This window comes from Corallococcus sp. AB011P (assembly GCF_003611605.1).
In the GTDB taxonomy this organism is placed as follows: Bacteria; Myxococcota; Myxococcia; order Myxococcales; family Myxococcaceae; genus Corallococcus; species Corallococcus coralloides.
Window position 1 is genome coordinate 57672 of sequence record NZ_RAVX01000005.1, and the last position, 111742, is coordinate 169413.

Consider the following 111742-nt stretch of genomic DNA (forward strand, 5'->3'; position numbering starts at 1 on the left):
GACGCGCTGGAGCACGACGTGTCCGAAGGCACGGTGGAGGCGCCGGACGCGGTGCTCGTCGCGCGCGGGGGCCAGCTCGTCTACGAGCGCTACTGGAACGACTTCACGCGAGAGAAGGCGCACGACCTGAGGTCCGCCACGAAGAGCGTCACGTCGCTGCTGGTGGGCATGGCGCACGAGCGCGGCCTGCTGCCGGACCTGGACGCGCCCGTGCTCCCGCTCCTGCCGCACCTGGCGCCGGTGAAGAACGCGGATCCGCGCAAGGAGCGCATCACGTTGCGCCACCTGCTCCAGATGCGCTCCGGGCTGTCGTGCGACGACTGGGACCCCGAGTCCCCCGGCAACGAAGAGCGGATGTACGACACGGACGACTGGGCCCGCTTCATCGTGGACGTGCCCATGCGCGACGAGCCCGGCACCGTGACGCGCTACTGCACGGGCGGCGTGGTGCTGCTGGGTGCCGTGCTGGAGCACGTCAGCGGACGCTCCATCACGGACCTGTCGCGCGAGTGGCTGTTCACTCCGATGCAGGTCCAGGACGTCACCTGGCAGCCCGCGGGCAAGAAGGGCACGGACACCGGCGGCCACCTGCGCCTGCGTCCGCGCGACTTCCTCAAGGTGGGGCAGCTGATGCTCGACGGCGGCTCGTGGCAGGGCGAGCGCCGGGTCTCCGAGGCGTGGGTGGCGGAGTTAGGCAAGGCGCTGGGGCCGCTGGGCGACGCGAACTACGGGCTCCTGTGGTGGAGCGCCCGCTTCGTCATCCAGGGCACACCGGTGGAGGTGTCCTTCGCGCGGGGCAACGGGGGGCAGTACGTCTTCGTCGCGCCTTCGCTGGGCGTCACCGCGGCCTTCACCGGCAGCCACTATAATGATGCGGGCTCGGCGCTCCCCCTGGTCCTGTTCGGACAGTACGTGCTGCCGGCGGCGCTCGGGCTAGAGCGGCCGGGGGCTCGGGGAGGCGGCTGAGCCGTCAGGCCTCGTGTCCTCCGCCAGACGGTGGAGGGCCGGGACGCATCTGGATTCCGACGGGGCGGTGCGCTTCGTGGATGACCGCGCGCTGACGGGTGGGCAACGTCCGCCCGGCATGGCACCTCCGAAAGCACCGCGTTCCCGCAAGACCCCCGACCCCTCCGGCTTCGTCCGCGTCCGGGGCGCCCGCGAACACAACCTGAAGCACGTGGACGTGGACATCCCTCGCGACGCGCTGGTGGTCTTCACCGGCGTGTCCGGCTCCGGCAAGTCGTCGCTGGCGTTCGGGACGCTCTACGCGGAGGCGCAGCGGCGCTACTTCGAATCCGTGGCCCCGTATGCCCGGCGCCTGATTGATCAGGTGGGCGTGCCGGAGGTGGACTCCATCGACGGACTGCCACCGGCGGTGGCGCTCCAGCAGCACCGGGGCGCGCCGACGTCTCGCTCGTCGGTGGGCAGCGTGACGACGCTGTCGAACTCCGTGCGCATGCTGTACTCGCGCGCGGGCAACTACCCGCCGAAGCTGGAGCGGCTGGACTCGGACGCCTTCTCCCCGAACACACCCGCGGGCGCGTGCCCCAAGTGCCACGGCATCGGCCGCGTGTTCGAGGTCACCGAGCGCTCCATGGTGCCGGATGACTCCCTGAGCATCCGCGAGCGCGCCGTCGCCGCGTGGCCGCCCGCGTGGCACGGCCAGAACCTGCGCGACATCCTGGTGACGCTCGGGTACGACATCGACAAGCCCTGGCGCGACCTGCCGAAGAAGGACCGCCAGTGGATCCTCTTCACCGACGAGCAGCCCACCGTCCCCGTCTACGCGGGCTTCACGTCCGCGGAGGTGAAGCGGGCCATGGCTCGCAAGGAGACGCCCAGCTACATGGGCACCTTCACGGGCGCGAAGCGCTACGTGATGACCACCTTCGCGACCACGCAGAGCGCGATGATGAAGAAGCGCGTCGCCCGCTACATGGTCGCCAGCGACTGCTCGCTGTGCGAGGGCAAGCGCCTGAAGCGCGAGTCCCTGTCCGTGACGTTCGCGGGCCGCGACATCGGCGAGCTGTCCCGCCTGCCGCTGGAGCAGGTCGCGGAGCTGATCAAACCCACGGCGGAAGGGAAGGGGAAGGACGCGGACGTCATGGCCCGCGAGCACCCGGAGAAGCTCATCGTCGCCCAGCGCATCACCAAGGACCTGCTCGCGCGCATCCAGGTGCTGACGGACCTGGGCCTGGGCTACCTGTCGCTGGAGCGCAGCACGCCCACGCTGTCGCCGGGGGAGCTGCAGCGGCTGCGGCTGGCCACGCAGGTGCGCTCCAACCTCTTCGGCGTGGTGTACGTGATGGACGAACCGTCCGCCGGCCTGCACCCCGCGGACACGGAGTCGCTGCTCACGGCGTTGGACCGGCTGAAGGAGGCGGGCAACTCGCTGTTCGTGGTGGAGCACGAGGTGGACGTCATCCGCCACGCGGATTGGATCGTCGACGTGGGCCCCGCCGCCGGTGAGCACGGCGGGCGGGTGCTCTACAGCGGCGTGCCGGAAGGGCTCGCGAAGGTGGAGGCATCCCGCACGCGGCGCTACCTCTTCGAGGAGGAGGCTCTGCGCCGCCGCGAGGCCCGGAAGCCCACCGGGCGGCTGCGCCTGGAGGGCGTGAAGCGCAACAACCTGCGCGGGCTGGCCGTGGACTTCCCGCTGGGCGTCTTCACCACGGTGACCGGCGTGTCCGGCTCCGGCAAGTCCAGTCTGGTGAGTCAGGCGCTGGTGGAGTTGGTGGCTGCGCGCCTGGGCCAGACGCTGGCGCCGGAAGAAGAGGAGGGCGAGCCGCTGGACCGCGAGCCGGTGCTGGCGAGCGAGGGCCACATCAAGGAAGGGATGGAGGCCATCCGCCGGCTGGTGACGGTGGACCAGAAGCCCATCGGCCGCACGCCGCGCTCCAACCTGGCGACGTACACGGGCCTCTTCGACCACGTGCGCAAGCTGTTCGCGGCGACGCCACTGTCGAAGTCGCGCAAGTACGGCGCGGGGCGCTTCTCCTTCAACACGTCGGGAGGCCGCTGCGACACGTGCGAGGGCGAAGGCTTCGTGAGCGTGGAGCTGCTCTTCCTACCCAGCGTGTACGCGCCGTGTCCCACGTGCCACGGCACCCGCTACAACGCGAAGACGCTGGAGGTGCGCTACCGCGAGAAGAACATCGCGGATGTGCTGGGGCTGACGGTGGACGGCGCCTTCGACTTCTTCACCGAAGAGCCGCCGCTCCAGCGAGCACTCAAGGTGCTGCGAGACGTGGGCCTGGGCTACCTGCGCCTGGGCCAGCCCGCGACGGAGCTGTCCGGAGGCGAGGCCCAGCGCATCAAGCTGGCCACTGAGCTGCAGCGCACCCAGCACGGCGACACGCTCTACGTGCTGGATGAACCCACCACGGGCCTGCACCCGGCGGACGTGGACAAGCTGATGACGCAGCTGGAGGGACTGGTGGACGCGGGCAACACGGTCATCGTCGTGGAGCACGACCTGCGTGTCATCGCCGCCAGTGACCACGTCATCGACGTGGGGCCCGGCGCGGGTAACGCCGGTGGCCGCGTGGTGGCGCAGGGCACGCCGGAGCAGGTGGCGAAGGTGAAGGAGAGCCGCACCGCGCCTTATCTGGCGCGGGTGCTCAGATGACGTAGGGGGACGGCGCGCTCAGTCGTCCTTGCCGTCATGGTGGCTGCCGTCGTCGTCGTCGTCCTCGCCGCCGTTGCGGTCGTGGTCGTCGAACGCGTCGATGGACTTCTGGAGGTTGCTCTCCAGCTGCGACCGGGCGCTGGACTCGCGCGGGTCGAGCCGCTTGCCGTCCTTGTCGGTGAACCAGCCGCTCGGGTCGATGTTGAAGGTCACGTTCTGGTCGTCACCCTCGGCGATCTCGAAGCTCACCTTGCGCTCCTGCTCCACGCGGAGGCTGGAGACGAACTGGAAGGGCTCGCCGTCGATGTGGCCGTCAATGATGAGCGACGCGCCCTGATCCGCCAGTTCCTTCAAGCCGCCTGTGGCGTTCGCGGGATCGACCTTGCCGATGTCGAATTCGATCTCGTCGTAGGTGCCGACATCCACGGAGATGTCCTGCAGGCGCACCAGCTGGCCCTCCAGTGCCGTGCCGGACAGGTCGATGAGGAACGACCCCGTGCGCTGCTTGTGCTCGCTCTTGTCGTCGGTCCCCGCGTCGGTCCCGGCGTCGGAGTCGTCGTCGGAGCTGTCGTCATGGTGGCCTTCACGCTTGAGCTCCAGCTCGCGGACCGACAGCCGCACTCGATCCACGGTGATTCCATTGGAGAGCTCCAGCCGCTGGCTGGACGTGCGCGTCAGGGCCGAACCCGTGACCGCGCTCCCCATCCGCGTGCTCAACCCCACCGACGACGTGCTGTTACCGCACGCGGACAGCCACATGAGGGACGCGAACAGACCGATGAAACGACGCATGACGTGTGTCTCCTGGTTCCGGTGGGGGATGCCGGGCCCGTGGACTCGCACCGGCCGTGCGATGCCCGCCCGTCATCCCTTCCGCTGAAGGAAAGGAGTCCGGCCGCGAAAAACGGCCACGGGCGGGATTTTCCGCGCGGATTTCCGGAGGGAGGCCCGGGGAATCGGCCGGGCGGGCGTGGCCGGAAAAGCCCTCCGTGACTCCATCCCTGGGGACGGAGTACTGAACAGGGGTCATGGCTTGCATCCTCTCACCTGGACCGGCATCGCCTCGGCGGGCTTGCCCCGGCACGCGGCCGTCGCGCGCGTGCGCGAAGCGCGTGGGGATGGAGAGGGCGTCGTGACGGAGCAGGAGCTGGCGGACTGCATCCGTCGGGCGGCGCGAGGGGAACAGTCCGCGTGCGGTCAGCTCTACCAGCGCTTCCACGGGGCCGTGCGACGCGTGGCCCAGGGCTCGGGCGTCCTGGGCGCGGCGGAGGTGGAGGACGCGGTGCAGGAGACGTTCGTGCGAGCCTTCCGCGAGCTGCCCCGGCTCCAGCATCCGCGCGCGTTCAGCGGCTGGCTGCTGACCATCGCGAGGCATCACGCCTACGCGCTCAGCCGTGGAGCGAAGGCCCGGGCCCGCGTGGAGGAGGACCTGGCGCGCGAACTGGACACCGTCGCGCCCGCGCTGCCTCCGTCATTGACGCTGGAGCGCCGCGTGGCCGTGGTGCGCGCGCTCATCGAAGGGCTGCCCGAGGGCCCGGAGAAGGAGACCGCCCGCCTCTTCTATCTGGAGGGCGAGCTGAGCGCGCGGGAGATCGCCGACCGGCTGGGGCTGGGCAAGAGCGCGGTGACGATGCGGCTGGAGCGCTTCCGGGCCCGCGTGAAGCGCGAGCTGCTGGCGCGGCTCCTGGCCGCGGAGGTGGGCTGAACCATGGGCGCGAGCGACAGACATCTGGATGTGGAGTCCGCGAAGCAGCTCGAACGGCGCGAGCCCGAAGCGGTGCGCTACTTCGCCGAACACCTCTCGCATCCCTGTGAGACGTGCGAGGCGTTCCTCGCGCGAGACGACGCGGAGCCCGGCGAACTTCGGGGGGTGGATGCGCTGGCGGACGAAGCGCTCGTCGCGGCCTCGGACCGTCCCGTCCGGGAGGATGCGGTCGGTTGGGCGCGGGTGCGCCGGAAGCTGCGCGCGCCCCATCGTGCATGGGTGACCGGAGGGCTGGGCGCGGTGGCCGCCGCTGTCCTCCTGGCCCTCGTGGTGCGTCCGGGGACCGGCGGGCCGGGTCACGTGGAGCCGTCCTCGCAGCGCATCAAGGGCACCTCGCCGCTGGCATTGGAGCTCACGGCCGCGGCGCAGATGCCAGACGGTGCGGTGCGCGCGGTCGCCGAGGACGCGGTGCTTCCGCCCGAAGCCGTGGTGCTGCTGCGCTACCACACCAGTGAGTCCGCGGACGCACTGCTGGTGCGCGAAGCCCCTGGTGTGCCGCCGCAGGTGCTGGGCCGTCATGCATTGACGCCGGGCACGCACGACCTGCGCGACGGCGAGGACCTGGCCGGCGTGTCCCTGGAGGACGAGCGCGGACCCGTGACGCTGGTGCTGGTCGCCTGGCCGCACGGTGAACAGGAGAACGCGGCGCTGGAGGCGGTGCGCGTCAGCGGACAGGTTCCTCCAGACGCGGCCCAGGCCCGCCTTCGCTTGAAGGTGGAGTCGGGGCATGCTGCTCCCTGAGGAGCCGCGCGTGTCCCGCCTGCTGTTCATCCCCGTGATGCTGGCGCTGGTGGTGCTCGGCGCGTGCCGCTCCGTGGAGCCGCGGGAGAAGGGCCGCGCGGTGCGGGTGCGCCTGGATGATGGCGTGCTGGCCTCGGCGCAGGAGGGTGAACGGCACGCGCTGCTCATCGGCATCTCCGCGTACACGGACCCCGCATGGAACGGGCTGCGCTACGCGGCGAAGGACGCTGACGACCTGGGCCGCGTGCTGGCGGATCCGGTGCGCGGGGGCTTCCGCTCCGTGACGGTGCTCACGCGGCCCGAGCAGACGACGCGCACGTCGGTGCTCGCCGCGCTCCAGGCGCTGGAGGCGCGTCCCTGGCGGCCCCAGGACACGGTGGTCGTATACGTGTCCGGGCATGGCTCGCTGGCACGCGACGTGAGGGGCGAGCTTCAGCGCTATCTGGTGACGTCCGATACCCGCTACCGGGACGTGGCCGGCACGGGGCTGGACATGGCCACGCTGGAACAGTCGCTGGAGCGGCTGGGTTCGCGGCGGCGCGTGCTGGTGCTGGCCACCTGTCACAGCGGCACGGGCAAGTCGCTGCTGCCGCCGGAGGTCCGCGACGAGCTCGCGCACACCAAGGCGTCCTTCCTGCCGCAGCCCCTGGAGGCCGCGAGCCGCGCCTCGCTGGTTCTGTCCGCCAGCGACTGGGGCGAGGCCGCGCGCGAGGACGACGCGCTGGCCAATGACATCTACACGCACTTCCTCATCCAGGCGCTCGACGGAAGCGGCGACCGCAACCGCGACGGCGCGGTGAGCGCCACCGAGGCCCACGACTGGGCTCGCCGCAACACCTGGGCCTATACGGAAGGGCGCCAGCGTCCCAGCGCGCAGATATTGGAAGTGGGCGCGGATCCGGTGCTGCTGTCCGGCTCCTTGCAGCGGCCGGGTCAGCCGGAGGTCTTCTCCTACAGCGCGAGGCTGGAGGGCTTCACGCTCAAGGTTGACGGCCACGACGCGGGCGAGCTGCCCGGAGGCGTGGTGGTGCCGGAGGGCCGGCGGAAGCTGGAGCTGCGCAAGGGCGGCCAGGTGTTGTGGGAAGACACGGTGGCGCTGCGCTCCGGCGAGCGGCGCGAACTGGAAGCCTTCCTGCGCCCCATGGCGGACGGGCCCAAGCGCACGGTGACGCTGGGCGGAGGCGTGCTCGGCTTCCTGGATGGACAGAGCCGCGAGCAGGTGCTGCCGGCGTCGGCGCAGGCCGGCGTGGGGCTGGGCTGGGAGGGCGTGCTCCTGGACGGGAAGCTGGACCTCTGGGTGGACGTGTCGGCGGGGCAGGGGCGTCAGTCGCTGCGGTTGGATCCAGGTGGGGACGTGCCGGTGCGGCACCGCACGCTGCTCGTGGGCGTGGCGGTGGGGCCCACGTGGACATGGGGCCGGCTGGGCCTGTCCACCGGTCCGCGCGTGGCCGGTTTGTGGCTGCAACGCTCCTTCCAGTTGCAGCTGCTGGACCGGAGTGAGCAGTACGTCACGGCCTGGCCGGGATGGATGGCCGCGCTGTCATTCCGCTTCAGCCCGGCGTGGATGGTGGAGGCGCGAGCGCAGGCGTTGTGGGCCTACGTCCCGGTGGACGGGCAGACGCGCACGGTGGGCTTTGGAGGCCTGATGCTGGCCGGAGGGTACCGCTTCTGATGCGAGCCAGGACATGTGGCGGAGCGCTGGTGCTGGCGCTCGTGGGCTGTGGCGGATTCGACAACGGAGACCTGCGCACGGGCACCGTGCGAGGCCGAGTGCTGGGCGCGGAGTCCGGCGTGGCGCGAGTCAGCGTGCTGGGCCATGAGGAGCTGCGCGCGACGGTGAACGCGGACGGCCGCTTCGAACTGGACGGAGTGCCGGCGACGTCGCTGGAGCTGTACGTGGTCGCCTCACGCACGCAGGCGGCGAGGACGCCCGTGTTGGCGCAGGGCGCTCGGGTCACCGACGTGGGCGACATCCAGGCGAAGCCCGGAGCCTTTCTCACCGTGAGGGTGCGGGACGAACTGGGCGCCATCCCGCCCGACGTCGAGGTGGAGCTGCGAGGTACGGGAGAAGACCGCGCGAAGGTGGACACGAGCAGCGGAGAGGTCCGCCTGGGGCCGCTGCCCGCGGGCTGCTACGCGCTGGAGGTCAAGGCCGACGACCTGGAGGACGTGGAGACGGAGGTCTGTGTCCGTGAAGGCGAGGAACGGCTCCAGCCCATCACGCTGCCCGCGGATGACGACGACGGTGGAGACGACGACGGCGGCAGCGACGACCACGGCGGACGGGACGGCGGCTGAATCGTCAGTTCAGGTCAGTGACCCGCAGCGATTCGAGGAAGGCCTCGCCCTCGGGGAACGGATCATCTCCCGAGGAGATCACCTGAACGAAGAGAAGGCCCGTTCCGGCGACGATCCAGCGGTCTCGGAGCAACTCTCCCGGACCGTCTGGCTTCTCTTCTGGCGGCCCAAGCCACTCTTGAACGTTCTTGCGCCATTCCCACCCGAACCAGGGGGCGGGTAACCGGGTGAGCTCCTTCTCTGGAATGCCGGTTTGCTGGAGCAGCGTCACTCGGAGTTGCTCACGCTTCTCTTCTGACGACGCGTGGAGTCCATAGGCATTGGTGGCCAGGTCGATGTTGAGCTGTCGGCCCAAGTCCAACTGGTGCCACGAGCAGGTGACGTAGGCCGTGACCTGGGGCTCGATGCCGGCTACGTCAGCGGGGTTGATGTCCTTACATCCGGAATAGACCCCTGCAGGGTCGACCCGAGGTGCCCCAGGAGGCACCCGAGGCGCCACGACGCTCGCCCCGGGAACCGGCTCCCAGCGGACCAGCTCATGAGACAGCGGCCACTGAGGCCGGGCGGGAGCAGCCGTCCGCCCCGCCGCACAGGCCATGCATGCGAGCGCGAGCAGGCTCGGAACGTAGCGGTTCAACCGGGTCATGGAGATAGGGTACACCCCGGGCCGTGAAGCCCGTGACTCCCTCCCGCCCCTCGAAGGTGACGACGTGAACGACCGACTCCTGCGCACGGCGCGCCGCCAGCCCACCGACACCACCCCCGTGTGGCTGATGCGTCAGGCGGGCCGCTACCTGCCCGAGTACCGCGCCATCCGCGGCAACATCGCGTTCCTGGACCTCTGCAAGAACCCGGACCTGGCCGCCGAAGTCACCGTCCAGCCCATCACCCGCCTGGGCGTGGACGCGGCCATCATCTTCTCCGACATCCTCATCCCCGTGGAGGCCATGGGCATCCACCTGGAGCTGGGCGACAAGGGCCCCCACTTCCCCAACCCGCTGCGCACGCCCGCGGACATCGACAAGCTCGGCGTCCCCGACCCCGTCGAAGGCACCGGCTTCGTCGCCGAGGCCATCCGCCGCACGCGCAAGGCCATCAACGACTCCGTGCCCGTCATCGGCTTCGCGGGCGCGCCCTTCACCCTGGCCGCGTACATGGTCGAGGGCGGCGGCTCCAAGAGCTACATCCAGATCAAGCGTCTGCTCTTCGAGCAGCCCGAAGTGGCCCACCGCCTCTTCCGGAAGCTCACCGACACCCTCATCCCGTACCTCAAGATGCAGGTGGAGGCCGGCGCGAAGATTGTTCAAATCTTCGACTCCTGGGGCGGCGAGCTGTCCCCCTGGGACTTCGAACGCTTCAGCCTCCCGTACCTCACCGAGATGGTGACGGAGCTCAAGGCCACGGGCGTCCCCGTCATCCTCTTCGGCGTGAACATGACGCCGCACCTGCCGCTCCTGAAGCGCACCGGCGCGGACGTCATCGGCCTGGACTGGCGCTGCCCCGTGGACGAGGGCCGCCGCATCCTCGGGCCGGACGTCGCCACCCAGGGCAACCTGGATCCGCTCCACCTCTTCCTGCCCCGCGAGGAGCTGGACGGTCGCGTGAAGGACATCCTCCGCCGCGCCGGCCCCACCGGGCACATCTTCAACCTGGGCCACGGCATCCTCCCGCCCACCGACCCGGACGCCGCGAAGTTCCTCGTGGAGGCCGTCCACAAGCACGGCGCCGCCCTCCGCCAGGGCACGCTCGGCTGAACAATCCCCCGCCCGGCCGACTGGCGAGCAGTTGACTCAAGAATCAATCCGACATTGACGCGGTGCATTGCCCGCCGTTAGAAGCGCCTCACTCGTTTCACAGAGGGTGAGGCACACATGGCAAGCGAGAAGCGCAACGGCCACCGGCGGGTGGCCATCGTTCGCGGACTGCGGACGCCGTTCGCGAAGGCGGGCACCGTCTTCGCGAACCTGACGGCGCTGGACCTGGGCCGCATGGTGGTCCAGGAGCTGGTGCAGCGCAGCGACCTGGACCCCAACGAAATCAACCAGGTCGTCTTCGGACAGGTCATCCCCACGCTGACCGCGCCGTCCATCGCGCGCGAAGTGGTGCTGGCGGCGGGCCTGCCCAAGCGCATTGACGCCTTCACGGTGGCGCGGGCCTGCGCCACGTCCATCCAGTCCATGGTGGCGGGCGCCAACGCCATCGCGCTGGGAGACGCGGACGTCGTCATCACCGGCGGCACCGAGTCCCTGTCCGACGCGCCCATCTTCACCAGCCGCCCGCTGGCGCACGCGCTGGCCGCGTCGTCCAAGGGCAAGAGCCTGCCGGACAAGCTCAAGCCCTTCCAGAAGCTCAAGGCCAAGGACCTCATCCCCGTGCCCCCGGCCATCGCCGAGTACTCCACCGGCGAGACCATGGGTGAGAGCGCGGAGAAGATGGCCAAGGAGAACGGCATCACCCGCGAGGAGCAGGACCTCATCGCGTTCAACTCGCACCAGAACGCGGCCCGGGCGTGGAAGGAGGGCCTGTTCGACGGTGAGGTGATGCACGTCACCGTGCCGCCGAAGTACGAGCAGACCGCCACGAAGGACAACATCGTGCGCGACGACACCAGCCTGGAGGCGCTCTCCAAGCTCAAGCCGGTGTTCGACCGCCGCTATGGCAGCGTCACCGCCGGCAACGCGTCCCCGCTGACGGACGGCGCCGCGGCGCTGCTGCTGATGAGCGAGGAGAAGGCGAAGGCGCTGGGCTACGAGCCGCTGGGCTTCCTGCGCTCGCACGCGTTCGCGGCCACGGACCCGGGGGACCAGCTGCTCCAGGGCCCGGCGTACGCGGCGCCCGTGGCGCTCAAGCGCGCGGGGATGAAGCTCGCGGACATCGACCTGGTGGAGATGCACGAGGCCTTCGCCGCGCAGGTGGCGAGCAACCTCCAGGCGCTGGCGTCCAAGGAGTTCGCGAAGAAGGCGGGCTTCAACGCGCCGGTGGGCGAGGTGGACCGGTCCATCCTGAACGTGACGGGCGGCTCCATCTCCATCGGGCACCCCTTCGGTGCCACGGGCGCGCGCATCATCACGCAGGCCCTGAATGAGCTGAAGCGTCGGAACAAGAACACGGTGTTGTGCACCGTCTGCGCCGCGGGTGGCCTGGGCGCCGCGGTCATCCTGGAGCGTGCGTGATGGCGACCAAGCAAGAGGCAGTCGAAGCGAAGCAGGGCTTGAGCTACGACGTCACGAACGGCGTCGCGGTCATCACCGTGGACCAGCCGGGCGCGCCGGTGAACACGCTGTCCCCGGAAGTGGGCGCCGCGTTCTCCGACCTGCTCCTTCAGGCGGAGCGGGACCCGGAGGTGAGGGCCGTCGTGTTCATCTCCGGCAAGAAGGACAACTTCGTCGCCGGCGCGAACATCGACTTCCTCCAGACCATCAAGTCCCCGGCGGACGTGGAGGCCATCAGCCGCGCCGCGCACGCGGAGTTCGACCGGCTGGAGGCCTACTCCAAGCCGGTGGTCGCGGCCATCCACGGCGCGTGCCTGGGCGGTGGTCTGGAGTGGGTGCTCGCGTGCCACTACCGCATCGTCACGGACAGCCCCAAGTCGGTGGTGGGCCTGCCGGAGACGCAGCTGGGCCTCATCCCCGGGGCCGGCGGCACGCAGCGGCTGCCCGCGCTGATTGGCGCGCAGGCGGCGCTGGACCTCATCCTCACCGGCAAGAACGTCAAGCCGTCCAAGGCGAAGAAGCTGGGCATCGTGGATGAAGTGGTGCCCGTGCCCATGCTGAAGGACATCGCGCTCAAGCGCGCGGCGGAGCTGGCCGCGGGCACGCTCAAGGTGGAGCGCGCGCACCAGGGCTTCAAGGCCGTGGCCCAGAGCAGCAAGAAGAAGGGCCTCGCGGGCCTCTTCCAGGGCCTCATCAGCAAGGACCTGTGGACGGAAGCGGCGCTGGAGGACAACCCGCTCGGCCGCAAGGTGATGTTCGACCAGGCGAAGAAGCAGCTCCTGAAGAAGACGCGCGGCAAGTACCCCGCGCAGGAGAAGGCGCTGCAGGTCATCCGCGTGGGCCTGGAGTCCGGCCGCAAGGCGGGCCTGGAGGCGGAGGCCAAGGCCTTTGGCGAGCTGGTGTTCACGGACGTGTCCCGGCGCCTGGTCGAAATCTTCTTCGCCACCACGGCGCTGAAGAAGGAGAACGGCACCTCCAACCCCAACCTGAAGCCGCGCGAGGTGAAGAAGGTGGGCGTGCTGGGCGGCGGCCTCATGGGCGGCGGCATCGCCTACGTGGCCGGCGTGCTCCAGGGCGTGCCCGTGCGCGTGAAGGACCGGGACGACGCGGGCGCGGGCCGCGCGCTCAAGCAGGTGCAGACGGTGCTGGATGAGCGCGTGAAGCGCCGCTCGCTCACCCGGCTCGAGTCGAACGCGAAGCTGTCCAGCATCACCGCGGGCACGGACTACAGCGGCTTCAAGTCGGTGGACCTGGTGATTGAAGCGGTGTTCGAGGACCTGAAGCTCAAGCACCAGATCATCGCGGAGGTGGAGGCCGTCACCGGCGAGAACACCATCTTCGCGTCCAACACCTCCAGCCTGCCCATTGGCGAGCTGGCGAAGGGCAGCAAGCGCCCCTCGCAGGTGATTGGCATGCACTACTTCAGCCCGGTCCACAAAATGCCGCTGCTGGAGATCATCACGCACCCGGGCACCGCGGAGTGGGTGACGGCGACCTGCGTGGACGTGGGCAAGAAGCAGGGCAAGACGGTCATCGTCGTCAACGACGGGCCGGGCTTCTACACGTCGCGCATCCTCGCGCCGTACATGAACGAGGCGGCGTACCTGCTGGCGGAAGGCGCGGACATCGTCCAACTGGACAAGGCGCTGGTGGACTTCGGCTTCCCGGTGGGGCCCATCACGCTGTTGGACGAGGTGGGCATCGACGTGGCCCAGAAGGTGGGGCCCATCATGGAGGCCGCGTTCGGCAAGCGCATGGCGGCGCCCAAGGCGCTGGAGGGCGTGGTGTCCGACGGCCGCCTGGGCCGCAAGACGAACAAGGGCTTCTACCTGTACGAGAACGGGAAGAAGAAGGAGGTGGACCCGCAGGTCTACCTGCTCCTGCCGCACGGCAAGGACCGCAAGTCCCTGGACGCCTCGGAGATGGCGGAGCGCGTCGCGCTGCAGATGGTGAACGAGGCCATCCGCTGCCTGGGTGAAGGCATCCTGCGCAGCCCGCGCGACGGCGACGTGGGCGCCATCTTCGGCCTGGGCTTCCCGCCGTTCCTGGGCGGCCCGTTCCGGTACGCGGACGCCCTGGGCCCGGCCAACCTGCTGCGCAAGCTGGAGCACTACCAAGACAAGTACGGCGAGCGCTTCACGCCCGCGCCGTTGCTGGTGGAGAAGGTGCGCGCCAGCAAGGGCTTCTACGAAGCCTGAGTGCATGACGCACCGGGGCAGGGGAGATGCCGGTTCCCGGCGCTCTCCTCGTTTCCGGGCCTGACTTGACGCGAGGGGCGGTTCTGGACCAAGGGGCATGCCCCACATGGTTCGTTCCGCTCCTCGTGTTGTTCTGATCGCCGGGCTCGCGGCCCTGGCGGTGTGCACCGCGCTGGTGACGGTGTCCGCGATTGTGTTCCCGCAGGGCTACAGCCCCGCGCGGCTGACGTGGCCGGGCGCACCCCTCCTCCTGGGCTGGACGCACTTCGACGCCGGTTGGTACGCGCAAATCGCGCAGGCGGGCTACAGCTACACGCCCGGCCAGCAGAGTTCGGTGGCGTTCTTCCCGCTGTACCCGCTGGTGCTGCGCGGCCTGGGCCTCTTGCACGTGGACACGTTCCTCGCGGGCGTGGTCGTCACCATGCTGAGCGGCCTGGGCGCGCTGTACGTCTTCACGCTGTGGGCGCGCACGCGGGCGGATGAAGAGGCGGCGAGGAACGCGGGGCTGCTGCTGGCGTTCTATCCCTTCGCGTTCTTCCTCTACGGGGCCATGTATTCGGACGCGCTGTTCCTGTTGCTCATCATCGGAGCGTTCCTGTTGCTGGAGCGGGGGCAGCTGGGGTGGGCGGTGCTGCTCGCGGCGGTGGCCACTGCGGCGCGGCCGGTGGCGCCCGCGCTGGTGGTGGGCCTGCTGGCGCGGCGGCTGGAGTGGAAGCACGAGCGCGGCCTGAAGTGGAGCCTGATGGACCTGTTGCCGGTGTTCGCGGCGGCGGGCTTCGTGCTGTACGTGCTCTATCAGTGGAAGGCGTTCGGTGAGCCGTTCGCGTTCGTGAAGGTGCAGTCCGCGCCGGGGTGGGACCAGAAGCCGGGCTGGCGCACGTGGGCGAAGCTGCGCTGGTTCCAGGGCTTCAGCCGGGAGATGTCCCTGTCGGACGGCTTCAGGCTGGTGGGGCACGCGGCCGTCACGGTGGGGGCGCTCGCGCTGGTGTGGCCCACGGCGAAGCGGTTGGGGTGGGGCTACGGCGTGTACACGCTGGCCATCGTGGGATTGCCCGCCCTGTCCAGCAAGGACTTCATGGGCATGGGGCGCTACCTGCTGGCCGCCTTCCCGCTGTTCCTCACGCTGGCGCTGCTGCTCAAGGAACGACCGCGCATGAGGTGGGCAGTGCTCGCGACCAGCGCATGCGGGATGCTGGCGCTGGCGGCGGCGTACGGAGCGGCGGAGTACGTGTCATGAGCGGACGGATGGGACGAGCCGTGGCCCCGAGTGTGGAGGCCGCGTCATGAGCGGGCTCATGTCCCAGGCGCTGGAGCTCTACGCGCACCTGCCCGCGAGCGAGCGCTTCCACGTGCACGCGCGGGCGTCCTCGGCCCCGCTGCTCGCGGTGGCGTCGCGCCTGCCATCAGGGACGGTGGCGGACATCGGCTGCGGGCACGGCCTGCTGTCCGCGGTGATGGCGCTCGCGGTGCCGGAGCGCCGGGTGCTGGGAGTGGACCTGGATGAGCGCAAGGTGCACTGGGCGAAGCAGGCCCTGTCGGGGCTGCCCAACGTGACGCTCGACGTGGGCTCCGTGGAAGAACTCGCGAAGACGCAACCGCACACCCTCGACGCGGTGGTCGTCTGCGACGTGCTGTACCTGCTGCCCGATGAGCGGTGGCCCGGCTTCCTCCAGTCCATCCGAAGCCTGCTCAAGCCCGGAGGCCGCTTCCTCCTGAAGGAGGTGGAGGGCGACCGCTCCTGGAAGCACGCCAAGGCGCTCGCGCAGGAGTGGGTGATGGTGTCGCTCCTGGGGCGCACCAAGGCCAGCGGCGGCATGGTGCTCAAGCCCCGAGTCGACGGCGTGCGGCTCCTGCGTGACGCGGGCTTCGAGGTGCGTGAAGTGGTGGGCCTGGGCGCGGGCTACACCACGCCGCACCTGCTCTACGACGCCGAGGCCCGCTGAAGAAGCCCACGCGGGCGTGGCGGGCCACCTCCAAACCTGTCCGACAGTCGGACAGGTTTCCGCGGCTCGTCAGCCCAGCTCGCCGTAGTTCGCGAGCGAGATGCCCCGCTCCACGAGCTTCGCCTTCACGCGGGGACTGGTGAGCGCGGCCAGCTCCGCCTCCCAGCCATAGGTCCACGCCGGATCCTCCGGCACATGCGGAGCCCCCTCACCAGGGTGACACCCCAGCTCGAAGTCCCCCGCCGGCAGCGAGTCCAGCACCGCGAGCAGCGCGGGCTCATCCAGCCGGCCCGCCTCGAACACTCCTCCAGCACTGACCCGACGCACGCCCTGCCGGGCCCGAGGCGCCGTCCGCGCGAGCACCGCCAGCACGGTCGTCTTCAACGCCGGCCCGGGAGCCCGCAGCCACGACGCGCGCGGCAGCGCATCCGGCCACCGCAGGGGCAGGCCCTCGCGCGCGGCGATGCCCTCCACCACCGGCCGCACCCCCGGCAACAGGTGCAGGTGCTGGTGCCCGTCCAGGTGGTCCACCTTCGCGCCCAGCTCCCGCGCGCGGGCGAGCTGCGCGGACAGCTCCCGCTCCAGCTCTTCTCTCCGGACCCGCCCCGTCATCCACGCCTTCGCGAACTCCGCCCAGTTTCCCCGGAGCCGTCCGCCCGGTGCCACCGTCCGTACGGCCTCAGCGGGGGCGGCGCAGGGAAGCCGCGTGGACAGCGCCAGGTGCACGCCCACCGCCAGCCCCTGCGCCTTCGCCCGGCCCACGGCCTCCGCCGCGCAAGGGCCCATGGCCAGCAGCGTCGCGCTGGTCACGATGCCCTCGCGGTGCGCCTTGAGGATGCCCGCGTCCAGCGACGGATGCAGGCCCAGGTCGTCCGCGTTGACGATGAGGCGGGTGCGCGGCGCCATGTCCGTCCTACCCACGCCCCGCCTGGCCCGGCACCGAACGCAATTGCTGCACGGACGGCGGCAGGCGCACCGGCTTGATCGGCGGCGACGGCGAGCGCGTCTCCGGGTACAGCGCCACCAGCTCCTTCACCATCTTCAGGATGACGGACGGTGACGCCAGCGTGGAGATGCCGCGCGTGCGCGGGAAGTAGTCCACGCCCATCTGGAACACACGGAAGCCCTTGCGGATGGCCTTCACCACCAGCTCCGCGTCGATGAACGAGCCCTGGCTCCTGAGCTCCATCGACTCCAGCACCTGGCGGCGCATCAGCTTGAAGCTGAAGTTCACGTCCTTGATCTGGATGTCGAACAGCGCCCGGATGAGCAGGTTGTAGACGAACGAGTACACGATGCGCTTGGAGCCCTCGCTCGTGCGGTCGAACCGGAAGGCGCAGATCATGTCCGCCTCCAGGTAGTTCATCAGGTGCAGCGCCCGCTCCAGCTCGCGCATGTCCCACGGCAGGTCGATGTCCGAGTACAGCACCAGGTCCTTCGTGCTCGCCGCCAGCCCCGTGCGCATCGCCCCGCCCAGCTTCAGGTTCACGGGGTGGGTGATGACCCGCAACTGAGGCACCTTCGCCGCCAGCGCGTCGCAGACCTCCTGGGTCCGGTCCGTGGAGGCGTCATTGACGACGATGATTTCGAAGTCGTCGGTGAGCTTCGGTAGCACTTCCAGTGCGCGGCTCACCGCGCGCTCCACGTAGTCCTCTTCGTTCCAGGCGGGGAAGAAGAGGCTGATGCTCGGGTACTTGGCCACGGTCGTCATGTCGCGCGCGTTCCGTCAGGAAGGAAACGCGGGCTCGCTAGCAGAGGGCCTACTCGCTGGCAAACCCCTTGGCCCTTCTCGTGGGAAACCCCTATAGTACCGCCTAGTCATCATTTTATGGGGACACGGTGAAAACCCAGCCCTACACGCTTCTGGTCGTGGACGATTCGCAGGCACTGCTGCCTCAGCTGGTGCGCACGCTCGGCCCGGAGGACTTCGCGCTCCGTGTAGCCCGGTCCGGGCCGGAGGCGCTGGGGCTGACCCAGGAGGTAGACGGCGTCCTGCTCTGCTCCGGCGGCCCCGGCGAGGCGCAGGCCCAGCGCCTCCTGGAGGCCCTCACCCCGCCACAACCGGCGCCCCGACCCGCCGTGGTGGTCCTGGCGCCGCCGGAAGACCGCGCCTTGCGCCTGGCCGCGCTGCGCAGGGGGGCTGAGGTGATTCTGACCCCCTGGGACGACGAAGAGCTGCGTTTGAGGCTCTACCGGAGCCTGGAAACGCACTCCCGGTTGAGGTCACTTCACTCCCAGGTCGAGGAACTGCGGCGCCTGGCGGTGACGGACGGCCTGACCCAGGTGCACAACCATCGCTACTTCCAGGAGCGGTTGCGCGAGGAGTTCCGCCGCTCGCAGCGCTACGACGAGAGCCTGTCGCTCATCCTGGTGGACCTGGACCACTTCAAGAACATCAACGACGCCCACGGCCACGGGGCAGGGGACCGCGTCCTGCGGGAGGTGGCGGCCTCCCTCCAGCACAGCGTGCGCGAGACGGACCTGGTGGCCCGCTATGGAGGAGAGGAGTTCGCCATCCTCCTGCCCTGCACCCATCTGCCCGGCGCCCTCACCGTGGCGGAGAGAATCCGCAAGGGAATCAACGAGTTGCACGCGGGCCCCGAGGGCGCCCTGCGCGTCACCGCGTCCCTGGGCGTCTCCAGCTTCCCCCACCGCGCCATCCTCGCCCCGGAGCAGCTGCTGCTCACAGCCGACGAGGCCCTCTACCGCGCCAAGCGCGAGGGCCGCGACCGCATCTGCCTCCACCCTCCCGCCCCCCTGTTTTCCACGCCGCCCTCCCGGGCTGGCTGACCCAGCGGGTCAAACACCCTGAGTCGTGTTTGACCCCAATGGGTGCCATGGGTCTATGATGACCTTGCCCCTTTTTGTCATGCCAATGAAAAAGGGCGTGATTGCCGGGGCTTATCCAAATCTCCGGTTTGGCAAGGCCATTGCAAATGTCGGACTCCGGAAAGTCCATGGGAACCCTCGGAGCTCAAGCGCAGGCGCAGGACCCGGTCGCCCGAGGGCGGCTGCTGCTCGTGGACGACGAGGAGAACATCCTCAAGTCCATCCGGCGGGTGCTGCGCCGCGGTGAGTGGGACATCGAGACGGCGACGGACGCCGAAACGGGCCTGCGCACGCTGGAGCGCTTCCAGCCGGAGGTCGTCATCTCCGACTTCCGCATGCCGGGCATGAACGGGGTGGAGTTCCTCACCCAGGTGAAGCTCCAGGCGCCGCGCGCCCAGCGCATCATGCTGACGGGGCAGGCGGATCAGCAGGCCATCGAAGAGGCCATCAACCGCTCGGAAATCTTCCGCTTCATCTCCAAGCCCTGGAACGACAGCCACCTGGTGCTCACGGTGAAGAGCGCCTTCGAGCAGTACGCGCTCCACGCGGAGAACGACCGGCTCTACCGCGTCACCCAGGAGCAGAACGCGGAGCTCAAGCACCTCAACGCGGACCTGGAGGAGCGCGTCGCGCTGCGCACGCGCCTGCTCTCCACGGCCAAGCGCGAGTGGGAGCTGTCCTTCGACTGCATGGAGACGCCGCTCGCGGTGGTGCGCGCGCGGGACTTCGCGGTGCGCCGGGCCAACGTGGCCTACGCGCAGGTGGCCCGCCGCTCCATCGAAGAGGTGCCCTCCGACGTCCCCTGCCACCAGTACCTCTTCGGCCGGGACACGCCGTGCACGGGCTGCCCGCTGCCCTCCGCCATGGAGACGGGCAAGGGCGCGCGCGGGGAAGTGCAGCAGGGCGGGCGCAGCTACGTGGTGGCCGCGTACCCGTTCGCCGGCGACGACCGCGCGGTGTGCACCTACCGCGACGTCACGGAGGAGCAGGCCATGACGCGCCGGCTCATCGAGACGGAGAAGATGGCCGCGGTGGGCCAGCTCGCGGGCGGCGTGGCGCACGAAATCAACAACCCGCTGGGTGGCATCCTCGCCTTCGCGCAGCTGATGTCCCGCGACGCGGGCCGCAGCGAGAGCGACCTGGAGTCGCTGAAGCTGATTGAAGAGAGCGCGCTGCGCTGCAAGCGCATCGTGGAGAGCCTGCTGAAGTTCAGCCGGCACAGCCGCGTGGAGGACCGCCGCCTCTTTGATTTGTCCAAGTGCGTGGAGGACGCCGCGGTGCTCTTCCGCGCGCAGCTCAAGTCCATGCCCAAGGTGGAGCTGAAGCTGGGCCTGAAGGACGGGCTGCCCAAGGTGTACGGCGACCCCGGCACGCTCGCGCAGGTGGTGCTCAACCTGCTGCAGAACGGCCTCCAGGCGCTTCCCAACGCCGACGGGCGCCTGTCCCTGGAGACGGGCCGCGAGGGCGACCGGACCTTCTTCGCGGTGACGGACACCGGCTCGGGCATTGAAGAGCGTCACCTGCCGCGCATCTTCGAGCCGTCCTTCACCACCAAGCCTCCCGGCGAGGGCACCGGCCTGGGGCTGTCCATCGCCTATCGCATCGTCCAGGACCACGGGGGCACCTTCCATGTGGACACCCACGTGGGTCAGGGCTCCCGCTTCACCGTCTACCTGCCTATTCCCCTGCAGCTCGAGAGGTTGCCGTGAACCAAGTCAAGCGCGCCAAGGTCCTCGTTGTGGATGACGACTCCGTCGTCCTCAAGGCCGTCACCCAGATCCTCCAGCGGGAAGGACACCCGGTCGTTGCCATCGACGACGCGGTGGAGGGGCTCGCGGCGGCGAAGGATCCGTCCATCGACGTGGTCGTGCTCGACATCAAGATGCCGCACCTGTCCGGCATGGACCTGCTGCGCGCCATCAAGGCGGACCGCCCGGACGTGGAGGTCATCATGATGACGGCCTTCGCCACCGTGGAGACGGCGGTGGAGGCGGTGAAGGCGGGCGCGTACGACTACCTCACCAAGCCCTTCGAGAACATCGACGAGGTGAGCCTCACGGTGGCCAAGGCCGCCGAGCGCAAGGCGCTGAAGGACCGCACCCGCGCGCTGGAGGAGGCGCTCACCGCGCGCAGCCAGTTCGAGGACCTCATCGGTCAGTCCTCGCAGATGCGCGCCGTGTTCAAGCTGGTGGAGACGGTCAGCCACTCCACCGCCACGGTGCTCATCCAGGGTGAGAGCGGCACGGGCAAGGAGCTCGTCGCTCGCGCCATCCACTACCGCAGCGCGCGCCGCGACAAGCCCTTCGTGGCCGTCAACTGTTCGGCCCTGTCGGAGACGCTGCTGGAAAGCGAACTCTTCGGTCACGTGAAGGGCAGCTTCACCGGCGCCACCGGCAACAAGAAGGGCCTCTTCGAGGCGGCCGACGGCGGCACCATCTTCCTGGACGAGATTGGCGACGTGCCCCCGGCCACCCAGGTGCGCCTGTTGCGCGTCCTGCAGGAGGGTGAAGTCAAGCGCGTGGGCGCCAACGAGCCCGTGAAGGTGGACGTGCGCGTCATCGCCGCCACGCACGTGGACCTGTCCCGCGCGAAGGAGCAGGGCAAGTTCCGCGAGGACCTCTTCTATCGCCTCAACGTCATCACCATCGACCTGCCGCCCCTGCGCGACCGCCCGGAGGACGTGCCGCTGCTCGCGCACCACTTCCTCAAGGTCTACGCCGCCAAGGCGGACAAGAAGGTCACCGGCATCAGCCCGCGCGCCATGGAGGCGCTCACCTGCAACCGGTGGACGGGCAACGTGCGCGAGCTGGAGAACGTCATCGAGCGCGCGGTGGTGCTGACGGCCAACGACGCCATCGACGTGGAGGACCTGCCGCCCGGCTTCCAGGCCGCGCCCCAGGCCGACTCGGCGGTGGAGGTGTTCAGCCTGGCGCACCTGCCGTACGCCCAGGCCAAGCGCCTGGCCATGCGCGCCTTCGAGCGCCGCTACCTGTCCGCGCTGCTGGAGAAGAACAACCACAACGTGTCCAGCGCGGCGCGCGCGGCCGGCGTGGACCGCTCCAACTTCCGCCGCCTGCTCAAGCAGTACGAGGTCGCCGGCCGCAGCATGAAGCCGCGCTCGCCCAAGGGCCCGGACTCGGACAACGGCCCGGGCGTCCCTGCCCTGGAAGCCGTGTCCTGATGTTCCCTGCGGGAGGACGGCCCGTTCAGCCGTCCTCCCCGGGTTCGCGCTCGCTGCGCCGCGCGGCGAGCTGCTGCTGGATGGTTTCGTAGCGCTCGGACAGCTCCGCCTCGAAGCCGTTGCGCGTCGGGGTGTAGAAGCAGCGGGAGCGCAGCGCTTCGGGCAGGTAGTCCTCCGGGACGTAGTTGCCCTCGAAGTTGTGCGGGTACTTGTATCCGCCGCCGTAGCCCAGCGACTTCATCAGCTTGGTGGGCGCGTTGCGCAGGTGCATGGGCACCGGCAGCGCGCCTTCCTTCGTCACGGCCTCGCGCACGGCCGCGTACGCGGCGATGACGGCGTTCGACTTGGGCGCGAGCGCCAGGTACGTCACGGCCTGGGTGAGGGGCAGGGTGCCCTCTGGCAGGCCCATGAGCTGGAAGGCCCTCAGCGCGTCCACCGCCACGCCCAGCGCGCGCGGGTCCGCGTTGCCCACGTCTTCCGACGCGAAGATGACCATGCGGCGGAAGATGAAGACGGGGTCCTCGCCCGCCTCCAGCATGCGCGTCATCCAGTACAGCGCGGCGTCCACGTCGCTGCCGCGCATGGATTTGATGAACGCGCTGACGACGTTGTAGTGCTCCTCGCCGCCCTTGTCGTAGAGCAGCATCTTCTGCTGGAGCGCCTCCTCCGCCACCTTGCGGTCCACCGCCGTGCGGCCGTACGCCGCCGCGGCCTCCAGCGCGGTGAGGGCCTTGCGAGCATCCCCGCCCGCCGCGTCCGCGATGAACTCCAGCGCCGCGTCGTCCACGGCCACCTTGCCGCCCAGGCCCCGAGGGTCCGCGACGGCGTGGCGCATGACGGCGATGAGCTCCTCCTGCTCCAGCCCGCGCAGGGTGATGACGCGGCAGCGCGACAGGAGCGCGGCGTTCACCTCGAACGACGGGTTCTCCGTGGTGGCGCCAATCAGCGTGACGGTGCCCTTCTCCACGTGGGGCAGGAGCGCGTCCTGCTGCGACTTGTTGAAGCGGTGGATTTCGTCGATGAAGAGCAGCGTGCGCTGGCGGTTGAGCTTCCAGCGGTCCTGCGCGCGCGCCACCGTCTCGCGGATGTCCTTCACGCCCGCGAGCACTGCGGACATCGTCTCGAAGGCGGCGCCGGTGGAGCGCGCGACGAGCTGGGCGAGCGTCGTCTTGCCGGTGCCGGGCGGGCCCCAGAGGATGAGGCTGGGCACCTGGTCGCTCTCCAGCGCGCGGCGCAGGAAGCGGCCCTCGCCGGTGAGGTGCTCCTGGCCCAGGTACTCGCTGAGCGAGGTGGGGCGCATGCGCTCGGCGAGCGGCGCCAGGACGGCCTGTTCCTTCTGGCTGGCGTGGTCGAAGAGGTCCATGGGGCCTCCAAACCTAGCGTCCCGGCCGCCCTGTCGCGCACCCTTGTGATGTCCGGGGCTAAGCAGGTGCGTCATTTTCCTGAGGAGGACGGTTGGCCGGCTGGACTAGAACCCGGGGGGCGTGCAGACCCTCGTCATCGTCGCGAAGCGAGACACCCCGCAGGCCGTCGCCCTGGCGGCGGAGATTCAACAGCGCCACCCGAACCTGACGGTGCTGGCGGACCGTGCCCTGGCGCATGCGCTGAACTGGCCGCGCATCGAGGACCGCGAGCTGGCGGCCCGCGCGGACCTGGTGGTGGTGCTGGGCGGTGACGGCACGCTCATCTACGCGGCGCGCCTGTTGGGCGGACGCAACGTGCCCATCATCGGCGTCAACCTGGGCAGCCTGGGCTTCATGACGGAAGTGTCCGTGGAGGAGCTCTTCAGCCGGCTGGACGACGTGCTGGCGGGGAACTTCCACGTGGACTCGCGGATGAAGCTGTCCTGCCGGCTCCTGCGTGGGGGCAAGGTCCTCATCGAGGACGAGATCCTCAACGACGTGGTCATCAACAAGGGCGCGCTCGCGCGCATCGCGGACCACGAGACGTCCATCGACGGGGTGCCCATCACCATCTACAAGTCGGACGGCGTCATCCTGGCCACGCCCACCGGCTCCACGGCGTACTCGCTGTCCGCGGGCGGCCCCATCGTGCACCCGTCGGTGGACTGCACCATCCTGTCGCCCATCTGCTCGCACGCGCTGACCCAGCGGGCCATCGTGGTGCCGGCGGACCGCACCATCCGCGTCACGCTGAAGAGCGAGACGGCGGACACGTACCTCACGCTGGACGGGCAGACGGGCCACTCGCTCCAGGGCGGGGACTGCATTGAGGTGGTGCGCTCGCCCAACCGCGTGGGCCTGGTGCGCAACCCGCGCGTGGCCTTCTTCACCATCCTTCGTCAGAAGCTCCACTGGGGTGAGCGCTGAGGCTTTCGGGCCCGGGGGTGGGGCTCCCCTCGGGGGTAAGCGGTGGGGTAGCGTCCGGCCCGTGACGACGGGTGGGCACACGACGCGTTTCGGCAAGTACGAGCTGCAGGAGCGCCTGGGCGCGGGCGGCATGGCCGTGGTGCACCGCGCGCGCTACACCGTGGCGGAGGGCGTGTCCCGGTCCGTCGTCATCAAGCGCGTGAGGGACCCGTACGCGCAGGATCCCGCCTTCGTGCGGATGTTCCTCAACGAAGCGCGCATCTCCATGGGGCTGTCGCACGGCAACATCGTCCAGGTCTTCGACTTCGGGCAGGAGGCGGGGGAGTACTTCCTCGCCATGGAGTGGGTGGACGGGCAGCCCCTGTCCAAGGTGCTCAAGCGCCTGAAGCTGAAGGGGATGGCGCACCTGCCGGCGCCGCTGGCCGTGCAGCTGATGGTGGAGGTCTGCAAGGGCCTGCACCACGCGCACACGCGCCGCGACGAGGAGGGCCGCCCGCTGGGGCTGGTGCACCGCGACGTGTCTCCGGACAACGTCCTGGTGAGCTACGAGGGCGAGGTGAAGCTCACCGACTTCGGCATCGCGAAGGCGCAGTGGGCCGGGCGGCAGGACACGGACGCGGGCGTGGTGCGCGGCAAGTTCCTCTACCTGTCACCGGAGCAGACGCGAGCGGAGGCGCTGGACGCGCGCTCGGACGTGTACACGGCCGGCGTGGTGCTCTTCGAGCTGCTCACCGGCCGCAGACCCGCGGAAGGGGACCAGGCCTCGGTGATGGAGCGCATCGCCACGGGCGACCTGACGCCCCCTCACGCGCACGTGCCGGACCTGGATCCGTCGCTGGGGGCGCTGGTGTCGCGAGCGCTGGCGCTGAGGCGGGATGACCGCTTCACGAGCGCGGAGGACTTCCAGCGCGCGCTGGCGGAGTGGCTCGCGTACCGGGCGCCGCTGTTCCCCGCGTCCACGCTGCGCCACCTGATGGCCTGGCTGTTCGAGGAGGAGTTGAAGCTCGCGGGCCAGCCGCCGCGGATTCCGGAGTCCTTCCTGCGTCAGGTGGCGGTGTGGACGGGGGAGGGCGGTCCGGCGGGAATGGACGAGCCGGAGCGGGCGTCCGCGGTGCACCGCGCGCACGCCGAGGCGTTCCCGGAGGAGAACGTGCCCGGGGCGCTGGTGGGCGGAAGTCCCGCGGCGGACATGGGCGCGGGCGTGCCCGGCTGGGTCTGGGCGGCCGTCATCGCGGCGGCCGTCATCTTCTTCGTGGGGCGGGCGGTGATGCCCGACATGTCGGAGCCCCGCTCGCGCAAGCTCCAGGTGGTTTCAGTGCCGCCGGGCGCGGAGGTGCGCTGGGACGGCAAGCAGGTCGGCATGACTCCGACGGTGCTGAACGTCGCTTCGGGAGAGGACTCGCACCAGTTGGAGCTGCGGTTCGTGGGGTACCAGCCGTGGGCGACCACCGTGTCGCAGGCCGCCGTGCCGGAGCGTGTGCAGGTGTCCCTGGAGCGGCTGCCGCCTCCGCCTCCTCCGCCGGAGCCGGTGGTGGAGGCACGGGTGCCGGAGCCGCAGAAGGCGGGCGCCCGGAAGGGCGTACCGAGCGTCAACGCCCAGAGCGAATCGCACGAGGCCCTGGATTGGATCGCGGAGTCTCCGGGCGCGGGGGCGGAGTACACGCTGGGCGTGGAGCTGCTCGTGGCGGGCAAGCCAGGGCAGGCCAGTGGGAAGTTCGGGACATGCCTGCGGCTGCTGGAGACGGCCGCGGAGTGCCATCTGGGGATGGGGCGGGTGGGCGCGCGGACGGCCAGGGCGGGGGTGGCCGTGGAGCACTACCGGCGCTACCTGCAGTTGCGTCCGCGAGGGGCCGGCGCGGCGGAGGCCCGGCAGTACATCAAGTCCCGGTCGGGTCGGTAACGGCGCTCAGCGATGTTCCTCGTCCTATCGAAGCTGTTGGATCTGCTGCTGTCCCCGCTCACCTGGGCGCTGTTGTTCGGCGTGGGGGGCGTGGTGCTGCGCCGGTGGAAGCGCCTGTCGCTGGTGTCCCAGCTTCTGGCATTGGCCGTGCTGTACGTGTTCTCCATCGAGCCGACGGTGGCGCTGCTGACGCGCGCGACGGAGGCGGACGCGGTGAGCACGTACCGGCCGGACACCGTCTACGACGCGGTCATCCTGCTGGGCGGAGGGCTGGACGCGGCGGCCACGGAGCGCTCGGGGCACCCGGAGTACAACGCCGCGCCGGAGCGGATGATGCGCACCTTCGAGCTGCTGCACGACGGCCGGGCACGGCAGGTGCTGATTACGGCCGGCAACCTGGACGCGAGGCCGGAGGCGGTGGTGGAGGCGGACGTGCTGGCCGCGCAGCTGGAGCACTGGGGCATCGCGCCCGAGCGAATCGTGAAGGAAGGGCGCAGCCGCAACACCCGCGAGAACGCGCTGGAGTCGGCGCCGCTGGTGCGCGCGCACGGCTGGAAGTCGCTGCTCCTGGTGACGAGCGCCGCGCACTTGCCCCGAGCGGCCGGCTGCTTCGCGGCGGTGGGGCTGAAGGCGGACACGCTCGCGGTGGACCTCCGCTCCTCGACGATTCCCCCCGCGAAGCTGAGCTGGCTGCCACGCACGGGAGCGCTCAACCAGAGCACGGACATGCTGCGCGAGCTGGCGGGGCGGGTCGTCTACCGGGCGAGAGGCTGGACCGCGCCCTGGCGGTAGGCGCTACTTCATCGTCGGATGCGCGCGCAGTCCACCCCTGGGCGCGCCGATGACCGTGATGCGTCCCTGGGGCTTCGCTCGCGGCGCGGGCTTGCCGGTGCGGAACGCGGTGCCGAGTGCTTCCCACGGCGACACATCCAGGCCCCTGGGCACCGCGGGCAGGTCCTTGAACATGGAGTAGCCGTCGTTGCCCTGCGCCACGAAGCTCAGCGTGGCCAGCCGGTACACCGCCGCGTCGTCCAGCGGCTTGCCCTTCACCTCCACCTTTGTCACCCGCGCGCCCGGCGCTTTGCGCAGGTCGTAGGTGAAGCGCAGGCCGGACACCTGTGGGAAGCGGCCAGGCGGCTTGCCGTCCAGGCTGCTCAGGCTGACGCCGTTCTCCAGCGCCGCGCGCAGCACCGCCCCCTTCACCATCAGCACCACCAGCTCGTTGCGGTAGGGCATGAGCGAGTACAGCTCGCGCCGGGTCATCGTCCCCGCGGGCAGCACCCGGTCCGCGCGGATGGCGCCCCCGTTCACGAGCGCCACGTCCGCGCCCATCGCCTCGCGGAACGCATCCGCCAGGAACGAGCCCAGGTTCGTCTCCCCCATCCGGTTCTGCGCGCTGCGCGCCTCCAGCGCCACCGGCGAGCGGCCAATGCGCTCCGCCAGCGTGGCCAGCAGCGGCGCATAGGGCTTCATCTGCGCGTCGAACGCCGCGTCGTCCGGAGTCTTCGAGGTGATGGGAATCACCTTCCACGCGAGCTTCTTCACCGCGCCCGTCTTCGCGTCCAGGTCCAGCGTGACGCGGCCCAGGTCGATGGCGTCCTCGTCCAGCTTGAAGATGGGCGTGCCCGCGACGGTCTCCTCCACGCGGTCGTGGTCGTGCCCGCCGATGATGAGGTCCACGCGCACGCACCTCACAAGCTCGCGGTCCTGCTCCACCGTCAGGTGCGTGAGCCCCAGCACGAACTGCGCGCCCGCGGCCCGCAGCTCGTCCACGGAGCGCTTCGCCGCCTCGCAGTACGGCGTGATGCGCGTGTCCTTGCCCGGCTTGGACGAGGTCTGCGTCTCCGGCAGCACCACGCCGAAGATGCCCACCTTCACGCCGCCCACGTCGCGGAGGTCCCACGCCTTGAGCCCGTCGAACACCTGCCCCGACTTCACGCTCATCACGTTGGCGCCCAGCCACGGGAAGCGCGACTGCTGGAGGCGCGCGCGCAGCACGTCGTCCCCGAAGTCGAACTCGTGGTTGCCCACCGTGGAGTAGTCCAGACCGAGCGCGTTCCACGCGTCGATCATCTGCTTGCCCTTGAGCGCCTCGCCCGCCACCTCCGCGGACGACTCCACCGAAGGCGAGAGCGTGTCGCCCGCCAGCAGCGTGAGGACGTGCGGCGACTCCTTCAGCGCCTGCTGCTTGAGCGTGGCCACGCGCGACAGGCCGCCCCGGTTCCGGGCGGTGGGCTGGAATTGGTAGACGTCGTTGAGGTGGAGGATCGTGAGGCGGACGGTGTCAGGGGGAGGCGTCGGCTCGGCGGCCCCGGCGGCCCCGGCTGAACGAGTGGCCAGCACCAACACGAGCGGCAGCAGCACCGCCCAGGTGCTCACGGTCTTCTTCATCATCGGACAGTCGTTCTCTTGCGGGGGCACGGGGGGAGCGCCAACCCGTCTCGGCCTAGCGCACTCGGCGCGTGAAGGCGAGCGGACCGGACATGGCGCAACGCGCAAGCCCCAAGCCCTTCTTCCCGGTGGATGAAGGGCGTCCAACCAGCCACGCGCTCCGTCCTCAGACGGTGTAGCGCCGGCCCTGCACCAGCGGCTCGATGACGCTGCCGCTCGTGTCGAACAGGTCCGGATAGTGGATGAGGCGCATCTTCGCGCGAGTGGCCTCCGGCAGCACCGCCAGCTTCTCGTAGGGCGTGTGCACGCCGTAGTTCGTCTCGTGGATGACCAGGTCCGCCTCGGACAGCCAGGAGATGAGCCCCTCGTCGAACGCGGTGTCCGCGCTGTAGCCCAGGCACCGGCCCCCGGCGCGGATGCGGAACGCGGTGGTGGGCACGTGGTGATAGGTGAAGCGGCACTCGATTTCGAACGGGCCGTGCTTCACCGCGCGCTCCAGGTGCAGCGGCGTGTGCGTGAAGTAGTCCTCGAAGTGCTTGTGGCTGGGCCCAGCGCCCTGCTGCTCGATGAGGCACTCCATGCCCGCGGCCAGGTGGCCCTCCCAGAGGCGGCGCGTGACGCTCGGGTGCGCGAGCAGCTCCATCTTCCGCTGCAGCACGAAGAAGGAGAAGTACGCCAGGCTCTCCAGGCCAGAGGCGTGGTCCGCGTGCAGGTGCGTGAGGGCCACGGCGCTGACGCGCTCCACGTCCAGGTGCACGCCGGAGGACTCGGACGCCTCGCGCATCATCTTGCGGATGGGGTGCGGACAGTCGAGCAGCAGCACCTGGTCCTCCGCCTCCAGCGCCAGGCACGACGAGTAGTAGAGCGCGGAGAAGGCATCACCGACGCCCAGGGGGATGAAGGACAGGCTCATGGATGGCTCCGGAGGGAAGGGGACAGCCGCTCGCGCAGCTTCGCGGCGACGGCGGGAGGGCAGAAGGCGGACACGTCCTCGCCGCGCGTGAGGCGCTCCTTGAGGGCGCTGCTGGACACCTCCGCCAGGTGCGCCTCCGCGGGCAGGAAGAGGGTGGACAGCTCCGGCGCGAGCGCGCGGTTCATCTGCGCCAGCTCCGTCTCGAACTGCGCATCGGTGGCGCCGCGCACGCCGCGCAGCAGGACGCTCGCGCCAATCTCCCGCGCCAGCTCCACGATGAGCCCTTCGGTGAAGGTGACGGAGACGTTGGGATGCCGGGCCACGGCCTCCCGGATGAGCGCCATGCGCTCCTCCGCGGTGAGCAGCGTGTGCTTGTTCGGGTTGACCGCGACCACCACGACGACGTGGCTGAAGAGGCGCGCCGCCTGTCGCACCACCGACAGGTGTCCCGCCGTCACGGGGTCGAAGCTGCCTGCGTAGATGGCGATGGTCATCACGACACCTCACGGTCCGGTGAAGAAGAAGTCGCCGCGTCCAGAAGCCCCGCGGCCATGCGCTTCACGGTGCCCGCCGCGGAGCCAGGGGGCACGAGCCCGGGCGCGCTCGCGGACAGCACGAAGTACCCCTGGATGGCGGCGAACAGACCCGCGGCCAGCGGACGCGCGCGGCGCTTGCCCACCACCGCCGCGACCAGCGACTCCAACTGCTCCAGGTCCGCGCGCACCACCTCTTCGTAGGCGACGCGCACCTCCGGCTGCCGGATGGCCTCCGCGCTGATGGTGACCCAGCCCGCCACCGCCGCCACGTCCGCGTCCGGCCCGGTGGCGAGGAACGCGTCCACGAACGCCTCCACCCGCCCGCGAGCGTCGTCCGGGGCGAGCTTCGCCACCCGGGTGCTGAACCGCTGCCGTGCGCGAGCCGCCAACGAGCGCACCAGGGTCAGGAGGATCTCCTGCTTGTCCTCGAAGTGGTAGTGCACCAGCCCCGCGCTCAGGCCCGCCGCGCGGGCGATCTCCGCCACGGACGCGCCCTCGTAGCCACGCTCGGCCATGGCCTTGAGCAGTCCGGCGACAATCTGTTCCCGGCGCGCTTCGGTATTGGAGGGACGAGGCATGGCGCGGTCTTGTTTGTAGGTTGTTTGACCAACTTATAAACAGGGCCGGCGCGGGCGTCAACCGGACGTGAAGTCCGGAAGTCGCCGGGCGGAGGGCTAGAAGCGGAGGACGGACGTCACCTTGTCCGGCCCCAGCCGCTTCGCGCCTTCCAGGAAGTCGAGCGTGATGAGGAAGCTGTAGCCGACAATCTGCCCGCCCAGCCGGCCGATGAGCCGGCCCGTGGCGTCGGCGGTGCCGCCGGTGGCGAGCACGTCATCCACCACGAGCACGCGCTCGTCCTTGAGGATGGCGTCCTCGTGCATCTCCACGCCGTCCGCGCCGTACTCCAGCGAGTAGCGCTCCACGATGCGCTTGTGCGGGAGCTTGCCGGGCTTGCGCGCGGGCACGAAGCCCGCCTCCAGCGCCAGCGCGATGGGGGCGCCCAGCAGGAAGCCGCGCGACTCCACTCCCACCACCTTGGTGATGTGCTGGCCCCGGAAGGGGGCGGACATGGCGGTGACCACCCGGCCGAAGAGGCGCGGGTCCGCCAGCATGGGGGTGATGTCCTTGAAGACGATGCCGGGCTTGGGGAAGTCCGGCACATCCCGCAGGACGGCCTGGAGGTCGGAGACGAGCGTGGGGTCTAGGGACATGGGGGTGGGCTCCGGAGGAGGACGGCGGCGTTTCAGCCCGGGGGATGACACCCGGGGTGGACCTGGGACCCAGGGTACCCGGCCCGGGTGACAGCCGGCCTGGCGGGCCCCTGGACGCAGGGTCCCAGGGCCAACGGCCGGAGGATGGGCGGACTGGGACGGGACCGGGACATGGCGGACGTTGATGATCTCACAGCTTCGCGCCGCCCGGCCGCATCGGCTGGCGGACGCCATATTTTTTCCCGCGCGCGGGGATCCCCTCACTGTGTTAAGCGAGGCGGTTCCCCCCGACCAAGGAGTCTGGGGCCCTTGCAAGCCGTGCAAACCACCGCTGACACCCGAGACCCTCTCTCCCCCCAGGACGGACTCTGGCTCCGCGCCCTCAAGGCCGAGGTCGAGCCCACCACGTTCAAGAAAGGCCGCGAGGTGGCCGAAGGCCGCCGCGTCTTCGGCCTCACGCGTGAACCCGAACGCATCCGCGCGCAGGTCGCGGGTCTGTCCGGCGAGCGCTACGACGTGGCCCTGATTCCTGGAGAGGGAAAAGTCGTTTCCTCTTGCACCTGCCCGGTGTGGAACACCACTGGCCCGCATTGCGAGCACGTGGTCGCCGTGGCACTCATCTACGCGGCCCGCTTCCGGCCACCGCCGCCACCGCAGAAAGCGGCGCCGCCTCCGCCGCCGCCCGAACCCGAGGACATGGGGCCGGACGACGAGGAGGAGATTCCCGGAGGCGGAGCGCCGGGGATGGAAGGCGTCAGCCTGCCCGCGCTCGCCAAGGTGGAGAGCTGGCTGGGCCTGTCCTCACTGCCCGACTACGAGTTCCTCTACCGGCTCACCCCCGCGAGCACGGGGGCGGGCGGCTCCAACAACCGCCACTGGGTCGTGGACGTGCGCCGTCAGGACGCGCAGACCAAGGGCCCCGTGCACGTGAAGCGTCTGCTCCAGGCAGGCAGCCGCATCGCGCCCGCGGACGAGCGCATCTTCATGGTGCTGTCGCGCCATGAGCACCGCTACGACTCGCGCATCGTCCTCTCCGACGAGGACCTGTGCGAGGTGCTGGAGCTGTTGCGCCAGCGCCGGGTCATCTACCGGGGCACGCCGCTCGTCTACATGGAGCAGCCCGTGCGGCCGCAAATCCATCTGGAGTCGCGTCCGGATGGCGCCACCGCGCAGATTGAGCTGCTGTTCCCGGACGGCGTGGGCTACCCGCTCAAGGACGTCATCGTGCTCGCGGGCCGGCGCACGTACGTCATCCAGGCGCAGAACCTCCACGCCGTGGAGCCGGACTTCCCGCCGCGCTTGCTGCGCAAGTGGCTGCTGGAACCGACCATGGCCTTCCCGTCCGGGCAACTGGACCGGGTGCTGACGTTCTTCGCCGCGCACCTGCCGCGCTTCCGCATGTCGTTGAAGGCGGACGACATCGAAGTGGACGAGTCGGTGGAGCCGCGCTTCGTCGTCACACTGGAAGGCGCCGCCGAGCGCGTGAAGGTGCAGCTGGCCGCGAGATACGGCCAGACGACGGTGGCGGTGTCCCCCACGGCCACGCACCTGGGCTACGCCAGCGGCGTGGGCGACGACTCGCGCAAGCTGTACCGCCGCCGCGATGAGGTGGAGCGCGCCGCGGGCAAGGTGCTGCTCGACCAGGGGCTGCGCTTTGATCAGGCCTCGCAGGCGTTCGACGCGACGGGTGACGTGGCCCTGGAGTTCTGGGCGCGCGGCCTGGCGAGCCTTCCCGCCGAGTGGGAGCGCTACGGAGTGTCGGCGCCCAAGGTCCGGCTGCGCCCGAAGCTCAAGCCGCGCATCCGCGTGGGCATGAGCGGCGTGCAGTGGTTCGACCTGGACGCGGAGTTCGTCACCGACGACCAGGCCGTGGACCTGGGCGCCGTGCGCATGTGGCTGGACTCCGGCCGCAAGTTCATCCCCCTGAAGGACGGCTCCTTCGCGGAAGCGGACGTCGCGGAAATCAAGCGCGTGGCGGACCTCCTGGAGGAGGCCGGCGCCATGCCGGGCCGCACGCGCACGCGGCTGCCGCTGCACCAGGCCGTGGCCCTGGACCTGCTCGCGGACCTGGGCGAGTTCACCGAGGTGGAGGCCAAGGCCCGTCAGGCCATGCTCGCGCTGCGCGAGTCCGCCGGCGTGCCGAAGGTGGCCGTGCCGGAAGGACTCCAGGCCACGCTGCGCCACTACCAGGAGGCGGGCCTGTCCTGGCTCTGGTTCCTCCGGCGCCACGGGCTGTCCGGCATCCTCGCGGACGACATGGGTCTGGGAAAGACCATCCAGTCCCTGAGCCTGATGCAGAAGGTGGCCAACGACGAAGGCCGCAAGCCGTCCCTGGTGGTCGCGCCCACGAGCGTGCTCGCCAACTGGGAGCGCGAGGCGGAGCGCTTCACGCCGGGCCTCAAGGCCATGGTGTGGCACGGGCAGGACCGCCGCGAGCGCGCGGAGGACCTGAAGGGCATGGACCTGGTGCTCACGTCGTACGCGCTGGTGCGCCGCGACCTGGAGCAGCTGTCCCAGGTGGGCTTCCGCTACGTCATCCTGGACGAGGCGCAGAACATCAAGAACGCGGACAGCGCCACCGCGCAGGCGTGCAAGTCGCTGCCCAGCGAGACGCGCCTCGCGCTCACCGGTACGCCGCTGGAGAACCGCCTGTCGGAGCTCTGGAGCATCTTCGACTTCCTGATGCCCGGCTTCCTGGGCAGCGCGGAAGGCTTCAGCGACCGCTACGAGCAGCCCATCCAGGTGGCCAACGACGCCACCGCGAAGGACCGGCTGCGCCGCCGCATCCAGCCGTTCATCATGCGCCGCCTCAAGACGGAGGTGGCCAAGGACCTGCCGCCGAAGACGGAGAGCGTCGCGTGGTGCGAGATGGAGCCCGGCCAGGCCGCGCTCTACCGCGAGGTCCTGGAGGAGAGCCGCCGCAAGGTGAACGAGTCCATCGAGAAGGTGGGCTTCAAGCGGAGCCGCGTCTCCATCCTCGCCGCGCTGATGCGCCTGCGTCAGGTCTGCTGCGATCCGCGTCTGCTCAAGATGCCGCCCGGCACGCTGCTGCCGTCCAGCGCGAAGCTCGAGCGCTTCATGGAGCTGGTGGCGGACCTGGTGGCGGAAGGCCACCGCGCGCTCGTCTTCAGCCAGTTCACGGAGATGCTGGAGCTGCTCAAGCAGGAGGCGGACAAGAAGGGCCTGCGCTACCTCTACCTGGACGGCCGCACCAAGGACCGCATGGGCAAGGTGGACGAGTACAACCGCCCTGACGGCCCGCCGCTCTTCTTCATCAGCCTCAAGGCGGGCGGCACCGGCTTGAACCTCACCGCCGCGGACTACGTCATCCACTTCGACCCGTGGTGGAACCCCGCGGTGGAAGACCAGGCCACGGACCGTACGCACCGCATCGGCCAGACTCGCGCGGTCATCAGCTACAAGCTGATTACCCGCGGCACGGTCGAGGAGAAGATCCTCAGCCTCCAGCGCCGCAAGCGGGAACTCGCCGCGGGTGTGCTGGGCACGGATGGGGACGACATGGGCCGCACCCTCACCGAACAGGACATCCAGGAGCTGTTCACCGAAATCTGATGCGACTCGGGGAGTGGGAGATGGTTGTGGCGCCAACAGGCCACGCCCTCCCACTCGCCCTCCCACCGTCCGCCCGACCCGAACACCTGTGCAGTGTCACCAAGACCTGCTAGGGTGTTCAGGTGTTGGGGCCGTCGTACGGACCGCGGAGGGCGTGCGTGCTGCTGGGTCTTCGGATTTCGAACGTAGCGGTGATTGAGGAGGTGGAGGTCGCGTTCGGCGCGGGCCTCACCGTCCTCACGGGTGAGACGGGTGCCGGCAAGTCCATTCTGGTGGACGCGCTGGGCCTTCTGCTCGGGGGCAGGGCGGATGCGGACGTCATCCGTGCGGGCTGCGAGGACGCGGCGGTGGAGGGCGTATTCGCCCGGACACCGGTGCTGGCCGCGCGCCTGGAGGAACTGGGCCTCCCGGACCTGGGAGAGGAGGTGCTCGTGCGCCGCGTGCTCGGGCGCACCGGGCGCGGAAAGGTCTACGTCAACGGCGCGCTGGTGACGCTGGGCGTGCTGGGGAAGCTCACCCGGGGCGCGGTGGACATCGCCGGCCAGCATGAGCACGTGAGCCTCTTCGACTCCGGGCTGCACCGGGTGCTGCTCGACAAGTACGGCCGCCTGGAGGAAACGCTGGCCGCGTACGGCCGCGAGTGGGCGAACCTGCGCGAAGTGGATGCCCGCATGGACGCGCTGGGCGGAGACGACGCCAAGGTGCGCGAGCGCGCGGAGTTCCTGCGCTTCCAACTGGACGAAATCACGCGCCTGGACCCGGAGGCCGGCGAGGACGTGAAGCTGGACGCGGAGCGCCGGCGGCTGGGCAGCGCGCAGAAGCTCAAGCGTCAGGGCGCGGAGGCGGAGCTGCTGGTGTCGGGCGAAGCGCCGTCCGCGGTCGAAATCGTGGGGCGCGCGCTGGGGCTCGTGCACGAGGGCGTCAAGTGCGACGCGACGCTCGCGCCGGTGGCGCAGTCGCTCAGCACGGCGCTGTCGGAGCTGGAGGAGGCCTCGCGCCGGCTCAACCGCTACGTGGAGGGGCTGGAGTCCGACCCCGGGCGGCTGGGCGAGGTGGAGGAGCGGCTGGACGCGCTCAAGCGGCTGTGCCGCAAGCACGGCTCCACGCTGGACGGCGTCCTCAAGAAGCGCGGCGAGCTGGAGACGGAGCTGGGCACGCTGGAGAACCGGCGCGAAATCCTGGAGGAGCTGAACCAGGAGCGGAAGCGCGTAGAGGAGCGGGCGCGCAAGGCGGCGCTGACGCTGTCCCGCGCGCGCAAGGCCTCCGCCGGGGCCTTCTCCCAGCAGGTGCGCGAGGGCCTGGGCGGGCTGGCCATGGGCAAGGCCGCCTTCGAGGTGCGTGTCACCGCCGGGGAGACGCTGCGTCCGGACGGCATGGACGAAGTGGAGTTCTTCTTCAGCGCCAACCCGGGTGAGCCGGCGCGGCCCCTGGCCAAGGTGGCCTCGGGCGGTGAGGCGAGCCGGCTGCTGCTCGCGCTCAAACGTGCACTGGCGGACAGTGACGCGTGCGGCTGCTACATCCTGGATGAAGCGGACGCGGGCGTCAGCGGCGCCATCGCGGACGTGGTCGGCCGGATGATTCGCGAGGTCAGCTCCCACCGTCAGGTGCTGTGCATCACGCACCTGCCCCAGGTGGCGGCCTACGCGGACGCGCACCTGCTCATCCGCAAGAGCGTGAAGGGCGAGCGCACCGTGTCCCAGGTGCTCCCGCTCTCGGCGGGCGCCGAGCGCACCCAGGAGCTGGCGCGCATGATGTCGGGCGTGGAGGTCACCCGTGAGGCGTTGGGCGCGGCGGAGGCGCTGGTGCGCTCGGCCCACCGGGCCACCCCCCGCGCGCGCCGGGAGACCGGCCCGGAAGGCAACAGCCCCCGGGGGCGGATGCGCCGGACGGCCTGAAATGGGGGCCTACCAGGTAGGGGTGACCCAGGGGGAGGGGCATGACGCACCGCGAGTTTTCGTCCGCGTCCTTGCCCCCACTTATGGGCTCACATAGCATCCGGCCCGTGTCCAGCACCGCAGGGCAGACCGCGGCCCCCCGCCATAAAGTCATCTCCGCTGGCCTGACGGACGTCGGGCGCAAGCGCAATCACAACGAGGACAGCTTCCTCATTGACGATGAGCTCCAGCTCTACGTCGTGGCGGACGGCATGGGTGGGCACGCGGGTGGTGGTACCGCGTCGCGCATCGCCGTCGAGACCATCGACAAAGAGCTGAGGCGCGCGCGTGAAGGGCGGGACAACCCCTTCGTCAGCGTTCCCAACCTCCAGGATTCGCCCATTCCGGAAGCGCTCCGGGGCGCGGTGGAGAAGGCCTGTCAGGCCATCTACCTCACCGCCCAGGATGACGCGCGCCTGTCCGGCATGGGCACGACAGTCATCTCCCTGGTGGTCCGCGACGAGCACGCCTTCTTCGCCCACGTGGGTGACAGTCGCGCGTACCTCATCCGCGGGGACCTCATCCAGCAGATCTCCGAGGACCACTCTCTGGTCAACGAGCAGATCAAGGCGGGGATGATCACACCGGAAGAGGCCAAGCACTCCCGGTACAAGAACATCATCACCCGCTCCGTCGGCTTCGAGGAGGAGGTCCAGGTGGATGTCATGGGGCTCGTGTCCGAGCCCGGTGACGTGTTCCTGCTCTGCTCGGACGGCCTCGCGAACATGCTGGAGGACCGGGAGATCCACGACACCGTCGCGCGCCACGCCAACCTGGAGGAGGTGCCCAAGCACCTCATCGACCTGGCCAATGAGCGCGGCGGCGACGACAACATCAGCGTCATCGTCGTGCGCATGCAGGGCGGGTAGGGCCCGGACTCGGGGCGCGATTGGGGCGCGCCCTGGAGTCTGTTGACCTTGACACTCTTCAAATGCGGATGATAGCTGCCCCAACCTTTCCACTTACTGAGAATCGCCAGTGGGTGACGGTGCGGGAGGGGCGGCGGGTGGGGGAGGTGTTGCGAGCGCGGGGAGCGACTTAGCTTCTGGCGCCGGAAGTCCCACGTAGAGAAAGAGTTTCCCCAGGAGTGGTCCGTGGCCAAAAAGTCCTTCACGCTGATGGTCATCCCGGACCACGACGCTCCGGTGAAGCGCTACACCATCCAGCGCTCCTGGCTGGTGCAGGTGGGCATGGGCGTGATGCTGGTGGCGGGCCTGGGCGCCGGTGCGAGCATCCACTACCTCCAGGTGGCGGCGGACGCGTCGGAGAACCGCATCCTGCGTGAGGAGAACCTCACGCTGCGTTCGCAGCTGAAGTCGGTGCGTGAGCGCATCGAGCACATCGGTTCGACGCTGGACCGCGTGGAGCGTTTCGACCAGAAGCTGCGCGCGGTGACGTTGCTGTCGGATCCGCAGCGCAACCTGGCCATGGGCCCCACGGAGCCGGAGACCGGCACCGCGGCGCCCGCGACGGACACGCAGTTCACCCAGCTGACCACCACGGACACGCCCAAGATGATGCTGGGCCGCCTGGACCGGCTCTCCGCGGAGGCCACCCGTCAGGAGCTGAGCCTCCAGGACCTGCAGGCTTACTTCCAGGACCAGAAGTCGCTCCTGGCCTCCACGCCGTCGGTGTGGCCGGCGCGCGGCTGGGTGACCAGCGATTTCGGTCAGCGCCTGGACCCGTACACAGCGGACCGCGTGACGCACGCGGGCCTGGACATCGCGGCCCCGCACGGCAAGGAAGTCTCCGCTCCGTCTGACGGCACGGTGGTGTTCGCGGGCCTGGAGGGCGGGTACGGCAACGTGCTCGTCATCGACCACGGCTACGGCATCAAGACGCGCTACGGCCACCTGTCCAAGATTTTGGTGAAGGCCGGGGACCGGGTGAAGCGCGGCTCGCCCATCGCGGCGGTGGGCAACACCGGCCGCTCCACCGGCCCGCACCTGCACTACGAGGTGCGCGTGAACGGCGTGCCACAGAACCCGCGCAAGTTCATCCTGGAAGAGTAGGCGTCGGGTAGCTCGGGGACGCCTCAGGTTCCTTCCGGCTCCGGAAGGAACGCGTCCAGGCGCAGGCGCCGCCGCTGAAGGCCGTGCGTCCGCCCGGTGCGCTCCATGATGTAGGCCCGCTCCACCTCCGCCCACAGGAGCGGCCCCAGCACCTGCCAGTGCGACGGCTGGTGCACCGTCAGCTCCAGCAGCGCCACGGTGAAGCCCGGCACGTCGGTGCCAGAGGCGCCCGGAGGCAGCGAGGGGCGCAGGTCCTCCGCCAGCCTCGCGCGAGTCGTCTCCGCGCTGTCCTCGCGCACGGTGAGCTGGGACGTGGGCAGCAGCAGCACCGCGAAGCCGTCCGGCTGGAAGCGCACGATGCGCGCGCCCGGGTACTGCGCGGCCAGCGACGCCACCACGCCCTTGAGCAGCGCGTCCCCGGCGGGGAAGCCGAAGCGCGCGTTGAAGTGGATCATCTCCTTCACGTCCACCATCACCGCGCCCACGCGCCAGCCGTCGTGGTGCGCGTGCGTGGACAGGTCGAACTCCTCCTTGAGGAGCGTGCCCTGGGTGAGCGCCAGCACGTGCATGGCCCCGGTGGCATCCGGTTGGCCGCGCCGGCGCTGCTCGGCGGCGATGAGCTCCTGGGCGGCGGCCTGCGGTGCCTCCTGGGCGTGCCCCGGGCGCGCGGCCCGGGGGTGGAGGGCGACGAGGGCGGTGGCGGTGGCGTCGTCGAGTGAGTAGGGCATCGTGTCCGCGTGTGTAGCGCGGACACGCCGCGGGCGCAGGAAAGCTTCTCCCCACGCCCGCTCCGTCGCCTTCAGCGCATCCGGAGCCCTCAGCGCATCCGATGCGCCGTGACGGTCACCTCGTCCCGGTCATGGTAGAGCTGGCGGACGGTGAGGCCCTCCCAGCCCCCGTCCTCCACGAGCGTCTGGCGCACGCGCAGGAGCAGCGGGTTCTTGTCCTTCATGGGCAGCTTGATGTTGGCCACCAGGTTGCGCGCCCAGCGGCGCCGGCCCCACTTGGCCAACAGCTGCGCGACCTCCAGGGGCCGCCACGCCATGTCGCAGAAGAGCCAGTCCGCGGACTCCTCCGGGGCGTAGGCGAAGGCGCTCTCCTGTACGTGCTGGACGCGCGGGTTCTTCGCCAGCTCCGGCATCAGCTTCGCCGGGTCCACCGCCACCACCCGCGCCCCTCGCGCCACCAGCCGCTGCGTCCAGCCGCCCGGCGCCGCGCCCAGGTCCACGCAGACGTCGCCGCGCCCGGGCTCATGCGCCAGCCCGTCCAGCGCCTCCTCCAGCTTCATCGCCGCGCGGGAAGGGGACTCGCCCGCGCGCTTCATCCGCCTCCGCCCGCCCGGGGCAAGAGACAGGGCTTCCCGGGCGCTCACCGCGCCCAGCATCAGCACTCCGTCCGGCGCGACGCACAGGCCCACCAGCAGGGCGCCCGCCTCGCGCGCCCGGCCGTCGTCCTCCAGCAGGCGTCCCGCGGGGAGCGCGGCTCGCACCGCCGCCTCCAGGGCTTCCGCGCGGCCCGCCTGCGTGTTGCCCTTCGCGCTGTCCGGCGTGTAGGCCCTCAGGAGCCAGGGCACGCGAGAGGGCAGCCCGGACATCGCCGCCACCAGGTTCTCCACCGGCACCTGGGCTCCACCCGGGGGCGCCCAGGTGGCGATGACCCGCTCCACCGCCCGGCCAAAGGCGGGGGGGACCTCCGGCCGCTGTTCGGATTCGACCAGGGCCGGCCCCAGGAGGCGGGGACCCGCTCCAGCCCAGGTCAGCTCCTCGAACAGGTGCGACTCGAAGCCCTCCCGGCAGGTCCACAGCCACCGGCCCGGCTGGGCCGCCAGCGTCTGTGCGGGCATGGATGGCACGCGCGCCCGAGGTGGGATGCGCGGCGCGGGTGAGGCGATGGGGGCCGGGGCGGAGCGTCCGGGGCCACCGGCACGGGGTGTGGGGGCGGGCTTGCCGCTGGTCTTGGGACCAGGCTTGCCGCCGGACTTGGGGCCAGGCTTGCCTCCTGGACGGGGGCCGGGCTTGGGGCCGGGCTTGCCTTGAGAGGGGGGACCCGAGCGTGAAGCCTTGCCGGGACGGGAGGGGGCGCCTGGCCGGCGGGGGCCCGGGGAGGAGCGGCCGGAAGAACTCTTCGCGGCGCGGGGACGGTGAATCTGCTTAGGGGACATTGCGTGGACTCGGTTCCGCTTTACTCTGGGCCACCGCGCGCCGGGCGGCCAGCCGAGAGGAAGTTTCGGGGGGCGCGCGTGGTTTTGGTCTGGTTCTCCCTTACATCTCCTGGGAATTCCCTTCACTCGCCGCGCTCCTTCGTGGATCCTCCGGCGAGAGAGCCAACATGATTGAATGGACGCTAAAGAAGCTCATCGGGACCAAGAATGAGCGCGAGCTCAAGAAAGCCCGCCTGAAGGTCGCCCGCATCAACGAACTGGAAGGCCGCATGAAGGCCCTCCAGGACGACGACTTCGCGCGCGAAACCGCCCGGATGAAGCAGGAGATCGCGAACGGCAAGCCGCTCGACGACCTGCTCTTCGAGGCCTTCGCCCTCACCCGTGAGGCGGCGAGCCGGGTCATCGGCCAGCGCCACTACGACGTGCAGCTCATCGGCGGCATGTTCCTGCACGAGGGCTGCATCGCGGAGATGCGCACTGGTGAAGGCAAGACGCTCACCGCGACGCTGCCCTCCTACCTCAACGCCCTGTCCGGCCGCGGCGTTCACGTCGTCACCGTGAACGACTACCTGGCCCGCCGCGACGCGGAGTGGATGGGCCGCGTCTACAAGTTCCTGGGCATGACGACGGGCTGCGTGCTCCACGAGCTGTCCGACAAGCAGCGCCAGGAGGCGTACCGCTCGGACATCACGTACGGCCAGAACAACGAGTTCGGCTTCGACTACCTGCGCGACAACATGAAGTTCCGTCTGCAGGACTACGTCCAGCGCGAGCTCAACTACGCCATCGTCGACGAGGTGGACTCCATCCTCATCGACGAGGCCCGTACGCCGCTCATCATCTCCGGTCCCACCGAGGACAGCACCGACAAGTACTACCGGGTGGACCAGGTCATCCCGGGCCTCGTGCCGGACCAGGACTACACCCTGGATGAGAAGCACCGCTCGGTGGCCCTCACCGACGACGGCATCGACAAGCTCCAGAAGCGCCTCAGCGTCGGCAACCTCTACGACCCGGGCGAAATCGAGACCCTCCACCACGTCGAGCAGGCCCTGCGCGCGCACACGCTCTACAAGCGCGACAAGGACTACGTGGTGAAGGACGGCGAGGTGCAGATCGTCGACGAGTTCACCGGCCGCCTCATGCCGGGCCGCCGCTGGTCCGACGGCCTCCACCAGGCCATCGAGGCCAAGGAGGGCGTGAAGATCGAAAACGAGAACCAGACGCTCGCCACGGTCTCGTTCCAGAACTACTTCCGCATGTACTCCAAGCTGTCCGGCATGACGGGCACCGCGGACACGGAAGCCGAAGAGTTCGCGAAGATCTACAACCTGGACGTGCGCGTCATCCCGACGAACCGCAACGCGCAGCGCCGCGACGAACAGGACGTGGTCTACAAGACGGAGCGCGAGAAGTTCGAGGCCGTCGCCGCCCAGATTGAAGAGCTGAACAAGGCCGGTCAGCCGGTGCTCGTGGGCACGGTGTCCATCGCCAAGAGCGAGGTGGTGTCCAACTTCCTCAAGAAGCGCGGCGTGGCCCACAACGTCCTCAACGCCAAGGCGCACCAGCGCGAGGCGGACATCGTCGCGCAGGCGGGCCGCAAGGGCGCGGTCACCATCTCCACCAACATGGCCGGCCGCGGCACGGACATCCTCCTGGGCGGCAACGCGGAGGTCATGACCAAGGGCGAGATGGGCGCGCCGCCGGAGCCCCCGGAGGCCGTGGACGGTCAGCCGCTGGACCTCACCGGCTACCAGGCGGCCCTGGCGGACTACGAGAAGCGCTTCGCGGAGACGAAGGCGAACAACGAGGCGCTCACCAAGCGCGAGCGTGAAGAGGTCATGGCCGCCGGCGGCCTCTTCATCATCGGCACGGAGCGCCACGAGTCCCGCCGCGTGGACAACCAGCTGCGTGGCCGCGCCGGCCGCCAGGGTGACCCGGGCGCCAGCCGCTTCTTCCTGTCCCTGGAAGACGACCTGATGCGCATCTTCGGGTCCGAGCGCATCCAGATGCTGATGGAGCGCCTGGGCATGGAGGAGGGCGAGGTCATCGAGCACATCTGGCTCTCGCGCGCCATCGAGAGCGCGCAGAAGCGGGTCGAAGGCCACAACTTCGACATCCGCAAGAACCTGCTCGAGTACGACGACGTGATGAACCAGCAGCGGCGCACCATCTACAAGCTGCGCCGCCAGGTGCTCGCGTCGGGCGCGGGCATCCCGCTCGTGGAGTACGAGGAGGACGTGAAGACGCGCGTGAAGACGCGCTCCGAGCGCGTCATCTCCTGGGCGGACTTCCGGGAGATGGTGCTGGATGCCGTGGAGGACGTCGTCGTGTCCATGACGGACACCTACGCCCCCACGCGCAGCTCCGACACCTGGGACATCGCCTCGCTGGCCAACTCCGTGAAGGAGTCGCTCAACCTGGAGATGGCCTTCGAGGGCGTCGGCAACCGCGACGAGCTCCAGGAGCAGATCTACGCCGCGGCGGAGAAGGTCTTCACCGCCCGCGAGCAGGAGTTCGGCGAAGACTTCATGCGCTTCCTGCAGTACCGGTACCTGGCCACCATCGACCAGCTGTGGAAGGACCACCTGCTGGCCATGGACCACCTGCGCCAGGGCATCGGCCTGCGCGGCTACGGCCAGAAGGACCCGAAGCAGGAGTACAAGAAGGAAGGCTACACGGGCTTCATGCAGATGCTGGACGCCATCAAGACGCAGTTCGTCAGCCAGATGATGCGCGTCCAGGCCCGCTCCGCCTCCAACGCCGCGGAGGAGACCGCCCGCATCCAGCGCCAGCTGGCCCAGCAGCAGAAGAAGGCCGTGGAGGGCCGCGCGGACGCCGAGGGGAAGCTCGAGGAGGCCACCGCCACCCCGGTCGCCCAGCGCGAGGCCGCTGGCGCCCCCAAGCCCGTGGGCCGCAACGAGCCCTGCCCCTGCGGCAGCGGCCGCAAGTACAAGAAGTGCCACGGGGCCAACGAAGCGAACCCCTGAGGCCGCTGAACACCTGATGGAAGCGCCCTCCGGCGCGGTCGCCCTCCCCGGCAAGGGGAGTGGGGGCCGCGCCGGTCGCCTTCCTGGAGGGGAGGGGAGCAACCCCGGGCCGGTGGGAGCCGGACGGACGGTGTGCCGAAGCTTGCGCCCCTCGCGAGCGTTCTGCTAAGGACGCCGCGCCCTGTTATGTAGGGGCCGGGCTTCACCGCCCGAGGCAGTCAGCAGCACCCACTACTCACACGCGTGTCACCGGTCCCCCGGTGCCCCTCCACGGTGGAAGGGCCAGGACTGGCAGCTGTCTCAACGCGCGTGGCGGAACAACCGGAAGGTACACGCACCATGGATACCCAGCAGGATACGCAGACGCAGGCCCAGGCGATGGCCGCTGCCAGCGGCATCACGATGCGCCAGCTCCTCGAGGCCGGCGTTCACTTCGGCCACCAGACCAAGCGCTGGAACCCGAAGATGAAGCCCTACATCTTCGGTGCCCGCAACGGCATCTACATCATCGACCTGCAGAAGACCGTGACGATGGCCCGCGCGGCCTTCCGCTTCGTGGCGGACATCACGGCCCGCGGCGGGTCGGTGCTCTTCGTTGGCACCAAGAAGCAGGCGCAGGACGTCATCCAGGAGGAGGCCGCCCGCGCCGGTCAGTTCCACGTCACCAGCCGCTGGCTGGGTGGCACGCTGACGAACTTCAAGACCATCAAGCAGGGCATCGACCGCCTGAAGCTCCTGGAGAAGATGTCCGAGGACGGCACCTTCGAGCGCCTGCCCAAGAAGGAAGTCGCCCAGCTCGACCGTGAGCGCGAGAAGCTGGAGAAGAACCTGGGCGGCGTGAAGGACATGGCGAAGCTGCCCCGCTGCGTCTTCGTCATCGACCCGAAGAAGGAGCACATCGCCATCCACGAGGCCACCCGCCTGGGCATCCCGGTGATTGGTCTGGTGGACACCAACTGCGATCCGGACGGCATCGACTTCGTCATCCCGGGCAACGACGACGCCATCCGCTCCATCAAGCTCTTCACGTCGAAGATCGCGGATGCGTGCCTCGAGGGTGCGGCCCGCTACCGTGCGTCCGGCGCCGCCGAGCGCGACGAGCAGGAGGAGCGCGAGGGCCGTGACGACCGCCGTGACGACCGCCGTGGCCCGCGCCGTGGCGACCGCCGCGACCGTGACGACCGCCGTGGCGGCGGTGACCGTGGCGGTGAGCGCCGTGGCCCCGTCGTGGAGATGAAGGCCACCGCGACCACCACGGAGCAGGCGCCCGAGGGTGGCGGCGAGAGCACGCCGGCGGAGTAACCGCCCGGCCTCATCGCTTTCCCAAAGCGCGGTATCCGGAGTTCGGCCGGGCGGCACCTCTCAAGGCCTGCTGTCCGGCCGTCTCCATTTTCTACGTCCTTGGCGTCAGTACCCAGAACCCCAGTCCTCCGCCCCCTGCGCACGCCGCCGGGCTCGGAGCCGATGAAGAAAGAGATACGACATGGCTGAGATCACCGCCCAGATGGTGAAGGACCTCCGCGAGCGCACCAACGCCGGCATGATGGACTGCAAGAAGGCGCTGGCCGAGTCCGGTGGCGACTTCGCGAAGGCCGAGGAGTGGCTGCGCAAGAAGGGCATCTCCAAGGCCGAGGGCAAGGCGGGCCGCGTCGCCGCCGAAGGCATCGTGACCTCCTACATCCACGGCGGCCGCATCGGCGTCATCGTGGAGGTCAACTGCGAGACGGACTTCGTCGCTCGCAACCCGGACTTCCAGGACCTGGCGAAGGAAGTGGCCATGCAGATCGCCGCGGCCAACCCCAAGTTCGTCCGCCGCGAGGAGGTCCCCTCCGACGCCATGGACAAGGAGAAGGAGATCCAGCGCGAGCTGCTCAAGCAGCAGGGCAAGCCCGAGGCGATGCTGGAGAAGATCCTCGTGGGCAAGATGGAGAAGTACTACGAGGGCGTCTGCCTGGTGGACCAGCTCTGGGTGAAGGACGACAAGAAGAAGGTCGGCGAGATGATCAACGAGCGCGCCGCCAAGATTGGCGAGAAGGTCTCCGTGCGCCGCTTCGCCCGCTTCGAGGTGGGTGAGGGCATCGAGAAGAAGAAGGACGACCTGGCCGCCGAGGTCGCCAAGACGCTGGGCCAGGCCTAAAGCCTTCGTCCCATCCGTCTCACCCTGGGGCCGCGTGCCTGGGGCTCTTCCTCACAGGGGAGGGGCGCCGGGAACGCGGCCCTTGCTATTCCAGGGCCCGCTTCCTTCGCGTCCGTCCGCCCGGCATCGGACGGTGCGGCGCGTGTCACGACTTCCGTCGTTGCCTGAGCGCGGGGCGGGGGATAGAAGCGGTCGCGTATGTCCGAATCCACCTCTCCCTACAAGCGCATCCTCCTCAAACTGTCGGGCGAAGCCCTGATGGGCGAGGGGAAGTACGGCATCCACCCGCCCACCCTCACGCGCATCGCTGAAGAAGTCGCGGAGCTCTCCAGAACGGGCCTGGAAATCGCCCTCGTGATTGGCGGCGGCAACATCTTCCGCGGCGTCGCGGGCGCCACGGAGGGCATGGACCGCGCGAGCGCGGACTACATGGGCATGCTCGCCACCTGCATCAACTCCATGGCGCTGCAGGACTCGCTGGAGAAGCAGGGGCTGAAGACGCGCGTGCAGTCCGCCATCAAGATGGAGCAGATCGCCGAGCCCTACATCCGCCGGCGCGCCGTGCGGCACCTGGAGAAGGGCCGCGTCGTCATCTTCGCCGCGGGCACGGGCAACCCCTACTTCACCACCGACACGGCCGCGTCGCTGCGCGCGATGGAAATCAACGCGCAGGTCATCCTCAAGGCCACCAAGGTGGACGGCGTCTACAACGCGGACCCGAAGAAGGACCCGACCGCGAAGCGCTACCGGTCGCTCACGTACATGGACGTCCTCAAGCAGAACCTCAACGTGATGGACTCCACGGCCATCTCGCTGTGCATGGACAACAAGCTGCCCATCATCGTGTTCGACCTGGGCACGCGCGGGAACATCCAGCGCGCCGTCACGAGCCACGGCGAGTTCGGCACCGTCGTCGGCGCGGCCGAGACGGTCTGGGCCTAGAGGCGCCACGGACGGGACTGACAACACCCCCACTTCTCACAGGAGACGCACAATGGCTGACACGGCGGATCTGAAGGGCCGTATCGACAAGTCGGTGGAAGACCTCAAGCGGGAGCTGGCCAAGGCGCGCACCGGCCGGGCGAACACCAACATCCTGGACGGCATCAAGGTGAACCAGTACGGGACGCCCACGCCGCTCAATGGTGTTGCCAGCATCAGCGCGCCGGAGCCCCGCCTCATCGTCATCAAGCCCTGGGACAAGGGCGTGCTGAAGGACATCGAGAAGGCCCTGCGTGAGGCGAACCTCGACGTCAACCCGATGAACGACGGCGAGATGATCCGCCTGCCCTTTCCTCCGCTCACCGAGGAGACCCGCAAGAAGATCGCGAAGCAGGTGAAGGAGAAGGGCGAGGAGCACAAGGTCGCCATCCGCAACATCCGCCGCGACGCGAACGAGGCCCTCAAGACTCAGCTGAAGGACAAGAAGATCACCGAGGACGACCTCAAGCGCCGCACCGAAGAGGTCCAGAAGGCGACCGACGCCGGCATCAAGCAGGTGGACGACCTGGTCGCCAAGAAGGAGAAGGAAGTGATGACGGTTTGAGTCGTCACTCCTGGAAGCCCGTGGCTTGAAGCGCCACGGGCCTCCTTCCGGACTTCAGAAGGAACCCAGACGGGCCTTCAGGACGGCCTCTTCAGGACGGCCTCTTCAGGACGGGTAGACGAGCGCTTCGCCGGTGAGGTGCCGCACCACGTCCGACACGAAGGCGAACAGCTCCAGCCCCTTGCCCTTGTCGTCCTTCCAGGCGCGGGTGGCGTCGTCGTGGCTGAAGTGGATGCCCTGGCCCTGTCCGGCCACCCAGATCTGCCAGACGGCGCGCTGGGTGTTGATGATGCACTTCTCGCCGGACGCGGCCGTGAGCGTCACCTTGTCACCGGTGGCTTCGGCTTCCAGCACGTCCGGGTCGAAGGTGTCCGCGGCCGCCAGGATGCGCTTGAACGCGGCGGCCACGAGGGAATGGTAGCGGGCTTCGTCCATCATGGCCGCGCGCTCCCGGACGTCACTGGATGACGTCGAGGACCTGCTGGCCGGGGGCGGAGTAGAACAGGAACTTCAGGTGCTGCGCCGGGGGGTTCTCCCCCTTCTCGCCAGGCACCTGGTCCTCCGTGCTGGTGGGCGTGTCCGGCCACTCCATGGCGATGACCGTGCCCGGGTTCACCGGCTTGGGGAAGGACTGCATCCCCAGGAGGTGCGCCGCGAGCGCGCCCATGGAGGGCTGGTGGCCCACCAGGACGAGGTTCTCGTCGGAGTACTCCTTGAGCACGGGCTCCACCGCGCCCACCGGCATGTCCGGCAGCAGGCAGCGATGCACCCGCAGGAGGCCTTCATGCTTCACCGAGTTGGAGAGGATCTGCGCCGTCTGCACCGTGCGCACCAGCGGGCTGGTGAGGATGAGGCTGATGGGCCCCATGCGCTCGGACAGCGACGCGAAATGCGCTGCGACGTTCGTACGGGCCTTCGCGGTCAGCGCGCGCGCCTCGTCGCCGAGCCCCTCGGGGATCTCTGCGTCCGCATCGCCGTGCCTTACCAGGAAAATCCTCAAAGTCCCTCCACCGATCGCGACAGGACCGCGGTTCGTACATGACCGTGGCCCAGTTGGTCAAAGGTAATGAGGCGAATGTTCAGTGCCCGGAACAGCCTGCCCGTGGGGGGCGTTCGGGAACCGCCGTTCGCGGGGGCCAGCCGGAGCATACACTGGCCACCCATTGGCGGTTACGGGAGGTGGCATGCGCAAGTCGTGGGGGTGTCTGGCCGTCGTCCTGGCCCTGTCCGCGTGTCGAAAGGACGCGGCGGAAGGCCCGGAAGGGGGCGGTGACGCCAGGGAGGCGGTTGCCCGCCTGGAAGGTGGGGAGGGTGCGGAAGGTGGGGAGGACGCGCCGTCCGGTCCCTACACCGTGACGAAGGAGAAGCTGGAGGCGTACGTCGGCTACCAGCGCAAGATGCTGGAGGTGTACGGGTCGCTGATGCGCAGCCTGCAGGACATGGGGCCGCTGCTGGACGCGGGCACGCCCCAGGCGATGGAGAAGGCCAAGAGCGGCCTGAAGCTCATCGAGCGCAAGGCGCAGGCGGAGTCGGACGCGCGCCAGGCGGCGGGGCTGTCCACGGACGAGGTCAACCGCATCGCGGAGGTCGTCACCGCCGTCATCAGCCAGCGGCAGATGGGGCGCACGCTCCAGTACGAGGAGGAGCTCAAGAAGCTGGAGGCGCTCCAGGCCCGCATGCCGGAGGAGCAGCAAAAGGAGCTGGCGCCGCAGGTGGAGTCCATGCGGCTCCAGGTGGAGACCTTCCAGAAGCTCCCGGAGGCGCGCCGGGAGTTCGGCGACGCCAACGTGGACGTGGTGCTGTCCCGCGAGGCCGACCTGACGAAGAACTACCAGGACATGCTCAAGGCCTTCGCGGGCGTGCGGCGGTAGCTACACCCGCTGGAGCTGGGGCGCCTTCTTCAGGAGCTGCGCGAGGAAGGCGTCACCCTGCTTCTCCAGCACCGTGTTGCCGCGCAGGCGCTGGTTCAGGTTGACGAAGTCCACGTGGTCCAGCCGCTGGTCCTGGTTGTAGCAGGAGAAGACCCACGTCTCCTTGCCGGTGACGGGGTCCACGTGCCGCTGGAGGCACTGGGCGCAGATCTCCTTCATCATGCACTGCATGGGGGAGTTGATGGACCCGATGGCTTCGTGACCCGGCTTGAGGAACGGCTGGAGCACGCCGTGCCGCGCCTCCGCCACCGCGCGCATCATCCGGTCCGAGCCGATGGCGATGATGCGGTCCACCTCGCTCAGGGAGATGACGGGCTTCACGCCCAGCTTCCCTTCCGCGTACGCCACCATGGCCTGCACCACGTTGCCCCGGAAGGCCGCGTCCTGTGAGCGGCGCACGTCCAGCAGGTCGCCGGAGTCCACGGACCAGATGACCTGGTCGGTGCCCGCTTCAATCTCATCCTGCTTGAACGAGTCCGCCTTCAGCCGGTAGCCCGCGAAGTACACCACGCGGCAGCCCGCCGCCTTGAGCGAGCGCGCGATGGAGAAGAGCACCGCGTTGCCCAGGCCGCCGCCCACCAGCACCACCGTCTCGTTGTGGCCAATCTCCGTGGGCGCGCCCGTGGGGCCCATCAGCACCACGGGCTCGCCGGGCTTGAGCGCCGCGCACAGGCGGGAGGAGGAGCCCATCTCCAGCACGATGGTGCCCATCAGGCCCTTCTCCTTGTCCACCCACGCGCCCGTGAGGGCCAGGCCTTCCATCGTGAGGCGCACGCCGTCCACGAGCGGCGCGTTCCGCTCGAAGTTCTGGAGCCGGTAGAACTGGCCGGGGGAGAAGTGGCTGGCGGCGAAGGGCGCCTTCACCACCACCTCCACGATGGTCGGCGTGAGCCGGTTCACTCCGACGACGGTGGCGAGGAAGGCCTCGTCCAGCTTCGCGAAGTGGGCGGCGCGCTTCGACTCGCGCGCGTCCTGCGCGGCCGTGTCGTGGAAGTCCAGGCCCGCGACCTCCTTGGCGAACAGGCGCGCCACCTGTGGGTGGCCGTCCTTCGCGCTGGCCATGGCCTTCACCACGTTGCCCGCGTAGGTCGGGTGGTTGTCGCCGTAGAAGGACACGAAGCGGCCGTCGCGTTGGTAGGACGTGAAGAAGCCCACCTTCGCCTCGGGATCCTCCTGGGCCTCCACCGGCTGGAGCTTGAAGCCAGCTTCCGAGCCCGGGGCCTCCACCAACTCGTGGCCCTGGAAGTACTCCTTCGCCTCGTCGAGCTGGAAGGTGCCCGGGTACTCCTTCTCGTAGGTGACGTTGGGGGAGGTGCCCGCGGCCACGCAGACCGTCTTCGCGGGCAGCTCGAAGAACTGGCCGCTTCCCTTGAGCTTGCCGTCCACCGTCACCATGCGCTCGAAGCGGATGGCTCGCACCGCGCCCGAGTCGTCTTGCAGCGCCTCCGTGGGGCTCATCCGTTCGATGAAGCGGATGCCCTCCTCCAGCGCCTTGGACACCTCCTCGTGGTTGAGGCGGTAGGCGGGGGACTCCGTGAGGCCCCGGCGGTACACCAGGCTCACGCCGCCCCATGCGCGCACCAGGTGGATGAAGTCCGGAGCGCGGCCTTCCGCCTGGGCCTTGTGGCGCTCGGCGCGGATGGCGCGGCCGTGCTCCAGGAAGGTCTGGTAGGTGGCGCGCTCCTCGGCGTCCAGGCGCGCGAGGACGGGGGCCTCACCCAGGTCCGCCACCAGCTTCTCGTGGCGCTCCAGCGTCTTCTCCACCTGCACCGGGTAGTACGCCATCAGCTCCGTGGCGGTGTCGATTCCGGTGAGGCCGCCGCCGATGACGATGGCGGGCAGCTGCACCTGGAGGTTCGCCAGTGAGTCGCGCTTGAAGGCGCCCGTGAGCTGCAGCGCCATCAGGAAGTCGGACGCCTTGCGGATGCCCCGGATGAGGTTGTTCTTCATCCCGATGATGGTGGGGCGGCCCGCGCCCGCGGCGATGGCCACGTGGTCGAAGCCCAGCGCCCATGCGTCCTCCACCGTCAGCGTGCCGCCGAAGCGGATGCCGCCGTAGATGCGCATGCCCTCCCTGCGCGCGAGCGTCAGGTGGATGAGCGTGAGGAAGTTCTTGTCCCAGCGCACGGTGATTCCGTACTCGGACACGCCGCCGAAGCCCTCCAGCACGCGCTCGTCCAGCTCGCGCGTCAGCTTGCTCCAGTCATGGATGGGCTGGAGCGCGTGTCCGTCGCGGCCCACCAGCTCGTCGGGGAACGGCTCAATCTTGAGGCCGTCCACGCCGGTGACGGCGAAGCCTTCGTTGAGCAGGTAGTGCGACAGCGTGTATCCGGCGGGGCCCAGGCCCACCACCATCACGTTGCGGCCCACGTAGGGCAGGGCGTACGGACGGTGGATGTTGAGCGGGTTCCAGCGCGTGAGCAGGCCGTGGATTTCGAAGCCCCACGGCAGCGCCAGCACGTCCGTGAGCGTGGCCGTCTCCGCCAGCGGGATGTTCACCGGCTCCTGCTTCTGGAAGATGCAGGCCTTCATGCAGTCGTTGCAGATGCGGTGGCCGGTGCCCGCGCACATGGGGTTGTCCAGCGTCACCATGGCCAGCGCGGCCACGGAATCTCCCTCGCGCTTGAGCGCGTGCGCCTCGGAGATGCGCTCGTCCAGCGGACAGCCGGTGAGCGGGATGCCCAGCGGGTTCTTCTTGAACGAGTGCCCCTCCGCCACCGGGTCCTTCGCGGGGAAGCCCTTGCTGCACGAGTCCTTCTGTCGCTCGTGGCAGATGACGCAGTAGTCCACCTCGTTCATCACGTCGCGCGGGGTGCCCCGGCGGTCGGTGAGCTTGAAGCCGTCCCGGTGGCGCAGGTGGTGCTCCAGGCCCTCCGTCTTCTCCTCCATCTGGGCGTCCGGGCGCCGCAGCTGCACCAGCTGGTCGAACACCAGCGGCTTGGGCAGCCGCAGCGTGGCCCAGGTGTGGAAGAGGGCCCTGGTCTCCGGGTGCAGCGCGCGGGCGTACGTCCACCGGTCCGCCAGCGACAGCAGCGCGCGCACGGCCTGGAGCTCCGCCGCGTCGTCGCCCTTCGTCACCAGGCTGGAGCCGAACGCGTCCAGGCCCTCGGGGGTTGCGGTGAGCGCGGCGCGCAGGGCGGCCCAGCGCTCACGCAGGGCGGGGGCGCGCTCCTGGTTCGCGGGAGGCAGGTTGCCGGAGTAGAGCCGCTCCAGGTCGAGCAGCGTGAGGATGGACTCCGCCAGGCCTCGCTCCAGGTCGTCTTGCGCGAGCGCGTCCGGGAAGCCCAGCCGCATGAGCAGGCGCATGCGCTCGTCCAGCGACGGGAACTCCGCGAGCGTCGGGCGCTCCTGCGCGCCCTTCTTGAAGACGCGGCGCGTGATGAACTCGCGCTTGAAGTCGAAGAGGGGCAGCTCGCCGCGCAGGTGGCGGGCCAGCCGCTCGGACTCCGGCGTGATGCCGAAGAGCGTGGCGATGAAGCGCGAGACGTGGCGGGCCACCTGGATGAGCAGCTCGGATTCCGCCGGGCCGGTGGGACTGGTGCCTCCGGACCTGCGGTAGGCGTCGAATGCCTGGAACAGGTCGGGCGCGTCGCCCTGGAGTCGCGCGTCGAAGCGCTCCGCCAGCCGGCGCAGGCCACTGGGACGGTACAGGTCTTCGAAGGAGAAGCCCGGGAGTCCCAGTTGGAGCACCGGGGCAGGAGTGGAGGCGGGGTCGTTCAAGGCGCGCATGTCACGGGACTTCGAGGGGGAAGGGAGGCAGGCAGCTTAGGGCCTGGAAGCTGGCGGGTGCGACGGACGTCATGGGCCGGATTTGCCCCGCCCGACGTGTTGAGGCGGTGGGCCCCAGCGGCTACGGTGCGCCGCCATGATGGACAACGCCGCTCGTCGCGCCTCCGAACCGCACCTGACCCCGGTGCCGGATGCCTGTTACCTGTGCAAGGGAGGGCGCCTGCGGCTGCGTCACCGGGCGCGCGGCGGCACACAGGCCCAGGGTGCGGCGGCCTACAACTGCACGTCCTTTGGCCACCGGAGCCACCCGCCCATCTGGGGCTGCGAGGACTGCGGGATGATGTTCCAGTGGCCCCTCTTGTCCCCGGACACACTGCTCCAGGCGTACCAGGACGTGGAGGACCCGCTCTACGTCGCGGAGAAGGACAACCGCTACCACACCTTCCGCCGCGTGCTGCGCGAGCTGGGCCCGGCCCAGAACCGCACGCTGCTGGATGTGGGGGCCTACTGCGGCTACTTCCTGGATGTGGCGCGCGAGGCGGGCTTCCGCCCGGAGGGACTGGAGCTGTCGCGCTGGGCGGCCGGCAACGCGCGGAGCCTGGGCTTCACGGTGCACGGCGTCCCCTTGCGGGAGCTGGCGGCGATGGGCCTTCAGTACGACGTGGTGACGCTGTGGGACGTGGTGGAGCACTTCGCGGATCCGCGCGAGGAGCTGAAGGCGGCGCTCCAGCTGGTGCGCCCCGGCGGCCGCGTCTACCTGTCCACCATCGACGCGGGCAGCCTGCTGGCGCGCCTCATGGGCGGGCAGTGGCCGTGGCTGATGGACATGCACCTCTTCTATTTCGGCCGCCGCACCCTGGCGATGCTGCTGGAGGAGGTGGGCTTCCGCGTCACGGACGTCCGGACGTACACGCACATCATCTCCGCGGACTACCTGCTGCGGAAGGTGGGCGCGAGCTTCACGCCCGCGGCGCCGGTGCTGGAGTTGGTGCGGCGGGGCGTGCCGTCCAACTGGTCCGTCCCGTTCAATCTGGGCGACAACATGCTGATGGCCGCCGAGCGGCCCCTCTGAGTTGTCCCTCGCGCCTATGTCCCCCTTGATGCGGCGGGTGCTGCACCCGCTGGTGCTGCTCACGTTCTTCGCGCTGTCGGCGTTCCACACCTGGCCGCTCGTGTCCCAGATGAAGGGATACGTGATGGGCGGACGCGAAGACGTCTACATGAACATGTGGCACCTGTGGTGGATGCGGCAGGCCCTCTGGGTGCAGCCGCAGAACCCCTTCTTCGTGCCCTTCCTCCACTGGCCCCTGGGCGCCGAGCTGTACTGGCACACGCTGGCCCCCGCGAAGACGCTGTGGGGCGTGGTGCTGCTGCCGTTCATGTCCGTGGAGACGGCGTACAACGTGGTGCTGTTCGGCTCGTTCGTGCTGACGGGCTACACGTCGTGGCTGCTCTTTCGCTACCTGCTGGAGCGCGCGGGCCATGGGCCGTGGCTCGCCGCGGCCGCGGCGCTGGCGGGCGCGTGCGTGTTCAACTTCTCGCGCTACCACCTCACCCACGCGACGGCGCACCTGAACCTCTCCGCGCTGGAGGGGCTGCCGCTCTACCTGCTCTTCTTCTTCCGCTGGCTGGACGAGGGCAAGCGCAAGTGGCTGGTGGGGCTGGCGCTGTGCGCGTTGTACGTGTTGCTGTGTGACTACTACTACCTCGTCTACATCGCGCTCTTCTCGCTCCTGTGGGTGGTGGCGGAGCGGTGGAAGCGGGGGCCGCTCTTGTCCCTGGACACGTGGAAGGATCCGCTCGTGCGCCGGGCGGCGGTGGCGGGAATCACGGCGGGGCTCGCGTGCGTGCCGCCCATGGTGCCGCTGCTCCTGCATGCGTTCCCCGCGCCGCTGCAGATCCACCACGGCGACTCCGACTACTTCACGGACCTGTACGCGTTCTTCATTCCGGACACGCGCTCGGCCTGGATGGCGGAGCTGCCCGCGAAGGCGCGCGAGTTCTCCCAGAACGTCATGCGCATGAAGATGTCGACCAACGCGGAGGAGACCGGCACCTTCCTGGGCTGGCTGACGCCGCTGTTGGCCGTCTTCGCGCTGTGGCGGGGCGTGCCGGAGGGACGCCGGTGGCTGGGGCTGGGGCTGGGCTTCGCGGTGCTGTCCATGGGCACGGTGCTCAACATCGGCCTGGAGGACCGGGTGTCGCCGGTGGTGCTGCTCTTCGCCGTCGCGCTCGCGGTGGCGCTGGTGCCCGCGTGGCGGGAGCGGGTGTGGCGGCGGGACGTGCTGCTGTTGCTGGGGCTGGCCGTCTATCTGTCGCTGGCGGAGCCGCTGACGGCGTTCAACGTGCCGCTCAAGGTCCAGATTCCGATGCCGTACGTCGTGTTCAAGCACGTGGTGCCGCTGTTCTCACGCGGGGGCATGCCGGTGCGCTTCATCCTGCTCACGCTCCTGTCGCTGTCGGTGCTGGTGGCGTTCGCCGCGGCACACGCGGGCGCGTGGGCGTCCCGGCGTGATGCGCGGCTGGGCGTGGCGGTGGCGCTCGCGGTGGCGCTGGTGCCGAACGTGGAGTACCGGGGCCTCCAGATGGTGGTGCCCTCCATTCCCCGGCTGCCGCCGGTGTTCGACGAGATTCGCGACGCGCCCATGCCCGCGGCGGTGCTGACGGACAACGTGCAGGGGCAGTGGGAGCAGATGTTCCACGGCAAGCCGGTGTCGTACGCCCGGCTGTCCCGGCTGCCGGTGCGGGAGTCGGCGCTGGTGAACTCGCGGCTCATCCGCGCGGCGGAAGGGATGCGCAACGCGTTCGGCACCGTCACGCCGGAGGAGCGCGATGAGATGCGGCGCTACCTGAAGGAGCACCACTTCAAGTGGTACGTGACGCACTTCTTCCACCCCGTCCGCCACCAGTTCATCACGGACGAACTGGGCGGCGAGATGGTGCACCAGGACGGCTACGTCACCGTGTACCGCTTCCCCTGAGCGGGGCGCTCAGTCGCATTCAGCGTACTCGACGTCCGTGCGCTCCATGGGGCTCGCGGACACGGCGCCGTCGGTCACGGTCACGGTGACGCTCTCGTCCGCGGACAGCATGGAGCCGCACTCGGCGAAGGCGTTGGCGGAGCAGTGGCGGGTGAGGACCATCTTGCCGTCGTCCTCCTGCGTTTCGATGCTCGTGCCGTTGCAGCGATAGGAGGTGGGGCCCGAGCCCGGGTCATTTCCGCTGACGTCCAGGTCGCCCTCGGCGTCCTCCGTGGCGAGGACCTCGCCGCCCTTGCCGAAGAGGACGAAGTGGAACCGGGTCCGGGAGATGGAGTCTCCGCGTCCCTCCTCGTCGGGGGACTCCGTCTCCTCCTGGGTGAACACGCGCAGGGTTTCCCCCGAGGAGAGCTTGAGGACCTCGTCCCGGGCCCGCAGCGGGGAGTCCGGCGGCTTGGGACAGGCGAGCTTCTTCGCGGGGAGCTTCACGGGGCGGGAGTAGGTCCCCGGGGCGAGCAGCTTGAGGTGTTCGAGGACGGGGCCCCCCTCGTCGGACGGGCACGTGCCCAGGAGCCAGACCCGGAAGCCGGGCTTGAGGCCCGGGACGGTCTTGCTCTCGACGAGTTTGGGGTAGCCGTCCGGAAGGGAGAGGCCCGTCTTCTCGAGCAGCTTCCCGAGGTCGGCCCAGGTGTCCCCCTGGGCTTCGGCCTCGGCCTTGTCCTTGGAGCCCTTCCAGATGAGCGCGACAGGCTTGTCCGCGGCTTCAGCTTGGAAGGCTCCGGTGAAGGCCAGCAGGCCCAGGACGAAAATGTATGAACGCATGGCGGTTCCCCCTCGCGGTGCATGACCGCACCGCCCGCGATGCTAATGCTTCTTCGGTCCACCGCGCTTCGAGCGCGAGCCGCGTGGAGTGGGGGAGGCGGGAGGAGTCGTGCCTTCCGTCCGGGGCGCCTGCTCGCGGGGGGCCTTCGAGACCCGTGCATTCTTGGACCGGGAGGGCTTCGCCGGACGACGGCGCTCGGCGTTCGTCGCCGGTTGCGGTGCCGGGCTGACGTCGATGCGCGCAGGCTTCGGCGGACGGGCCCGCTCGGCCTGCGGCGGCTTCTGCGGACGCCCGTAGTCGATGGCCGGCAGAGGCCTCTCCCTGGGCGCGCGGCCTTCACCCTGCTCGGTGGGAGGTGGCCGGGGCGCGGGCCGGCCGTGGCTGATGGCCGGTGGCGGCGGCTTCGGTGGCCTGGGCGCTGCTGGCTGCTGTGCCTTCGCGGCCTGGGCCCTCAGCGTGTCCACTTCCTTGCGCAGCCGGAGGACCTCCGCGGAGAGCTGGGCGTAGGAGTCCCGCACCAGGCCGTTGAACACGCGCTGCCGGCCCAGGGTCTCGTTGATCAACACCTGGCACGTCTTGCGGAAGGCCCACTTGGCCAGGAGCACCGCCTGCCCCATGCCGGCGCGGTGCGTGTGCAGCGGCAGGGCCCGCGTCGTGTCCGCGTTCTCCTCCAGCGCGTGCATGTTGAACGTCAGCGGATCCACGCGCGGCTCCACGCCGTCCTCCGGAACCTCCGCCGGTTCCGACGTGGGCAGCCCGCGCACGCGCAGGCGCTCCTCGATGCGGGCCACCAGGGCCCTCGTGGGAATGTCCCGTCCGAGCAGCTTCATCGGTGTGTCTCCTCCACGATGCGCGCCATCTCTTCCCGGTACGCCGCGACCACCTGGGGCCACGTGTGCCGTTGCGCGTAGATGCGGGCCCGCTGGCCCATCGCGTCCCGGGCCTCGCCCACCTCGCGCAGCCCTTCGACGAACGTCGCGAGCCCCCGGTACACCCGGCCCGCGCCACTGCGCTCCACCTGTCCCACCAGCACCTCCGAGTGCCCGTTCACCAGCACCGGCGTCCCCTGCGCGAACGCCTCCAGCGTCAGGAGCGACAGGCTCTCGAACTTCGACGGCACCACCACCGCCAGCGCTCCCGCCAGCGCGTCGTGCTTGTCCTGTTCGGAGATGCGCCCCACGTGCCGCACGCCCTCGCCGCTCACGTCCATGTGCGCCTCGCCCGCGAGCACCAGCTCCGGCGCGTCCTGGTAGCTGCTGCGCAGCTGGCCGTGGAACTTCAACAGGTCCGGCACGCCCTTGCCCGGCTCCAGCCGGCCCACGTAGAGCAGGTAGCGGCCGTGCACGCCGTACTTCGCCCGGAAGCGGTCGGGCACCGCCGGCAGCGCGTCCACGCCCACGCCCACCACGCGCGCCCGCGCATGTTTCGGGTGGAAGCGGCCGAGCATCTCCACCTCCTCCGGCGTGTTGCACATCAGCACCCGGGGGCGGTTGAACACGTCCCCGTAGACGCCGAAGCGGATGGGCGGCTCGTCATGCGCGGTGGGCACCAGCATCGCGCGGTCCGACACCAGCGGCAGCCCCCACGCCGTGGGCGCGTAGAGGTACGTGAAGAAGAGGTAGCCGTCGTATGCGTCCTGCGTGGTGGCCAGGTGCTCCATCAGCCCGGGGCTCAGCGGGCCCTGCTCGGCCACCCACTGCTCCTCGCGCAGCCGCTCGTTGCCGTGGCCGAACACGTGGCGCGACAGGTTGTTGAACGCGTGGATGTTGCGCGTGCGCGTCACCGGGAAGCGCAGCACCTTCGTGCGGCCGATGCGGTCCTCGCCGGGCGGGAAGGTGTTCTCCCACGTCAGGTGGTTCTTCGCGCAGGTCGTCACCACCGTGACGTCCCAGTGCGGCGCCAGGTGCTCCGCCACCTGCGCGGCGTGGCTCTCCGCGCCGCCCGTCACCTCGCCGTAGCGCTGCACCACCAGCGCCACGCGCGGCCGCTTCGCCGGCGCCTTGCGCGGACGGGGCGGCGGCGCCACCACGCCCTCCAGCGCTCGTGAGAGCGACACCTGCGCGGCGGAGGGGGAGAAGTGCTGGAGCCTGCGCGCCTGGCCGTCGAGCACCGCCTTGCGCAGGTCCTTGTCCTCGCTCAGCTCCACCACCAGCTCCGCGAGGAACGCGAAGCGCTTCTGGTCGAACGCGATGCCCGCGCCGCCCAGCGTCTCCGGCACCGCCGCCGCCGCGTACGCGAGCACAGGCACTTCGGAGGCCATGGCCTCGATGATGGGCACGCTGAAGCCCTCGTGCTCGCTCATGGAGACGAACACGGACGCGGAGCGGTACACGGCCACCAGCTCCGGATGCGACAGGCGCCCCAGGAAGTGCACCCCGCTGAGGTCCTTCATCTCGCGCTGGAGCGACTTGAAGTAGCGGCTGCCCGCCTCGTAGCCGCCGACCACGAGCAGGCGCGCCTGGGGACGGATGCGCAAAAGCTCCCGGTGCAGCGCGAGCAGGTCCTCGAAGCGCTTGTGCGGCATCACCCGGCTCACCGACACCAGGGTGGGGCCGGGCCCGGCCAGCTCCGCGAGCTTCGCCGCATCCGCCACGGGCGCGGCGAAGCGCTCCTTCTCGATGAAGAGCTGCACGGTGTGCACGTTGCGGTGGCCCGCGACGCGCAGCTCCGTGCTGTTGTAGTCCGAGTCCCCGATGGACACGTCCAGGAAGGGCGCCATCGCGGCCACCTGCGCGCGGCCGGCCACCAGCGCGTGCTCCAGCGGCGTGTCCCGGTAGAAGCGCGCGGGGCTGATGTTGTGGAACACCACGCCGCGCTTGCAGTCCATGTGCATCAGCCGCCCGCTCAGCGGGGACGCGATGCCGTGGTGGTACAGCACCAGGTCGTCCGGCTTCGGCTTCAGCGTGAAGACGTGGCGGGCCAGGCCCTGCAGCCCTCCGGCGACCTCTTCCGCGTAGATGTCTCCCACGTGCCCCATGCGGCGCAGCAGGAGTTGCAGGTGGAGCGCGGCCTGACCGGAAGCGTCGCCGGGGCCGAAGCTTGGGATCAACTGATGGACCGCCATGGAGGGCCGTGTGTACCACACGGGCATGGTATGAGGCGGCCCGTGTCGACGACCCCCGGACCCATCGCCTTCGACGCCACACTGTGGGACGAGCCCACCACCGGCATCGGCCTGTACACCCGTTGCCTCGCGGAGGCGCTCGAAGCCCAGGGCGTCCGCCTGGACCGGATGGGCGCGCGCAAGTCCGGCGAACACCCGCGAGGCGTCCAGAAGCGAACGCCTTGGACGCTGGCCACGCTGCCCCGGCTGCTCAAGGCCACGCCGCCGCCCGTCTACCACGCGCTCAGCAACTTCAACCTGCCGCTGCGGCGCACGCCGGGCACCGCGTACGTGCTCACCGTGCACGACCTGGTGCCGTTGGATTTGCCACACACCGTCTCCGCGCCGTACCGCTGGCAGTTCCGGCTGTGGCTCGCGCGCAGCCTGATGCTCGCGGACCGGCTGGTGTGCATCAGCGAGAGCACGCGCCAGGACCTGGTGCGCCGCTTCCCCCAGGTGGAGCCGCGCACCGTGGTGGTACCCAACGGCGTGGACCACGTGAACGCGGCCCCGCTGAACGAGGCGGACGAGGAGTTCCTCCACGCGCTCAACCTGCCGAAGGACTACGTGCTGTACGCGGGCTCGCTCGACGTGCGCAAGAACGTGGAGCTGGTGCTGGACGCGCAGGAGCGGCTGCACGCGCGCGGCCGGCCCTTCACGCTCGTGCTCGCGGGGCAGGCCTGGTACGGCTCCGGCAAGGTGGAGACGCGCATCGAGCGGCTGCGCTCGGAGGGGCTGGACGTGCGGCCCCTGGGCTACCAGACCCCCGCCATCTTCTACGCGCTGATGCGCCGCGCGGCGCTGTTCGTCTTCCCCTCGCGCTACGAGGGCTTCGGCCTGCCGCCCCTGGAGGCCATGCGCCTGGGCACGCCCACGGTGGTGTCCACGGCGGGCTCGCTGCCGGAGGTGTGCGGCGACGCCGCGCCCGCGGTGGATCCGGACGACGCGGAGGGCCTGGCGGCGGTCATCGACCGGCTGATGCGTTCGCCGGAGGAGCGCCGCGCGCTGTCGGAGGCGGGACAGCGGCAGGCCGCGAAGTTCACCTGGGCCCATACCGCCGAAGGGACGCGGGCCGCTTACGATGCGGCGCTGCGCCACCGGTAGGCGGAAGGCGCCAGTGGTCAACCGGCCCGTGAAGGGCCCCCTGGAGGAACATGCGACTGCTCGTGTGGAGTGGAATCGTCTGCGGAATGCTGCTCGGGTGCGCGGGGTCGAACGCGGCGCGCAAGGACGAGGCCCAGGAGCCGGCCCCCACCGCCCAGCAGGAGGAGGCGCCGCCCACCCCCGTGACGCCCCCGGAGAAGAAGGCCGAATCGCCCGCCGCGGAGGCGGAGAACCAGGAGGCGGCCATCGTCATGCCCCTGGAGATCACGGAGACGCCCGCGCCTCGCGACCCGCTCGCCATTGAATCGCAGAGCGTGAAGGGCAACGTGCTCACGCTCAAGGTCCGCCACGGCGGCGGCTGCAAGCAGCACCGCTACGGCCTCGCGTGGGACGGGCGCTTCACCCAGACGGCGGCGGGCGAGCCGCGCGCGGAGCTCACGCTGCTCCATGACTCGAACAACGACCGGTGCAAGGCGCTGGTCTACAAGGAGCTGGCGTTTGATTTGTCCACGCTGAAGCAGGAGTGGAGCGAGAAGGGCAACGGCGACCACGCCACGCTCCACCTGGACTTCAACGGCGTGCCGGACCAGTCCGCCAGCTTCAAGTTCTGACCGGTGCATGGCCCTGCGCGAGGAGGTCCTCGCGCAGGCGCGTCAGCACCTTGCCCAGCAGGTTCAGCCCCCGCCACGTGGACGGGTCCTGGATGCGAGGGTCCTCCGCGGAGAGCCCCACGCCCCAGATGCGGTCCAGGGGGCTGGCCTCCACCAGCTCCGTGCCCGCCGTGGCGAGCAGCGCCTCCAAGAGGTGCCGGTGCTGGGTGAACTTCGCGTGGTTGCCCTCGTAGACGATGCGCTCACGCTCTCGCTCCCAGAGGGCCGCGTCGAACGGGCTCACCTTGCGGCCCAGCGCCTTGTGCTGCTTGGGCGTGGCGGCGCGCAGCATCTGCTCCAGCACGCGCGTGTCTCCGAAGAGGCGCGCCTTGCCCGCCATCATGTACTGCTCCGCGCAGGTGTAGCGCACGCCGTCCACCGTGAAGACGGACGGGTGCCACTGCGAAAAGAAGGAGTCCTCCTTCCAGAAGAACGTGAACCGCGCCGTCGTCGTCGTGCCCATCCCAGGCCTCCTCGAAATCTTCGTGTAATAATGACACGAACGTGCGGCGATGGAGGAACCTGACGGGGGGCCCTACAATGGCCGTCCGCTCCCCATGCGACTTCAAGAAGCCCAGAAGCTGTTGGACCGCTGTTTCACCGGTACGCGGGAGGGCGCGCCGCGCCTCCACGAGCCCTCGGACCCACGCTTCGCGGAGCGGGGCGGGGCGGTGTGGCTGGAGTACCGCTGGTACGTGCGCGAGCGCGGCATGGCGGAGGTGTTCCTCAAGTGGGACCGGGTGCCGCCCGGCGACGAGAAGACGGTGGAGGCCACGGTGCTGCGCACGCACCTGCTGGGCCAGTCCCCCATGCTGTCCCAGCGCGCGCTGCGCACGGTGGAGGGCGGCACGCCCGCGCCGGAGCGGGTGCTGGACGTGCTCAAGAACGACGGCATCCGCCGCGAGTGCGTGGCCCGGGGGCGCACCACCGTGACGGTGGAGCACTGGGAGAGCCGGCGTCCCGCGGCGCTGTTGGACGAGGCGCGCTTCGCGGAGCTGGCCGCGCCCCTGGAGTCGGAGGACTCCACGCCAGATGCCCGTCACGAGGCCGTGCAGCGGCTGGCGGACGCGGAGCGAAGCCCGCGCGTGCAGGACGTGCTCCTGCGGCTCGTCGCGCGCAAGCCGTCGCTGATGGCCCTGCGCATCCTGTCGGAGTGGGGCGAGGTGCAGGCCCGCGAGTACCTCCAGCGGGACCTGGCCGCCGTGACGCCGGGCAACGCGGCGGACCTGTGGGCCCTCACCGCGTTGGACCGGCGCCTGGAGGCGTGGCAGTCGCTGGCGCGCCCCACGTGAGGCGCGCGCCAGCGGTGCGTCAGTGCGAGTTCACCCGGGGGCCCAGCACGTCGCGCAGCGCGTCCGCGACGGTGAGCTTCGGGTCCCAGCCCAGCGCGCGCAGCTTGCCGGTATCGGCCACGAGGCTGGGGATGTCCGAGGGGCGCAGCCGCGCCGGGTCCAGCTCGATGCGCGCCTGCACGCCGGACAGCTGGAGCATCTCCTCCAGCAGGCCGCGGATGGTGCGGCCCTCGCCGCTGCCCACGTTGTAGGCCTGGCCCGCCTCGCCCTTGAGCAGCAGCAGCCGGTACGCGTCCACCACGTCCTTCACGTGGGAGAAGTCCCGGATGGCGTCCAGGTTGCCCGTGCGCAGGACGGGGTCCACCGTGCCCAGCGCGATGGCGCGGATCTGCGCCGCGAACGACGGCACCACGAAGGTGGGGTCCTGCCCCGCGCCCAGGTGGTTGAAGGGCCGGGCGAGGATGACCTCCATGCCGTAGCTGCGGAAGAACTGCTCGCCGGCCAGCTCCCCCGCGGACTTCGACGCCGCGTAGGGGCTGAGTGGCACGTGCGGGTGGGACTCCACCGCGCGTGTTCCTTCCGCGACGGGGCCATACACTTCACCGGAGCCCACCAGCAGCACGCGCGCCTTGGGGGCGCTCTCACGCAGGGCGGTGAGCAGGTGCACCACGCCCATGGTGTTCACGGCGAAGACGCGCGCGGGGTTCTGGTGGCTCTTGGCCACCGAGCTGAAGCCGGCCAGGTGCAGCACCGCGTCCGGCTTCACCTCGGAGACCGCCGCCTTGACCTTCGCCTCGTCGGCGATGTCGAAGTGCAACGCGGTGCTGCTGATGCCCTCGCCGCGAGGCCCGTGAACCTCCACCACTTCGTCGCCGGCCGCGCGAAGGGCAGCGCACGCGTGCCGGCCAACGAATCCATCCGCTCCCGTGACGAGGACGCGCATCTTACCGCTGTCCTGCCTTCACGCGCTCCAGGTCCGCGTCGACCATCATCTCCACGAGCTGCTTGAAGCGCACCGTGGGCTCCCAGCCGAGCTTCTCCTTGGCCTTGTCGTACTTGCCGATGAGCAGGTCGACTTCGGCGGGGCGCACGAACGCGGGGTCGATCTTCACGTGCTTCTGGTAGTCCAGGCCCACGCGCGCGAAGGCGATCTCCACCAGCTCCCGCACGGTGTGCGTCTCGTTGGTGGCGACGACGAAGTCCTCCGGCGTCTCCTGCTGGAGCATGCGCCACATGGCGTCCACGTAGTCGCCCGCGAAGCCCCAGTCGCGCTTGGCGTCCAGGTTGCCCATGGGCAGCGTGTCCTGGAGGCCCATCTTGATGCGCGCCACGTTGTACGTGACCTTGCGCGTGACGAACTCCAGGCCGCGGCGGGGCGACTCGTGGTTGAAGAGGATGCCGCTCACCGCGAAGAGCTTGAAGGACTCGCGGTAGTTCACCGTGATGTGGTGGCCGTACGCCTTCGCCACGCCGTACGGGCTGCGCGGGTAGAAGGGCGTGTCCTCCGACTGCGGCACTTCCAGCACCTTGCCGAACATCTCGCTGGAGGACGCCTGGTAGAAGCGCACCTGCGGGCGGGTGTGGCGGATGGCCTCCAGCATCTTCGTCACGCCCAGCGCGGTGAACTCACCGGTGAGCACCGGCTGGTTCCAGCTGGTGGGCACGAAGGACTGCGCCGCCAGGTTGTAGACCTCGTCCGGCTGGGTGAGGTTCAGCAGCGCCGCCAGCGAGAACTGATCCAGCAGGTCGCCCTGGTGCAGCGTCACCTTTCCCTGCAGGTGCGCGATGCGCTCGAACTTCTCCTCGGAAGAGCGGCGCACCATGCCGTGCACCTCGTAGCCCTTCTTGAGGAGCAGCTCCGCGAGATAGCTGCCGTCCTGCCCCGTGATGCCAGTAATGAGTGCGCGCTTGGCCATGGCCCTTGTCTGTTCGCTGGAAGACGCTGGTCGTTGTACCCGAGGCTTTCGCCGTCTGCCAACCGTTCCAGGGTTTCAGGGAACTTGAACGGGGACGCGCCCATGCCTAGGTAGGGAGCGACCTGCCCAGGAGCCGCCCATGCGCAACCTCTCCCTCCCAGCCTTGACGGCCGTGCTCGTGAGCACGGCGGCGGGGGCTCAGACGGCTCCCGTGACAGCGCCCTACACCGTGCAGACCCAGCCCGGGGCGCGCTCCGGCGGTGGCACCGTGAACGACGTGGCCCTGTGGGTGAACCCGGCCGACCCGGCCGCGAGCCGACTCATCACGGCGGACCAGAACAACGGCCTGTTCACCTACGCCCTGGACGGCGGGGAGCTGCAGGCCGTCACCGAGGGAACGTCCTCGAGCGTGGACGTGCTGGGCGGCTTCCCGCTGGCGGGTGGTACGTCCGCGGCGCTGGTGCTCAGCGCCAGTCCTACACTGCAGGGGCTGGTGCCCTACGTGATGGATGCCACGGCGGATGGTGGCGGACTCACCCGCCTGTCGCCCACGTCGGCCCCGCTGGACGTAGGTGTGACCTACGGAACGGTGCGGCTGGCCCGGCTGGAGGATGGGACCATCCAGGCCTTCGGCGGCCTTGTGTCAGGCGGAGGACTGCGGCAGTTCCTGCTGACGCCCACCGACGGTGGCGTCACGGGGACCCCACTGCGGGACATTCCGGCCGGTAACGTGCTGGGGTTGGCGGTGGACCCGGCGTATCACGCGCTCTACGTGGCGCAGCAGGGGCAGGGGCTCTACCGCTACGGCGTGGACGCGGACGCCGGCACCATGGGCACGCAGGTGGTGGGCCTGGGGGATGGCGGTCTGACGTCCGTGGGGCGCATCGCGCTGTACGAGGCGTCCGGGGTGGACGGCTACCTCGTGGCGTCGGATCCGAGCGCGAGCACCTTCGTCGTCTTCGACCGGCGCACGCTGGGCCGGGTGGGCGCATTCCAGCTGGTGCAGGACGGCGGCACGGACGCGGTGGAGCAGTCGCGCGGGCTGGTGGCCTTCTCGGGCGCGCTGGGCACGGCCTTCCCGGAGGGGCTCTTCGCCGCGCATGACGGGGTCAGCAGCAGCACGTTGGGTGACAACCTGAAGCTCACCTCGTGGGGCAACGTGGCGCGGGCGTTCACGCCGCCGCTCATCATCGCGCAGCAGCCGGCGGATGGTGGCGTGGACGGCGGCACGGATGGCGGCACCGGCCGGGACGGCGGTGGTGGCGTCATCATCCCGGGGGACGGCAACCCGATTGGCGGTGGCAGCGGGACCGACGATGACAGCGGCTGCGGGTGCACCAGTACGTCGGTGCCGGCCGTCGCGACGCTGGGGCTGCTGGCCCTGTCGCTCCTGGTCCGCCGGCGCCGGAGCTGACACTCGAAGCGGGTTGAAAGCGAGAGGGGGGCGGGATGAAGTGCGCGCCCCATGCGCACCTTTCGTTCCTCCGTCCTGGCGCTCGCGGTGGTCGCCTCCGCCTGCAAGGGCGGCCCGACGCCCGCTCCCGTCGTCACCGCGCCTTCCGCGCCTGCCCCGGCCGAGCCCGTGCGGCTCACACTGGTGGGCACCAACGACTTCCACGGCTGGGTGATGCCCCACCGCGCCACGCTGCCGGACGGGCAGAAGGTGGAGCAGGGGGGCGCGGCGCTCTTCGCGTCCTACGTGGCGCGTCTGCGCGAGGCCAACCCGGGCGGCGTGCTGCTGGTGGACGGCGGCGACCTGTTCCAGGGGACGCTGGCGTCCAACCTGGGCGAGGGCGCCATCGTCGTCGACGTGTACAACCTGCTGGGCTACACGGCGGTCGCCATCGGCAACCACGAGTTCGACTACGGGCCGGTGGGCCCGGGGCCCGTGGCCACGCGTCCGGACGAGGATCCGCTGGGCGCGCTCAAGGCCCGCGTGGCGCAGGCGAAGTTCCCCTTCCTGTCCGCCAACGTGCGTGAGAAGGACGGACGGCCCCCGGCGTGGCTGGGCAATGACGGCACCACCGTCGTCACCGTGAAGGGCGTGAAGGTGGGCCTGCTGGGCCTGTCCACACTGTCGACGCCGCAGACGACCAACCCCGCGAACGTCGCGGGCCTGAAGTTCGAGTCCCTGGCCGACTCCGCGAAGCAGGCCGCGAAGTCGCTGCGCGAGCAGGGCGCGGAGGTGGTGGTCGCCATCGCGCACGCGGGTGGCAAGTGCACGGACCTGGCGAACCCGCGCGACACGTCCGGGTGCGAGCGCGACGACGGCGAAATCTACGCGGTGCTGGAGGCGCTGCCGAAGGGCGCGGTGGACGCGGTGGTGGCGGGGCACACGCACCAGGTCATGGGGCACTTCTTCGGCGACGTGCCGGTCATCGAGACGACGGGGCTGTCGCGCTCGTTCGGCGTGGTGGACCTCTTCGTGGATCCAGTGACCCACCGCGTGCTGCCCGAGCGCACGCGCATCAACGCCGCCATCCCGGTGTGCGGCGCCGTGGACGCCACGCTGAAGTCCTGTGATCCGCTGAAGCTGCGGGACGCGAAGGACGTGCGGCTGGTGCAGGCCACGTTCCTGGGCCAGCCGGTGACGCCGGACGCCCGCGTGGAGTCGCTGGTGGCCCCCGCGGAGGCGCGTGTGGAGGAGGAGCAGCGCCGCCCGGTGGGCGTGGAGACCCAGGCCCGCATGCCCCAGGTCTACGAGGGCGAGAGCGCGCTGGGCAACCTCATCGCGGACGCCATGCGGGAGGCGGCCCGCTCCGACGCGGCGGTGATGAACGCGGGCGGCATCCGCGCGGACCTGCCGCAGGGGCCGCTCACCTTCGGGAAGCTCTATGAAATCCTCCCCTTCGACAACACGCTCGCGGTGCTGGAGCTGAGCGCGGACGAGCTGCGCCGCTTCCTGTCGCTGGCCTATGGCGGCCGCAAGGGCGTCTTCGCGGTGTCCGGGCTGGAGGTGACGCTGGGCGCGTGCCCGGGGCCGGAGCGCTTCCAGGGTGTGACGCTGCCGGGGGGCAAGCCGCTGAAGGCGAAGGCGACCTACCGGGTCGCGGTGCCGGACTTCCTGCTGCGCGGCGGTGACGGGGTGGGGCCCGTGACGTCCACGCTGCCACGGGAACGTATCAACCTGTTGCAGGCGCAGGACCTGCGCGAGGTGCTCACCGCGTACGGCCGCGCCCACGGCAACGCGCTGAAGCCCCCGGCGCTCGGACGCGTGCACCTGGTGAAGCCGGCGGGGCCCTGCGCGGACGCGAAGCCCTGAAAAAGGGCGCCCGGCGTTGGAAATTTTCCCTCCGCGCTGATCCGCTGGGGCTGGATCGCGGCGCAACCCAGCGGAAGATCAGCACAAGGCGCCCAGGGCCGAATTTTCGGCCTGGGATCAGTTTCCAACGGCGGGAAACCTCCCTACTCTAGGGCACGCGAGATCCCTTGCAGGCGCGGCCCCGAGTCAGCGCGAGCAAGTTGGAGCCCGTGCGTGGGAGGGACAGAAGAGATGCTCTACAAAGTGACCCCGATGATGGTCCCGGTTGCGCCCGAGAAGAAAGAGGCGCGCGAGCCGGGCCAGCCGCGCAAGCGGCGCAAGTCCTCCGTCTACGACGCCGACGGCCACGAGGTGTTGATCTCGCTGATGTGTCTGAAGTGCAAGACGCTCAAGCCGCTGGCGCAGTTCGGGCTGCGGAAGATGGCGGACGGCGCCATCCGCAACCAGCCGTGGTGCCGGGGCTGCCGCTCGGGTGCGGGCACGAAGAAGCCGAAGAAGGACGAGTCCAAGGCCGCCACCGTCGAGGTGCCCGCCGTCGCCGCCACGGAGCCCGTGCTCCAGGTCGTCGCCGCCGTGCCGCTCGACGCCGCGCCCGTGGCTCCGACGCTCGTCGACGCCCCGGTCGCGGACGACGCGACCGCCACCACCCTGGTCTGATCCACCGCCCGGGATGTTCCGCCCTGCTGGGGCGCGCACCGTTCGCGCCCCGCATGTGACGGATCTGCCCGGAGCCTCCGCTCGCTTCGAGCACCCAGGCGGGTCGCTTCCCGCCGGGCGATGATCCGCCCGGGCGGGTCCGCCTCCTGCTTCAGGACAGCCGCAGGCCCGCCGGCAGCGTGTCGCCGAGCGCCCGGGCTTCGTCCGCCGCCTCCAGGGCGACCACTTCACGCACCATCCGCACCCAGGTGTCGGAGGCCTTCGCGGCCACCAGCGCCTGGGCGGTGCGCTCGCGCAGCGCCGGATCCAGATCGCGCGTGCGGTCGCCGGTGAGGCGCGCGAGCTGGGCGGCGGCGAAGGGCGCGCCATCCACCTTGCGCAGGTCCAGGGACAGCAGCAGCTCCAGCCACGCCTCCGCCGTCTCCACGTCCACGACCTTGTGGCTGCTGCCGTACAGCGGAACGCGCGCGCCCAGCCGACCCAGGGCCCACGCCCACGGGCCGCCGGAGCGGGACTCGGCCTTCAGCCGCGCGGCGATCCACCGGCCCACCTCCGCCTTGTCGCCCGGCGTCAGGTGCTCCAGCGAGGCAGCGGTGCGGACCATCTCGTCCAAGCCTTCCGGTTGGATGCCCTTCAACTTGCCACCCTGCGTGGGCGCGTCCGGCGGCACGCGCCGGGCCAGGTGCGGCTGGAGGTAGCCGTACAGCTTCTGCTGCTGCGCTTCGGTGAGGCCGCCGGCGATGCGGCGCCACATCACCCAGAACTCCGTCCACACCGACTTGTCCGTGTGGTGCTGCACCAGCGCGTCGAAGAGGCTGAAGGTCTGCTCCGCGCGCCAGCCGTCCAGCGGGTAGCCGAAGCCGGGGCGCAGGCTGAAGCCGGTGAGGCTGTAGAAGACGCGCTCGTGGTCGTCCGTACGGCGGCGCTTGCTCGCGCCCGCGTAGAGCGTGCTCCACAGCTCGCGCAGCACGGGCACGCGCCACGTCTCGCGCGGGCCCAGCACCTTCTCCAGCGTGCGCGACAACTGCTTCACGTCCTTGGGGCCCAGGGGCAGCGGCTTGTTGCCGTAGACGCGCTCCACGTTGTCCTTGGCCTCGGCGAAGCGCGCGGGCATGGACTCGGTGACGGTCAGCTCGTGCGAGCCGCCGGTGCCGCGCAGCTCGAACTCCAGGCGCCAGCGCTCGTCCGCGACGTCCGACACGCAGAACAGCTCCAGCGTGCCAATCTCCGTGAGCGCGGCCTGCAGGTGCACCGGCACGTCACTGACCTTGCCGGACGCGCCCTTGAGCAGCGTGTGGATGGGCGGCAGCGGCTTCAGGTCCTCCGCCAGCGGCACCAGGTCCCCCGGCTTGTCGATGCGGTCGCTCGTCGTGGAGTAGAGCGCGAACTGCACCGGCCGGCCCAGGGTGAGCGTGAAGGGGCGCTCGCCCAGGTCCACCTTCTGGCCCTCCTCGAAGCCGCGGGGAATCAGGCACAGCGTGGGCTGCTCCGCGCTGTCCGGGCCGCGCTGCAGACCCACGTAGTACGCGCGCGCCGCGCCACCGCCGATGCGCAGGCCGTGCCCGCGCCGCACCAGCCCGTAGTACGCCGCGCCCCGCGCCACCGCGAGCTCCAGCGACTCGTGCTTGAGCAGCGGGATGCGCGGCGCCTGCGGCCACCACGCGGACAGCGCGTCCACCAGCCGCGCCGAAATCTGCGGCGAGTTGAAGACGCCGCCGTTGAGCAGGATGGCGTCCGGGCGGGGCAGGGCGCCTTCGTGCGACGGCGTCTCGCCCAGCGCCGCGAAGCCCGCCGCCGCGTGCTGCGCGAGGAAGGCCGCCAGGTGCCGCGTGACGGCCGGGTCCTGCACGTACGGCAGGCCCAATTCCTGGAGCGCCATGCGCGCCGCGCGCCGGGGCCGGTCCCCGGGTGAGGACAGAGGGAAGAAGCCGTCCAGCACCAGCGCGTGCGCCTCGTCGCGGCCCAGCTCCGTGGACAGCGTGCCACCCAACAGCCGGCTGCCCTCGCCGATGAGCGACACGCCGTACTTCTCTGGAGGCGCGCGCCCCAGCAGCTCCTCCTTGGCGGTGCGCGCGGCCTGGATGGCCTGCGTCCACTGCGTCGCGGACAGGCGCCGGCCGTTCTGGGTGAGCTTCTCCTCCATGCGCCGGGCGAGCGCCGCGTCCATGTTGTCGCCGCCCAGCATCAGGTGGTCACCCACCGCCAGCCGCCGCAGCATGGGTCCTTCCGGCGACACGCCCGCGTGCACCAGCGTGAAGTCCGTGGTGCCGCCGCCCACGTCCACCACCAGCACCAGCCGCACCTGGGACAGCGTCTGCTCCAGGTCCGAGCGGTGGCGCGCGGTGTAGTCGTAGAAGGCCGCCTGCGGCTCCTCCAGCAGCGTGAACTTCTCCAGCCCCGCCTTGCGCGCCGCGCTCACCGTGAGGGCGCGCGCCGCCTCGTCGAACGAAGCGGGGACGGTGATGACCACCTCCTGCTTCGAAAGCGGCTCGTCCGGGTGGGCGTAATCCCACGCCCGGGCCATGTGCGTGAGCAGCAGGGCGGAGGCGTCCACCGGGGACAGCTTCTGCACGTCAGCGGGCGCGCCCCACGGGAGGATGGGCGCGGAGCGGTCCACGCCCGGGTGGCACAGCCAGCTCTTCGCGGACGACACGAGCCGGCCCGGGACGCGCGCGCCCTGCCAGCGGGCCAGCTCGCCTACGACATACGGGCCGCCGTCATCGCCCCAGGGCAGGCGCAGCACCTCCGGGGCCAGCTCGTGGCCGGCGGGGACGTAGACGGTGGACGGCAGGAGGGCACGGGGGGCCACCTCGCCCTGGCGGACGAGCTGGGGCAGGGGGAAGTCCTCGACGGGCGCCCCCGAGCCCTTGCCTGGATCCACGGATGCCACCGCGCAATGGGTGGTGCCCAGGTCGATGCCGACGATTCGCATACGCCTCCGGTGTGCGGGGCCCCTTCTACTCCTTCATGCGCACGTTGAGCTCCAGCTTCCAGCGCCCGGTTCCGTTCTTCTCCAGGCACCGCAGCTCCAGCGTGCCCACCTCCGTCACCGCTGCCTGGAGGTTCACCGGCGTCAGGTCGCCAAAGGGCGTGGGCTGTCCGGGCAGCGTCGTCTCGAGGGGCGCCACCTCCTCCAGCCCCCCGGACGCCAGCTCCGACTCCACGTCCTCCACCATCTCGCCCACGCGGTCATCGCGCCGCACGGACGACGCGAAGAAGCGGAAGCTGGTGGGCTCGCCGGTGACGAGTCCGAACTCCTGGGGCGGCACGTCCGCCTGCGTCCCTTCTTCCATTCCGAAGGGCGCCACGCACAGCGCCTTCACCGGCGGCTCCATGCCCGGCACCGCCGGCATCGCCGTCTCCACGCCCACGTAGTACGCGCGCGCCGTGCCGCCGCGGATTCGCAGGCCGTGCCCCTGACGCACCCAGCCGTAGTAGGCCGCGCCGCGGGCCACCGCGAGGTCCAGGTCCGCGCCCTCCAGCTCCTTCGCCGGGGGCGCCCCTTCCGCGGCGAGCCACTGGTTGAGGACCTCCATCACGCGGCCCTTCAGCGGCCCGGCCTTGAAGACGCCGCCGTTGAAGAGCACCGCGGTGGGGTGCAGGAAGCTCTTGCCCGCCACGTCCACCGGCGAGTCCGCGCTGGCCGCCAGCGCCTGCGCCTGCCGGGTGAGGAAGGCCGCCAGGTGCTTCGTCACCGCCGGATCCTGCGCGTACGGCAGCGCCATCTGCGCCAGGCCCGTGCGGCGCCCGGTGCGCGGCAGGTCCGCCACCTCCGTCACCGGGAAGAAGCCGTCCGTGAGGACGCGGTCCAGCTCCTCGCGCGTCAGCTCCGTGCGCAGCGTGCCGCCGATGAGCGACGAGCCCCGGCCAGGAATCGCGATGGGCACCCGGTCCACGGAAGGGTCCGCGTACAGCGTCTCCTTCGCCTGCCGGCACCCGTAGGTGAGGCCGTTGAACTGCCACGCGTCCAGCTTGCGCCCGTCCGCCGCCATCCGCTGGTTGAGCGTGTGCGCCAGGGCGAGGTCCATGTTGTCGCCGCCCAGGAGGATGTGGTCGCCCACCGCCACGCGCAGCAGCTCCAGGTCGCCCTCGCGGTCCTTCACGGTGATGACGGAGAAGTCGGACGTGCCGCCGCCCACGTCCACCACGAGGATGACCTCCCCGGGCTGCACCTGCCTGCGGAAGTTCTCCCCCATCGCCTCCAGCCACGCGTACAGCGCGGCCTGCGGCTCCTCGAGCAGGGTGATGTGCTCCAGGCCCGCCGCCTTCGCGGCCTCCAGCGTCAGGTCGCGCGCCGCCGCGTCGAAGGACGCCGGGACGGTGACGATGACCTCCTGCTTCGACAGCGCGTTGCCGGACTCCTCCTGCGCGCGGGCGAAGGTGTGGTCCCACGCCTCCTTCAGGTGGCGCAGGTAGCGCTCGGACGCATCCAGCGGCGACACGCGCTGAACCTCCGGCGGCGCCTGCCAGGGAAGCAGCGCCGAGCGCCGGTCCACGCCCGGATGCGACAGCCAGCTCTTCGCGGACGACACCAGCCGCGTGGGCACCTTCGCCCCGTGCGAACGGGCGAAGTCACCCACGATGACGCCCGGCTCCTGGCTCCACGGCAGCGCGAGGCTGCCCTCCGGGAACTCCTGCGCGCTGGGGAGATAGAGGAAGGAGGGAAGCAGCGGGCGCGCTTCCACGGTGCCGGGCGCCGTCACCTGCGGCACGGGCAGCATGGACTGCGAAGGGCCGCGCGGCTTGCCGTCCTCGAGGTTGAAGTAGGACACCGCGGAGTGCGTGGTGCCCAGGTCGATGCCGATTGCGTATCGGGCCATATCGGTCAGGAACCCCGGGAAGGGGCCTTGTGGTTCCTCGAAGGGAGGGGACTTCGGGAGATGCGCCGCCTGCTCCTCAGGCGGGCATCAGGCGAGCTCGACTTCCGCCGGCGCCAGCACGCGCGGCTCCATGGCGGGGCTGACGGTCGGGAACTTCACCTCCGTGGTCACCCAGCCGTGGTGCCGGAGCGTGCCGCCATAAGGAGGTTCGCCGGCGACATTGCCGGTGAGCCGGATGCGCTGCGCGTCGAAGCCCGGCGGCACCGTCACCTTGTCGCCCTCGCCCTGCGGCAGCACCGGCTGGAGCGTCAGGTACTGGTGCACCACCTTGCGGCAGCCCTCGTGGACGATGCGGGCCGCCGCGCCCACGTCCGCGTCCGGGAAGGCCGCGACGTTCTCCTGCACGAAGTCCAGGAAGCGGCCCTCTCGCTGGAGCATGGCCAACAGCGACAGGGCGCTGGCGTGCTCGCGCTCGGGAGGCAGGGGAGCGGGCGCCACGGGCGCCTGGACGGCGGGCGTCTTCACCGGCGGTGGGGCCTGCGTGTCCCCGGACGGGAGCTCCTTGAGCTGCCCGGCGTCATAGGCGCGGCTGGTCGGCAGCACCGCCTGCGCGAATTCGCGGGACACGAGGCAGCGCCAGAAGCACAGCCAGGCGAGCCAGAAGCGGGCGAAGAACGACAGGGAGGCGGACGGGTCGGTCATCGGCCCCGGATAACAAAGCCGGAAGCCTTTGCAATTCGCCAATGGCCTGAAATGCAAAGGGCCTCACGGTTTCCCGTGAGGCCCTTCGGTTTTTCATGGTGGAGGTGGACGGGATCGAACCGACGACCTTCGCATTGCGAACGCGACGCTCTCCCAACTGAGCTACACCCCCATATGGGGACTGCTGGCTGCCTGCTGCGCCTCGCGGGGGTTGGGTCCCGTGAAGTGAGTGGGCTAGTACCGGAGCCTCACCCTGCTGTCAAGCAGCTCGTTTTCGGCACCAACCCTGCGATTGACGTGCCGCACTGTGGATGCCATAAAAACCGCCTTCCAGTACCGCATCCTTCCCGGCCATTCCGGGCACCTTCTGGTTCATGTCCACCTCCCCATCGAAGACGTTGAGCCCCACCGAGCTCGCGAAGCTTGAGCATTCGTTCGCTTCCGACCCCTCGTCGGATGCGTACAAGCCCCTGGCGGAGGCGTACCTCGACCTGGGTCGCTTCATGGAAGCGATGGTCGTCTGCAAGAAGGGCGTCAAGGCGCACCCGACCGCGGCCGATCCCCGCATCCTCCTGGCCCGCGTCTACGCGGCGCAGAACAAGGACAAGAAGGCGCTCGAAGAGGTGATGGGCGCCCTCCAGGTCCAGCCGGAGGACAAGGCCGCCCTGCGCATGGCGGGCGTGCTGCAGATCAAGGGCGGCGAGGCCGACACCGGTCGCGGCAACCTGCTCAAGGCCTACCAGGCGGACCCCGGCGATCCGGAGACCGTCACGCTCCTCCAGCAGTACAAGGTGGAGATCCCCCGCCCCGCGGCACCCACCCCGGTGCTCGCGCCCGTGGCCGCGCCGCCCCCGGCCGCCGCTGAAGCGCCCGCCGCGGCGACCGTCCCCGTGGCGGCCCCGCCCGCCGCCGCTGAGGCGCCCGCCGCCACGTCCGCGGGCCGCATCAACGCCCCGTCCCAGCAGGCGGCCCGCACGGCGCGCCCCGCGGATTCCGCTCAGCGCCCCACCCAGCGCCGTCCGCAGGTGGTGGTGGAAGAGGTCGACGACGACGAGGACGAGCCCTCGTCGCGCCGCAAGAGCGCGCCCAAGAGCAACGGCAGCAAGATGCTGTCGCTGGTCCTGCTCGTCCTCATCCCGCTGTTCGCGGGTGGATACGGCTTCTACTCGGCGCAGGCCAAGAAGCGCGGCCGCGAGCTCAAGAAGAACCTGGACGTCGCCACCGAGCAGCTGAAGCACGACTCGTTCGACAGCTACAAGAAGGCGTGCGCGGCGGCGGACCTGGCGCTGGAGGTGGACCCGGACTCCACCGCGGCCCACGGCTACCTGGCGTACGCGTACGCCATCCGCTGGGGTGAGCACGGCGGCGGCGACGACGCGCGCCGGCAGGCCGAGGAGCACCTGGCGGCGGCCCAGAAGGGCAAGGAGCTGTCCAGCCACCTCATCGCCGCGCAGGCGCTGATCAAGACGTACAGCGGTGACGGCAAGGGCGCGCTGGCCTCGCTGGAGACGCAGGTCAAGGAGCTCAACGACCAGAACAAGGCGTCCTCGCTCCTGTACCTCACGCTGGGCCTCATCCAGATGAACGCGGGCGACCTGGAGCGCGCGCGTGACAGCCTGGAGCGCGCGCAGGCGCTGGCGCCGGATGACCCGCGCGTCTACGCGGGCCTGGGCGCGGCGTACCGCCGGCTGGGCCAGGACAACACCGCCTGGAAGAACTACGACTTCGCCCTGCGCTACGAGAAGGACCACCCGGAGTCGCTGCTGGGCCGCTCGCTCTTGATGCTGGAGCAGGACGAGCCGAACTACGCGGTGGCCAGCCGGGACATCAAGAAGCTGCTGGAGGCGGAGCCCCCGCCCAGCCCGCGTCAGCTCGCCGCCGCGCAGCTCGCGCGCTCGCTGCTCATCGCCCGCGTGGCGCTGGCCATGCCCGCGCTCAAGCCGGACATGCAGCAGAAGCTGACGGAAGCCACGGGCGTGCCCGCGGATCCGGCCAAGGCGAAGCAGGAGGTCACGAAGGCGGAGGAGACCGGCTTCGCGCTCGACAAGCAGAACCCGGAGCTGAACCTCATCAAGGGCCGCCGCCTGCTGGCGGAGGGCAACTTCGACGCGGCCTCGGAGGAGATCCGCAAGGCCATCCGCGCGGACGGCAGCCGCGCGCAGTTCCACGTCGAGCTGGCCAAGGCCCTCATGGGCAAGCCGGGCGGTGAGAAGGAGGCCTCCGAGGCGCTCGTCACCGCGCTCAAGACGATGGGCGACAGCCCCAAGCTGGTGGTGATGCTGGGCAACGCCTACCGCCGCCAGAACAAGCTGGAGGACGCGCTCGCGCAGTACCAGCGCGCGGTGAAGGACCCCAAGGCGAAGAACCCGGAGGCCCGGCTCGCCATGGGCGCCATCTACCGGGAGCGCTCGGAGTGGGACAAGGCGAAGGAGCAGCTGGAGAAGGCCAACCAGGAGTTCTTCGGCCAGCCGGACCGCGTCGCCAACGCGCTCACGGAGCTGGGCCGCGTCTACCAGGGCAAGGGCGACACGGCGAAGGCGGACGAGAGCTTCCAGCGCGCCCTGCAGGCCGACGAGAACTACTCGCCGGTCTACTACTTCTACGCGCAGCTGCTCTCCAAGGACGCCAAGCAGTCGGCCAAGGTCAAGACGCTGGCGCAGGAGTACGTGCGGCGCGAGCCCAAGGGCGAGTACCTCACCGACGCGCAGCGGCTCGCGGGGAACTGAACCCCCGCCTCCCGCTGTCCCTCACGCCGCGACGCCCCCTTGCAGGGCTTCGCGGCGTTTCGTTTTTGACGGGGGGCGACAAGGCAGGCTGATGTGGCGGAGAGCCCCAGCCTTGCCACCCCTCCCGGGTGACGGTATGGGAGGGGCCACCCCACACCCCCCTGACCGGCAGCGACCGCGGTCCAGGGGCCACCTGCTGGAGTCCGCTTGAGCGCGCGTGCCCTGTCCCAGTCGTCCACCGCGTCCGACCTGATCTCCCTCACGAAGCCGAGGCTGTCGTCGCTGGTGCTCATCACCGCGGCGGGCGGCATGTTCCTGGCCCCGGGGCACTTCACGCCGGTGCGAGCGCTGGTGACGCTGCTGGCGACGGCGGGCACGGTGGGCGCGGCGAACGCGTTCAACTGCTATTGGGAGCGCCACAGCGACCAGTTCATGGCGCGCACGCGCAACCGGCCGCTGCCCGCCGGGCGCATGGACCCCAGCACGGCGCTGTGGTTCGGCCTGTCCCTGGCGGCGGTGTCGCTGCCCGCGCTGGTGATGGGCGCCAACCTGCTCACCGGCGTGCTGGGGCTCGTCGCGCTGCTCAGCTACGTGCTGGCCTACACGCCGCTCAAGGCCCGCACGTCCGCGGCGATGCTGGTGGGCGCGATTCCCGGCGCGCTGCCGCCGCTCATGGGCTGGACGGCGGTGACGGACCAGGTGGACGCGGGTGGCTTCGCGCTGTTCGCCATCATGTTCCTCTGGCAGATGCCGCACTTCATCGCCATCGCGCTGTTCCGCAAGGACGAGTACGCCGCCGCGGGCCTCAAATCCATTCCGCTGGAGCGCGGGGACGAGTCCGGCCGCGCGCAGGTGGTGCTCTACCTGGTGGCGCTGGTGCCCATGACGCTCCTGCCCTTCCAGCTGCACATCGCCGGCACGTGGTACCTGGCCGCGGCGGTGGTGCTGGGGCTGGGCTTCCTGGGCCTGGGCGCGTGGGGCTTCTTCAAGCACCTGGGGAAGCCCTGGGCGCGCCAGACGTTCCTGTATTCGCTCGTGTATCTCACCGGCCTGTTCGCCGTGATGGCGCTGGACCGCATCCCCCGCGGCTAGCGCCCTCGCGCGGCGTCCGGGCGCAAGGCCGCCTTTCGCATGCCTGACACCTCCGTTCCGACCCCGCCCCCGCCGCTCTTGCGCATCGAGGGGCTCACGCGCCGCTTCGGCGGGCGCACCGCCGTGGACGGGCTGTCGCTGTCCGTACAGCCGGGCGAAATCCTGGGCCTCCTGGGGCCCAACGGCGCCGGCAAGTCCACCACCTTCCAGCTGCTCGCGGGCCTGCTTTCGCCGGACGCGGGGCAGGTGCACTTCGCCGGTAGGGTGCTGTCCCTGAGCGACCCGGCGCTGCGGCGCCAGATGGGCATCATCTTCCAGAGGAGCAGCCTGGACGACCTGCTCACCGCCCGGGAGAACCTGCTGCTGGGCGCGCGGCTGTACGGCCTCACGGGCGCGGACGCGAAGGCTCGCGTGGAGACGATGCTGTCGCTCATCGGCCTGCAGGACCGGGGCGATGAGAAGGTGGGCACCTGGTCGGGCGGCATGCGCCGGCGGCTGGAGCTGGCGCGGGCGCTGGTGCACCAGCCGCGCGTGGTGCTGATGGACGAGCCCACGCAGGGCCTGGACGAGGCGGCCTTCCGCACCTTCTGGACGCACCTCAAGCGGCTGCGCGACGCGCAGGGCGTCACCGTGCTGCTCACCACCCACCGCGCGGATGAAGCGGAAGGGTGCGACCGGCTGGCGGTGCTGGACGCCGGGAAGCTGGTGGCGTGCGACACGCCCCGGGCGCTCGCCGCGCGCATGGGCGGGGACATCCTCACGCTGGAGGGCCCGGAGCCGGAGGCGCTGGCCGCGCAGGTGACGGAGCGGCTGGGGCTTGCGGCGACGGTGATGGAGGGGCGGGTGCAGGTGGAGGCTTCGCAGGGACACGCGCTGGTGCCGCGGCTGGTGGAGGCCTTCCCCCCGGGACGGTTCGCCTCCGTGTCGCTGCGCCGGCCCACGCTGGCGGACGTGTTCCTCCAGCTCACCGGGAAGGCCCTGGGGGCGGATGCTCCCTCGCCCACGCCCGCGCCGAGGAAACGCCGATGAGCGCCGACATCCCCGTGCCTGTTCCGTCCTCCTCCGTGGAGGCGCCCAGCGACGCGCCCGCCGCCCCGGCCCACCGCCGGGAGCCGGGGACGCTGGCGCTGCAGTGGGCCACCGTCTGGGTGCTGCTCTCGCGCGACGTGGTGCGCTTCTTCCGGCAGCCCAGCCGGGTGGTGGGCGCGCTGGCGCAGCCCATCCTGTTCTGGTTCGTCATCGGCTCCGGCTTCGCGGGTTCCTTCCGCGTGGAGGGCGCGCAGGGGCTGGGCTACCAGCAGTTCTTCTTCCCGGGTGTCGTCACCATGGTGGTGCTCTTCAGCGCCATCTTCGCCACCATCACCGTCATCGAGGACCGCAAGGAGGGCTTCCTCCAGGCGGTGCTCGCGGGGCCGGGCTCGCGGCTGGCGGTGGTGCTGGGCAAGGCGCTGGGGTCGTCCACCATCGCGCTGATGCAGGCGTCGCTGTTCCTGCTCTTCGCGCCGCTGGCGGGCGTGGACGTGAAGGCGGTGGACTACCCGCTGCTCGCGGCGGTGATGGTGCTGTCCGCGCTGGCGCTCACCGGCATGGGCATGGCGCTCGCCTGGTGGGTGAAGTCGAGCGCGGGCTACCACGCGGTGATGAGCCTGGTGATGCTGCCCATGTGGGTGCTCTCCGGGGCCATGTTCCCGGTGAAGGGCGCGGGGCCGGTGCTGTCGTGGGTGATGACGCTCAACCCGATGCGCTTCTCCGTGGAGGGCGTGCGCCGCGCGCTGTACGGGGCGCAGGCGTCGCTGGCGGTGGGCTCGCAGGGTGGGGCGACGGTGGGGTGGGAGGTGCCCGCGCTGCTGGCGTTCGCGGCCGTGTTCGTGGGGCTGGCCGCGTTCAGCGTGAGCCGCCGCGAGTAGCAGTGCGCCGTGTGTCGATGGACTTGCCCGGTGCCTTCCACTACGACGGCGGGCACCGCATCACGAAATATCCTCCAGAGGAGACCGCCTCATGAAGCTGCGTCTGTTTGGCTTGTCGATGGTCGGTGTCGCGGGGCTCCTGGCCCTACCCGCGTGCAAGAAGGAGGAGGCGCCCGCGCCCCCCGCCGAGCGTCCGGCGGCCCCCACGCAGCAGGCCGTGCCCCCGGCCCCCACTGCGGGAGCGGGGGCAGGCGAGGCGGCGGCCCCCGCGGCGCCCGCGGGCAACGGCGTGGTGAAGGGCACGGTGTCGTTCACCGGCACGCCGCCGGTGATGGCGGACCTGGCGCCCAGCGTCGACCCCGCGTGTGACGGGCGGCCGGAGAAGGAGCAGTCCGTGCTGGTGAAGGACGGCAAGCTCCAGAACGTGCTGGTGCGCGTGAAGGGGCCGGTCGCGGGGGCGCCCGCGGCGCCGTCCACTCCGGTGGAGGTGGACCAGGTCAAGTGCACCTACGTGCCGCGCGTGCAGGGCGCGGTGGCGGGCCAGCAGGTGGTGTTCAAGAACAGCGACGGCACGCTGCACAACGTGCGCGGCGTGGTGGGCACGAAGCCCCTGTTCAACGTCGCGCAGCCGCCCATGGGAGCGCCGGTGCAGAAGCCGATGCCCTCGGACTCGGAGGTGATGCGCCTCAAGTGCGACGTGCACCCGTGGATGACGGCCTACGTGGTGAGCAACCCCAACCCGTACTTCACCACCACCGGCGCGGACGGCACCTTCACGCTGACGGGCCTGCCCGCGGGCACGTACACGCTGGAGGCGTGGCACGAGACGCTGGGCACGAAGACGGCGGAGGTCACCGTGAAGGACGGCGCGCCCGCGGAGGCGACGTTCTCCTTCGCCGCGACGGACGCGCAGGCGAAGCAGTAGTCCCCTCGGGGACCGGGGACAGCGCCTCCGCGCGGTCCCTGGACCCGGCGGGTGGCTCCGCGACGGAGCCTCCCGTGCCCCCGCCTTGCATGGGGCACACGCAACGCGCGCTGTTCACCGCCGCTAGGCCAGCGTGCTCGACACCGGACCCGGCGGTCCGGCCTTGCGCACCGTGAAGCCCACGCGCGCGCCTCCGGCGGGCCGGTTCTCCGCGAAGGTCTCACCTCCGTGGGCCCGGGCGATTCGCTGCACCAGCGCGAGCCCCAGCCCCAGTGAGCCTGCCTCGCGCGCCTCGCCGCCCCGGTCCTTCCGGTAGAACGGCTGGAAGATGCGCTTCTCCTCGCCGGGCAGGAGCCCCGGGCCCCGGTCCTCCACGCTGAAGGCCAGGTGCTCCGTTCCGTGCTCCTGGATGCGCAGCGCCTCCACGCCCACGCCGTGCTTGCGCGCGTTGTCGAGCAGGTTCACCAGCGCCCGGCCCAGCAGCGTCGCGTCCGCCAGCAGCGCCACGTCGTCCGTCTCCGGCTGGAGCAGCGTCGCGGACAGCCCCACGCGCTCCAGCGCCTGCGCCGCGAGCACCCCCGCCTCCAGCGCCTTGGGCGTGAGCTGCCCGAAGTCCAGGCGGGAGCTGGCGAGCAGCTCGCCCACCAGCGCGTCCAGCTCCACCACCTCGCGGTCCACCTGGTCCAACGTGCGCGGGTTGCCCCCGCCGTCGCGCAGCAGCTCCGTCAGCACCCGCAGCCGCGCCAGCGGCGTGCGCAATTCGTGCGACACCGCCGCCAGCAGCTCGCGTTGGTCGGCCAGCTGCTTCTCGATGCGCGCCGCCATGTCGTTGAAGGACTCGGCGAGCACCGCGAACTCGCCGGTGGTGTGGCGGTCCAGGCTCGCCCGCGCGCCCAGGCGGCCCTCGCCCAGCTCCTGCGTGGCCTTCACCAGCGTGTCCACCGGCCGCGCCAGCCGGAACGAGATGCCGCCCGCCGCCGTCCACAGCACCAGCACCGCGATGCCCAGCGGCAGCACGGCGCGCCAGGGGCCCCGTGAGCGGGCCTGCAGGTAGCAGGCCTGCAACGACCCCAGCTGCGTGTCCTGCCGCATCACCGGGAGGGTCGCGTCCGGCTTCGAGCACGGGGAGCCGCCCCGGGCCACCACCGCGCCGGACAGGTCCGTCAGCACGACGTCCACGTCCAGGTCGTCGGAGATGCTCCGCATCAGGGCGTCGCGCTCGGCGGGCGCGTCCCACACCTCCGCGAACTGGTGACCCACGAACGCGCGGATGCGATCCGTCTCCTGCCTCCAGCTGTTGCCGCCCGTCAGGTTCATCACCCACGACACCACGAGCACCGTCACCAGGATGGTGAGCCCGAACATGACGAACAGCCGCCGCCGCAGCCGCGCCTGCACGTAGGAGCCCAGCCGGCCCAGGTGGAACATGCGCCGGCGGCGGGCATGGGCCTGGGCGTGGCGGCCGAACCTCCGCCTCAGCTCCGGCCCGCAGGGCTCGTCCTCGGGAGGAGGCGGCCAGTGGTGGTGGCCCCAGCCCATCAGGCGCCCTCCTTGGCGAAGACGTAGCCCACGCCGCGCACCGTCTTGATGAGGCGCGTGCCCACGTCCCCCAGCTTCTGGCGCAGGTGGGAGATGTGCACGTCCACCGTGCGCTCGCTCACCACCGTGTCGTTGCGGCCCGCCTCGCCCAGGAGCGCGTCGCGGGGAATCACCCGGCCCGCGCGCCGCACCAGCGCGAGCAGCAGGTCGAACTCCAGGCCCGTCAGCTCCACCGCGCGCCCCTCCACCTTCACCTCGCGCCCGGACACGTCGATGGAGACCCCGCTCGACTCGAGCCGGTCCGCCACCGCCGCCGGCTGCGCCCGCCGCAGCACCGCGCGCAGGCGGGCGAGCAGCTCGCGCGGGCCGAAGGGCTTGGGCAGGTAGTCGTCCGCGCCCAGCTCCAGGCCCACCACGCGGTCCGTCTCGTCGCCCTTGGCGGTGAGCATCAGCACCGGGATGCGGCTCTTCGCCCGGATGCGCTTGCACACCTCCAGGCCGTCCATGCCCGGCATCATCACGTCCAGGAGCACGGCGTCGTAGGCGTTCGCCTCCAGCGCCGCCAGCCCCCGGCCCCCGTCGGGCGCGTGGCTGACGGTGATGCCGTTCTGCCCGAGGTACTCCGCGAGCAACTCGAACATCCGGGTGTCGTCATCGATGAGCAGGACGCGGGTGGGCATGGGCGGGGCGAATCCTAACGCGCTCCCGGTGCGTCGGCGGGACCGGCGGGGCCCGGAGGCCTGGGCGCGTGCCAGTCCCAGTAGGGCGGCGTCCCGTTGCGGTAGGCGGGGCCGCCCCAGTCACCCCGGTGGCAGTGGGAGCGGTGGTGGCGGGCGAGGCTCGCGAAGCCAGAGGCATAGCCTCCGAGGGCACCCGCGGCGAGGAGGACGACGAGCAGACGGTGGCGCATGGGCAGTCTCCAGGAAGAGGGGCGGGGGACTCAGACGAAGGACGCGGAGCTGTCATCGTTGTGGGGGCGGCCACCCCACCGGCCGTACCCGCCGCAGCGCCGGCCGTGCCAGCCCCGGCCCTCGCCGCGCCAGCCGTAACCCCAGCCGTGCTCGATGATGTCCGCGAGCTCGCGGCGCTGGTTGGGCTCCAGCGCCTCGTGCACCTGGGACAGGGCGTCCTGCACGGCGTTGCGCAGCGTCTCCAGCGCCACGTCGTGGCGGGTGAACAGCTCGCGCAGCATGGCGCCGTCGAAGTGCTCCCCACGCAGCGAACCCGCGAGCGACGTGCGGCTGGGGCCCCACTGGTCCTTCACCTTGGCGAAGGCCTCGCGCACGTTCTCCACCGCCTTCACGATGACCTTCTCCTGGCCGGGGGACGTCTCCAGCCGCTCGAAGAGCCAGCGCAGCCGGGGGCGCATGCCAAACCGGCCTCCGCGGCCGTAGGAGGGGGGGTGCCCGTAGCGCCCCCGGCGCAGCGTGGCGAAGAGACCGGCGAGGCAGGCGGTACCGAAGAGGAATCCGAACATGGTCTTGGCTCCAGGAAGCAGGCGGGCGCCGAACCGGCGGGCCCGTGTCGTTTCTGACGGAGCTCAAGGTAGAGGGCGGGTGTGAAGCCCACGCCCGGCGGCGGTGAAGAAATGTGAAGGGCCGGGGAGGGGTGTCCGGAATGCCCGGCGGGGCATGGGATGTTCCAAAGCCGGGCCTCGACTGCATCCGCTGTGTCGGATGAAGGACGACTGCCAGCGGGATTCCACCCTCAGGAGTGGTGTTCGCGCTGGAAGTGGGTAGAGTACCCGGCGTGCCGGGGCGGTGTTCGTTCCGGCACCGGTGGAAGGCGCGAGCCTCTCACCTGTTCAGAGCAGAGAAAGAGAAGAGACTCACAATGGCTTCTGGTACCGTGAAGTGGTTCAACGACGCGAAGGGCTTCGGTTTCATCGCGCAGGACAATGGCGAAGACGTTTTCTGCCACCACACTGCGATCAACATGGATGGCTTCCGCACCCTGGCCGAGGGCCAGAAGGTGGAGTTCGAAGTCACCAAGGGCCCCAAGGGCCTGCAGGCGCAGAACGTTCGCGCCGGCTAAACGAGCCGAACCTTTGACTCACCCCCTGCGGTGAGTCCTCGAAGCCCAGTCTCCCCAAGGAGGCTGGGCTTTCGTCTTTCCGGACGCAGGGCAGGCGGGCGGCCATCGCGACGCGGTCCGCCACGGTCCGGGGTCTTCCCTACCTTCTCCCAGGAGGAGCGCGGCGCCGGACGCCGCCCCCCAAGGAGAGGCGAACATGGGCGACACCAGCGTGAAGAAGGTCGAAAGCCGCCATTCCCCCAAGGGGGAGATGGGCCAGAAGTACCTCGCATCCGGCGTCCGTGTGGCCATGCGGCTGTGGGAGGACGAGCCGCCGGCCGAGGCCAAGCCCGCCAGCACGCGCGACTACGAGACCGTGGGCTTCGTGCTCAAGGGCCGCGCGGAGCTGCACCTGGAGGGGCAGATCATCCTGCTGAACCCCGGCGACTCCTGGCTCGTGCCGCGCGGGGCCAGCCACACGTACAAGGTCCTGGAGACCTTCTCCGCAGTGGAAGCCACGAGCCCCGTCTCCTCCGCGCATGGCCGCGACGAGCACGAGGCCCCGAAGGGCGCCAAGGCGTGACGGAGGGGTGGGTTCAGGGACCGGCCTCCGGAGACGTGCCCGGGGGCGGTTCCCGTTCGAAGCGCAGGCCCATCACTGCGTCCGCCTCTGGGGTGGAGGAGCAGCGGAAGGGCTCTGTCTCCTGCTTCATGCACGCGAGCGCCGTGCCCGGGGGGACGGGCTCGTAGTCCTCGGCCGCCTTCTTCCAGGCACAGTTGAAGACACCCGGGATGTATCTCTGGATGGGGCTGCACCGCAGGCCCGATGCGGATTGGGGCGCCCCCAGGGCGTACTCCGTGCCGCGGCAGACATAGGTCGCGGCGGCTTCCGGCGGTGACTCGCAGCGCAGGGTCTCCTCGTCCTCGGGATCCTGGACGAAGCGCTCGCAGGCCTTGCGGCTGATGAACGACCTGTCGCGGCCCGGCCCACCGCTCGGGCTGCTGTCGTACCAGAGCTGGATGCGCTCGCCATGGGTGGCGCGGAGCAGGGCCTGCGCGATGGCGGAGTCAATGCCAGGCAGATGGAAGACGGCGATGAAGGGTTTGCCCGCCGCTTCCGCTGCCTCGACGCAGGCCTTCGTCTTGAGCCGCTCCTCGGGGCCCCGGGCTTCGCCGCAGTCCACCGCCTGGGCGTCCGCCAGGGGGCGCGCGGCCGCCACGATGTCGCAGTCCGTGTGATGCATCTGCGAGGTGAAGCGGACGGTGGCTGTTGTGGCGGGAGGCGTCTTCTGGACGCCCGCACATCCCGACACACCGAGCAGGCCGAGGGCCGCGACGAAGCGATAAGCGGTCATTCCAAGAGGCTCTCGCGCCAGGAGGCCCGCATGCAAGACACCCAGCCCCGCCCATGTCAGCCCCACGGGCAGGCTCCGTCCGGGGGCGCATGCGAATCCTATCGGTTGAAGAGAAGCCCCTTCATGAGTGGTGGTACCTGAACGCGTCGCCGCGCGGAGGCAGCCGTGCGGAGCGGCTCCCCTTGCTCCGCGGACAGGTGGACTCCCTGCCTGGGGACCTGGAGGCGGTCATCGCGCTCTCGGACCTCCAGGGCATGGCGCCGCATGCCTTGCAGGGCGGGGCGGCGGCGCTCCTGGGAGAAGTCGTGGCCGACGAACTGGCGATGATGTGCAAGGCGGGCGACCTCCCTCCCGCGAACCGCACCGGCATCATCCTGGCGGGAGACCTCTTCTCCAACGACACCGCGGACGAACGGGGCGCATCCGGCGACGTGCGGAGCGTCTGGACTGCCTTCGCCAGGTACTTCCGTTGGGTCGTTGGCGTGGCGGGAAATCACGACACCTTCGGCGGTACCCAGGCGCGCGAGCGCTTCTTCCGCCAACCCAGGCAGAAACTGCTGGATGGCGAGGTCATCGCGCCGGACGGACTCCCGGTGGGCGGGGTGAGCTACATCATCGGGCGCCCGGACAAGCTCAACCGGCGCGAGCAGTCCGCCCAGCTGGAACGGATTGAAGCGGTGCTGCTCCAGGACCCGGAGGTGCTGGTCCTCCACGAGGGCCCGGACGTCCCGGGGACGGGGCTGCGCGGCAACGCTGTCATCCGGGAGGCGGTGGAGCCCTGGAGCACGCTCCTCGTCATCTGCGGCCACTGTCATTGGGACGTGCCGCTCGTCACGCTCGCGAGCGGGACCCAGGTCCTCAACGTGGATGCGCGCGCGGTGATTCTCAGGCGTGCCGGGGCTTGATGGGAGCGCGCGTCCGGCGCCCCCAGAAGACAAAGAGCGACAGCGCGACCAGGAAGAAGTTGAAGGGCGTGTTCGCCGCCTCGCCACGAGAGAAGTGGAAGGCGATGGCGCTGGCCTGGAGCAGCGCGCAGCCCAGGGCCGCGAGGACCGTCAGGCCCGGTTTCACCCGCGTGAGCGAGGGCAGGATGACGCCCAGTCCGCCCGCCAGGTCGACCGCGACGATGAAGTACAGGAACGCGGGAGGCACCTGGCCTGCCCACGGAATCATCGCGGCGAGCTCCGGCAGGGGCGTGAGCGCCTTCCAGATGCCCGAGCCGACGAAGGTGACACCCAGCAGCGCCTGGACGACCCACAGGCCCACGTGAAGGGCCTTGGACGGCTTCGCTGAAACGCCAACGGGAGGGGAGAGCGTATCCATACGTGGCTCCATGGTTACTTCCGTGTGCCTGGTTACGGATGATGACCACGTCTCTCTGGCATACCGTGCACAGGCCGGACAAGGAGGCACATTGAAGTCACCAGGGTACGGAAAGATGACCGGGCGCTATGACGACGACTGCGTCGCGACGCGCGAAATCCTGAGCCTCGTCGGGGACAAGTGGAGCGTGATGGTCATCGTCAACCTGGGAGAAGGCCCGGTGCGCTTCAGCGAGCTCAAGCGCGCCATCGAAGGCATCTCCCAGCGCATGCTGACCCTCACGCTGCGCAACCTGGAGCGGGACGGACTGCTGACACGCACCGTGCACCCGACGACGCCGCCGAGCGTGGACTACGCGCTCACGAAGCTGGGGCGCACGCTGCTCGAACCGGTGTCCGTGCTCGCGATGTGGGCGCGGCAGCACCGGCCGGAGATTGAACGCGCCCGCGAGGCCTTCGCACGCACCGCCCGCGCGAAGTGACCGAGACTCCGTGAAAATGATAGATGTCTGGGATGGACGAAGTCCCCGCCGCGCTCTGTCCCAGACATCCTGAAACACTCGCGGAAGGAACCTGCACCCGGTGCGGGACCTTCATCTGTGCCCTCTGTCGCAAGCGCGGGTTGTGTCCTTCCTGCCAGGAATTGAGCAAGCGTGAGAAGCCCTCCGGGCGCGCGGTGCTGGCCCTGGTGTTCGCCACCGTGGGCTTCTGCGGCTTCGCCCCGGGCATCGTCGGACTGGTGCTGGGACAGAAGGAGCTCAACGCCATTGAAGCAGGCCAGGCCCCCGTGTCCGGGCACGAGCCCGCGGTGATCGCACGCAACGTGGGCTGGTTCCACGTGGTGATGTTCTTTCTTCTCCTTCTGGGGCTGTACAACCACCTCTGAGCCGGGGCGGGAGTTCTTCGATGGGTGTGTTGAAGCTGGCATTGGAAGAGGGGGGGCCCCAGAACCTGGAGCTGTTCTGGGGCGAAGGCTGGCGGAACCTGCAGATCGAGCTGAACGATCAGCCGGTGGGCTCGGTGGAGGACCCGCTCCAACTGGAGCATGGGGTGGAGTTCACGCTCCCGGACGGGAACGTGCTGCACGTCCAGCTCGTCCATGTCGTCGCGACGGAGCTGCGGGTGATGCTCAACGGCGTGCCGCTGCCAGACAGCGCGTCGGATCCCATCCCGCAGGCCCGCTCCGCGACGTACATGCTCTACGGGATGGCGGCCTTCACCACGGCGTCCTCGATGGTCCTGTTCGTCGTGGCGAACGACCCGGGGAAGCAGCTTCCGATGACCTTGGCCAACGTCCTGTTCGGAGGCTTCCTGGCCGTCCTGGGCTTCTTCATGTTCAGGCGCTCTCGCGTGGCGCCGCTGGTGGCCATCCTGCTCTTCGCCGTCGACACCCTCACCACGACCTTCGAGAAGATGACGACGCCGGAGGGGCTTGGGCTGTCCGACATGTCGCGGCTCGTCGTCCGCATCTTCATCTTCTCGGTGCTCACCAAGGGCTTCCTGGGCGCGAGGGAGCTGGCGCGGCGCGGGAAGCAGGGCCCGGCCACCGTGCCGCCTGCCGTGGGCCCGGTGGCCGCCAGCCCGGCAACGAGTCCTTCTCTTGGCGCGAGGACCGGCACAGGATGACGGGAGGATGCCTCCCCGCGCTGCCCGTCCACCCCGCTGTACGCGTTGCAACCTGGCGAAACACCTGTGCCTGTGCACGGAGGTTCCCCGGGTGGAGACCCGGACCCGCTTCGTCTTCCTCCAGCACGTGATGGAGGTGTCCAAGCGGAGCAACACTGGAGGCGTGGCCGCGCTCGCCCTCGCGAACGCGAAGCTGCTCATCCACGGCTCGATGGCGGGGACCTTCGACATGGAGGTCCTCTCCGAACCGGGGACCTGGCTGCTCTTTCCAGACGGTCCCACCGCGCCGCCGGACGCGCCTCCTCCCAGGCAGGTGGTGGTGCTGGACGCGAACTGGTCGCAGGCGCGGAGGATGACCCAGCGGCTCCCGGAGCTGCGGGCACTGCCCCGGCTGGTGCTGCCTCCGCCAGAGCCCGGCCTGCTCATGCTTCGCGAACCCTCGCACCCCGCCGGCATGTCCACCCTGGACGCCGTCGCCCGCGCGGTGGCCCTGCTGGAAGGACCGGACGTGGCGGCCCCGCTGGCGCGGCTGGCCGCGCTCCGGGTCCAGCGCATCGCGGACTGCGGGACACTGAACTGAGGCCTGGGAAGAGAACGCACCCATGGGATACCGGCTGATCATCTTCGACTTCGACGGGACGCTCGCGGACAGCGCGGACTGGTTTCGCGGCATCTTCAACGACGTGGCGCGGCGCTACGGCTTTCGCAGCGTCAGCGCGGAGGAATTGGAGTCGCTGCGTGGGCAGGACACCCGGACCATCATCGCGCGGCTCGGCGTGCCCATGTGGAAGATGCCCTTCATCGCCGCCCACATGCGCAAGCTCGTCGCGCGTGACGCGCACCGCATCCCGACCTTCCCGGGCGTGGAGGCGATGCTGGAGCAATTGGAGGCGCGGGGCATCACCCTGGCCGTGGTGAGCTCCAATGCGGAGGAGAACGTGCGGCGCGTGCTGGGGCCGGTGGCGTCCGCGCGCATCCGCCACTACGCCTGCGGCGCGGGCATCTTCGGCAAGCGGTCGAAGTTCCGGAAGGTGCTGAAGGCCGCGGGCGTGCGTCCCGGCGAGGCCCTCTCCGTGGGCGACGAGGTGCGCGACATCGAGGCCGCGGCGGCCGAGGGCATCGCCACCGCCGCGGTGACGTGGGGCTACGCGACGGAGGCGCTGCTGCGCTCACGCGCGCCCACCGTCGTCTTCACCCGCCTCGAAGAGTTGCTGCAAGCCGTCGCGGCGTAGGCGCGCCCTGCTAGCGCGTGGTGTTGCGCAGGTACTGCGCGTAGAAGCGGATGGCGGCGGCGTGCTCCTCCACGGAGAGCCGTTCGTCGCGGCCGTGCATCCGGGTGAGGTCCTCACGGTTCATCCGCACCGGCACGAAGCGGTACACGCTGTCGCTCAAGGGATGGAAGTAGCGCGCGTCGGTGGCCGCCACGGTGAGGAAGGGCGCCACCAGCACGTCCGGGAACACCTGCCGGATGCTGCGCTGCAACTGCCCCCATCCCTCCGTGTCCAGGCTCGACACCGGTGAGGCCTCGTCGCCCTCGGCGGTCAGCTCCACGCGCGTGTCATCCACCACGTCGCGCACGTGGGAGCGCACGTCCTCCAGGCTGTCGCCCGGCAGCAGGCGGACGTTGAGCACCGCGCGCGCCTGCGAGGGCAGCACGTTGGGCTTGGGGCTGCCTTCGAGCATGGTGGCCGCGAAGGTGGTCCGGATGCTGGCGTTCGTGGAGGGCGCCCCGGCCATCTGCCGTTCGATGACGGGCGCGAAGAGCCAGGTGTTGGCGAAGAGCAGGCGCATGCCGAAGTTCATCTCCGGCCCCACGTACTCGAAGAGCGCCCGCGTCCCGCCGCGCAGCTCGGGCTTGAACGGGTTCTCCTCCAGCCGCACGAGCGCCCGGGCAAGCGTGTTCGCGGCCGTCTGTGGGGGCGGCATGGACGCGTGTCCGCCCGCGCTCCGCACCACCAGCTCCACGCGCGCCGAGCCCTTCTCCGCGACGCCCACCAGCGCCACCGGCGCGGCCACGCCAGGCACGAGCCCCACGCCGATGGGGCCGCCCTCGTCCAGCACCGACTCCAAGCCCACGCCCCGCTCACGCAGCAGCGCGGCCACGCGCGCGGCACCGTCATGCCCGCCCACCTCCTCGTCCGCGCCGAACGCGAGCATCACCGTGCGGCGGGGGCGGTATCCCTCGGCGAGCAGGCCCTCCACGGCCTCCAGGATGGCGAGCACGCTGCCCTTGTCGTCCAGCGTCCCGCGCCCGTACACGTAGCCATCCGCCACGACGCCACCGAAGGGCGGGTGGCTCCAGGTGGCCTCCGCCTCCGCGGGCACCACGTCCAGGTGGCCCATCAGCAGCACGGGCCGCAGGGCGGGCTCCGAACCCTTCCATGTATAGAGACGGGCATGCGCGCCCACGGCCTCATGCGCCAGCTCCGCGTGCACGCGGGGAAACCGGGCGACGAACCCGGCGTGCAGCGCCTGGAAGGCGGCGTCCTCCGCGCTCATGCCGTCGGAGGCGGCGATGGTGCGGTGGCGCAGCGCCTCCGCGAGGCGGCCCGCGGCCGCGGCGGCATCCACCGCGAAGGGCTCGGCGGGCTCGGTGGTCACCTGCCGTGAACCGAAGCGCAGCGTGCGGACGACGAGGACGCCCACGAGAAGCAGGACGAGGACCAGCAGGACGAGGAGGACGCGCTTCATCGGTTGGGAGTTCCCGGAGAGGTCGCCGCCGAGCGTAGCAGCAGGCGCGGCGCGCCACTCCCGCCGGCGAACCCGAAGACCGCGACGGCAGGGCGAGGCCCAGGGGCATTGCCGCCCGGATTCCAACATCGGGGATGCCCCGGCGGGGGGGCTCCTGCGCAGGCCTTGAAAGGCTAGCCTGCAACGCGAAAGCCAGTAACAAAATGAAATACATTCGTGATGACACTGGTGGCGGGGGAACAGCCATGCGGATGATGCGAACGAGCGCGGTGCTCGTCCCTGATCAGGGGGCGTCAGCGCTGTCGGAAGACTACTTCCGTTCCGCGCACCATCTGCGAGCAGAGCGGGTGACGCATACGCTGCTCATCGAGGATGGCGGGGGGAACGCGCAGCGGGTGCCGCTCATCGTGCGGCCCATTGAGGGAACGCCCTACCGCGATGCCATCTCCCCGTATGGGTTTCCCGGCGGCGCCCTGGTCGGGCTCCAGGAGGTGTCGAAGGAGGAGGTGGATTGGTCGGGAACGGAGCTCGTCAGCATCTTCGTGCGCGACCGCGTCTCGGGCCCCCGGTGCTTCGCGGGCGGGACGGAGCGCAACGAGGTGTTCTTCATCGATCCGCGCCTGCCGGTGGCCTTCCGGGAGATGCATTACCGGCACATCCGGCGCAACCTCCGGCTGGGCTTCGTGAGCACCGCGTGTGAGGCGCGCGAGGCGTCACGCGAGGACCGGGAGGGATTCCAGGAAGCCTACCGGCAGACCATGGTCCGCGAAGGGGCGAGCTCCCGGTACTTCTTCTCCGATGTCTATTTCGAGGAGCTGTTTTCATCCCCGTACGCCTGGCTGGTGACGACGCACGCACCGCAAGGGGGCGTGGCCTCCGCCGCGCTGTGTGTCAGCAGCGACGGCATGCTGCACTACTACCTGGGCGGAACGGTGGATGCGCATCTGGCGCGCTCGCCGGCGAAGAACGTCTTTGGAACGCTGGCGGAGCTCTGCTCGAGACGCGGCGTCCCGCTCCATCTGGGCGGAGGCATCCGGCCGGGGGACAGCCTCGAGCAATTCAAACGGAGCCTGTCCAACGCGAGCTCCCGCCTCCACACCCATGAGCTGATCTGCGAGCCGACGGTGTATGCCCGCCTGTCGGAAGGCCGCACCGGCAGCGACTTCTTTCCGGCCTACCGCTCGCCCCGGAGTTGAATGGCATGTCGCATTCCCGCCCTCCGCCAGAAGGGCCGGCGCATGCGGAAGACGTGACACATGTCCGCGACCCAAGGTCTCATGGTGAGAGCGACGGAAGACACCTAACGTTGGACGCGCTCCGAGTGCTGATCGGAGAGAGCAGGAAAGGGTGAACCCGGATGACACGCATTCCAGCCGCTCCAGAGGCGAGCCCGCCGCGTCTGGTGGAATTGGATGCGCTCCGGGGATTCGCCGCGCTGGCGGTCGCGCTGTATCACTTCACGGCGGAATACAGCGACCTCTACGGGCACTCGGTTCCCCTCTGGGAGATGCGCTTCGGGAAGTATGGGGTCCAGCTCTTCTTCGCCATCAGCGGCTTCGTCATCCTGATGTCGCTGGAGCGCGTCGAACGGGCCCGGGACTTCGTATGGAGCCGCGCGGCCCGGCTCTATCCGTCCTATTGGACGGCCGTCGCGCTCACCTTCACGGTGGTGACGCTGTTCGGACTGCCGGAGCGCGAATTCAGCCTCCAGACGGCCCTGGTCAACCTGACCATGTTTCATGAGCTCCTCCGCGTCCCGCACGTCGACACCGTGTATTGGACGCTGACCATCGAGCTGTCCTTCTACCTGCTGATGTTCGTGCTCGCGTACGCGCGGGCGCTCCCCAAGGTCATCCCCATCTTCATCGGGCTCGTCGTGCTGCAGACCCTGGCGGAGCTGGCCGCCCAGGCCGTGGGCATGAGCTTCCTGGCGAGACTCGCGAGCCGGCCGCACCTGCAGTACTTCGCGCTGGGCGTGCTGGCCTTCAAGCAGAGCCGCGGCGAGGTCTCCCTGCCGTCCGCGGTGGTGCTCGTGGCCGTCAGCTTCGCGCACGAGGTGCTCGTGGGCAGTGAGGCCCCCGCCCCCGTGTTCCCGGTGGTGCTGGGCCTTTCCTATGCGTTGTCCCGGGGCTGGCTGCGCTGGCTCACCTGGCGCCCGCTGCTCTTCATGGGGTTCATCTCCTATCCGTTCTACCTGGTCCACCAGAACATCGGTTACGTCATCATCCGGCGGCTCGAGGCCGCGGCCTGGCGCCCGGAGGCCGCCATCGCGGTCGCGCTGGGGGCCGGGTTCCTGCTGGCCATCGTCATCACCTATGGGGTCGAGCAGCCCGCGTTGCGAGCCTTCCGGCAGTGGCGGCGGAAAACAGGAGCCCCGGCGGCGATCCCGTCACACCCCGCCTGAGGGCCTCCGCGCCCCGCGCTGAAGCAGGGGGCGGCGGGCCCTGCATCGCTCATGGAAAGGATGCGCTCGAATGAATCACACCGAAGCCTTGCGACTGACGTCTCCAGGCCTGAAACCCTGCCGCGCCACCCTGATTGCTGACGCGGGGAGGTCCGCCGTGTCGGAGGACTACTTCCGCTCCGCGCACCACCTGCGGGCCGAAGGCGCGACCCATACCCTGCTCATCGAGGACGGCGAGGGGAACGCGCAGCGCGTGCCGCTCATCGTGCGGTCCATTGAAGGAACGCCCTACCAGGACGCCATCTCTCCGTATGGCTTTCCCGGCGGGCGGCTGGATGGATTGAGCGGGGTCTCGAAGGACGCCGTGGACTGGACCGGCATCGGGCTCGTGAGCCTCTTCGTGCGCGACCGTGTCTCGGGGCCCCGGTGCTTCGCGGGCGGGACGGAGCGCAACGAGGTGTTCCTCATCGACTCCCGGCGCCCCATCGAGTTCCAGGCGGAAGCCCGCCGGCAGATGCGGCGCAACAACCGGCTGGGCTATGTGAGCAGCTGTGGTCCGGTGCGCGAGGTCTCGCACGAGGATCGCGAGGGTTTCAAGGAGGTCTACCGGCAGACCATGGTCCGCGACGAAGCGCACGCCCGGTATTTCTTCTCGGATGCGTACTTCGAGGACTTGTTCGCCTCTTCCGTGGCCTGGCTCGTGACGACGCGTGCACCGGACGGCCGCATCGCCTCTTCAGGGGTGGCGGTCGCCAGCGACGGCGTGCTGCACTACTACCTGGGCGGGACGGCGGATGCGCACCTGTCGCGCTCTCCGGCCAAGAACACCATCTTCGAGGCCATGGTGGAGCTCAGCATCCGCCTGGGACTGCCGTTGCACCTGGGCGGCGGCGTGCGGCCAGGGGACGGCCTCGAGCAGTTCAAGCGGAGCTTCTCGAACACCAGCTCCCGCCTCCACACCCACGAGGTCATCTGCGAGCCCTCGGTGTACGCGCGCCTCTCGGCGGGCCACGGCAACACGGGCTTCTTCCCGGCGTATCGCGCGCCGAGGAGCTGAACAGGGGCGGGCCGGCCCTCCGGTCTTCGCGCACCCTGTCAGGACCGGCCCGGTGTCTTCGTCCCGCCCGGAACCCGATGCACCCAGGAGCCCGCCGGATGGCAGACGCCAGTTCCGCAGATGAGTGAGCCGCGGCGACACGTCCACCGTTGCCGCGGCCCTCTGCCCCAGTTCATCCCGGTCCCCGTGGAGAGGCAGATCGCCGCCAGATGATCCTCATTTGCGCGGATGCCTTCATGTCTGACCCGAAAGTCCTGTCGTGGAATCACACCGTGCCAGCAGCGCTGTTGCTGATGGCCCCCTTCGACCTCCTGGCCTCGCTGGCCATGGACATCTACCTCCCCGTGGTTCCGGCCATGACCGGAGCCCTCGGCACCTCCCCCTCCATCATCCAACTCACGCTGAGCCTCTACATGGTCATGCTCGGGGCCGGGCAACTGGTGTTCGGTCCGCTCTCGGACCGCATCGGCCGGCGCAGGGTATTGCTGGGGGGCGCGTGGGTGTTCGCGACCACCTCCTTCCTGCTCGCGAGCACCACCGATGCCGCGATGTTCGTCGGGCTCCGGCTCCTGCAAGCCGTGGGGGCCTCCGCGGCGCTCGTCGCGACGTTCGCCACCGTCCGGGACGTCTATGCGGAGCGGCCCGAAGGCGCGGTCATCTACAGCCTGTTCAGCGCCATGCTGGCCTTCGTCCCGGCACTGGGCCCCATCGCCGGGGCCCTGCTCGCGCGGCACTTCGGATGGCGGGCCATCTTCGTCACGCTCGGAGTCCTGGCGACGGCGGCGCTGCTCCAGGCTTTGTCACGGTGGCCTGAAACACGTCCCTCCGGCGTGGCTCGGCAGGGTGTGTCCGTCCAGCGCATCCTGCGCGGCGGCGCGTTCTGGACGTACACGCTGGGCTTCAGCGCGGCGATGGGCTCCTTCTTCGTGTTCTTCTCCACGGCGCCCCGGGTGCTCATGGGACGGGCCGGCTTCTCGGAGCTTGGCTTCAGCCTGGTCTTCGCCACCGCCGCGCTGGCCATGATGGTGACGACGCGCTTCGCGAAGCACCTCGTGGCCCGCTGGGGGCTGGCGGGAAGCCTTGCCCGCGGCATGCTCCTGTTGCTGCTGGGCGCGGTGTTGCTCACCGCCGGGCAGCTCCTCACGGCGCCGTCCTTCTGGACGTTCGTCGTGCCCATGTGGGTCATCGCCGCGGGCATCGTTTTCGCCGTCTCCGTCACCGCCAATGGCGCGCTCCAGGCCTTTGGCGCCGTGGCGGGGACCGCGGTCGCGCTCTACTTCTGCATCCAGAGCCTCATTGTCGGCGTCGTGGGGACCCTGATGGTCGTCCTGCTCGACGGCGACACCGCGTGGCCCCTGGTGGGGTACGCCTCGCTCATGGCGGGGGTGACGTTGGGCTGCCTGGCAGCCTTCAAGCGCCCTTAGCCCCTCCGGTCCCGGCGCCACCTCGCGGGGGTGGTGCCGTGGGCTTTCCGGAAGGCCTTGCCGAAGTGCACCGCGTCGGCGAAGCCCGTCGCTTCGGCGACCTGCTCCAGCGACGCGGGCGTGGTCAGCATCATCGCCTGCGCGCGCTCGAGGCGGGCGCGCAGTTGCCATTGATAGGGCGCCACGCCGGTGGAGGCCTTGAAGGCGCGGCTGAAGTGCGCCTGCGACAGGTCCACCAGCGCCGCCAGCTCCGACAGCTCGACCCGGCCGGGCAGGCGCGACTCCATGAAGTCGAGCACCCGCCGGAGCTGCCACGGCGCCAGCCCCTGGCGCTTCGAGGGGCGTTCCGCACGACGCGACCCCAGCGTGGCGAAGAGGGCGGCGGTCAACCCATCGCCGTAGAGCTGCGTGGAGGGATCGTCGTCATCCACCACCTCGGCGAGCAGCCGCATCAAGGTCCAGAGGCGGTCATCCGAGAAGCGCAGCCTGGGCGCACCCAGCTCGGTGGGGCTCAGCGGTTGGCCCAGGCGCTCGCCCAGGTCCTTCAGGTCGAACGTGAGCACGGCGTCGCGCACCAGGCGCGAATCGTCGCTGTAGCCCCACAGCGGCATGCCGGCGGGCATGAGGTTCAGCTGCCGGGGGACGTAGCCGATGGGGCAGGGCCGGCCTTCGCGCAGGCGCGGCTCGCAGGGCGACCCGACCTCCTCCAGCAACGCGCTCAGGCGCGTATGGCTTTCCAGGCACAGGGGCGTTTCGGCGGGCCCCGAACAGCGGGTGGCATTCACATCCACGCTGATGCCATTCCATTTCCTCCGGGTGACGGAGATGTCCACCACGTTCTCCGGCAGCGGGCTCAGCCGTTCCGCGCGCGTCTCCACGGCATCGTCCTCCCATTCCCCAGGCGGCGGGGAGTCACTTCCCGGGAGGACGATGTCAGCAGTCCGGAGGCGAGTCATCCCCTGGTCGGGGGCCCGCCGTGCCTTCAGACGCCCTTTCCGGCCCGGCCCGCTAGCAGCTGCAGCTCCCAGGCGAAGGCCACTGCGCTGCCTCCGCCGTGCTCGGACAACACGCCGGCGAGCCCGGTGGCGCTGTCCTCGCGGGCCCAGTCGCGCTGCCATTCGGCGACCACCGCCATCCAGGTGATGGGCGTCACGCCCGCCATCTGCATGCGGCGCACCGCCATCTCATGCGCTTCGCGGCTGACGCCTCCGGAGGCGTCAGTGACGGCGTAGACGTCATAGCCTTCGCCCGCCGCCTGGATGGCGGGCATGGCCAGACAGATTTCGGTCCACAGCGCGGCGATGATCAGCTTCTTGCGGTCCGTCTTCTTCACCGCGTCCACCACGCGGCTGTCCTCCCAGGTGTTGATGAAGGTCCGGTCGATGGGCTTCTGCTCGGGGAACACGTCCTGCAGGCCCTTGACCAGGTAGCCGCCGCGCTCCTCGATGACGGTGGTGAGGATGGTGGGCACCTTGTAGACCCGGGCCGCCTTGGCCAGGCCGATGACGTTGTTGAGCACCATCGTCGGCTCATGGCTGTGCAGGTTGGCGAACTGGTAGGGCTGATGGTCGATCAGCACCAGCACGGAGTTCTGGGGCGTCAGCAGGGCTTCGAGCCCGCGGTGGGAGGGCGCTGGGGACGTGCTCATGGTCTGGAGACTCCTGGGGGAAACAGTGGGGAGGGGGATTGAGCCCGAAGCAGGAGGCGGACACACGGTCCGGACCTGCGGCGTCTGGTCCGTTCCTGCTCCAGAATCAGGATGGCCAATACATTCCCGGTGCATGCGTTTGCATTTCACCCATGCGCCACCCTGTCCGGATGCTCCTGCTGACCTGTCTCTGTGTCCTGGTCGCCTGCAAGCCTCGCGATCCCTGGATCACACCCACCCCCATTCCTCCCGGGTATGACTTTCCAGGCAACCGGGATGAAATCCAGCAGTGGGCGGATGCGTGGAACACCGCCCGCATCGCGACCAAGGCCTGGAACCTCTGGGCGGGTCTGCATGCCGATTCCGGACAGGCCTACCCGGGAACGGGGCTCCCCATGCCAGTGTGGGACACCTGGAGCGGCGAGGAGCTCTTCCCGGCCCCGGGCGCGTCAATGCCAGACGTGTCGCGGCGCAAGGCCACCCATGGTTTCCACGGCCCCCGCCAGTTCCACCACCCCGCGGGTTCGGGCCCGGTCGTCACCCCGACCGACCAACTCGTCTCCTTCAACAAGTTCAATCCGGAGATGGCCGCGTACCTGACGCAGGGCCATCCGGCCGTGCCGGGGGGCCCGTCGTACTTCTACAACCGGTTCACCAGCCTGGCCGACCTCAACAGCCAGTGGCCGGCGAATACACCCACCGCGCAGCGGACGGTGCAGCAGGCGCCGTACACCGCGCCCTCCGCGGGGAACCGGGGCTCGGCGGCCATGGAGCTCAAGCCCGTGCTGTACCTGGTGAAGAAGCGCAAGCCCACGCCGGTGCCCGTGTGGAGGGGCTTCGCGGGCAGCCTCGACTCCGGGACCACCTGCACGCCCGAGCAACAAGAGGCGGACAAGTGCCATCCCACGCCCTCTCTGTGGCTGACGTGCGCCATCGTGGACCCCACGGCGCCAGCGGGTGCTCCCATCACGGAGGCCACCGCCGAGCAGATCCAGGGCGTGGCGCCCCTCATCGCCCAGGCGAACAGCGCCCATCCCGGGTCCGCGATCCTCAACTGCCAGCACTACCTGCACACGCCGCTCTCCGCCATCTACTCCTTCCAGATGAACGCCGACGAGGCCCAGGCGTTCAACAACACCAACATCGAAGGGCTCCAGGCGGAAGCGGGCGACTACGCCGTCCTCACGGCGATGCACGTCAACACCAAGGAGCTCATCAACTGGACGTGGCAGACCTTCTGGTGGCAGCCCGGCAGCGACGCGCCGGATGACTTTCCCGGGAGCAAGAAGGGGATGACGGACAAGGTCACGGGGGCGGGGCGCAACTACGCGATGTGCACCGCCTACAACCAGACGCAGGGCAAGGGGAGCAGCAAGATGGCTGTCTGCTTCAATCCCTACCTGGAGACCTCACCGAACATCCCCGTGGGCGTCCAGAGCAACTGCATGACGTGCCATGGCACCGCGGCCGTGGCCAGCGCCTTCGCGAACACCGCCAGCAGTCCGCCCGCGACGTGGGTGCTCCAGACGCCCTCGTATCCATGTGACTACAAGGCGCCCATCGACTTCGCCACGTACCCATGGTTCGCGGGCTTCACGACCACGGACTTCTCCTGGGCCATTCCGGCGGATCCCCAGCCGCTCCCCCAGAACCCGAACAACCTTCCGTCCCCAGCGACGTTGAACTGTCCTTGACGGAGGAGCACGGGGGCAGAGCGACTGACGCAGCAGGGCTTCCACCGCGGCCTTACGGTGGGGGCTCCGCCTCAGGCGTGTGCCGTCGCGCAGCACCACGGGACGCGGGGTGAGCGCGGCGCTCAGGTCGCGAACCGCTTCCGGTAGTCGCTCGGCGAAACGGCGAGGTTGCGCTGGAAGGTCACCCGCATCCGCTCTTCGCTGCCGAAGCCGCACATCCGGGCGATCTGATCGATGTTGCGCTTCGACTCCTCCAGCAACCCCCTGGCCCGCTCCAGCCTCAGGACCTCCACCGCCTTCGCGGGGGTCCGGCCGGTCTTCTGTTTGTAGACGCGCGCGAAGTTCCGGGGACTCATCCGGGCCTGCCGGGCCAGCATTTCAACGGTGAGGTCGTCACGGCCCAGGTTGTCCGCGAGCCACAGGTGCAGCGCATCGAAGTCGGCGGTGTCCTGGGTCTGGGATTGCAGCAGCTCGCTGAACTGGGATTGGCCGCCCGGCCGCTTCAGGAAGACGACCAGCTCCCGCGCCACCTTCATGGAGATGTCATGTCCATGGTCCGCCTCCACCAGCGCGAGCGCCAGGTCGATGCCCGCGCTGACTCCCGCGGAGGTCCACACCGGATCCTCCCGGACGAAGATCGCGTCGCGGTCGAGCGTGAGGGAAGGGAAGCGCTCACAAAGGCGGTCTCCCATGGCCCAATGGGTCGCCGCGCGCTTGCCGTGAAGCAGCCCGGCCTGCGCCAGCAGGAAGGTGCCGCTGCACACCGACGCGGTCCTGCGGGCCGCTGCCGCCTGTTTCCTCAGCCATTCAATCAGGCGCCCTGACCGGGCCAGCACCTGCTCGATGTCCGGCGAGCCCGGAACGACGAGGGTGTCGACCGGCACGTCCCTGAACGCGGCGAGCGGCGACGTCTGCAACGCGACGCCTTCCGCTGACTGCACGAGCCCACCTTCCAGGCTCACGGTGTGGCGGACGTACCCCGGCCATCCACGCTCGGCCAGGGCCTTGGACGCGGCCCAGAACACCGTCTGGGGGCCCGTCATGTCCAGCAGCCCCATGTCCGGAAAGGCGACGAAGAGCACGGTGCGCGGCCGGCGGGAGGTTGGCGGAAAACCAGGGGTAGATGGCATGGCGGCCAACACCTTTCACCCATACGTTGCTGGCGTCAACCGAAAGGCAAACATGAAGATCGTGGTCATTGGGGGCACCGGCCTCATCGGAACGAAGCTGGCGAAGCGGCTGCGCGAACAGGGCCATGAGGTGGTGGCGGCGGCCCCCAGCATGGGGGTCAACACGCTCACGGGCGAGGGCCTGGCGGAGGCGCTCACGGGCGCGCGGGTGGTGGTGGATGTGGCCAACTCACCGTCGTTCGAGGACTCCGCCGTGCTGTCGTTCTTCGAGACCTCGGGGCGCAATCTCCTGGCGGCGGAGGCGAAGGCCGGCGTGGAGCACCACGTCGCGTTGTCCGTGGTCGGCACCGAGCGGCTGCTGGGCAGCGGCTACTTCCGCGCCAAGATGGCCCAGGAGAAGCTCATCCAGGCTGGCGGGATTCCGTACACGCTGGTGCGCGCGACGCAGTTCTTCGAGTTCATGGGCAGCATCGCGCAGGCGGGAACGGACGGGGAGGCGGTGCGCCTTTCCACTGCGCTCATGCAGCCCATGGCGGCGGAGGATGTGGCGGACGCCGTGGCCGAAGCGGCGCTGGGCAAGCCCGTCCAGGGCATCGTCGAGGTGGCCGGACCGGAGCGTCTGCGCCTGGTGGACGCGGTGCAGCTCTTCCTGCGCGCCAGGCAGGACGGGCGCAAGGTCATCCCGGATGCCCGCGCGCGCTACTTCGGCGTGGAACTGGAGGACAGCTCGCTCACGCCGAGCGGCACCCCTCGCATCGGGAAGACGCGGTTCGAGGAGTGGCTCGGCCGTCCCGGGGCCTGACCGCGCGCCTCCACGGCGCGCGCGTGGAGGCGCCTGAGGTCATGGGCCTTCCGGAGTCAGTCTCGCGGCGCCAGGATTTCATCCAGGAGCGCCGGTGTGCCCTCGACCCGCCGCAGCCGGGGGTAGCGCAAGCCCCCATGCCAGGGAATGAGGGCGGAACGCGTGGCCGTGCCCTGGCGCCAGGAGAGCCGCAAGGGCTCCTGGTGCGCGGTGGCCTTGACGGCGTCCTTCAGCCGTTGCGCGTCGTAGGGGCTCCCGTTCACGGCCGTCACCACCGCGCCGGGCAGCAGGCCCACCTCGAAGGCCGGCCTCTCCCACTCCACCCGGAGCACCTTTCCGTCCTTCGCGAGCGTCACGCCGAGGGAGTCGCTGAGGTCCACGTTCCCGCTCGCCGCTTCGGCGCGCCGGATGGCGCCCGTGGGTTGCTCGCTCCAGGTGAGCGCGTAGCCGCCTCGGGTGATTCCCCCCAGGGGCGGGGCGTCGTGCGTCTCTTCAATCCGGGAGCGGAAGAAGCCTGCCCAGTCATGGGGGAGGATGTCATTGAGCGTGGTGACGATGTCTTCCAGCGTGTACGTCATGGTCACCTGGCTGCCCGGGCGCACGCCGAAGAACGCGCGAGCGAAGTCATCCAGCGACTTGCGGCCGCCACTGCGCTCCCGGATCAGCGTGTCGGCCTCCAGCCAGATCAACTGGCCCTCGGAGTAGGCATCGAACATGTCGCGCTGCCAGCCCTTCCAGGAGAGCGCCTTGCGGCGCTGCACGATGGCGTCGTTCGTCACGTCCCGGAGCGGGCGCCAGCGCCGGCCGGGGCGGCTGGCCATGGCCGCCGCGGTCGCGGCCAGATCATCGAGCGCGTCCTCCCGCGTCCACAGACCCGCCCGGGTGGTGAGCACGTCCTGCCAGTAATAGGTCAATCCCTCGAACACCCAGAGCAGAGAATCGCGCTCCGGCGTGTTGAAGTCCGGCGTCCACATCTCCGCGGGGCGGCGGAACAGGCCGTTCCACGAATGGACGAACCCATGCGCCAGCCGGCCCCGGTGCTCGGGCCGGTCCGTCCAGGTCGTGAAGAAGTCGGCGGGCAGGGCGTTCTCGCCCGAGCGGAGGTGTTCGAAGTAGCTGGGGCCGAAGCCGTCCGCCAGCCAGACCATCAGGTCGTAATGGTCATAGTGCCGTGAGCCGAAGAGCCGGTAGGCCTGCTGCACCAGTGACTGGTAGCCCTGGACGAATCCGGGAGGCGGTTCGAGGTTCGCGGCGTCGTCGGCGACGATGTTCACGTGGACCGGGACGGGGTCCTCGCTCAACAGGATGCGCTTGAAGGCGCGGCCGGCAATCACAGGCGAGTCGACCAGCGTGTCCAGCGTCACCGGCTGGAAGCGGACCTCATCGCCATCCCGTTGGGCCACGGTCAGCGGCGAGGCGAACTCCCAGGCGGGCGGCAGCTTCACGCTGGCTGCATAGGTGATGCGCCGGGCGTAATGGCCCGCGGGATACAGCACCAGGTTGTGCCATTGCAGATCCATCATCGTGGACGTGGCCACCACCGGGCCCACGCGCGGCTCCGTGGCGCCAAGGAACTGGAAGTGCACGTCGATGGACGTCACGTCGGCGGGGATGTCGATGTGGAAGGCCGCGACCTGGACGGCGTCGCGGGTCCACGCAATGACTCTCTTCCCGGCCTGGACCTTCAGCCCCGCGAGTCCGTCCAGCTGCCCGGTGGGCCCATGGTCCCCTGGGAGCCACTGCGGAAAGAACAGCGTCAACCGCCTTCCAGGCGTGACCGGGAGGGTCTCCGTGACGCGGAAGAGGCCGCGCGCCGTGTCGGTGGCATCGACGCGCAGCCGGATGGTGCCGGGGAAGGGCGTGTCTCGCGGCGCCTCGATGGGCGGAGGCATGGGCGCGGGTTGGGGCAGCGGCCTGGACTGGGAGGCGGAGGGGGCCTGCGCGTGCGCCACCGCCGAAACCAGCCAGACGGCCATCGTGGCGACAACGAAGGGCATGACCCTGACGCTTCGAGGATGGGCGGGAGAGGCCGGCATGACCGGCGTCGTACCCCGGACCCGCCTTGCCGAAAAATCCGAAGTCTGGAAGCGTGGGTTCGAGGAAATCGAACGATGCTCCCCCGGATCAACCTGGACATGGATGTCCTGCGGACGTTCGTGACGGCCTTCGAGCTGGGCAGCTTCGCCCGGGCCGCCGCACGGGTGGGCCGTTCGCCGTCAGCGGTGAGCTCCCAGCTGCGCAAGCTGGAGGAGCAGGTGGGCCGCGCGCTGGTCGAACGCTCCGGAAGAGGCCTGGTCCTGACCGAGGCGGGGGAGGTGCTGCTGGGCCACGCACGGCGGATCCTCGAATTGAATGATCAGACCGTGGCCAGCCTGCGGGGCAGCGAGTTGGAGGGCGAGGTCCGTCTGGGATTGCCGCAGGACTTCGCTGAGACCTGGCTGCCCCGGGTGCTCAGCACCTTCGCGCGCGCGCATCCGGCGGTGCGCATCGAGGTGCGCACCGAGCGCAACGCCCACCTCGTCAACCACGTCATGACCGGCAAGCTGGACCTCGCGCTCGCCTGGAGCAGTGGGGCGCGGGGATGCAGTGAGCGCGTCGCCGAGCTGCCGCTCGTGTGGATTGGCCCGCCTGACTGGCAGGGCACGGGGAGTCGCGGCCAGCCGCTGCCGCTCATCGCCTTCGAAGCGCCATGCATCTTCCGGGAGGCCTGCACGACCGCCTTGGACCGGAAGGGGCTCGCCTGGAGGATCGCGTTCGCGAGCCCGAGCCTCGCGGGCCTCTGGGCGGCGGCCGAGGCGGGGCTGGGAGTGACGCTGCGGACGGCCTTCGGCCTGCCGAAGACGCTGGCCGTGCTGGAGCCCGGCGCCTCGGGCTTGCCCGCGCTCGGGAGCATTCCGGTGTACCTGCTCAGGGCCGAACGGGAGCCGAGCGAGACCGTGGCCCAACTGGCGGGCATCCTGCGCGAAGCGCTCGCGCAAGAGCTGACGACACCCCGGCGGTCACGGCCGCGCGGCGCGGGCTGACGCCCATATCCCGTCCGCGCAGCTTCAGGGCGCGCGATGCCGGACGAGCCTCCAGGCAAGCGGCATGACGAGGCCGGCGATGACGGCCTTGAGCAGGCCCCCGGGGACGAAGGGGAAAAAGCCCTTCTGGAAGGCCGTGGTGAAGTCGAGCCCGGCCTTCACGTGGAGCCACGACACACCGATGACCAGGACCAGGAGCTGGCCCGCGAGGAAGAGCGGAACCGCCGTCCACCACCGCCGGTCGTATCCGTGGCGCGCCGCGAGGCCCACGAGGAACGCGGCGGGGAGGAAGCCCACCAGGAAGCCGCCCGTCGGACCGGCCAGGGCCCCCCAGCCGCTGGCGCCCTTCGCGAAGAAGGGCAGTCCCACCGCTCCCAGCAGGAGATAGGCGGCCTGCGCGGCCAGGCCACGCCCGGGGCCGAGCGCGGCCGCCGTGAGGACGACCGCGAGCGTCTGTCCCGTGATGGGCACCGGTGAGCCCGGCACGGAGAGGGCGACCTGGGCGAGCAGCGCGGTGAAGAGGGCCGCGCCAAGGACGAGCGCGGCTTCCTGTGCGCGCGTGCGCACGAAGCGGTCAGCCAGGACGGGGGCCGACGTCGAGGGGAGGGGAGACACGGGGCGATGCTCGGTGAGGACGTACGCCGGTGCAAGGCTTGCGGCGCGGTGCGTGGACCTGGAGCCTCAAGGACGTGGCGTCATCCGGTCGACCAGCGCACGCAGCGCGGAAGCCACGGCGTCCGGGCGCTCGATCCAGGGGAAGTGCGCGGCGCCCTCCACCCGCCGGTGGAGGATGTGCGGCCCCTGGAATGTGGGCTGTGACCAGGGCGTCTGCTGGACGATGCGGTCCTCGGCGCCGCTGATGATGAGCGTGGGCAGGGAGCGCGGCCACCAGGTGTGCACGTACGTCTCATCGAAGTTCCGGTCGGACCAGTCCACCGCCGCGCGGTTGTAGGGCATCCGCCGCAGCAGCTCGCGCCCTGACGTCACACCCTCCGGCGTGAAGTTCCACTCCGCCGATGCCACCGCGATGTCGCGGAGCCGTTCATTCGTGCGCTCGGCTTCATAACGGTGGGTCGCGGCGTCGACCTCGGGCAGGGGATGACGCTGGGTCATCGCGAAGAACGGCGCACGCCAGCTCGCGTCCGGCGCCGTGCTCACGAGCACCAGTCCCACGAGGAGCGATTCGAGCTCCGGCACGGACAGCAGATACATGCCTCCCGTGGAGTGTCCCAGATAGACGCAGTTCGGAAGTGCCTGGGCGGCCTCGATGAGAACCCTCGGCCACACGTCGTAGGGATTCTCGGGTGCACCGGGAGGAGACACATTGGACCCATCTCCCGGCAGGTTCACCATCCAGCACGTCCCGGGAACGTCCAGCGCGTCCGCCAGTCCGAACAGACTCTCGGAGCCAATCCCCGGCCCGCCCGGGAGCATCAGCCAGTTGAAGGCGCCTGGACGGGAACCCCGCCGCCGGAGTCGAACGCCTGATGCCGTGAAGAACGCTTCCGCCGGAGGAATCATGGACACGGGACGCAGCGTCACAGTCACCCCCCCGCGGCGTCAACGCGGGAGCCATCACGTCCCACGGGCGTCAAGAAACGGCTAGCGTCCCAGCCTTCTCGTGGTTGGAGGCTCTCGCTTTGACGAACCCCCTGCTCGGCACGCTCTCCCTCGTCCCTGTCACCTCGCTCTACGCCGCGCTCAACGCCTTCCTCACGCTGGCGCTCTCCATCAACGTCAGCCGGGTCCGCACGAAGCTCAAGGTGTTCCGGGGCGACGGAGGCCATTCCGGCCTCGGGTCCGCCATCCGCGCGCATGGCAACAACGTCGAGCAGGTTCCCCTGGCGCTCATCCTGCTGCTGCTGGCGGAGCTGAGCGGCGGGAACTCGACGGCGCTCCATGTCTTCGGCGGTGCGCTGCTCGTGGCCCGGCTGGCGCATGCCTTCGGGATGCTGCGCACCAACCCCATCCAGGCGGTTGGCGCGACGCTGACCCTGGTCGTGCAGCTGGGTCTGGCGGGTTGGGTGCTCTGGCTGAGGCCCTGGGGCTAACGCTTGGCGATGTTCAGGTGAACGTTGCCGCAATCACCCCCATAGCCCTCGACGACGATGAGCAACTGGCTGCCCTTGATGAGCGTGAAGGTCATGCCGGACGTCGTGCCGCTGCCCGTGTCATCGTTGCACTTCAAGACCTCGTTCGTGGCCTTGTAGTTCCGGATCTCCATGACGGTGTCGAAGTTGGAGTTCCTCGTGGAGAACGCATAGGTCCCCGTCGCGGGGACCTTCCACACCCAGGAGACGTCTCGCGACGAGCCCGACCCGCACGTGGTCGTCCACTGATTGCTCGCCGTGCAGCTCGTGGGGTAGGTCGCGACCGGACTTGCCAGGGCGCTTCCCAGGTCTCCCGCGAGCGTCTGCGCCTCCACGCGCCGGGGCTCCTCGGACTGGCTGTCGTCCAGGACCTCGGCCTCCTCGGGAACGGAGCCGTCGAACTCCTCACCCTCCGGAAGAGGACCACAAGCACCGAGGAACAACGCACACGAGGCCACACCCACAAGGGATTTGCCGATGTTCGCCATGGTTCACCTGGGCACGCCGCCACCCGGGACAAGAAGGCCCGCCTCCCCCGCATGGGGAAATCCGGCCGGACGAACACGGATGGCTGTGTCCGCCTTGAACCCAAGAGTGCATCCGCCCACGAATGACAACCATTGCCCCAGCCGGCCACGACACGGGTCATTTGTGGATAGTATGGATTCCTTGCTCTCTCGGTTTCCCAATGTCTAACCCACGTCTTCCTTCGCCCGTGCCCGGACCTCGGCCGCGAACAGCTCCGCCGCGGGTGTGCGCGGGGCACCCTTGCGCCAGAGGAGCGCCGCGAGCTCCGAGCGGGGGGCAGGGGACAGCCGCTTCACCACCAGCCGCTCCGCGTCCGCGAGCCGTGGCTCCGGGAGCACCGTGACGGCGAGGCCCGCGCGGACGATGGCCAGCACGGTGGCCACCGCGTTCGATTCGAGCGCGATGCGAGGCGCGAACCGCATCGCCGCGAAGTGCGCGTCCACGCGGGCGCGCACCCGCAGGCCGCGTGACAGGAGCGCGAACGGCTCCTCCGCGAGCAGCTTCACCCCCACGGACTCCGCGCCCGCCAGCGCATGCCCCCGTCCTACGACGAGCGCGAGCCGGCTGTCGAAGACAGGCTCCGCGTCCAGGTCCGCCAGCCGCGCGGGCGCATAGCCCAGGCCCACGTCCAGCTTTCCGTCCGCCAATTGCCGCTCCAGCTTCCGGACCACGGCCTCCTGCGCGCTCAGCGCCAGCCCGGGATGTCTGCGCAGCACCGCCGTCAGTGCCGGCACCACGAGGCCGCGCATGCTCGGGGGATAGCCCACGCGCAGCGCCCCCGTGGCGAGCCCCCGCAGCGCGCCCACCGCCGACAGGCCCGCGTTCACGTCCTCCAGCGCGCGGGAGGCATAGGTGCGGAACAGCTCCCCGGCCTGCGTGAGCCGCACCCCGGTGCGAGCCCTCTCGAAGAGCGGTGTGCCGACCTCCTCCTCCAGTTGGTGGATCTGGTGCGACAGCGTGGGCTGGGAGACGTGCAACCGCCGCGCGGCGCGCCCGAAGTGCAGCGCGTCCGCGACGGCGGAGAAGTAGCGGAGGTGTCGGAGCTCCATGGAGCCATCATAGACAGCATCTATCGACTCGATGAAAACAGACGAATGTACGAATCGACGCCCCTGGGTACATCTTCCTCGTCACCGAAGGAGAGGCACCCCATGAAGGCATCGGATCTGTTCGTGAAGGCGCTCGAAGCGGAGGGCGTGCGCAGTGTCTACGGACTGCCCGGCGAGGAGAACCTGGACCTGCTCGAGTCCATGCGCACCGCCGGCATGCGCCTGGTCGTCACCCGGCACGAGCAGGCGGCCGGGTTCATGGCCGCCACGCAGGGACGGCTCACCGGACGCGCGGGCGTGTGTCTGGCGACGCTGGGGCCGGGGGCCACCAACCTCGTTACCGCCGCTGCGTACGCGCAGCTTGGCGCCATGCCCATGGTGATGCTCACCGGCCAGAAGCCCATCAAGGTGAGCAAGCAGGGCCACTTCCAGATTGTCGACGTCGTCGGGATGATGCGACCGCTCACCAAGTCGACCCGCACGCTCGTGTCCGCGGAGCACGTGCCCTCGGCGGTCCGTGAAGCCTTCCGCCGCGCGGAGGAGGAGCGCCCCGGCGCCACCCACCTGGAGCTGCCCGAGGACGTGGCGCGCGAGCCCACCGAGGCCCTGCCCCTGTCGCCCGGTGTCGCGCGCAGGCCGGTGGCGGACGAGGCGTCCATCGCCCAGGCGGTGGAGGCGCTCGCGTCGGCCCGCCGTCCGCTGCTGATGATTGGCGCGGGGGCCAACCGCAAGCTGACGTCGGAGATGCTCCGCGCCTTCGTGGACCGCGTGGGGCTGCCCTTCTTCAGCACGCAGATGGGCAAGGGCGTGGTGGATGAAACGCATCCGCTGTGGATGGGCACCGCCGCGCTGTCCGACGGCGACTTCGTCCACCGCGCCATCGAGGCCTCGGACTGCATCCTCAACGTGGGCCATGACGTCATCGAGAAGCCCCCGTTCGTCATGCGCGACGGCCGCCGCACGGTCATCCACCTGAACTTCTCCTCGGCGGAGGTCGACCCCGTGTACTTCCCCCAGGTGCAGGTGACGGGAGACCTGGCGAACGCCGTGTGGCGCATCGCGGAGGGCGTGGGACCGCGCTCGCACTGGGACTTCACGCCCTTCGAGAAGTCGCGCGCGGGGCTCGACGCGCAGTTCGTCAGTGGCGCCGCGGATGACCGCTTCCCCATCTACCCCGCGCGGCTGGTCGCGGAGGTGCGCCGCGCCATGCCGGACGACGGCGTCGTGTGCCTGGACAACGGCATGTACAAGCTGTGGTTCGCCCGCTACTACCGCTGCCGCCGGCCCAACACGCTGCTGCTGGACAACGCGCTCGCGACGATGGGCGCGGGCCTGCCGTCCGCCATCGCCGCGAAGCTCGTGCACCCCCGTCGCAAGGTGGTGGCCGTCTGTGGTGACGGCGGGTTCATGATGAACTCGCAGGAGCTGGAGACGGCGGTGCGCCTGAAGCTGGACCTGACGGTCATCGTCGTGCGCGACGACGGCTACGGGATGATCCGCTGGAAGCAGGAGGAGATGGGCCTGCCCGACTTCGGGATGACGTTGGGCAACCCGGACTTCGTCCGCTACGCGGAGGCCTACGGCGCACGAGGCCACCGCCCGGCGAGCGCCACCGAGTTCGGCGCCACGCTCACGCGCTGCCTGGAGTCGGGCGGCGTGCACGTCATCGACCTGCCCATTGATTACACGGACACCGCGCGGGCGCTCGGTGCCGGTCCCCTGGTGGAGTCGTGAGCCATGGGCACACACGCGAAGGAGAGGAACATCATGCTGGCTGAGCGCTACCCGTACTACCTGGCCAACCGGCCGAGGCAGCCCAACGCGGAGCTGTCCGTCACCGACAAGTACACTGGGGAGGTCGTCACGCGCGTGGCCGTGGCGGACGCGGCCGCCGTGGAGGAGGCCATCGCCGCGTCGGTGCGAGCGACGGGGCCCATGCGCAAGCTGGCGCCGTATGCCCGGCAGCAGGTGCTGGAGCACTGTGTACGCCGCTTCCAGGAGCGAGCGGAGGAGTTCGCGCTCGCCCTCTGCATCGAGGCCGGCAAGCCGCTGCGCGACGCGCGGGCGGAGGTCACCCGGCTCATCGAGACCTTCAAGGCAGCGTCGGAGGAGGCGGTGCGCGGCGGCGGCGAGGTCCTCAACCTGGAGGTGTCTCAGCGCACGGCGGGCTACCGGGGCTTCACGCAGCGTGTGCCGGTGGGGCCGTGCTCCTTCATCACGCCATTCAACTTCCCGCTCAACCTGGTGGCGCACAAGGTGGCGCCCGCCATCGCCGCGGGCTGCCCCTTCGTCCTCAAGCCGTCGGACCGCACGCCGGTGAGCGCGCTGCTCATGGCGGAGGTGCTCGCGGAGACAGCGCTGCCCGAAGGCGCCTTCTCCGTGTTGCCCACGCGTCTGGAGGAGGTGGGGCCGTTCATCGAGGACGACCGGTTGAAGCTGTTGTCGTTCACCGGCTCGGAGAAGGTGGGTTGGGAGTTGAAGGCCCGCGCCGGGCGCAAGAAGGTGGTGCTGGAGCTGGGTGGCAACGCGGCCTGCGTGGTGGACGCGGACCAGGCCGGGCGCCTGGACTTCGTCGCGGACCGCATCACCCAAGGCGCCTTCTTCCAGGCGGGGCAGAGCTGCATCTCGGTGCAGCGCGTGCTCGCGCACGAGTCGCTGTACGACGCCCTCCGGGAAAAGCTCGTCGAGAGGGCGAAGGCCCTGCGTGCGGGCAATCCCCGGGATGAGTCCACCACGCTGGGGCCGCTGATTGACGAGCCCGCGGCGCGGCGGCTGGAGGGATGGATTCAACAGGCCGTGGAGCGGGGGGCCCGGGTGTTGGCGGGAGGAGGGCGGCGCGGCGCGCTGCTCGAAGCCACCGTGCTGGAGGGCGTGCCGGAAGACGCGGCGCTGTGCGCGGAGGAGGCCTTCGGGCCAGTGGTGCTGCTCCAGCCGTTCCGCGACTTCGACGAGGCCCTGCGCCGGGTGAATGACAGCCGTTACGGCCTCCAGGCAGGCATCTTCACGCAGGACCTGTCCCGGGCGATGCGGGCCTGGGACGAGCTGGAGGTGGGCGGTGTCGTCGTTGGTGACGTGCCGAGCTTCCGGGTGGACACCATGCCCTACGGTGGCGTGAAGGGCTCCGGACTGGGCCGCGAAGGCGTGAAGTACGCCATCGAGGACATGACGGAAGTGCGGCTGCTGGTGCTCCGCCAGTAGAGTCCCACCCGCTCCGGGCATGGCCCCGTGAAAGGAATCCGCAGTGATGCTCTTGAAGGCTTTCGTCCTCCTGTCGCTGGCTTCGGCGCCTCCCGCGAAGCCG

At 70.1% G+C, this 111742-nt stretch carries 98 protein-coding genes and 1 tRNA gene (2 of these 99 only partly in view); 59 read left to right on the forward strand and 40 right to left on the reverse strand.

The genetic code is table 11. From position 1 onward, the window contains the following. Window positions 1–966 carry the 3' portion of a serine hydrolase gene (locus D7X30_RS16040; protein WP_120563815.1) on the forward strand. Its footprint begins 156 nt before the window's first position, so only the last 966 of its 1122 coding nucleotides appear in the window; the start codon falls outside the window, past its left edge; the stop codon is at window positions 964–966. 118 nt (window positions 967–1084) lie between these two features. Further along, window positions 1085–3628 carry an excinuclease ABC subunit UvrA gene (gene uvrA / locus D7X30_RS16045; RefSeq protein WP_120564169.1) on the forward strand — a complete coding sequence of 848 codons (2544 nt, stop codon included), beginning with the start codon at window positions 1085–1087 and terminating at the stop codon, window positions 3626–3628. A gap of 18 nt (window positions 3629–3646) precedes the next feature. Here uvrA and D7X30_RS16050 read toward each other — a convergent pair whose 3' ends face one another. Continuing rightward, window positions 3647–4420 carry a hypothetical protein gene (locus D7X30_RS16050; protein ID WP_120563816.1) on the reverse strand — a complete coding sequence of 258 codons (774 nt, stop codon included), beginning with the start codon at window positions 4418–4420 and terminating at the stop codon, window positions 3647–3649. Between the two features lie 241 nt (window positions 4421–4661). Between D7X30_RS16050 and D7X30_RS16055 the strand changes: the two genes are divergently transcribed. The 4 genes from D7X30_RS16055 to D7X30_RS16070 are packed head-to-tail and all read left to right on the forward strand — an operon-like array spanning window position 4662 to window position 8432. Further along, a complete protein-coding gene (locus D7X30_RS16055; RefSeq protein WP_120563817.1) occupies window positions 4662–5333 on the forward strand; it encodes an RNA polymerase sigma factor in 672 nt (223 codons plus the stop codon). A 3-nt stretch (window positions 5334–5336) separates the two neighbouring features. Continuing rightward, window positions 5337–6134, forward strand: coding sequence for a hypothetical protein (locus tag D7X30_RS16060; protein ID WP_120563818.1), 798 nt, complete (start codon window positions 5337–5339; stop codon window positions 6132–6134). Then, window positions 6121–7806 (forward strand): caspase family protein, encoded by a 1686-nt coding sequence (locus tag D7X30_RS16065; protein ID WP_120563819.1) that lies wholly within the window; start codon window positions 6121–6123, stop codon window positions 7804–7806. The genes D7X30_RS16060 and D7X30_RS16065 overlap by 14 nt, the downstream gene beginning before the upstream one ends. Continuing rightward, window positions 7806–8432: a carboxypeptidase regulatory-like domain-containing protein gene (locus D7X30_RS16070; protein ID WP_120563820.1), complete on the forward strand. Its 627-nt coding sequence runs from the start codon at window positions 7806–7808 to the stop codon at window positions 8430–8432. The genes D7X30_RS16065 and D7X30_RS16070 overlap by 1 nt, the downstream gene beginning before the upstream one ends. Window positions 8433–8436: 4 nt before the next feature. Here D7X30_RS16070 and D7X30_RS41670 read toward each other — a convergent pair whose 3' ends face one another. Further along, on the reverse strand, window positions 8437–8787 hold the full coding sequence (locus D7X30_RS41670; protein ID WP_147443220.1) for a hypothetical protein: 351 nt from the start codon (window positions 8785–8787) through the stop codon (window positions 8437–8439). A gap of 355 nt (window positions 8788–9142) precedes the next feature. Between D7X30_RS41670 and hemE the strand changes: the two genes are divergently transcribed. The 5 genes from hemE (at window position 9143) to D7X30_RS16100 (ending at window position 15785) form a co-directional block, all read left to right on the forward strand. Continuing rightward, window positions 9143–10186, forward strand: a complete 1044-nt coding sequence (hemE, locus tag D7X30_RS16080) for a uroporphyrinogen decarboxylase (protein ID WP_120563822.1) — start codon at window positions 9143–9145, stop codon at window positions 10184–10186. 117 nt (window positions 10187–10303) lie between these two features. Beyond that, window positions 10304–11605, forward strand: coding sequence for an acetyl-CoA C-acyltransferase FadI (gene fadI, locus D7X30_RS16085; protein WP_120563823.1), 1302 nt, complete (start codon window positions 10304–10306; stop codon window positions 11603–11605). Continuing rightward, window positions 11605–13842 (forward strand): fatty acid oxidation complex subunit alpha FadJ, encoded by a 2238-nt coding sequence (fadJ, locus tag D7X30_RS16090; RefSeq protein ID WP_120563824.1) that lies wholly within the window; start codon window positions 11605–11607, stop codon window positions 13840–13842. The genes fadI and fadJ overlap by 1 nt, the downstream gene beginning before the upstream one ends. Window positions 13843–13948: 106 nt before the next feature. Then, the gene (locus tag D7X30_RS16095) at window positions 13949–15079 is read left to right on the forward strand and encodes a mannosyltransferase family protein (RefSeq protein WP_120564170.1); all 1131 of its coding nucleotides are present in this window, start codon (window positions 13949–13951) and stop codon (window positions 15077–15079) included. Window positions 15080–15125: 46 nt separating this feature from the next. After that, complete coding sequence (locus tag D7X30_RS16100) at window positions 15126–15785, forward strand: bifunctional 2-polyprenyl-6-hydroxyphenol methylase/3-demethylubiquinol 3-O-methyltransferase UbiG (protein ID WP_120563825.1); 660 nt, start codon at window positions 15126–15128, stop codon at window positions 15783–15785. A gap of 69 nt (window positions 15786–15854) precedes the next feature. On the opposite strand, the gene D7X30_RS16105 is transcribed toward D7X30_RS16100, so the two are convergent. Both D7X30_RS16105 and D7X30_RS16110 read right to left on the reverse strand, forming a co-directional pair. Further along, entirely contained in the window at window positions 15855–16691 is an 837-nt protein-coding gene (locus D7X30_RS16105) for a ChbG/HpnK family deacetylase (RefSeq protein ID WP_120563826.1), read from the reverse strand. A gap of 7 nt (window positions 16692–16698) precedes the next feature. Next, on the reverse strand, window positions 16699–17487 hold the full coding sequence (locus D7X30_RS16110) for a glycosyltransferase family 2 protein (RefSeq protein ID WP_120564171.1): 789 nt from the start codon (window positions 17485–17487) through the stop codon (window positions 16699–16701). 137 nt (window positions 17488–17624) lie between these two features. Between D7X30_RS16110 and D7X30_RS16115 the strand changes: the two genes are divergently transcribed. The 3 genes from D7X30_RS16115 to D7X30_RS16125 all read left to right on the forward strand — a co-directional run bounded on the left by D7X30_RS16115 (window position 17625) and on the right by D7X30_RS16125 (window position 21795). Beyond that, complete coding sequence (locus tag D7X30_RS16115) at window positions 17625–18575, forward strand: diguanylate cyclase (RefSeq protein ID WP_120563827.1); 951 nt, start codon at window positions 17625–17627, stop codon at window positions 18573–18575. A gap of 167 nt (window positions 18576–18742) precedes the next feature. Beyond that, entirely contained in the window at window positions 18743–20323 is a 1581-nt protein-coding gene (locus D7X30_RS16120) for an ATP-binding protein (protein ID WP_120564172.1), read from the forward strand. After that, entirely contained in the window at window positions 20320–21795 is a 1476-nt protein-coding gene (locus D7X30_RS16125) for a sigma-54 dependent transcriptional regulator (RefSeq protein ID WP_120563828.1), read from the forward strand. The genes D7X30_RS16120 and D7X30_RS16125 overlap by 4 nt, the downstream gene beginning before the upstream one ends. Window positions 21796–21820: 25 nt before the next feature. On the opposite strand, the gene D7X30_RS16130 is transcribed toward D7X30_RS16125, so the two are convergent. Next, window positions 21821–23158 (reverse strand): replication-associated recombination protein A, encoded by a 1338-nt coding sequence (locus D7X30_RS16130; RefSeq protein ID WP_120563829.1) that lies wholly within the window; start codon window positions 23156–23158, stop codon window positions 21821–21823. Between the two features lie 121 nt (window positions 23159–23279). Here D7X30_RS16130 and D7X30_RS16135 point away from each other — a divergent pair, with 121 nt between their 5' ends. From D7X30_RS16135 to D7X30_RS16145, 3 genes are all read left to right on the forward strand, one after another. Beyond that, a complete protein-coding gene (locus tag D7X30_RS16135; RefSeq protein ID WP_120563830.1) occupies window positions 23280–24125 on the forward strand; it encodes an NAD(+)/NADH kinase in 846 nt (281 codons plus the stop codon). A 61-nt stretch (window positions 24126–24186) separates the two neighbouring features. Then, window positions 24187–26025 (forward strand): serine/threonine-protein kinase, encoded by a 1839-nt coding sequence (locus D7X30_RS16140; RefSeq protein ID WP_120563831.1) that lies wholly within the window; start codon window positions 24187–24189, stop codon window positions 26023–26025. 12 nt (window positions 26026–26037) lie between these two features. Next, the gene (locus D7X30_RS16145; RefSeq protein WP_120563832.1) at window positions 26038–26817 is read left to right on the forward strand and encodes a YdcF family protein; all 780 of its coding nucleotides are present in this window, start codon (window positions 26038–26040) and stop codon (window positions 26815–26817) included. 3 nt (window positions 26818–26820) lie between these two features. Here the strand turns inward: D7X30_RS16145 and D7X30_RS16150 are convergent, their stop codons facing one another. From D7X30_RS16150 to D7X30_RS16170, 5 genes are all read right to left on the reverse strand, one after another. Further along, window positions 26821–28419, reverse strand: coding sequence for a bifunctional UDP-sugar hydrolase/5'-nucleotidase (locus tag D7X30_RS16150; RefSeq protein WP_120563833.1), 1599 nt, complete (start codon window positions 28417–28419; stop codon window positions 26821–26823). Between the two features lie 163 nt (window positions 28420–28582). Further along, window positions 28583–29329, reverse strand: coding sequence for an MBL fold metallo-hydrolase (locus D7X30_RS16155; RefSeq protein ID WP_120563834.1), 747 nt, complete (start codon window positions 29327–29329; stop codon window positions 28583–28585). Next, on the reverse strand, window positions 29326–29823 hold the full coding sequence (gene coaD, locus D7X30_RS16160; RefSeq protein WP_120563835.1) for a pantetheine-phosphate adenylyltransferase: 498 nt from the start codon (window positions 29821–29823) through the stop codon (window positions 29326–29328). The genes D7X30_RS16155 and coaD overlap by 4 nt, the downstream gene beginning before the upstream one ends. After that, window positions 29823–30443: a TetR/AcrR family transcriptional regulator gene (locus D7X30_RS16165; protein WP_120563836.1), complete on the reverse strand. Its 621-nt coding sequence runs from the start codon at window positions 30441–30443 to the stop codon at window positions 29823–29825. The genes coaD and D7X30_RS16165 overlap by 1 nt, the downstream gene beginning before the upstream one ends. Window positions 30444–30539: 96 nt before the next feature. Next, window positions 30540–31076 (reverse strand): adenine phosphoribosyltransferase, encoded by a 537-nt coding sequence (locus D7X30_RS16170; protein ID WP_120563837.1) that lies wholly within the window; start codon window positions 31074–31076, stop codon window positions 30540–30542. Between the two features lie 309 nt (window positions 31077–31385). Here D7X30_RS16170 and D7X30_RS16175 point away from each other — a divergent pair, with 309 nt between their 5' ends. From D7X30_RS16175 to D7X30_RS16190, 4 genes are all read left to right on the forward strand, one after another. Continuing rightward, window positions 31386–34649, forward strand: coding sequence for an SNF2-related protein (locus D7X30_RS16175; protein WP_233591595.1), 3264 nt, complete (start codon window positions 31386–31388; stop codon window positions 34647–34649). A 158-nt stretch (window positions 34650–34807) separates the two neighbouring features. Beyond that, window positions 34808–36544, forward strand: a complete 1737-nt coding sequence (gene recN / locus D7X30_RS16180) for a DNA repair protein RecN (RefSeq protein WP_120563838.1) — start codon at window positions 34808–34810, stop codon at window positions 36542–36544. Window positions 36545–36651: 107 nt separating this feature from the next. Beyond that, window positions 36652–37452: a Stp1/IreP family PP2C-type Ser/Thr phosphatase gene (locus D7X30_RS16185; RefSeq protein ID WP_120564174.1), complete on the forward strand. Its 801-nt coding sequence runs from the start codon at window positions 36652–36654 to the stop codon at window positions 37450–37452. Window positions 37453–37677: 225 nt separating this feature from the next. Beyond that, entirely contained in the window at window positions 37678–38595 is a 918-nt protein-coding gene (locus D7X30_RS16190; RefSeq protein ID WP_120563839.1) for a M23 family metallopeptidase, read from the forward strand. Window positions 38596–38618: 23 nt separating this feature from the next. On the opposite strand, the gene D7X30_RS16195 is transcribed toward D7X30_RS16190, so the two are convergent. Next, a complete protein-coding gene (locus D7X30_RS16195; RefSeq protein ID WP_120563840.1) occupies window positions 38619–39323 on the reverse strand; it encodes a diguanylate cyclase domain-containing protein in 705 nt (234 codons plus the stop codon). Between the two features lie 89 nt (window positions 39324–39412). Beyond that, window positions 39413–40438 (reverse strand): 23S rRNA (cytidine(2498)-2'-O)-methyltransferase RlmM, encoded by a 1026-nt coding sequence (gene rlmM, locus D7X30_RS16200; RefSeq protein WP_120563841.1) that lies wholly within the window; start codon window positions 40436–40438, stop codon window positions 39413–39415. Window positions 40439–40923: 485 nt separating this feature from the next. On the opposite strand from rlmM, the gene secA reads away from it, so the two are divergent. From secA to frr, 5 genes are all read left to right on the forward strand, one after another. Beyond that, window positions 40924–43746 (forward strand): preprotein translocase subunit SecA, encoded by a 2823-nt coding sequence (gene secA, locus D7X30_RS16205; RefSeq protein WP_120563842.1) that lies wholly within the window; start codon window positions 40924–40926, stop codon window positions 43744–43746. Between the two features lie 339 nt (window positions 43747–44085). Next, a complete protein-coding gene (gene rpsB, locus D7X30_RS16210; protein WP_120563843.1) occupies window positions 44086–45048 on the forward strand; it encodes a 30S ribosomal protein S2 in 963 nt (320 codons plus the stop codon). 181 nt (window positions 45049–45229) lie between these two features. Then, the gene (gene tsf / locus D7X30_RS16215; protein WP_120563844.1) at window positions 45230–45883 is read left to right on the forward strand and encodes a translation elongation factor Ts; all 654 of its coding nucleotides are present in this window, start codon (window positions 45230–45232) and stop codon (window positions 45881–45883) included. A gap of 198 nt (window positions 45884–46081) precedes the next feature. Continuing rightward, window positions 46082–46825, forward strand: a complete 744-nt coding sequence (gene pyrH / locus D7X30_RS16220; protein ID WP_120563845.1) for a UMP kinase — start codon at window positions 46082–46084, stop codon at window positions 46823–46825. Between the two features lie 52 nt (window positions 46826–46877). Then, window positions 46878–47429 (forward strand): ribosome recycling factor, encoded by a 552-nt coding sequence (gene frr, locus D7X30_RS16225; protein ID WP_120563846.1) that lies wholly within the window; start codon window positions 46878–46880, stop codon window positions 47427–47429. A gap of 105 nt (window positions 47430–47534) precedes the next feature. Here frr and cyaY read toward each other — a convergent pair whose 3' ends face one another. Next, entirely contained in the window at window positions 47535–47867 is a 333-nt protein-coding gene (cyaY, locus tag D7X30_RS16230) for an iron donor protein CyaY (protein WP_120563847.1), read from the reverse strand. Between the two features lie 19 nt (window positions 47868–47886). Continuing rightward, a complete protein-coding gene (locus tag D7X30_RS16235; RefSeq protein ID WP_120559234.1) occupies window positions 47887–48429 on the reverse strand; it encodes a histidine phosphatase family protein in 543 nt (180 codons plus the stop codon). A gap of 184 nt (window positions 48430–48613) precedes the next feature. On the opposite strand from D7X30_RS16235, the gene D7X30_RS16240 reads away from it, so the two are divergent. Further along, entirely contained in the window at window positions 48614–49300 is a 687-nt protein-coding gene (locus tag D7X30_RS16240) for a hypothetical protein (RefSeq protein WP_120563848.1), read from the forward strand. Here D7X30_RS16240 and D7X30_RS16245 read toward each other — a convergent pair whose 3' ends face one another. Next, window positions 49301–53089, reverse strand: coding sequence for an FAD-dependent oxidoreductase (locus D7X30_RS16245; RefSeq protein ID WP_120563849.1), 3789 nt, complete (start codon window positions 53087–53089; stop codon window positions 49301–49303). It lies immediately after the preceding gene. 136 nt (window positions 53090–53225) lie between these two features. Here D7X30_RS16245 and D7X30_RS16250 point away from each other — a divergent pair, with 136 nt between their 5' ends. Both D7X30_RS16250 and D7X30_RS16255 read left to right on the forward strand, forming a co-directional pair. Beyond that, a complete protein-coding gene (locus D7X30_RS16250; RefSeq protein WP_233591596.1) occupies window positions 53226–54161 on the forward strand; it encodes a class I SAM-dependent methyltransferase in 936 nt (311 codons plus the stop codon). Between the two features lie 16 nt (window positions 54162–54177). Next, window positions 54178–56070: a hypothetical protein gene (locus D7X30_RS16255; RefSeq protein WP_120563850.1), complete on the forward strand. Its 1893-nt coding sequence runs from the start codon at window positions 54178–54180 to the stop codon at window positions 56068–56070. 9 nt (window positions 56071–56079) lie between these two features. Here the strand turns inward: D7X30_RS16255 and D7X30_RS16260 are convergent, their stop codons facing one another. The 3 genes from D7X30_RS16260 to D7X30_RS16270 are packed head-to-tail and all read right to left on the reverse strand — an operon-like array spanning window position 56080 to window position 59954. Continuing rightward, window positions 56080–56889 (reverse strand): hypothetical protein, encoded by an 810-nt coding sequence (locus D7X30_RS16260; RefSeq protein WP_120563851.1) that lies wholly within the window; start codon window positions 56887–56889, stop codon window positions 56080–56082. Window positions 56890–56931: 42 nt separating this feature from the next. Then, window positions 56932–57720 (reverse strand): hypothetical protein, encoded by a 789-nt coding sequence (locus D7X30_RS16265; protein WP_120563852.1) that lies wholly within the window; start codon window positions 57718–57720, stop codon window positions 56932–56934. Continuing rightward, on the reverse strand, window positions 57717–59954 hold the full coding sequence (locus D7X30_RS16270; protein ID WP_120564176.1) for a glycosyltransferase family 4 protein: 2238 nt from the start codon (window positions 59952–59954) through the stop codon (window positions 57717–57719). The genes D7X30_RS16265 and D7X30_RS16270 overlap by 4 nt, the downstream gene beginning before the upstream one ends. Window positions 59955–59984: 30 nt before the next feature. Between D7X30_RS16270 and D7X30_RS16275 the strand changes: the two genes are divergently transcribed. Both D7X30_RS16275 and D7X30_RS16280 read left to right on the forward strand, forming a co-directional pair. After that, window positions 59985–61097: a glycosyltransferase family 1 protein gene (locus tag D7X30_RS16275; protein ID WP_120563853.1), complete on the forward strand. Its 1113-nt coding sequence runs from the start codon at window positions 59985–59987 to the stop codon at window positions 61095–61097. Window positions 61098–61147: 50 nt separating this feature from the next. Beyond that, window positions 61148–61708, forward strand: coding sequence for a NigD-like C-terminal domain-containing protein (locus tag D7X30_RS16280; RefSeq protein ID WP_120563854.1), 561 nt, complete (start codon window positions 61148–61150; stop codon window positions 61706–61708). Here D7X30_RS16280 and D7X30_RS16285 read toward each other — a convergent pair. Then, window positions 61698–62210 (reverse strand): NADAR family protein, encoded by a 513-nt coding sequence (locus D7X30_RS16285; protein WP_120563855.1) that lies wholly within the window; start codon window positions 62208–62210, stop codon window positions 61698–61700. The two genes, D7X30_RS16280 and D7X30_RS16285, sit on opposite strands and share 11 nt — an antisense overlap. Before the next feature lie 94 nt (window positions 62211–62304). On the opposite strand from D7X30_RS16285, the gene D7X30_RS16290 reads away from it, so the two are divergent. Then, window positions 62305–63039: a hypothetical protein gene (locus D7X30_RS16290; RefSeq protein WP_233591597.1), complete on the forward strand. Its 735-nt coding sequence runs from the start codon at window positions 62305–62307 to the stop codon at window positions 63037–63039. 19 nt (window positions 63040–63058) lie between these two features. Here D7X30_RS16290 and D7X30_RS16295 read toward each other — a convergent pair whose 3' ends face one another. Beyond that, a complete protein-coding gene (locus tag D7X30_RS16295) occupies window positions 63059–63982 on the reverse strand; it encodes a GDP-mannose 4,6-dehydratase (RefSeq protein ID WP_120563857.1) in 924 nt (307 codons plus the stop codon). Window position 63983: 1 nt separating this feature from the next. Then, a complete protein-coding gene (gmd, locus tag D7X30_RS16300) occupies window positions 63984–64955 on the reverse strand; it encodes a GDP-mannose 4,6-dehydratase (protein ID WP_120563858.1) in 972 nt (323 codons plus the stop codon). Window positions 64956–65094: 139 nt separating this feature from the next. Here gmd and D7X30_RS16305 point away from each other — a divergent pair, with 139 nt between their 5' ends. From D7X30_RS16305 to D7X30_RS16315, 3 genes are all read left to right on the forward strand, one after another. Further along, window positions 65095–66369 carry a myxosortase-dependent phytase-like phosphatase gene (locus D7X30_RS16305; protein ID WP_120563859.1) on the forward strand — a complete coding sequence of 425 codons (1275 nt, stop codon included), beginning with the start codon at window positions 65095–65097 and terminating at the stop codon, window positions 66367–66369. Window positions 66370–66420: 51 nt separating this feature from the next. Next, the gene (locus tag D7X30_RS16310) at window positions 66421–68217 is read left to right on the forward strand and encodes a bifunctional UDP-sugar hydrolase/5'-nucleotidase (protein WP_120563860.1); all 1797 of its coding nucleotides are present in this window, start codon (window positions 66421–66423) and stop codon (window positions 68215–68217) included. A gap of 231 nt (window positions 68218–68448) precedes the next feature. After that, complete coding sequence (locus D7X30_RS16315; protein WP_120563861.1) at window positions 68449–68874, forward strand: hypothetical protein; 426 nt, start codon at window positions 68449–68451, stop codon at window positions 68872–68874. Between the two features lie 151 nt (window positions 68875–69025). On the opposite strand, the gene D7X30_RS16320 is transcribed toward D7X30_RS16315, so the two are convergent. The 4 genes from D7X30_RS16320 to D7X30_RS16335 all read right to left on the reverse strand — a co-directional run bounded on the left by D7X30_RS16320 (window position 69026) and on the right by D7X30_RS16335 (window position 74568). Further along, window positions 69026–71806 carry an Hsp70 family protein gene (locus D7X30_RS16320; protein ID WP_120563862.1) on the reverse strand — a complete coding sequence of 927 codons (2781 nt, stop codon included), beginning with the start codon at window positions 71804–71806 and terminating at the stop codon, window positions 69026–69028. A 25-nt stretch (window positions 71807–71831) separates the two neighbouring features. Beyond that, window positions 71832–73694, reverse strand: a complete 1863-nt coding sequence (locus tag D7X30_RS16325) for an Hsp70 family protein (protein ID WP_120563863.1) — start codon at window positions 73692–73694, stop codon at window positions 71832–71834. Window positions 73695–73781: 87 nt separating this feature from the next. Beyond that, complete coding sequence (locus D7X30_RS16330) at window positions 73782–74396, reverse strand: DUF2760 domain-containing protein (RefSeq protein ID WP_120563864.1); 615 nt, start codon at window positions 74394–74396, stop codon at window positions 73782–73784. 96 nt (window positions 74397–74492) lie between these two features. After that, window positions 74493–74568, reverse strand: a tRNA-Ala gene (locus D7X30_RS16335). Window positions 74569–74770: 202 nt separating this feature from the next. Here D7X30_RS16335 and D7X30_RS16340 point away from each other — a divergent pair. The 5 genes from D7X30_RS16340 (at window position 74771) to D7X30_RS16360 (ending at window position 81046) form a co-directional block, all read left to right on the forward strand. Next, a complete protein-coding gene (locus tag D7X30_RS16340) occupies window positions 74771–77122 on the forward strand; it encodes a tetratricopeptide repeat protein (RefSeq protein ID WP_120563865.1) in 2352 nt (783 codons plus the stop codon). Window positions 77123–77329: 207 nt separating this feature from the next. Then, window positions 77330–78214: a heme o synthase gene (cyoE, locus tag D7X30_RS16345; protein ID WP_120563866.1), complete on the forward strand. Its 885-nt coding sequence runs from the start codon at window positions 77330–77332 to the stop codon at window positions 78212–78214. A 39-nt stretch (window positions 78215–78253) separates the two neighbouring features. After that, window positions 78254–79243: an ABC transporter ATP-binding protein gene (locus tag D7X30_RS16350; RefSeq protein WP_120563867.1), complete on the forward strand. Its 990-nt coding sequence runs from the start codon at window positions 78254–78256 to the stop codon at window positions 79241–79243. Further along, window positions 79240–80121: an ABC transporter permease gene (locus D7X30_RS16355; RefSeq protein WP_120563868.1), complete on the forward strand. Its 882-nt coding sequence runs from the start codon at window positions 79240–79242 to the stop codon at window positions 80119–80121. Before D7X30_RS16350 ends, D7X30_RS16355 begins: the two co-directional genes overlap by 4 nt. Window positions 80122–80212: 91 nt before the next feature. Next, a complete protein-coding gene (locus tag D7X30_RS16360) occupies window positions 80213–81046 on the forward strand; it encodes a carboxypeptidase regulatory-like domain-containing protein (RefSeq protein ID WP_199724352.1) in 834 nt (277 codons plus the stop codon). 123 nt (window positions 81047–81169) lie between these two features. Here D7X30_RS16360 and D7X30_RS43635 read toward each other — a convergent pair whose 3' ends face one another. From D7X30_RS43635 to D7X30_RS16380, 4 genes are read right to left on the reverse strand one after another with little or no spacing between them, the layout of a single operon-like run. Further along, window positions 81170–82585, reverse strand: a complete 1416-nt coding sequence (locus D7X30_RS43635) for an ATP-binding protein (RefSeq protein ID WP_120563870.1) — start codon at window positions 82583–82585, stop codon at window positions 81170–81172. After that, a complete protein-coding gene (locus D7X30_RS16370) occupies window positions 82585–83265 on the reverse strand; it encodes a response regulator transcription factor (protein WP_120563871.1) in 681 nt (226 codons plus the stop codon). The genes D7X30_RS43635 and D7X30_RS16370 overlap by 1 nt, the downstream gene beginning before the upstream one ends. Window positions 83266–83279: 14 nt before the next feature. Continuing rightward, entirely contained in the window at window positions 83280–83495 is a 216-nt protein-coding gene (locus tag D7X30_RS16375) for a hypothetical protein (RefSeq protein ID WP_120563872.1), read from the reverse strand. Window positions 83496–83525: 30 nt separating this feature from the next. Further along, on the reverse strand, window positions 83526–84062 hold the full coding sequence (locus D7X30_RS16380; protein WP_120563873.1) for a periplasmic heavy metal sensor: 537 nt from the start codon (window positions 84060–84062) through the stop codon (window positions 83526–83528). A 356-nt stretch (window positions 84063–84418) separates the two neighbouring features. Here D7X30_RS16380 and D7X30_RS16385 point away from each other — a divergent pair, with 356 nt between their 5' ends. Together D7X30_RS16385 and D7X30_RS16390 are read left to right on the forward strand one after the other, a co-directional pair. After that, complete coding sequence (locus D7X30_RS16385; protein WP_120563874.1) at window positions 84419–84619, forward strand: cold-shock protein; 201 nt, start codon at window positions 84419–84421, stop codon at window positions 84617–84619. Between the two features lie 196 nt (window positions 84620–84815). Further along, a complete protein-coding gene (locus D7X30_RS16390) occupies window positions 84816–85181 on the forward strand; it encodes a cupin domain-containing protein (RefSeq protein ID WP_120549128.1) in 366 nt (121 codons plus the stop codon). A gap of 13 nt (window positions 85182–85194) precedes the next feature. On the opposite strand, the gene D7X30_RS16395 is transcribed toward D7X30_RS16390, so the two are convergent. Beyond that, window positions 85195–85953 (reverse strand): hypothetical protein, encoded by a 759-nt coding sequence (locus tag D7X30_RS16395; protein ID WP_120563875.1) that lies wholly within the window; start codon window positions 85951–85953, stop codon window positions 85195–85197. A 182-nt stretch (window positions 85954–86135) separates the two neighbouring features. Between D7X30_RS16395 and D7X30_RS16400 the strand changes: the two genes are divergently transcribed. Further along, on the forward strand, window positions 86136–86858 hold the full coding sequence (locus D7X30_RS16400) for a metallophosphoesterase (protein ID WP_120563876.1): 723 nt from the start codon (window positions 86136–86138) through the stop codon (window positions 86856–86858). On the opposite strand, the gene D7X30_RS16405 is transcribed toward D7X30_RS16400, so the two are convergent. Further along, the gene (locus tag D7X30_RS16405) at window positions 86839–87276 is read right to left on the reverse strand and encodes a DoxX family protein (RefSeq protein WP_120563877.1); all 438 of its coding nucleotides are present in this window, start codon (window positions 87274–87276) and stop codon (window positions 86839–86841) included. The two genes, D7X30_RS16400 and D7X30_RS16405, sit on opposite strands and share 20 nt — an antisense overlap. A 115-nt stretch (window positions 87277–87391) precedes the next feature. On the opposite strand from D7X30_RS16405, the gene D7X30_RS16410 reads away from it, so the two are divergent. The 5 genes from D7X30_RS16410 to D7X30_RS16430 all read left to right on the forward strand — a co-directional run bounded on the left by D7X30_RS16410 (window position 87392) and on the right by D7X30_RS16430 (window position 90133). Beyond that, window positions 87392–87757 carry a helix-turn-helix domain-containing protein gene (locus tag D7X30_RS16410; RefSeq protein ID WP_233591598.1) on the forward strand — a complete coding sequence of 122 codons (366 nt, stop codon included), beginning with the start codon at window positions 87392–87394 and terminating at the stop codon, window positions 87755–87757. A gap of 161 nt (window positions 87758–87918) precedes the next feature. Then, entirely contained in the window at window positions 87919–88161 is a 243-nt protein-coding gene (locus D7X30_RS16415; RefSeq protein WP_233591599.1) for a hypothetical protein, read from the forward strand. A gap of 20 nt (window positions 88162–88181) precedes the next feature. Beyond that, a complete protein-coding gene (locus D7X30_RS16420; protein WP_147443221.1) occupies window positions 88182–88901 on the forward strand; it encodes a hypothetical protein in 720 nt (239 codons plus the stop codon). A gap of 7 nt (window positions 88902–88908) precedes the next feature. Further along, window positions 88909–89481 carry a tRNA-uridine aminocarboxypropyltransferase gene (locus D7X30_RS16425; protein WP_120563881.1) on the forward strand — a complete coding sequence of 191 codons (573 nt, stop codon included), beginning with the start codon at window positions 88909–88911 and terminating at the stop codon, window positions 89479–89481. Window positions 89482–89503: 22 nt separating this feature from the next. Next, entirely contained in the window at window positions 89504–90133 is a 630-nt protein-coding gene (locus D7X30_RS16430; RefSeq protein ID WP_120563882.1) for an HAD hydrolase-like protein, read from the forward strand. Window positions 90134–90143: 10 nt separating this feature from the next. Here the strand turns inward: D7X30_RS16430 and D7X30_RS16435 are convergent, their stop codons facing one another. Then, window positions 90144–91592 carry a M20 family peptidase gene (locus D7X30_RS16435; RefSeq protein WP_120563883.1) on the reverse strand — a complete coding sequence of 483 codons (1449 nt, stop codon included), beginning with the start codon at window positions 91590–91592 and terminating at the stop codon, window positions 90144–90146. A 245-nt stretch (window positions 91593–91837) separates the two neighbouring features. Between D7X30_RS16435 and D7X30_RS16440 the strand changes: the two genes are divergently transcribed. From D7X30_RS16440 to cml, 4 genes are all read left to right on the forward strand, one after another. Further along, window positions 91838–92788 carry a GNAT family N-acetyltransferase gene (locus tag D7X30_RS16440; RefSeq protein WP_120563884.1) on the forward strand — a complete coding sequence of 317 codons (951 nt, stop codon included), beginning with the start codon at window positions 91838–91840 and terminating at the stop codon, window positions 92786–92788. A gap of 161 nt (window positions 92789–92949) precedes the next feature. Continuing rightward, on the forward strand, window positions 92950–93996 hold the full coding sequence (locus D7X30_RS16445; protein WP_120563885.1) for an acyltransferase: 1047 nt from the start codon (window positions 92950–92952) through the stop codon (window positions 93994–93996). 70 nt (window positions 93997–94066) lie between these two features. After that, on the forward strand, window positions 94067–95053 hold the full coding sequence (locus D7X30_RS16450) for a GNAT family N-acetyltransferase (RefSeq protein ID WP_120563886.1): 987 nt from the start codon (window positions 94067–94069) through the stop codon (window positions 95051–95053). A gap of 236 nt (window positions 95054–95289) precedes the next feature. Continuing rightward, window positions 95290–96477, forward strand: coding sequence for a CmlA/FloR family chloramphenicol efflux MFS transporter (cml, locus tag D7X30_RS16455; protein WP_199724354.1), 1188 nt, complete (start codon window positions 95290–95292; stop codon window positions 96475–96477). Here the strand turns inward: cml and D7X30_RS16460 are convergent. Both D7X30_RS16460 and D7X30_RS16465 read right to left on the reverse strand, forming a co-directional pair. Further along, window positions 96474–97355, reverse strand: coding sequence for a helix-turn-helix domain-containing protein (locus D7X30_RS16460; RefSeq protein ID WP_120563888.1), 882 nt, complete (start codon window positions 97353–97355; stop codon window positions 96474–96476). The genes cml and D7X30_RS16460 overlap by 4 nt on opposite strands. A 104-nt stretch (window positions 97356–97459) precedes the next feature. Continuing rightward, window positions 97460–98125: a hydrolase gene (locus D7X30_RS16465; RefSeq protein ID WP_120563889.1), complete on the reverse strand. Its 666-nt coding sequence runs from the start codon at window positions 98123–98125 to the stop codon at window positions 97460–97462. Between the two features lie 152 nt (window positions 98126–98277). Between D7X30_RS16465 and D7X30_RS16470 the strand changes: the two genes are divergently transcribed. Further along, on the forward strand, window positions 98278–99819 hold the full coding sequence (locus D7X30_RS16470; protein WP_147443222.1) for a hypothetical protein: 1542 nt from the start codon (window positions 98278–98280) through the stop codon (window positions 99817–99819). Between the two features lie 122 nt (window positions 99820–99941). On the opposite strand, the gene D7X30_RS16475 is transcribed toward D7X30_RS16470, so the two are convergent. Then, window positions 99942–100949, reverse strand: coding sequence for a GlxA family transcriptional regulator (locus D7X30_RS16475; RefSeq protein ID WP_120563891.1), 1008 nt, complete (start codon window positions 100947–100949; stop codon window positions 99942–99944). A gap of 52 nt (window positions 100950–101001) precedes the next feature. Between D7X30_RS16475 and D7X30_RS16480 the strand changes: the two genes are divergently transcribed. After that, on the forward strand, window positions 101002–101751 hold the full coding sequence (locus D7X30_RS16480) for an SDR family oxidoreductase (protein ID WP_120563892.1): 750 nt from the start codon (window positions 101002–101004) through the stop codon (window positions 101749–101751). A 56-nt stretch (window positions 101752–101807) separates the two neighbouring features. On the opposite strand, the gene D7X30_RS16485 is transcribed toward D7X30_RS16480, so the two are convergent. Beyond that, complete coding sequence (locus D7X30_RS16485) at window positions 101808–103748, reverse strand: M61 family metallopeptidase (protein WP_158619279.1); 1941 nt, start codon at window positions 103746–103748, stop codon at window positions 101808–101810. Between the two features lie 114 nt (window positions 103749–103862). Here D7X30_RS16485 and D7X30_RS16490 point away from each other — a divergent pair, with 114 nt between their 5' ends. Beyond that, window positions 103863–104774: a LysR substrate-binding domain-containing protein gene (locus tag D7X30_RS16490; RefSeq protein WP_120563894.1), complete on the forward strand. Its 912-nt coding sequence runs from the start codon at window positions 103863–103865 to the stop codon at window positions 104772–104774. Between the two features lie 24 nt (window positions 104775–104798). Here D7X30_RS16490 and D7X30_RS16495 read toward each other — a convergent pair whose 3' ends face one another. Together D7X30_RS16495 and D7X30_RS16500 are read right to left on the reverse strand one after the other, a co-directional pair. Then, window positions 104799–105341 carry a biotin transporter BioY gene (locus tag D7X30_RS16495; RefSeq protein WP_233591600.1) on the reverse strand — a complete coding sequence of 181 codons (543 nt, stop codon included), beginning with the start codon at window positions 105339–105341 and terminating at the stop codon, window positions 104799–104801. 114 nt (window positions 105342–105455) lie between these two features. Further along, window positions 105456–106295, reverse strand: coding sequence for an alpha/beta fold hydrolase (locus D7X30_RS16500; protein WP_370051404.1), 840 nt, complete (start codon window positions 106293–106295; stop codon window positions 105456–105458). Between the two features lie 119 nt (window positions 106296–106414). Between D7X30_RS16500 and D7X30_RS16505 the strand changes: the two genes are divergently transcribed. Then, a complete protein-coding gene (locus D7X30_RS16505) occupies window positions 106415–106825 on the forward strand; it encodes an MAPEG family protein (RefSeq protein WP_158619281.1) in 411 nt (136 codons plus the stop codon). Here D7X30_RS16505 and D7X30_RS16510 read toward each other — a convergent pair. Both D7X30_RS16510 and D7X30_RS16515 read right to left on the reverse strand, forming a co-directional pair. After that, window positions 106822–107352, reverse strand: a complete 531-nt coding sequence (locus tag D7X30_RS16510) for a hypothetical protein (protein ID WP_120563898.1) — start codon at window positions 107350–107352, stop codon at window positions 106822–106824. The two genes, D7X30_RS16505 and D7X30_RS16510, sit on opposite strands and share 4 nt — an antisense overlap. Window positions 107353–107556: 204 nt before the next feature. Further along, window positions 107557–108441, reverse strand: coding sequence for a LysR substrate-binding domain-containing protein (locus D7X30_RS16515; RefSeq protein WP_120563899.1), 885 nt, complete (start codon window positions 108439–108441; stop codon window positions 107557–107559). Window positions 108442–108543: 102 nt separating this feature from the next. On the opposite strand from D7X30_RS16515, the gene D7X30_RS16520 reads away from it, so the two are divergent. The 3 genes in view from D7X30_RS16520 to D7X30_RS16530 are tightly spaced (at most 46 nt apart) and all read left to right on the forward strand, a layout consistent with a single transcriptional unit that may run on beyond the window. Continuing rightward, window positions 108544–110175 (forward strand): acetolactate synthase large subunit, encoded by a 1632-nt coding sequence (locus D7X30_RS16520; protein ID WP_120563900.1) that lies wholly within the window; start codon window positions 108544–108546, stop codon window positions 110173–110175. 33 nt (window positions 110176–110208) lie between these two features. Further along, entirely contained in the window at window positions 110209–111639 is a 1431-nt protein-coding gene (locus tag D7X30_RS16525) for an aldehyde dehydrogenase family protein (RefSeq protein ID WP_120564177.1), read from the forward strand. 46 nt (window positions 111640–111685) lie between these two features. Continuing rightward, window positions 111686–111742, forward strand: the start of a protein-coding gene (locus D7X30_RS16530; RefSeq protein WP_120563901.1) for a hypothetical protein. The gene runs 600 nt beyond the window's last position; only the first 57 of its 657 coding nucleotides appear in the window; it begins with the start codon at window positions 111686–111688; its stop codon lies off the right edge, out of view.

What these genes read in the sequence shown, in the direction of transcription:
- uvrA (WP_120564169.1), top strand. Translation starts at nt 1,085, where the DNA reads ATGGCACCTCCGAAAGCACCGCGTTCCCGCAAGACCCCCGACCCCTCC.
- D7X30_RS16050 (WP_120563816.1), bottom strand. Translation starts at nt 4,420, where the DNA reads ATGCGTCGTTTCATCGGTCTGTTCGCGTCCCTCATGTGGCTGTCCGCG.
- D7X30_RS16060 (WP_120563818.1), top strand. Translation starts at nt 5,337, where the DNA reads ATGGGCGCGAGCGACAGACATCTGGATGTGGAGTCCGCGAAGCAGCTC.
- D7X30_RS16065 (WP_120563819.1), top strand. Translation starts at nt 6,121, where the DNA reads ATGCTGCTCCCTGAGGAGCCGCGCGTGTCCCGCCTGCTGTTCATCCCC.
- D7X30_RS16070 (WP_120563820.1), top strand. Translation starts at nt 7,806, where the DNA reads ATGCGAGCCAGGACATGTGGCGGAGCGCTGGTGCTGGCGCTCGTGGGC.
- fadI (WP_120563823.1), top strand. Translation starts at nt 10,304, where the DNA reads ATGGCAAGCGAGAAGCGCAACGGCCACCGGCGGGTGGCCATCGTTCGC.
- fadJ (WP_120563824.1), top strand. Translation starts at nt 11,605, where the DNA reads ATGGCGACCAAGCAAGAGGCAGTCGAAGCGAAGCAGGGCTTGAGCTAC.
- D7X30_RS16095 (WP_120564170.1), top strand. Translation starts at nt 13,949, where the DNA reads ATGGTTCGTTCCGCTCCTCGTGTTGTTCTGATCGCCGGGCTCGCGGCC.
- D7X30_RS16100 (WP_120563825.1), top strand. Translation starts at nt 15,126, where the DNA reads ATGAGCGGGCTCATGTCCCAGGCGCTGGAGCTCTACGCGCACCTGCCC.
- D7X30_RS16105 (WP_120563826.1), bottom strand. Translation starts at nt 16,691, where the DNA reads ATGGCGCCGCGCACCCGCCTCATCGTCAACGCGGACGACCTGGGCCTG.
- D7X30_RS16120 (WP_120564172.1), top strand. Translation starts at nt 18,743, where the DNA reads ATGGGAACCCTCGGAGCTCAAGCGCAGGCGCAGGACCCGGTCGCCCGA.
- D7X30_RS16130 (WP_120563829.1), bottom strand. Translation starts at nt 23,158, where the DNA reads ATGGACCTCTTCGACCACGCCAGCCAGAAGGAACAGGCCGTCCTGGCG.
- D7X30_RS16145 (WP_120563832.1), top strand. Translation starts at nt 26,038, where the DNA reads ATGTTCCTCGTCCTATCGAAGCTGTTGGATCTGCTGCTGTCCCCGCTC.
- D7X30_RS16150 (WP_120563833.1), bottom strand. Translation starts at nt 28,419, where the DNA reads ATGATGAAGAAGACCGTGAGCACCTGGGCGGTGCTGCTGCCGCTCGTG.
- D7X30_RS16155 (WP_120563834.1), bottom strand. Translation starts at nt 29,329, where the DNA reads ATGAGCCTGTCCTTCATCCCCCTGGGCGTCGGTGATGCCTTCTCCGCG.
- coaD (WP_120563835.1), bottom strand. Translation starts at nt 29,823, where the DNA reads ATGACCATCGCCATCTACGCAGGCAGCTTCGACCCCGTGACGGCGGGA.
- D7X30_RS16165 (WP_120563836.1), bottom strand. Translation starts at nt 30,443, where the DNA reads ATGCCTCGTCCCTCCAATACCGAAGCGCGCCGGGAACAGATTGTCGCC.
- D7X30_RS16170 (WP_120563837.1), bottom strand. Translation starts at nt 31,076, where the DNA reads ATGTCCCTAGACCCCACGCTCGTCTCCGACCTCCAGGCCGTCCTGCGG.
- D7X30_RS16195 (WP_120563840.1), bottom strand. Translation starts at nt 39,323, where the DNA reads ATGCCCTACTCACTCGACGACGCCACCGCCACCGCCCTCGTCGCCCTC.
- rlmM (WP_120563841.1), bottom strand. Translation starts at nt 40,438, where the DNA reads ATGCCCGCACAGACGCTGGCGGCCCAGCCGGGCCGGTGGCTGTGGACC.
- secA (WP_120563842.1), top strand. Translation starts at nt 40,924, where the DNA reads ATGATTGAATGGACGCTAAAGAAGCTCATCGGGACCAAGAATGAGCGC.
- rpsB (WP_120563843.1), top strand. Translation starts at nt 44,086, where the DNA reads ATGGATACCCAGCAGGATACGCAGACGCAGGCCCAGGCGATGGCCGCT.
- tsf (WP_120563844.1), top strand. Translation starts at nt 45,230, where the DNA reads ATGGCTGAGATCACCGCCCAGATGGTGAAGGACCTCCGCGAGCGCACC.
- pyrH (WP_120563845.1), top strand. Translation starts at nt 46,082, where the DNA reads ATGTCCGAATCCACCTCTCCCTACAAGCGCATCCTCCTCAAACTGTCG.
- frr (WP_120563846.1), top strand. Translation starts at nt 46,878, where the DNA reads ATGGCTGACACGGCGGATCTGAAGGGCCGTATCGACAAGTCGGTGGAA.
- cyaY (WP_120563847.1), bottom strand. Translation starts at nt 47,867, where the DNA reads ATGATGGACGAAGCCCGCTACCATTCCCTCGTGGCCGCCGCGTTCAAG.
- D7X30_RS16240 (WP_120563848.1), top strand. Translation starts at nt 48,614, where the DNA reads ATGCGCAAGTCGTGGGGGTGTCTGGCCGTCGTCCTGGCCCTGTCCGCG.
- D7X30_RS16245 (WP_120563849.1), bottom strand. Translation starts at nt 53,089, where the DNA reads ATGCGCGCCTTGAACGACCCCGCCTCCACTCCTGCCCCGGTGCTCCAA.
- D7X30_RS16250 (WP_233591596.1), top strand. Translation starts at nt 53,226, where the DNA reads ATGATGGACAACGCCGCTCGTCGCGCCTCCGAACCGCACCTGACCCCG.
- D7X30_RS16255 (WP_120563850.1), top strand. Translation starts at nt 54,178, where the DNA reads ATGTCCCCCTTGATGCGGCGGGTGCTGCACCCGCTGGTGCTGCTCACG.
- D7X30_RS16260 (WP_120563851.1), bottom strand. Translation starts at nt 56,889, where the DNA reads ATGCGTTCATACATTTTCGTCCTGGGCCTGCTGGCCTTCACCGGAGCC.
- D7X30_RS16265 (WP_120563852.1), bottom strand. Translation starts at nt 57,720, where the DNA reads ATGAAGCTGCTCGGACGGGACATTCCCACGAGGGCCCTGGTGGCCCGC.
- D7X30_RS16270 (WP_120564176.1), bottom strand. Translation starts at nt 59,954, where the DNA reads ATGGCGGTCCATCAGTTGATCCCAAGCTTCGGCCCCGGCGACGCTTCC.
- D7X30_RS16275 (WP_120563853.1), top strand. Translation starts at nt 59,985, where the DNA reads ATGAGGCGGCCCGTGTCGACGACCCCCGGACCCATCGCCTTCGACGCC.
- D7X30_RS16280 (WP_120563854.1), top strand. Translation starts at nt 61,148, where the DNA reads ATGCGACTGCTCGTGTGGAGTGGAATCGTCTGCGGAATGCTGCTCGGG.
- D7X30_RS16285 (WP_120563855.1), bottom strand. Translation starts at nt 62,210, where the DNA reads ATGGGCACGACGACGACGGCGCGGTTCACGTTCTTCTGGAAGGAGGAC.
- D7X30_RS16290 (WP_233591597.1), top strand. Translation starts at nt 62,305, where the DNA reads ATGCGACTTCAAGAAGCCCAGAAGCTGTTGGACCGCTGTTTCACCGGT.
- D7X30_RS16295 (WP_120563857.1), bottom strand. Translation starts at nt 63,982, where the DNA reads ATGCGCGTCCTCGTCACGGGAGCGGATGGATTCGTTGGCCGGCACGCG.
- gmd (WP_120563858.1), bottom strand. Translation starts at nt 64,955, where the DNA reads ATGGCCAAGCGCGCACTCATTACTGGCATCACGGGGCAGGACGGCAGC.
- D7X30_RS16305 (WP_120563859.1), top strand. Translation starts at nt 65,095, where the DNA reads ATGCGCAACCTCTCCCTCCCAGCCTTGACGGCCGTGCTCGTGAGCACG.
- D7X30_RS16310 (WP_120563860.1), top strand. Translation starts at nt 66,421, where the DNA reads ATGCGCACCTTTCGTTCCTCCGTCCTGGCGCTCGCGGTGGTCGCCTCC.
- D7X30_RS16315 (WP_120563861.1), top strand. Translation starts at nt 68,449, where the DNA reads ATGCTCTACAAAGTGACCCCGATGATGGTCCCGGTTGCGCCCGAGAAG.
- D7X30_RS16320 (WP_120563862.1), bottom strand. Translation starts at nt 71,806, where the DNA reads ATGCGAATCGTCGGCATCGACCTGGGCACCACCCATTGCGCGGTGGCA.
- D7X30_RS16325 (WP_120563863.1), bottom strand. Translation starts at nt 73,694, where the DNA reads ATGGCCCGATACGCAATCGGCATCGACCTGGGCACCACGCACTCCGCG.
- D7X30_RS16330 (WP_120563864.1), bottom strand. Translation starts at nt 74,396, where the DNA reads ATGACCGACCCGTCCGCCTCCCTGTCGTTCTTCGCCCGCTTCTGGCTC.
- D7X30_RS16340 (WP_120563865.1), top strand. Translation starts at nt 74,771, where the DNA reads ATGTCCACCTCCCCATCGAAGACGTTGAGCCCCACCGAGCTCGCGAAG.
- D7X30_RS16350 (WP_120563867.1), top strand. Translation starts at nt 78,254, where the DNA reads ATGCCTGACACCTCCGTTCCGACCCCGCCCCCGCCGCTCTTGCGCATC.
- D7X30_RS16355 (WP_120563868.1), top strand. Translation starts at nt 79,240, where the DNA reads ATGAGCGCCGACATCCCCGTGCCTGTTCCGTCCTCCTCCGTGGAGGCG.
- D7X30_RS16360 (WP_199724352.1), top strand. Translation starts at nt 80,213, where the DNA reads ATGAAGCTGCGTCTGTTTGGCTTGTCGATGGTCGGTGTCGCGGGGCTC.
- D7X30_RS43635 (WP_120563870.1), bottom strand. Translation starts at nt 82,585, where the DNA reads ATGGGCTGGGGCCACCACCACTGGCCGCCTCCTCCCGAGGACGAGCCC.
- D7X30_RS16370 (WP_120563871.1), bottom strand. Translation starts at nt 83,265, where the DNA reads ATGCCCACCCGCGTCCTGCTCATCGATGACGACACCCGGATGTTCGAG.
- D7X30_RS16375 (WP_120563872.1), bottom strand. Translation starts at nt 83,495, where the DNA reads ATGCGCCACCGTCTGCTCGTCGTCCTCCTCGCCGCGGGTGCCCTCGGA.
- D7X30_RS16380 (WP_120563873.1), bottom strand. Translation starts at nt 84,062, where the DNA reads ATGTTCGGATTCCTCTTCGGTACCGCCTGCCTCGCCGGTCTCTTCGCC.
- D7X30_RS16385 (WP_120563874.1), top strand. Translation starts at nt 84,419, where the DNA reads ATGGCTTCTGGTACCGTGAAGTGGTTCAACGACGCGAAGGGCTTCGGT.
- D7X30_RS16390 (WP_120549128.1), top strand. Translation starts at nt 84,816, where the DNA reads ATGGGCGACACCAGCGTGAAGAAGGTCGAAAGCCGCCATTCCCCCAAG.
- D7X30_RS16395 (WP_120563875.1), bottom strand. Translation starts at nt 85,953, where the DNA reads ATGACCGCTTATCGCTTCGTCGCGGCCCTCGGCCTGCTCGGTGTGTCG.
- D7X30_RS16405 (WP_120563877.1), bottom strand. Translation starts at nt 87,276, where the DNA reads ATGGATACGCTCTCCCCTCCCGTTGGCGTTTCAGCGAAGCCGTCCAAG.
- D7X30_RS16410 (WP_233591598.1), top strand. Translation starts at nt 87,392, where the DNA reads ATGACCGGGCGCTATGACGACGACTGCGTCGCGACGCGCGAAATCCTG.
- D7X30_RS16420 (WP_147443221.1), top strand. Translation starts at nt 88,182, where the DNA reads ATGGGTGTGTTGAAGCTGGCATTGGAAGAGGGGGGGCCCCAGAACCTG.
- D7X30_RS16425 (WP_120563881.1), top strand. Translation starts at nt 88,909, where the DNA reads ATGCCTCCCCGCGCTGCCCGTCCACCCCGCTGTACGCGTTGCAACCTG.
- D7X30_RS16430 (WP_120563882.1), top strand. Translation starts at nt 89,504, where the DNA reads ATGGGATACCGGCTGATCATCTTCGACTTCGACGGGACGCTCGCGGAC.
- D7X30_RS16435 (WP_120563883.1), bottom strand. Translation starts at nt 91,592, where the DNA reads ATGAAGCGCGTCCTCCTCGTCCTGCTGGTCCTCGTCCTGCTTCTCGTG.
- D7X30_RS16440 (WP_120563884.1), top strand. Translation starts at nt 91,838, where the DNA reads ATGCGGATGATGCGAACGAGCGCGGTGCTCGTCCCTGATCAGGGGGCG.
- D7X30_RS16445 (WP_120563885.1), top strand. Translation starts at nt 92,950, where the DNA reads ATGACACGCATTCCAGCCGCTCCAGAGGCGAGCCCGCCGCGTCTGGTG.
- D7X30_RS16450 (WP_120563886.1), top strand. Translation starts at nt 94,067, where the DNA reads ATGAATCACACCGAAGCCTTGCGACTGACGTCTCCAGGCCTGAAACCC.
- cml (WP_199724354.1), top strand. Translation starts at nt 95,290, where the DNA reads ATGTCTGACCCGAAAGTCCTGTCGTGGAATCACACCGTGCCAGCAGCG.
- D7X30_RS16465 (WP_120563889.1), bottom strand. Translation starts at nt 98,125, where the DNA reads ATGAGCACGTCCCCAGCGCCCTCCCACCGCGGGCTCGAAGCCCTGCTG.
- D7X30_RS16470 (WP_147443222.1), top strand. Translation starts at nt 98,278, where the DNA reads ATGCGCCACCCTGTCCGGATGCTCCTGCTGACCTGTCTCTGTGTCCTG.
- D7X30_RS16475 (WP_120563891.1), bottom strand. Translation starts at nt 100,949, where the DNA reads ATGCCATCTACCCCTGGTTTTCCGCCAACCTCCCGCCGGCCGCGCACC.
- D7X30_RS16480 (WP_120563892.1), top strand. Translation starts at nt 101,002, where the DNA reads ATGAAGATCGTGGTCATTGGGGGCACCGGCCTCATCGGAACGAAGCTG.
- D7X30_RS16485 (WP_158619279.1), bottom strand. Translation starts at nt 103,748, where the DNA reads ATGCCCTTCGTTGTCGCCACGATGGCCGTCTGGCTGGTTTCGGCGGTG.
- D7X30_RS16490 (WP_120563894.1), top strand. Translation starts at nt 103,863, where the DNA reads ATGCTCCCCCGGATCAACCTGGACATGGATGTCCTGCGGACGTTCGTG.
- D7X30_RS16500 (WP_370051404.1), bottom strand. Translation starts at nt 106,295, where the DNA reads ATGATTCCTCCGGCGGAAGCGTTCTTCACGGCATCAGGCGTTCGACTC.
- D7X30_RS16510 (WP_120563898.1), bottom strand. Translation starts at nt 107,352, where the DNA reads ATGGCGAACATCGGCAAATCCCTTGTGGGTGTGGCCTCGTGTGCGTTG.
- D7X30_RS16515 (WP_120563899.1), bottom strand. Translation starts at nt 108,441, where the DNA reads ATGGAGCTCCGACACCTCCGCTACTTCTCCGCCGTCGCGGACGCGCTG.
- D7X30_RS16520 (WP_120563900.1), top strand. Translation starts at nt 108,544, where the DNA reads ATGAAGGCATCGGATCTGTTCGTGAAGGCGCTCGAAGCGGAGGGCGTG.
- D7X30_RS16525 (WP_120564177.1), top strand. Translation starts at nt 110,209, where the DNA reads ATGCTGGCTGAGCGCTACCCGTACTACCTGGCCAACCGGCCGAGGCAG.